Genomic DNA, 115,343 nt, shown 5'->3' on the forward strand with positions numbered 1-115,343 from the left:
GTTAAGGGGTTCACTTCATTCGGTGCGCCTGTTCTTTTGTACTACCCTTTCCTGCTTTTTCTTACCCGCTCGGCATAGGTTGCCAACGTGGATTTCAACACATCAAGCGTAACAGGCTTGGATAGGCAGTTATCCATCCCGGCATCCATACAGCGTTGCTTCTCTTCTGCCAACGCATTGGCCGTTACCCCAATCACCGGGAAGGCATGGCCCAGCTGACGCAGGCGCTGCGTCAGGCGATAACCATCCATATTCGGCATATTGACGTCACTCAGCACAATATCAATGTGATTACGGCTCAGCACGTTCAGCGCATCGACCCCATCCTGTGCGGTTTTGGTTTGATAGCCCAGTGTGCCGAGCTGCTCAGAGAGCAACATACGGTTAATCGGGTGATCATCAACAATCAGTACCATAATGTCATCGTAACGGTTGGCCTCTTGCGGTGCGGCCAACTGCAACGGCGTGCTGGTTTCGCTATCAATATTGATGCGATAGATGCGGCCAAGTAATGAAGGCAGATCGTGCAGCATCGCACTGCTCTGCACCCACTGACCCGGCGCGGTTTCCTGCGGCATGTCGATATGCTGACCACAGATGTGAATCTGCGCGCGCACGGCCTGTGGCACCGTATCCTGATGGTCGCTAATAATCACATCGTCGCTACCGGCATTGCCCTGATAATGCGCGATCGTAATACCCTGTTGCTGCAACAGACGTAGCAGGAAGACCGCGAGATAATCATTGCGCATATCCAGCCAGATGGCTTTTTCCTGCAAACCATCCAGCAGCGGCGGCGCAGGCTGTTGTCCCGCGTAAATGGGGATACGGATGATAAACTGGCTACCCATGCCCGGCTCAGAGTCGACCTCAATATCACCGTCCATCATGTTGATCAGCTTTTCACAGATTGCCAGACCCAGCCCGGTGCCCTGGAAATTGCGCTGTACGCCAGAGCCCACCTGGAAGAAGGGATCGAACAGACGCGTCACTTCTTTCGCAGGAATACCGACGCCGGTATCGCGCACGCGGAAGGCTAAATAACCATCTTTGACATAGGCATGCAGAATAATGCAGCCAGTATGGGTGAACTTGATGGCGTTATTCAGCAGGTTAGAAATGACCTGCTGCAGACGCATTGGATCGCCATCCATCGTCAGCGGCACATCGTTTTCAATCATGACATATAACGTCAGGCGTTTACGCACCACCAGCGACAGATAGTTGCTGGCGATGTGATTGACCACCTCACGTGGCGAGAACGGGCGCGGCTCAATTTTCAGCTGCTCCGACTCAATTTTCGAGAAATCGAGAATATCACTGATAATTTTCAGCAGCAGGCTCGAGGAGTTGTTCATCGCCGTTACCAGCGATTCGACGCCTTTCGGCAACGATTTGGTTTGCAGCAGGTCGAGGTTACCGATAATGCCGTACAGCGGGGTACGCAGCTCATGGCTGACGGTGGCAAGGAACATGGATTTGGACTGGCTGGCCTGCTCTGCCGCATGCGCCATCTCCTGCAACGACTGCTCCATACGCACACGCGCTGAGACGTCTACCAGCACGCAAATCGCTACGTTTTCATTACGATAGCGTGAATGCACAAAGCTGATTTGCAGGTTGGTATTGGTGCCAGTGAGCACATCGACAAAGTTGACCTGCTGCCCCCCGATAATCTCATTCAGACGCTGGCGATCTTCCTGCGTCAGCAGCGTCAGGTAGTTATGCGCCAGTTCGTTACTCAGAATATTGGTGCCATCGCTGGTGCGCAAAATACAGATGCCAACCGGTGCCGAAGCGACAATTTTGCGGTTGAACTGCTCGTGCTCTTCCAGCCGATGTGCGTTGTCTTCCGCCGGCAGGAACATGCGACGTTCGAAAACCCATGCCAGCGTAAACAGGATCAGCGCACTGAGGATGTTCAGCAACAGGGCGTTAATCAGCATGAGCTTGAGCTGATCCACCAGCACATCGGTTGAAAGCGACCACACGACGTTGAGATTGGAGGGCGGCAGCGGCTTTTTCAGCACCAGTTGGTGATAGCTATTGAGATAGCCAAACCAGGTGCTGTCATCCGGCAGATCATCCAACGCATAACCCGGCCCACCGCGTCGCGAACTCAACAGCGGGCGATAATTCTCGTCAGTGATGGTGGCAACCAGCGGCAATCCGCCTGGCTGAATAAACTCATCAAGACGGATATTTTGTTCCACGCCCAGCAACGCCTGTAGCTTGTTAGCCACATACACCGGCATCACCATATAGAAATTACCGACGCCAGGCTGGCTGCTCGGTGTGATCCAATACATCGGATTACGGCGTTCTTCTTCGTTGCCGCTGCGATAGTGCAGCACACGCTCACGCAGTGCTTTCAGGCTACGTTCACGATCGACCGAATTGTTATTACCAATGGCAAAATCGGCCAGACACTGGTTTTCACCACCAATAAAGAACACCCGGTTGAGTTCGTAGGCGGAGGCAAAGTTGCTTTTCCAGTAATTGATGAAGTAGCCCAGCGAATCGAGCGAGTTGCGCCAGGTATTGCTCATTGAGGTGCAGTCACCATCGGAAAACAGCGGCGTGAACTGCGGCAAGGTACTTTTGCCGGCAGGCAGGCCATTCAGCACATCAAGACCATTGCTGCTGTTGCTCAGACGGTTTTCCGTGATGTACTTCAGTTCACGCATCACGTCAGCAGAATGGCGTACATACCATTCGGCCTGGCCATAATTGGTCGCAAACTCCTGACGTACCGCATTCTCTTTCTCGTGTAGCACGTTGATGATGAAAAAAGTGGTCAGCAACGCACCCAGCGTCCAAAGCAGCAGCGCCAGCGCACGGAACAGATAGCGCGAGATGCGAAGCGTGGTGCGAAAGGAGACGAGATATTTCAAAAGAGGCTCACTGGCGGTAAGGGGTTGTCAGGAAGTTGAAAAACTCTCATACACTAGCTTTATCGGCCCGAAAAAGCCAGTTGGTGCGCGACTTTGGGAGTAAAACTCAGATAAAAAAACGGCAGGTCGGTTGCCCTGACCTGCCGCTGTTCTTCACCGCTGCGGATTACTCTTCTTCATCCACTTCAGGTGCATCGTCGTCGTTGTCGACTTCTGGCGCGATATCCTCTTCGCCTTCTGCGACGCTGCCGTCGATGGCGTCGAGTTCTTCCTCTTCCACCGGCTCAGCGACACGTTGCAGACCCACAACGTTTTCGTCTTCAGCGGTACGAATCAGAATCACGCCCTGGGTGTTACGTCCGACTACGCTGACTTCTGATACGCGGGTACGCACCAGCGTACCGGCATCGGTGATCATCATAATCTGATCGCCATCCACCACCTGCACCGCGCCAATCACTGGCCCGTTACGTTCGGTGACTTTAATCGAGATAACACCCTGTGTTGCACGCGACTTGGTTGGGTATTCGCTATTCGCCGTACGCTTACCGTAACCATTTTGCGTCACGGTGAGGATGGCGCCCTCTTCACGTGGCACGATCAGGGAAACCACTTTATCGCCTTCGGCCAGCTTGATACCACGCACGCCCGAGGCTGAACGGCCCATGGCACGTACTGCGGTCTCAGCGAAGCGCACCACTTTACCCGCTGCAGAGAACAGCATCGCTTCATCGCTACCGTTGGTCAGTGCAACACCGATCAATTCATCATCTTCACGCAGGTTGATGGCGATGATACCGGCGCTACGTGGGCGGCTAAATTCCTGCAGAGCGGTTTTCTTCACGGTACCGTCAGCGGTGGCCATGAAGATGTTAAAGCCTTCGGTGTACTCACGCACTGGCAGAATAGCGGTGATACGTTCGTTGGCTTCCAGTGGCAGCAGGTTAACAATTGGGCGACCACGTGCACCACGGCTCGCTTCTGGCAACTGGTAAACTTTCATCCAGTAGAGGCGGCCACGGCTGGAGAAGCACAGAATGGTGTCGTGGGTGTTGGCCACCAGCAGACGATCAATAAAGTCTTCTTCTTTAATACGTGCTGCGGATTTGCCTTTGCCACCACGACGCTGCGCTTCATAGTCAGTCAGCGGCTGGTATTTGACATAACCCTGATGCGACAGCGTGACCACAACATCTTCCTGATTAATCAGGTCTTCAATGTTGATGTCGGCGCTGTTGGCGGTAATTTCAGTACGACGCTCGTCACCAAACTGATCGCGCATTGCCACCAGCTCTTCGCGGATGACTTCCATCAGACGCTCGGCGCTCTGCAGGATGTGGATCAGTTCTGCGATCTGGTCCAGCAGTTCTTTGTATTCGTCGAGCAGCTTTTCGTGCTCAAGGCCGGTCAGTTTCTGCAGACGCAGATCCAGAATTGCCTGAGCTTGCTGTTCAGTCAGGTAGTACTGACCGTCACGAATACCGAACTGGGCTTCCAGCCATTCTGGACGTGCTGCGTCATCGCCCGCGCGTTCCAGCATGGTGGCTACGTTGCCCAGATCCCATGGCTGTGCCAACAGGCCCGCTTTCGCTTCAGCTGGGGTGGGTGCACGACGAATCAGTTCGATAATCGGATCGATGTTGGCCAGCGCAATGGCCAGACCTTCAAGGATGTGTGCACGGTCACGCGCTTTGCGCAGTTCGAAAATGGTACGGCGCGTCACCACTTCACGGCGGTGGCGCACGAAGGCTTCAATGATGCCTTTCAGCGTCATGATCTTCGGCTGGCCCTGATGCAGTGCCACCATGTTGATGCCGAAGGAGACTTGCAGTTGCGTCAGCGAATAGAGGTTGTTGAGCACCACTTCACCGACCGCATCGCGTTTGATCTCGATGACGATACGCATACCGTCTTTGTCAGATTCATCACGCAGGCCGCTGATGCCTTCAACACGCTTCTCTTTTACCAGCTCGGCAATTTTCTCGATCAGGCGCGCTTTGTTTACCTGATACGGGATTTCATTGACGATGATGGTTTCGCGGCCGGTTTTTGCGTCGGTTTCAATCTCACCGCGTGCGCGGATGTAAATTTTACCGCGACCGGTGCGATAGGCTTCTTCGATACCACGACGACCGTTGATGAACGCCGCAGTCGGGAAGTCAGGGCCGGTGATGTGTTCCATCAGGCCTTCAACAGTGATGTCTTCGTCTTCGATGAAGGCGAGGCAGCCGTTGATCACTTCCGTCAGGTTGTGCGGTGGAATGTTGGTCGCCATACCCACGGCGATACCGGACGAGCCGTTCACCAGCAGGTTAGGAATTTTGGTCGGCAGAACTTCAGGAATCTGCTCGGTGCCATCGTAGTTCGGCACAAAATCGACGGTCTCTTTTTCGAGGTCCGCCAGCAGTTCAGAAGAGATCTTCGCCATACGCACTTCGGTATAACGCATCGCTGCGGCGGAGTCGCCATCAACGGAACCGAAGTTACCCTGACCATCTACCAGCATGTAGCGCAGGGAGAACGGCTGGGCCATACGAACGATACTTTCGTATACCGCGGAATCACCGTGTGGGTGATATTTACCGATCACGTCACCGACCACACGGGCCGATTTCTTATAAGCTTTGTTCCAGTCGTTACCCAGTTCGCTCATGGCAAAAAGCACACGGCGGTGCACCGGCTTCAAGCCATCACGCACATCGGGTAAAGCTCGGCCAACGATGACCGACATGGCGTAATCGAGGTAGGAGTTTTTTAACTCTTCTTCGATATTGACCGGTGTAATTTCTCTCGCAAGGTCGCTCATGGAGCCGCTATCCCTCTACATAATGCCGGTTTTTAATGGTGCGAAAGTATATCACAGTGGTTGCTCTCGGTGAACGTAAAGCGGGGTTTAATGCCGCTTTTCCTTGCAGGTGAGAGATGCGCTAGCAAGAGTTAAGCGTTTATACTGAGGGAATATTTTGTCAGGAGTCGTGATTCAATGAGTGAACAACCGCAGGAAAGCCGCCAAAACGTCGACCACGCTGAGATTGCCAAGTTTGAAGCGGTCGCATCGCGCTGGTGGGATTTAGAGGGTGAATTTAAGCCGTTACACCGCATCAATCCCCTGCGTCTTGGCTGGATTGCCCAGCACAGCAATGGCCTGTTTGGTAAGAAGGTGCTGGATGTCGGCTGCGGCGGCGGTATTTTAGCGGAGAGCATGGCGCGTGAAGGGGCCAACGTAACCGGGCTGGACATGGGCGCCGAGCCGCTGGAAGTGGCACGGTTACATGCGCTAGAGAGCGGTGTGAGCGTGAACTATGTGCAGCAGACCGTGGAAGATCATGCGGTCAGCCATGCGGGCGCCTATGACGTGGTGACCTGTATGGAAATGCTGGAACACGTCCCAGACCCACGTTCTGTGGTGCTGGCTTGCGCGCAGTTGGTGAAGCCGGGTGGCGAAGTGTTCTTCTCCACCATTAACCGCAATCCAAAGGCATGGTTACTGGCAGTGTTCGGTGCCGAATACGTGATGCGCATGGTGCCGCGCGGCACGCATGACGTGAAAAAGTTTATCCGTCCCTCAGAGTTGCTGAATTGGGTTGATGAGACGCCATTACGCGAGAGAGGCATGATTGGCCTGCACTACAATCCGCTGACTAATCAGTTCCGTCTGGGGCGTGGTGTGGATGTGAACTATATGGTGCATACGCATCGTCAGGATTGAGTTTTTTGCGTGGATTGGCGAATCGCCGCTGTGGGATCGATGCATAAGCCAGTAAAGCCCCGCCCGATCGCAAAGGAAACACGCATCCATGCAGATCGGCCGCCGCATCCCTGCGGCGGACGCTTTGCTCTTCGGGCGGGGCTTTACTGGCCCTGAACGTTGATCATGGCTTTGGATCGTCTCTGTGGCAGTGGTGCATCTCTTAGTCATTGCTCATTCAAGAGTTCAACAAGTCATGCCTCTAAGTGTTAAGGCGAAATGATGAACGTCCTTACTCGGGAAAAATCCCCTTAAACGCGGTTTTCTTTCTCGGTTCGCTCATCAGCGCCTCTAGCGCCTCGACGCAGGCCAGATAGTGCGGCGTTTTCTTGTGTGCTAACACCGCGGCCTCATCCGCATAAGCTTCATAAATAAAGAAGCGTGTCGCCTCACTACTGTCCTGCAAAACGTCAAAACGCAGATTGCCAGGCTCCTGCAGTGCCCCTAAATGATTGAGCTTAAACACCCGCAAAAATTCGTCGATACAGTCGGGCCTCACGTTGATCTCTACCAGCGTTACTTCCATCGGCTTGTTCCTTTCATCACGATTTGCAGAGTGGCAAGCCTGGCCAGGCTCGCTGAATAAAACTCTCGCAGCGATCACAGTTCAAACTTTCAACGATGGGCTAAGCCCTTCATCTGGAGGTGAAAACGCTCGCGCACAACTATCTTTGCAGTAACACCCGTTGGGCCGTCGGTGTGGAGCACTCTTTCCTTTTCAACAGGAGTTTCGTGATGACACACGCCCCACATCTGATGGCGCTCGACGCCGGCACCGGTAGCATTCGCGCCGTGATTTTCAATCTTCAGGGTGAGCAAGTTGCAGTGGCGCAAGCTGAATGGCGGCACCTCGCCCTGCCCGATGTGCCAGGATCAATGGAGTTTGATCTCGAGCACAACTGGCAACTTGCCTGTCAGTGCATTCGACAGGTGCTGCAACAGTCACAATTGCCAGCCAGGGCGATACGGAGCGTGGCCTGCTGTTCAATGCGCGAAGGTATTGTGCTTTACAACAAAGCGGGCGAAGCGATTTGGGCGTGTGCCAACGTGGATGCCCGTGCCAGCCGCGAGGTGAGTGAACTTAAGGAAATTCACCACGGCCAGTTTGAGCGAGAAATCTATCAGTGTTCAGGACAAACGCTGGCACTGGGCGCGATGCCGCGTCTGCTGTGGCTGGCACATCATCGACCTGATGTTTATCGTCAGGCCGCCACCTTAACCATGATCAGCGATTGGCTGGCGAAATGTCTCAGCGGTGAACTCGCCGTGGACCCATCGAACGCCGGCACGACTGGCCTGCTGGATTTACACACGCGGCAATGGCGCCCTGATCTGTTAGAGATGGCGGGATTGCGCGGGGATATCTTGTCCCCGGTAGCCGAAACCGGCAGCAAGCTAGGAGAGATTACGGCCGAAGCCGCTCGCCAGTGTGGTCTTGAGCAAGGCACGGTGGTTGGCATGGGCGGCGGCGATGTGCAGCTTGGCACTCTGGGGTTAGGCGTCGTGAATGCGGGGGAAACGGCTGTGCTGGGGGGCACTTTCTGGCAACAAGTCGTGAACTTGCCGCAACCACAGGTTGATCCTCAAATGAACATTCGCGTGAATCCGCATGTGATCCCCGGTATGGCACAGGCGGAAGCGATCAGTTTCTTTACCGGCCTAACCATGCGCTGGTTCCGTGATGCCTTTTGCGGCGAAGAGAAACTGCTGGCGGAGCGCCTTGGTGTGGATTGCTACAGCCTGCTGGAAGAGATGGCGGCTCGCGTCCCCGCCGGTTCGTGGGGCGTGATGCCGGTGTTCTCAGATGCGATGCACTTCAACAAGTGGTATCACGCTGCGCCTTCCTTTATTAATCTTTCCATCGATCCCGAACGCTGCAATAAACAGACGCTCTTCCGTGCGCTGGAAGAGAATGCAGCGATTGTTTCGGCCTGCAATCTGGATCAGGTGGCCGCCTTTTCCGGTGTCCAAACCTCACAGATCGTGTTTGCCGGTGGCGGTGCGAAGGGCAAATTGTGGAGCCAGATTTTGAGCGATGTCACGGGGCTGACGGTCAAAGTGCCGCAGGTAAAAGAAGCCACCGCCCTGGGCTGCGCTATCGCTGCAGGTGTTGCCGCTGGGGTTTACCGCAGTTTGCAGGAAACCGGACAGCAGTTAGTCCGCTGGGAGCGCGAATTTCACCCCAACGCAGAACACCACCAACTCTATCAACAGCAAAAAGCCAACTGGCAGAAAATCTATGCCGACCAACTCACCCTGGTGGACAGTGGGTTAACCACCTCAATGTGGAAAGCACCAGGTTTGTAACTCACTGCTATCCAGATCAATTTCCTTTTAGACGCGTACCACGCTTTTTTGTAGGCTGCATTGGTCACAAAAAATTCATAAGCAATTTTAGATAAGTTCGCTACTGACGGCCTTGTCAGGGCTTTTTTGACTTCAGAAATTTCCGTGATGAGAAGCTTTGAGCAATAAACACGCGCTCGATCAAAAAGTGAAAAAAAAGTCGTTGGCAGTTGACACCATTGGCAGGCCTTACGGAATGGGGATCCAGGAATTTCGCCACCCCCCTGGACGGATTTTTTCGCGAAAATCAACTCTTGTGATGATCAGAATGCTGACTAGAATACTCACCATATTGTTGTTCAAACTTCCCGCACCCCCTATATATAGTGTTTATCCACAGGCTTACTCACAACGAGCGGCTTGTGCATAGACCTTGTGAATAGATGGGGGATAACTCACTCTTTCATGGACAGGTAAACACGCGACATGAACCAAAGTCTGCTCGTTACTAAACGCGATGGCCGCCAGGAGCGCATTGATCTCGACAAGATTCACCGAGTACTGGATTGGGCCGCTGAAGGGCTGAATAACGTCTCCGTGTCTCAGGTTGAGTTGCGCTCCCACATTCAGTTCTACGATGGAATTCGTACTTCTGATATCCACGAGACCATCATCAAGGCCGCTGCAGACCTGATCTCCCGTGATGCGCCGGATTACCAGTACCTGGCTGCTCGCCTCGCCATCTTCCACCTGCGTAAAAAAGCTTACGGCCAGTTTGAGCCGCCGAAGCTGTACGATCAGGTAGTGAAAATGGTTGAGATGGGCAAATACGATCGTCACCTGCTGGAAGATTACAGCGTAGAAGAGTTCGAGCAGATGGACGGTTTCATCGACCACTGGCGCGACATGAACTTCTCCTACGCTGCGGTGAAGCAGCTGGAAGGTAAATACCTGGCGCAGAACCGTGTGAGCGGTGAAATCTACGAGAGTGCCCAGTTCCTGTATATTCTGGTTGCTGCATGCCTGTTCTCCGGTTATCCACGTGATACGCGTATGGATTACGTGCGTCGCTTCTATGATGCCGTGTCTACCTTCAAGATCTCACTGCCGACGCCAATCATGTCGGGCGTACGTACCCCAACGCGTCAGTTCAGCTCTTGCGTACTGATCGAGTGTGGTGACAGCCTTGATTCCATCAATGCCACCTCTAGCGCCATCGTGAAATACGTGTCGCAGCGTGCCGGTATCGGTATCAACGCCGGTCGCATTCGTGCGCTGGGCAGCCCGATCCGTGGCGGTGAAGCCTTCCATACCGGCTGTATCCCGTTCTATAAGCATTTCCAGACGGCAGTGAAGTCGTGCTCACAAGGCGGCGTGCGTGGCGGTGCAGCCACCCTGTTCTACCCGATGTGGCATCTGGAAGTGGAAAGCCTGCTGGTGCTGAAAAACAACCGTGGCGTTGAAGGCAACCGCGTACGTCACATGGACTACGGCGTACAGATCAACAAGCTGATGTATACCCGTCTGTTGAAAGGTGAAGAGATCACCCTGTTCAGCCCGTCTGACGTGCCAGGCCTGTACGATGCGTTCTTCGCCGATCAGGACGAGTTTGAGCGTCTGTACACCAAATACGAGAAAGACGACAGCATCCGCAAACAGCGCGTGAAAGCGGTTGAGCTGTTCTCACTGATGATGCAGGAACGTGCTTCTACTGGCCGTATCTACATCCAGAACGTCGATCACTGCAACACCCACAGCCCATTTGATCCGGCTATCGCGCCCGTCCGCCAGTCTAACCTGTGCCTGGAAATCGCGCTGCCAACCAAACCGCTGAACGATGTGAATGACGAAAGCGGCGAAATCGCGTTGTGTACGCTGTCTGCCTTTAACCTCGGTGCGATTGACAGCCTCGACGATCTGGAAGAGCTGGCAACCCTCGCAGTTCGTGCACTGGATGCGCTGCTGGATTATCAGGATTACCCAATTCCTGCGGCAAAACGCGGCGCAATGGGCCGTCGTACTCTGGGTATTGGCGTGATTAACTACGCTTACTATCTGGCGAAAAACGGCGTGCGTTACTCTGATGGCAGCGCCAACAACCTGACGCATAAAACCTTTGAAGCCATTCAGTATTACCTGCTGAAAGCCTCGAACGAGCTGGCGAAAGAGCAAGGTGCCTGTACGTGGTTTAAAGAGACCACTTACTCGCAGGGCATTCTGCCGATCGATACCTATAAAAAGGATCTCGACGCCGTTTGTAGCGAGCCGCTGCACCTGGATTGGGAAGCGCTGCGTGAGTCGATCGTTACGCACGGCCTGCGCAACTCCACGCTCTCTGCCCTGATGCCGTCTGAAACCTCATCGCAGATTTCAAACGCCACCAACGGTATCGAGCCACCACGCGGTCACATCAGCATCAAAGCATCCAAAGACGGTATTCTGCGTCAGGTGGTGCCAGAGTATGAGCGTCTGAAAGATCAGTACGAACTGCTGTGGGAAATGCCATCTAACGACGGTTACTTGCAGTTGGTTGGTGTGATGCAGAAATTTATCGATCAGGCGATTTCGTCGAACACCAACTACGATCCAAGCCGTTTCGCCAATGGCAAAGTGCCAATGAAACAGCTGCTGAAAGATCTGCTGACCGCGTATAAATTTGGCGTGAAAACCCTGTACTACCAAAACACCCGTGATGGTGCGGAAGATGCGCAGGACGACCTGGCTCCTTCCATTCAGGATGACGGCTGCGAAAGCGGCGCTTGTAAGATTTAATTAGTCAGACGCCCTATCTTGTCAGGGCCGGCAATGGTCGGCCCTCATCACTTTTGGACTTAGCCATGGCTTACACCACATTTTCGCAGAACAAAAACGACCAGCTGTTAGAACCGATGTTCTTCGGCCAGTCAGTGAACGTTGCCCGTTTCGACCAGCAGAAATATGACATCTTTGAAAAGCTGATCGAAAAGCAGCTCTCCTTCTTCTGGCGTCCAGAAGAAGTGGACGTCTCACGCGATCGTATCGATTATCAGGCACTGCCAGATCACGAAAAACACATCTTTATCAGCAACCTGAAGTATCAGACGCTGCTGGATTCAATCCAGGGTCGCAGCCCTAACGTGGCCCTGCTGCCACTGATTTCTATTCCAGAACTTGAAACCTGGATCGAAACCTGGGCGTTCTCTGAGACCATCCACTCGCGCTCTTACACCCATATCATCCGTAATATCGTCAACGATCCTTCATTGGTGTTCGACGACATCGTGACTAACGAGCAGATTCTGGCGCGCGCGCAGGATATCTCGAAGTATTACGACGATCTGATCGAGATGACCAGCTACTGGCATCTGCTGGGAGAAGGCACACACGAAGTGGCGGGTAAAACCGTGACCGTGAATCTGCGTGCGCTGAAAAAGCAGCTGTATATCTGCCTGATGAGCGTTAACGCACTGGAAGCGATTCGCTTCTACGTGAGCTTCGCCTGTTCATTCGCCTTCGCCGAGCGCGAGCTGATGGAAGGTAACGCCAAAATCATCAAACTGATTGCGCGCGATGAGGCTCTGCACCTGACCGGCACTCAGCACATGCTGAACCTGCTGCGCACCGGTGAAGATGATCCTGAAATGAAAGAGATCGCTGCCGAGTGTCGTGATGAGTGTTTCGACCTGTTCAAGAAAGCCGCCGAGCAAGAGAAAGAGTGGGCAGATTATCTGTTCAGCGGTGGCTCAATGATCGGTTTGAACAAAGACATTCTGTGCCAGTACATTGAGTACATCACCAACATCCGCATGCAGGCTGTAGGTCTCGATCTGCCGTTCCAGACGCGCTCTAACCCGATTCCATGGATCAACTCCTGGTTGGTATCGGATAACGTGCAGGTGGCACCGCAGGAAGTGGAAGTCAGTTCTTACCTGGTGGGTCAGATTGATGCCGAAGTCGGCGAAGACGACTTCAACGACTTCCAGCTGTAAGCATGAGCCGTTCTGTTGTTATTCTGCGCAGTTCCGGCTCCCGGCTGGAGTGCGCAGAAGATCATCCCAATCTGCTTGCTGCATTGGAAGCGCACAACGTGTGCGTGGAGTTTCAGTGTCGTGAAGGCTACTGCGGATCGTGCCGGATGCGTTTGCTGAAAGGCGAAGTGGCTTACGCGGAAACCCCATTGGCGTTTATTCAACAGGGCGAGATTTTGCCCTGCTGCTGCCGCGCCAAAGGGGAGATTGAGATCGAGCTATAAGCACCGGGTCGCCATCAATGGCGACCCGGTGAAATTCATCGCAAAGCCTGCCCATACACTTACTGTTTCACGGCTTCCAGCACATCAATCCAGCCATGCCCGGTACTGACTTCACTGCCGTGCAGCCACCGACGCAACATGTTCATCGCCATCATCGCCACGACTTTCTGCCGGGTTTCCGCATTGTGACGCCCATGGGTGAACTTCACGCGCTGGCCCCAGCTGGCTTCCGGCGTATGCAGCGCAATCGCCACTTCGCCCTCTTCCAGATTACCCACCGACAGCGCCAACACCGTGCCGTGATGCGCGGCCAGATTGCGCGTACGCTCGACCTGAGCTTCCAGCGATTCATCATGAGGTGGCAGAATCTCTGCTGCGCTGAGCGGCACGTCCGCTGACGCCAGTTGCCAGTTCAGTAATCCGGCCGTGTATTGCTCGCTTAACGCCAGCCGGAAACCACGCTGTTGCAACTCATGCGCTAACAAAGCGGGTAAACCGACAGTGCCTTCGAAGATAGTGCATTCCGCCAACAGCAGCTTCACCTGCTGCCACGCCTGCTCCATCGCCACACGTTGGCTGGCCGGTCCGGTGAGTTTGATTTCAATGATTGGCATTGATGAGCGATAGCCCATTACCACACCTTCCGGCAACGGTAACGGCTCCAGTTCGGCGGCAATATCACTCTCGCCGCGACCAAAGGTGGTCAGACGCAAACACAGCGGCGGCTCTGGCAAATCAAAACGCGCTTTCAAACGCGGAATGATCTCCTGTTCGACCATCACTTTAAATTCGGACGGCACGCCCGGCGTGAAGAATATCCAGCAGCGATTGAGCTGAAGTGCAAAGCCACACGCGGTACCCACCGGATTATCAATCAGCTCGGCTTTCGCCGGAATTTCCGCCTGCTTGCGGTTACTCGGCGCCATGATGCGTCCACGGCTGGCAAACCAGGCTTCCATTTTCTCCAGCCATTCCTGATGGATCACCAATTCGGTGCCACACGCGGTGGCAGCGGCCAGCGCACTGAGATCGTCGCTGGTTGGGCCAAGGCCACCGTTCACAATCAGCACATCGGCAATCTGGCTGCGACTCTGCAGCGTCTCCACCAACGAGGACATCGCATCGCCAACGGTGCTGCGGCTGGTCATTGGCAAACCCTGCTGGAACAGCACATCCGCCAGCCATGCGGCATTCGTATCGACAATCTGCCCATGCAACACTTCATCGCCCGTTGAGAGCATTTCAACACGTATCACGTTACATTCTCCTTATCCCTGTCGCTTTACTGTAGAAAGCGCGCAGGCGAAACACAATCGCCGTTGATGCGAAACAAGGATTCGAGACAAATGAGAGGGATAAAGCGGTAAAAAAGAGGAATCGGGCGTAACCTGCGTTACGCCCCGACAATTTAACGGCGGGCCAACAGTAAACCGACAAACAGGCCAGCGGCGGCGCCAATGCCGATCCCCTGCCACGGTTTTTCATGCACATAATCGTCGGCACGGTAAGCCGCTTTTTTGGCACGGTAATAATAGCTGTCAGAGGCCTGGCTAACGCGATTCTTCACGTCTTCCAGTGCTTGTTCCGCTTTAAGTTTCAATTCGATGTACTTTTGATCGGCCGGATCGCCCGACGATTTCAGTACTTCTTCCAGGGTTTCTGTCAGTAGCGCCAGGTCGTCATCAAGGCGAGTTTCAAATTGATCTGAAGATGACACGTTATACTTCCTCCATGCTCGTCACTTATCGTCGTTTAACTATAGTCATAAATTCGGTATTTGCTGCACGCAAGGGATTAGGATTACGCTGGGTTTTGCTCAACTCAATGCAAAGTTGCGTAATCCGCGCTGTTGCAGCGTGAAATCTGCTTCGCTTATTTGATTAATCTGATAAATTTTTGTCAGACTGAATTTTTTAATTTCGCGACTGTCGTATCCCCTTGTAGCCAGACGTAATGCGTCTTACGACAGTCACAACACACCAGAGCAGCTAAGGATTAGATTTCCGGCATGAATCGTAGAAAATTTATGAAAGCGTCCATGGCCCTCTCTGCCGCAAGCGGCATGACCGGGCTCTCCTCGCTGTTTGCGCAGTCCGCCTGGGCCGATGATGGCATCGCCGACGGCACCGCAGTGCGCTTCGATTTCGACTCACTGAAAAAGAAAGCCTCCGCGCTGGCGAAACAACCCTGGGGCGGCGCACCCGGCCCGCTTCCTGACACCCTGGCCAATCTGACACCGCAGGCCTACAACGAAATTCAGTACGATGCCAACCATTCGCTGTGGAACAACATTCCCGATCGCGAATTAGATGTGCAGTTCTTCCACGTGGGGATGGGCTTTAAACGCCGTATCCGCATGTTCTCAGTGGATGCCGATAGCCGTGAAGCGCGCGAAATCCACTTCCGTCCCGAACTGTTTAACTACCACAACGCTAACGTCGATACCCAACAACTGGTCGGCAAAACCGATTTGGGCTTCGCCGGTTTCCGCGCGTTTAAAAAGCCAGAACTGGCGCGTCGCGATATCGTCTCGTTCCTCGGTGCGAGCTACTTCCGTGCTGTTGATGAAACCTTCCAGTACGGCTTGTCAGCGCGCGGTGTGGCAGTAAACACCTTTAGCAACGGCCACGAAGAGTTCCCGGACTTTACCGCCTTCTGGTTTGAAACACCGAAAGCCGACGACACCACCTTCGTGGTTTATGCGCTGCTGGACGGCGCCAGCGTGACCGGTGCGTACAAGTTCACTATCCACTGCGAAGAGAAACGCGTGGTGATGGAGGTGGAAAACCACCTGTTTGCCCGTAACGACATTCGTCAGCTCGGCATCTCGCCGATGACCAGTATGTTTAGCTGCGGCACCAACGAGCGTCGCATGTGTAATACCTATCATCCACAAATCCATGACTCCGATCGTCTGGCAATGTGGACCGGTAAAGGGGAATGGATTGCACGCCCGCTGAACAACCCACAACGCTTGCAATTCAATGCTTATGAAGATGAAAACCCACGTGGTTTTGGTCTGCTGCAGCTCAACCACGACTTCAAAGATTATCAGGATGTCATTGGCTGGTACGACAAGCGCCCAAGCCTGTGGGTTGAGCCGATTGGCAAGTGGGGCAAAGGCGCCATCAACCTGATGGAGATCCCGACGACCGGTGAAACCCTGGATAACGTGGTGTGCTTCTGGCAGCCAACGGAACCGGTTAAAGCGGGCAGCGAATTTAACTTCCAGTACAAACTTTACTGGAGCCAACTGCCGCCCGTGCGCAGCGGGCTGGCGCGCGTCGATGCCACACGTACCGGCATCGGCGGTTTCCCGGAAGGTTGGGCGCCAGGCGAGCACTTCCCCGATCAGTGGTGCCGTCGCTTTGCGATTGATTTCGTCGGTGGCGACCTGAAAGCCGCTGCGCCGAAAGGCATTGAGCCGGTTATTACAGTCAATGCTGGCACCATCAAGCAGGTTGAGATTCTTTATGTGGAGCCGCTTAACGGCTACCGCATTCTGTTTGACTGGTATCCGAACAGCGACTCTACTAAGCCGGTGGATATGCGCCTGTTCCTGCGCACCAAAGATGAGACCTTAAGTGAAACCTGGCTGTATCAGTATTTCCCACCGCCGCCGGATCAGCGTAAATACACCGATGACCGACAGATGACGCCGGGCTGATATCCCCCTAAAAAGTTCGAATTTCGGGAAGGCAGCAAACGAGAGAACCCGATGAGCTGACTCAAGTCAGTGATTCGGGTGAGCCAGAGCAGCCAACTCACCGGTAATTTGAAGTATGACGGGTATAAATGGCGAGGAGAATTCCTCGCCATTACGCTTTCTGCATACCAATGTGCGGAATGTTATCTTCCATGTAAACGTCCCCCACCGCTTTGAAGCCAAGACGACCGTAAAACCCTTCCAGATGGGCCTGCGCTGATAAATAAATAGTGCGTTGCGGCCAATGGGTATCGCAGCTCTCCAGTGCTTTCTCCATCAGTCGATAGCCCAACTTCAGGCCACGCGCTTCTTCGGACACGATCACGCGACCAATCAGCACCGGGGCGCTGTCCAGTGAGGGCGTAAGCACGCGAGCGTAGGCCAATAATTTTCCGTCAAGGAAGCCCATAATGTGGCGATTCTCTGCTCGCAAATCCTGACCATCTACGTCTTGATAGGGGCAGTTTTGCTCCACAATGAATACGTGATTGCGCAGTGCCAGCACGGTATACAACTGCTGTGCACTCAGTTCACTGTGGTGGCAATCAAGCCATTGCATTTCCATGATGCTTCCTTGTCTGAGCGAAAAAAGTGATCCCCTGAGAGTATCACAGCGCGCGGGTATTAAGCAGCCGTACAGGGTTGCCGCATTGCCTTGTCGTGATCGCATTCTCAGATTACAGGCAAAAAAAATCAGGCCCTTGGGCCTGATTCCTGAGGTCAAAGCGCATTTACATCAGCGGCTGTGCCATCTGTACCAGCGAGATCAGTGGCTGCGGATAGACACCCAACAGCAGTACCAGAATCGCCGAGATCAGCACCACCACACCACCGGCGGTGAAGGCCCAGTTTGCTGGCGTATCACGATCGCGCGTGTGCATCTCAGGCGGGCTGAGGTACAGGCTCACGGTAACGCGCAGGTAGTAGTAAAGACCAATCGCACTACCAGCAACAACCGCCGCGGTCAGCCACCACAGATGCGCGTTCACACCGGAAGCAATGACGTAGAACTTACCAATGAAGCCCAGCGTCATCGGGATACCGGCCAGAGACAGCATCATCACGGTCATGACCGCTGACAGAATCGGGCGGTGCCAGAACAGACCACGGTAAGAGTAGAGCGTATCAGCATCCGGGCCACGGTACGGGCTGGACATCAGGCTGACCACACCGAACGCGCCGAGGCTGCTGAACAGGTAACCCGCCAGGTACACACCCGCCGTTTCCAGCGACAGCTGATGGGTTTTCACCGCAATCAGCGACACCAGCAAATAGCCCAGGTGCGCGATCGATGAGTAACCGAGCAGACGTTTGATGTTGCTCTGCGAAATCGCCATCAGGTTACCGAACAGAATCGACACAAAGGCGATGACACCCAGCACGGTGCGCACGGCTTCGCTGTCCGTCACTGGCGCGTACAGGAACAAGCGCATCACCACACCAAAGATGGCGATTTTGCTGGCGGTGGCCAGGAAGGTTGAAACCGGCGCAGGCGCACCCTGATAAACGTCTGGCGTCCACAGGTGGAACGGAACCAGTGACAGCTTAAAGCCGAGGCCGATAATCATCATGCCCAAACCGACCAGCAGCAATGGTTGCTGGATCATGCTGTCATTCAGGCTCTTACCTAACTGTACGAAGCTCAGGCTGCCCGAATCGGCATAAATCAGCGCAATACCGAAAATCAGGAACGATGAGGCCGCCGCTGACAAGATCATGTATTTCAGCGCCGCTTCCAGCGAACGTTTCTGGCGGAAGGCGTAACCGATAAGACCAAACAGCGGCAGTGACAGCAGTTCAATACCGATGAACAGTGCCGCCAGATGGTTGGCACTCGCCAGCACGATGCCACCGAGCGCCGCGATCAGCACCAGCAGATAGAACTCATCTTTGTTGTCCGGGAAACCGGCCAGCCACGGATAAGCAAAGGTGCAGGTCGCGAGGCTGGCCAGCAGCACCAGCGCGGTGTAGAACATCGAGTAGCCGTCAACGCGCAGCAGCGGCGTGACATCCATGGCGCCGACATGACCGACAAACCACAGTGAAAACAGCGCCACGTTCAGGCCAATGACCGTCAGCGTGGCATTGACAAAGTGGTTGCGTCGCCACGCAATGGACAGCATCACCACCACCACCGTCAATCCGACGATCAACAGCGGCAGTAACGCAATCAGATGTTGAGGAGTTATTGTCATGGCGAATTACGGCCTTGTAGTTGAAATTGAAGCGGTAAACCACTGCTGAATATTGCTCATCGCAGCGTGAGAGGTATCAAGGATCGGCTGTGGATAAACACCCAGCAGAACCAGCAGCACCACCAGCACGCCGATCGTCATGAATTCACGCGGTGACATGCCCGGCAGCGGATCTTTCGATTTCGCTTCGCCGTAGTAAGCGCGCTGCATCATCACCAGCGAATACACCGAGGCAAACACCAGGCCAAAGGTGGCAATCACGATAATCACCGGCACCACCTGGAAACTGCCGGTCAGAATCATAAATTCGCCGACAAAGTTACCGGTGCCTGGCATACCGAGGTTGGCCACCGCGAAGAACAGCGACAGGCCTGGAATCCATTTAATGCGTGACCACAAACCGCCCATCTGACGCAGGTCACGGGTATGCAGACGCTCATACAGCTGACCACACAAGATGAACAGTGCTGCGGCGGACAGGCCGTGAGCAATCATCTGAATCACCGCGCCCTGGAACGCCAGCTGGCTGCCGGTATAGATAGCAATCAGCACGAAGCCCATGTGCGAAACGGAGGTGTAAGCAATCAGACGTTTGATATCCGTCTGCGAGAACGCCATCCAGGCACCGTAGAAGATACCCAGTACACCGAGCCACATAGCAATCGGCGCAAACTCTGCGGAAGCATTCGGGAACAGTGGCAGGCTGAAACGCAGCAGACCGTACGCCGCCGTTTTCAGCAAGATACCTGCGAGGTCAACCGAACCGGCGGTCGGTGCCTGACTGTGCGCATCCGGCAACCAGCCGTGCAGAGGCACCACCGGCATTTTTACGGCGAAGGCGATAAAGAAGCCGAGCATCAGCAGATATTCAACGGTGTGCGACATTGGCGTTTTCAGCAGTTCTTCGTAGCTGAAGGTCCAGACGCCGGTGGCGTTGTAGTGCACAAACACCAGCGCCAGAATCGCAATCAACATCACCAGACCGGAAGCCTGGGTATAGATGAAGAATTTGGTTGCGGCACTGATACGCGTTTTACCGTCAGAGGCTTTGTGACCCCAGAGCGCGATGAGGAAGTACATCGGCACCAGCATCATTTCCCAGAAGAAGAAGAACAGGAACATGTCGATGGAGAGGAACACGCCAATCACACCACCGAGGATCCACATCAGGTTGAGGTGGAAAAAGCCCTGATATTTCTCGATTTCATTCCAGGAACAGAGCACCGCCATCAAACCGAGCAGGCCGGTCAGCACCACCATCAGCAGTGACAAACCGTCAATAGCCAGATGGAAGTTAATACCGAAGCGTGGAATCCATGGCACCGAGAAAGTCGACTGCCACTGCGGCATTCCAGCAGCCTGGGTGAGTGAATAGCCTCCCTGCAGCCACAACTGCAGACCGAGTGCCAGCGTCAGCCCCATGGTGATCATGGCGATCCAACGCGGCACTTTTGCGCCGAGGCGCTCTGCTAACCAGCAAAGCAGACCCCCAACAAAAGGTATGATTATTAGCCAAGGTAATAGCACGGCATACTTCCCTTTTTTCAACCTGATTTCGAGTTATCTTGCTTGCCACTTCCATCACCGTCAGCGCTCGCCACCCTCACGTACAAAATACGCTTTGGTTGCTGCACACTAACGGCAACGAAACGGGCTATATCAATAACGCTTCGTCATTCAGGCAATTTTTCACATTCGCTTCTGGGGTGAAAGAACCCTTGATCCTCTCGCCCCCGCTCATCAATCTTTAAATCACCAGCATCAGCGCCAGTACCACCACGGCACCGACACTCATGGAAGCCACATACCAGCGCACGTAACCGTTCTCGCTCACCACCAGGCCTTTATTACCGACACGCGACAGCAGCGCAGGCAGGTTCATGAGTGAGTTCAGCGGATCGCGCTTCAGCAACCAGGCAATGCCGAGATAAGGTTTCACAAACACCTTGTCATACAGCCAGTCGAAGCCCCATGCCGCAAACCACCAGGTGCCGAAGAAACGGCCCGGCGCGCTGTTAGCAACGCGGGTGACCAGCTGGCGTTTGCCGAGCCACAGGGCAGCAGCAATCAGGATGCCGACAATCGCGACCACGCCTGAGGTGATTTCCAGCGCCACTTTTCCGCCCTCACCGAATTCATTCTGCGGCAGCACGCCCGCCAGCGGTGGCGTAATCATGGCGCCAACGAAGGTGGAGAGCACTAACAGAACAATCAGTGGCAGATGGTGAGTAATGCCTTTGCCCGCATGCGCATGAATTTTCTCTTCGCCGTGGAACACGATGAAGATCATGCGGAAGGTGTAGATTGAGGTCAGGAATGCACCGACCAGACCCGCCACCATCAGATTGATGTGACCATTCGCCAGCGCACCAAACAGAATTTCATCTTTACTGTAGAAACCTGCGGTAATCAGCGGCAGTGCCGCCAGCGCTGCGCCGCCGACCAGGAAGCAGGTGTACACCAATGGGATGCTCTTACGCAGGCCGCCCATTTTGAAGATGTTCTGCTCGTGGTGGCAGGCCAGAATGACCGAACCAGAAGAAAGGAACAGCAGTGCTTTGAAGAACGCGTGCGTCATCAAGTGGAAAATGGCCGCGTCCCATGCCTGTACGCCCAGCGCGAGGAACATGTAGCCGATTTGACTCATAGTAGAGTAAGCCAGCACGCGCTTGATGTCGGTTTGCACCAGCGCGGCAAAGCCTGCCAGCACTAAGGTGATCGCACCCACAATCCCCACCAGATGCAGCACTTCCGGCGTCAGCAGGAACAGGCCATGGGTACGCGCAATCAGGTAAACACCCGCGGTCACCATGGTGGCGGCGTGGATCAGCGCTGATACCGGCGTAGGACCCGCCATCGCATCGGCCAGCCACGTTTGCAACGGCAACTGTGCAGATTTACCGACCGCACCACCCAACAGCATCAGGGTTGCCCACTGCAGCATGTGGTTGTCAGCGGCGAAGTGCGCCGGCGCCAGCTCCACCAGCTCGCGGAAGTTCAGCGTACCCAGTTCGTTGTAAAGAATGAACAGCGCGAATGCCAGGAACACGTCACCGACACGGGTGATGATAAAGGCTTTCATCGCCGCTTTGCCGTTCTCTGGGTTGCTGTAGTAGAAGCCAATCAGCAGATAAGAACACAGGCCCACGCCTTCCCAACCGAGATACATCAGCATCAGGTTGTCGGCCAGCACCAACACCACCATGCTTGCGATGAACAGGTTGGTGTAAGCGAAGAAGCGTGAATAGCCCTCTTCACCGCGCATGTACCATGAAGCGAACATGTGGATGAAGAAACCGACACCCGTGACCACCGACAGCATGGTCAGTGACAAGCCGTCCAGTACCAGGTTCACTTTGATATCAAAGTGTCCGACCTGAATCCAGGTCCACAGCGCCTGAGTAAAAGGCTGTTGACCGTTGCTGAAGAAATCCATTCCAACGAAAACGGTGGTCAATGCCGCCAAACCGACCGATCCCATTCCCACCGCTGCCGACAGATTCTCCGACCAGCGACCACGGGAAAACGCCAATAGCAGGAAGCCAATCAGCGGAAATAATACGGTTAAATAGAGAAGATTCATCCGCGCATCTCGCTCACTGTGTCAATATTCAGCGTCTGACGACGACGATAGAGCTGGAGCAGCAGGGCCAGGCCAATGCTGGCTTCCGCCGCCGCGAGGCTGATCGCCAGAATGTACATCACCTGGCCGTCAGCTTGTCCCCAGTAGCTACCTGCTACCACCAGCGCCAGTGCCGCGGCGTTGATCATGATCTCCAGACCAATCAGCATGAACAGCAAATTGCGGCGCAGTACCAGCGAGGTCAGGCCGAGAACAAACAGCACAGCAGCCAACATCAGGCCGTGTTGTAACGGGATCATGCGTGATCCTCCTTATTCGCATGTGCATCAGCATGGCGATTGCTCAGCACTTCGCCCTGACGCTCTTCACGTCCGATATGGAAGGCCACCACCAGACCGGCCAGCAGCAGCATTGACGCCAGCTCAACCGCCAGTACGTAAGGACCAAACAGACTGATACCCACCGCTTTCGCATCGATCACGGTGCCATCAATGCCCTGATCGTGCGCGGTGCTAATGGCGTAAATCATCACTACCAGCAGCAACAGGGAGACGATGCCCGGCCCAATCCACAGCGAAGGCTTCAGCCACTCGCGCTCCTGGTCCTGCTGGGTTTTGCCCAGGTTCAGCATCATCACCACGAACACGAACAGCACCATAATGGCACCGGCGTAAACGATGATCTCCAGCGCACCGGCAAAGTAGGCGCCCATTGAGAAGAACACACCCGCAATCGAAAGCAGCGACACAATCAGGTACAGCAGCGCATGTACCGGATTGGTGTGCGTGATGACGCGCAATGTCGTCAGCACCGCCACCAGTCCGCAAAGATAAAACGCAAATTCCATACCTGGCTCCTTAAGGTAACAAGCTTTTGACGTCGATTGGCTTGGCTTCGTTTTCCGCTTCGCCCTTCTCTTTCCCGTCGATCGCCATACCCGCCATGCGATAGAAGTTGTACTCCGGATATTTACCCGGACCGGAAATCAGCAGGTCCTGCTTCTCATACACCAGATCCTGACGCTTGAACTCACCCAACTCGAAATCGGGGGTCAGCTGAATCGCCGTGGTCGGGCAGGCTTCTTCGCACAGACCGCAGAAGATGCAGCGCGAGAAGTTGATGCGGAAGAACTCCGGATACCAACGACCATCAACCGTTTCCGCTTTCTGCAGTGAGATACAACCCACTGGGCAGGCTACTGCACACAGGTTACAGGCAACGCAACGCTCTTCGCCGTCGGGATCGCGCGTCAGCACGATACGACCACGGTAGCGCGGCGGCAGATAGACCGGCTCTTCTGGATACATCTGGGTTTCGCGCTTGGCGAAGGCGTGCATGCCTATCATCCAGATACTGCGCACTGTCGTGCCGAAGCCAACGACAATATCTTTTAAAGTCATCTCAAAACCCCTTACTGCGCGCTGTACAGAATCACTGCGGCGGTCGCCAGCAGGTTCAATAACGTCAACGGCAGACACACTTTCCAGCCGAACGACAGCACCTGGTCATAACGTGGACGCGGCAGCGCAGCACGAATCAGGATAAACATCACCATAAAGAACGCCGTTTTCAGGGCGAACCAGATGAATGGCGGCAGGAATGGACCGTGCCAGCCACCGAAGAACAGCGTCACAATTAGCGCTGAAACGGTGGTGATCGCCACGTATTCACCGACGAAGAACAGACCGAACTTCATACCGGCGTATTCGATGTGGTAACCATCGGCCAGTTCCTGTTCCGCTTCTGGTTGGTCAAACGGATGACGGTGACAAACCGCCACGCCCGCGATACAGAAGGTTACGAAGCCGAAGAACTGCGGAATGATGTTCCACAAGTGCGTCTGGCTCTCGACGATGGCGTTCATGTTAAATGAACCGGCTTGCGCCACCACACCCATCAGCGACAGGCCAAGGAACACTTCGTAGCTCAGCGTCTGCGCCGACGCACGCATCGCACCCAGCAGCGAGTATTTGTTGTTACTCGACCAACCGGCGAACAGCACAGCGTAGACTGCCAGACCCGCCATCATCAGGAAGAACAGCAGACCGATATTCAGGTCGGTGACCATCCAGGTCGGCGAAACCGGCACGATAGCAAACGCCAGCAGCAGCGAGACAAAGGCAATAACCGGTGCCAGAGTAAAGATGAAGCGATCGGTAAACGGCGGAACCCAGTCCTCTTTGAAGAACATTTTGATCATGTCAGCCGCGAGCTGCAGCGAGCCGCCCCAGCCAACACGGTTCGGTCCATAACGGTTCTGCCATAAGCCGAGCAGACGACGCTCGGCGAAACTCATAAAGGCACCACAACCCACTACCACCAGCAGGATCACAATGGTTTTCAGGATCTGGACGAGGATGTCGATAGCGTCCGGTGTCAGCCAGCTCATTGTGCAGCCTCCTGCAGTTTGTCAACTTGCGCACCTGAGAGGAACGGCGGCACACCTGGCATACCCAGCGGCAGACCCACCTGCCCTGCTTGCAGGGAAGTGGAGAAGCGTACTGGCAGACGCAGCGTTTCACCGGCACAAACCAGTTCAACCGCAGAGCCGTTGTTGACGCCCAGTTTCTCCGCATCAGCCGGGTTAATCACCAGCGTGGCTGGCGACATACGCTTCTGGAAAGTCGGTGAACGCTGAGTCATCTCTTCACTACCAAACAGCTGATAGTAAGGTGCAACGCGATATTGGCTGCCTTCCACAAAGCTTTCTGGCACGGCGGTGAACCACGGCAGTGATCCTTCGCTCGCTTCAAACAGACGCACACCTGGATCGCCATGACGCAGTTTGCCACCGACTTCAGCCTGGAACTTGTTCCATGCTTGCGGGGAGTTCCAGCCTGGAGCCCAGGCGAATGGAATCTGCGAACGTGGTGCGCTTGGTTGGTTGTTACCCTCCATTGAGAAGGCAAACATGGTGTCTTTGTCTTGCGGCTGACGCGGTTCGTGCACGCTAATATTGGCACGCATCGCGGTACGGCCACTGTTACGGTGCGGTGAACGCGCCAGTTTCTGACCGCGGATGCGGAAGCTTGCGTCCGGCGCCGCGTCTTTAATACCTTTCAGCTGCGGCAATGCGGCAACGGTGGCATCGATCACGTGATCAAGCAGCGTCCAATCAATCTGACGGCTTTCAACAGTGCTGTGCAGCGAGTGCAGCCAGCGCCAGCTCTCCAGCATCACGATGTTGTTGTCGTAGTAAGACGGATCGTAAACCTGGAAGAAACGCTGTGCGCGGCCTTCCTGGTTGATCGAGGTGCCATCACTCTCTGCGAAGCTCGCAGTCGAGAGCACCAGACCGGCTTTTTCCAGCGTCGCCGTGCGCTGATGATCAACCACAATCACGTGTGCGGTGTTGTGCAAAGCCGCATCCACGGTGGCTTTCGGTGCGTGACGGTAAAGATCGTTTTCCAACACCACCAGCGCTTCCGCTTCGCCTTTATCCAGCTGTTCCAGCGCGCTATCCAGCGATTGTCCACCCATCAGGCCGAGACCAAAGCTGTTGGCGGCACCCGCAAGGAAGGTGATACCGACATCGGCACCGCGACCTTTCAGTGCTTTCGCCACGTTGGCGGCCGCTTCAATCATCGCGGTGCTGCCAGAGTGGGTACCAGAAATTATCAGTGGCTTTTTGGCACCGGCTAACGCCTGTACCACCACATCCAGCTTGCCGTTCAGCTTGCTGTCAAAGCCACTGACGGCTGGAGCTGCTTCATCGAGCGCATTGGCAATGGCGAAACCGAGACGAGCCTGATCTTCCACCGGTGCGCGATAGCTCCACGCCGCGATATCATCAAGGCGGGTTTCATCAACGTTGGTGACAAACAGCGGATGTTTGGCGTGCTGACCGATGTTCAGGATCGCCGCGATCTGCCAGTCAGCCACTTTCTGGGCTGCTGCCATTTCACGCGCTTTTCCTTTCACCGCCTGGCGCACAGAGAGTGCGACACGCGCACCAACCTGCGTCAGATCTTCACCCAGCACCAGCACCGCATCGTAGCTTTCGATTTCACGCAGTGATGGCGTATAGATACCGCCTTCCTGCAGTACTTTCAGCATCAACTCCACGCGTGCTTGCTCAGCGGCAGACATACCGGTGGAGAAGTTTTCCGCGCCGACGAGTTCACGCAGCGCAAAGTTGCTTTCAATGCTGGCACGCGGAGAACCAATGCCGATCACGCGCTTCGCCTGACGCAGTACGTCAGCCGCCGCATTCACCGCTTGTTCAGCGTTGAGGCTGACCCAATCGTTACCGCGTTTCTGCACTGGATGACGTGGACGATCTTTGCGGTTTACATAGCCGTAACCGAAGCGACCGCGGTCACACAGGAAATAGTGGTTTACGGTGCCGTTGTAGCGGTTTTCAATACGACGCAATTCACCATAACGTTCGCCTGGGCTGGTGTTACAACCCACGCTGCACTGCTGGCAGATGCTCGGTGCGAACTGCATATCCCATTTACGGTTGTAGCGTTCGGAGTGCGTTTTATCGGTGAATACGCCGGTCGGGCAGATTTCGACCAGGTTACCGGAGAACTCGCTCTCCAGCGTGCCATCTTCCGGGCGACCGAAGTAAACGTTGTCATGGGCACCGTAAACGCCAAGATCTTTGCCGTCTGCGTAATCTTTGTAGTAACGCACGCAGCGATAGCAGGCAATACAGCGGTTCATTTCATGGGAGATGAACGGGCCGAGGTCCTGATTCTGGTGCGTACGTTTGGTGAAGCGGTAACGACGGAAGCTGTGGCCCGTCATGACCGTCATATCTTGCAGATGGCAGTTACCGCCCTCTTCGCACACTGGACAGTCGTGCGGGTGGTTGGTCATCAGCCATTCCACCACGCTTTCACGAAACTCTTTCGCTTCGCCATCGTCGATGGAGATAAAGGTGCCGTCCGACGCCGGTGTCATGCATGACATAACAAGACGACCACGGGTATCTTCGGCATTCTGGAATTGCTTCACCGCGCACTGGCGGCAGGCACCCACGCTTCCCAGCGCCGGATGCCAGCAAAAATAAGGAATATCAAGGCCCAAAGAGAGACACGCCTGCAACAGGTTGTCGGCTCCGTTCACATCATATTCTTTACCGTCTACATGGATTGTAGCCATAGTGAACATGCTTCCGTAAGGCTCGCCCTAAGACAAGCGTTAAACATCTAATTCTGTCCCCCGCGCCGTGTCGGCGCAGGGTGAATTCCGTGTACGGCGGCTGATTACCAGCGCGCTTTCAGCAGGTTGGGCTGAATACCACCGATCGATCGGGTATTGCCAAACACCTGCGGCGCAATGCCGGCTTCAAACTCTTCACGGAAATATTTAATCGCGCTCTGCAATGGCTCAACGGCACCCGGTGCGTGGGCACAGAAGGTTTTACCTGGGCCGAGTTGGCGGCAAAGCTGCAGCAGGGTTTCGATGTCACCCGGCTGGCCTTTTTTCTGCTCCAACGCACGCAGGATCTTCACGCTCCATGGCAAGCCATCACGGCACGGCGTACACCAGCCACAGGATTCACGCGCAAAGAACTCTTCGAGGTTACGCACCAGCGACACCATACCAATCTCATGATCGACCGCCATCGCCAGCGCAGTACCTAAACGGCTACCGGCTTTACCGATGCTGGCAAATTCCATTGGCAGGTCGAGATGTTGATCGGTCAGGAAATCCGTACCCGCACCGCCTGGCTGCCAGGCTTTAAACTTCAGGCCATCACGCATGCCACCGGCATAATCTTCGAGAATCTCACGCGCGGTCGTGCCAAACGGCAGTTCCCACACGCCTGGATTTTTCACGCGGCCAGAGAAGCCCATCATTTTGGTGCCGGTGTCTTCGCTGGTAGAGATGTTCTTGTACCAGTCAACACCGTTGAGGAAGATGGCTGGGACGTTGGACAAGGTTTCCACGTTGTTGACGCAGGTTGGCTTGCCCCATACGCCCGCACTCGCTGGGAATGGTGGCTTAGAACGCGGGTTCGCGCGGCGACCTTCCAGTGAGTTGATCAGCGCGGTTTCTTCACCACAGATATAGCGCCCAGCACCGGTATGCACGATCAGTTCAAAATCGAAACCGGTACCGAGAATGTTTTTACCGAGGTAGCCCGCTTCGGTGGCTTCGGCAATCGCACGGCGCAGATGCACGGCCGCTTCGATATACTCGCCACGCAAGAATATGTAGCCCCGGTAGGCTTTCAAGGCGAACGCACTGATCAGCATACCTTCCACCAACTGGTGCGGCATTTGCTCCATCAGCAGGCGGTCTTTATAGGTGCCTGGCTCCATTTCATCGGCGTTACACAGCAGGTAACGGATGTTCATGGATTCGTCTTTCGGCATCAGGCTCCACTTCAGGCCGGTGTTAAAGCCTGCGCCACCGCGACCTTTCAGACCGGAGTCTTTCACTGCCGCAACGATTTCGTCCTGGCTCATACCTTTCAGTGCTTTATCAGCGCCGACATAACCGTTTTTACTGCGATATTCATCGATCCACACCGGCTGCTTGTCATCGCGCAGACGCCAGGTGAGTGGATGAGTTTCCGCAGTACGAATGATCTGTTTAATGGTCATTGATACTGCTCCAGCAGATTGGCGATGCCTTCCGGGGTCAGATGAACATGGGTATCTTCATCCACCATCATGGTTGGGCCTTTGTCACAGTTGCCCAGGCAGCAGGTTGGCAGCAAGGTAAAGCGACCATCGGCTGTGGTCTGGCCCGGCTTGATATTCAGGTTCTGCTCAAGCGCGGCCTGAATGCCCTGGAAACCTGTGATGTGGCACACCACGCTGTCGCAGTAACGAATAACGTGACGGCCTACCGGCGTACGGTAAATCTGGCTATAGAAAGTGGCCACACCTTCCACGTCACTGGCTGGAATACCCAGCACGTCAGCAATGGCATTGATGGCACCGTCCGGTACCCAACCACGCTGTTTCTGCACGATCTTCAACGCTTCAATCGAAGCGGCGCGCGCATCTTCGTAATGGTGTTTTTCGTGCTCGATAGCGTGGTGCTCGGTCTCGCTCAGCACAAAGACCTCATCAGGGTCGATAGTGTGAATGGCAATTTTTTGATCGTGCATAATTAGCGGTCCACGTCTGACATAACAAAATCGATACTACCGAGGTATACGATCAAGTCGGATACCAGGCTGCCACGGATCACCGATGGGATCTGCTGCAGATGCGGGAAGCTTGGCGTACGCACGCGGGTGCGGTAGCTCATGGTGCTGCCATCGCTGGTCAGGTAGTAGCTGTTGATCCCTTTCGTCGCTTCAATCATCTGGAAGGATTCGTTGGCCGGCATGACCGGGCCCCACGAAACTTGCAGGAAGTGCGTGATCAGGGTTTCGATGTGTTGCAGCGTGCGCTCTTTCGGTGGCGGCGTGGTCAGCGGGTGATCCGCTTTGAACGGGCCTTCCGGCATGTTTTTCAGGCACTGTTCCAGAATGCGCAGTGACTGCCACATCTCTTCCATTTTCAGTTGAACGCGGGTGTAGGCATCACTAATGCCTGCGCCAACCGGGATCTCAAAATCGAAGTTTTCATAGCCTGAATACGGACGCCATTTACGTACGTCAAAGTCGAGGCCGGTGGCACGCAAGCCAGCACCGGTGGTGCCCCACGCCAGCGCTTCGTCCATGTTATACGCCGCAACGCCTTGCGAACGACCCATCAACACGGTATTGCGCAGTGCGGCTTTGTCATACTCTTTCAGACGCTTCGGCATCCAGTCGAGGAACTCACGCAGCAGACGCTCCCACCCTTTCGGCAGATCGTGTGCCACACCGCCGATGCGGAACCAGGCTGGGTGCATACGGAAACCGGTGATCGCTTCAACCACGTCATAAATTTTCTGACGGTCGGTAAAGGCGAAGAACACCGGCGTCATCGCACCAACGTCCTGGATAAAGGTGGAGATGTACAGCAAGTGGCTGTTGATGCGGAACAGCTCAGACAGCATCACGCGGATCACATTGACGCGATCTGGCACGGTGATCCCGGCTAATTTTTCCACCGCCAGCACGTAAGGCATCTCGTTCACGCAGCCGCCGAGATATTCGATACGGTCAGTGTACGGAATGTAGCTGTGCCAGGATTGACGCTCACCCATCTTCTCGGCACCACGGTGGTGATAACCGACATCAGGTACGCAGTCGACGATCTCTTCGCCATCCAACTGCAGGATGATACGGAAGGCACCGTGCGCGGACGGGTGGTTAGGACCCAGGTTGAGGAACATGAAGTCCTCATTGGTGGTGCTACGCTTCATGCCCCAGTCTTCAGGCTTGAAGGTCAGCGCCTCCATCTCCAGATCTTCTTTCTGTTTGGTCAGCTCGAACGGGTCGAACTCAGTGGCACGCGCCGGGTAATCTTTACGCAGCGGATGGCCTTCCCAGGTCTGCGGCATCATGATGCGCGTCAGGTGCGGGTGACCATTAAAGGTGATACCAAACATCTCCCAGGTTTCGCGCTCATACCAGTTGGCATTGGCGAAGATTTTGGTGATGGTTGGCACATTCAGATCGTTTTCAGACAGCGCCACCTTGAGCATGATGTCGCGGTTGCGTTCAATTGAAAGCAGGTGATAGAAAACGGAAAAATCCGCGGCGGGTAAACCGGCGCGGTTGGTACGTAAACGCTCATCGAAGCCGTGCAAGTCATAGAGCATGACGTACGGCTTTGGCAGCTTACGCAAGAATTCGACAATTTCCAGTAACTGTTCACGCTTCACCCAGACGACCGGAATCCCGGTGCGGGTGGCCTGAACGGTAAAGGCATCCGGCCCAAAACGGTTACGCAGCTCGCCGACCACTGGATCATCCAGGTGGTCACGGGTTTGCCATGCAGGCTGAGCGAGATCTTGCGTGGTTAAATCTGTCATACGTTACTCACCATTCCGGCCTGTAATCAGGCGCTAAAAGAAGGCGTCAGGATGGCGGCGCACATTAAATTGTGATGTTCTGCTGCGGCCGTTGTGCCATCCGTGTACGGGAAGCTTAGACTTCGTCTGGCGTTCTCAGGTTAGTGACGGCAATACGCTCGCCGCGTTTTCTCTCACGCTCTGGCTGCATATTGGCGCGATAAACGCCCTGATCACCCACCACCCACGACAGTGGACGGCGCTCTTTGCCAATCGACTCACGCAGCAGCAGCAGCGCCTGCATGTAAGCTTCAGGACGCGGTGGGCAGCCCGGGATGTACACGTCAACCGGCAGGAATTTATCCACGCCTTGCACCACAGAGTAGATGTCGTACATGCCGCCCGAGTTTGCACAAGCGCCCATGGAGATCACCCATTTCGGCTCCAGCATCTGGTCATACAAACGCTGAATAACCGGCGCCATTTTGGTAAAGGGCGTACCGGCGATCACCATAAAGTCAGCCTGACGTGGAGAGGCACGCATAACTTCCGCACCAAAACGTGCCACGTCATGCACCGCAGTGAATGACGTGGTCATTTCCACGTAGCAACAGGAAAGGCCGAAGTTATACGGCCAGAGAGAGTTCTTACGACCCCAGTTCACCATGTCATGCAGGGCGTGCTCGAGCTTGCCCATGTAGACGCTGCGATGAACGTGCTGCTCCAGGGGATCGGTAACAATCTCCTGTTTCTGCAGAGGATAACGATCGTTATCACCGCCGCCATTCGGGTCTACGCGTGTCAGCGTGTAGTCCATCTTATTGCCTCGCTTTTACTGCTTATGAGGGTTGGTGTGGTTGTGGCTGACCGGGATTGATTTGACCACTACGCGACGACGCGCAGGAGCCCAATCCAGTGCACCGATGCGCACCAGATAAACCAGGCCTGCCAATAGCACCAAAATGAAAATTGCGGCTTCGACAAAGCCAACCCAACCGCTTTCACGGATTGAAGTCGACCATGCGTATAAATAGAGGGCTTCGACGTCGAAAATAACGAAGAACATCGCAACCAGATAGAATTTAGCGGAGAGGCGAATATGAGTATCACCGACAGATTCGATACCCGATTCAAATGGGGTGTCTTTATGGCGTGCCCGTGCACGACCACCTAATAACCAACCGCCGGTCAACATGAAGGCACACAGGCCAAATGCAATAACAATAAAAACAATAAACGCCCAGTGATGAGCGATCACTTCTGTGGTTGTCGACATACTCTTTGCTTACTCATCAAAAGTGGCGCTGGCATCCTGCACTGTTGCAGCAAACACACCACATGAATTCAAGGGAAGGATAAAAAACCTTGTAAACTATGCTGTCATTATCAAATAAGCAGCAATTTTATGGGGTTTTTTACTCCTTTCTATAACCTTTTGTCAACTTTGACAAAAGCATCCAAACATTAATTAACACCCGTAGCATATTATTAACAAACGAACCCCATCATACCAGCTAAATCGCTTCAGTTTGTGAGGTTAATTTCAGTGTAGCGGGTATTCACATGCATGGATCGTGCATTTAACAATCATATTTTGACAGGTCTTACAGGGATTTCCCCCCCCTTATAGGGGGTATTTTTTTGATCCAGAACACATAATGGTGTTTTTTGCTGTAAAAATCGGCGATCGGTACAGGCAAATGCCCTGGGAAAGATGGCACGGAATGATAAAGAAGTTCCACTTTGAGCAAAAATGGAACAACCTCCATTTTTCAGGAAGACAGGAAAATTATTGATGGTGAATCGCGTTAGAAAGCGTGAATTAAAATGCATAAAAAGAGCCTTAGCTGATGTTTATCAGTCTAAGGCTCATTTTAATAAGTTTTAACAATTAACCGGTATTCCAATGTGAAGGAATAACCCGCTATTGTTCTCCTTACTCTTCGTCATCCAACAGCAGGGTGCCATCTGGATTTGCCGTCAGATTGTAAGGATCGTTGGTCGACTGCATCGCATTGAAGATCGCCAGCGCCAACTCGTTATCACTGTCTGGATTACGACACAACAGGTACTGAGTATCCGGCAATACCGGCAGCCCTTCAGCTGCACCCATCACACGCAGCTCTGGGCTCATCATCTCAACCGGACGTGCTGTAACACCCAGACCCGCTTTCACTGCCGCACGCACCGCTGCCAGCGTTGATGCAACATACGAAATGCGCCATGGGATGCCCGCTTCATTCAGGTGATCGATCGCCATGTCACGATACGGACTTGGTTCATCCAGCAGCACCAGTGGAATGGCTTCGCCGCGCTGGAAGATGTAATCCGCAGCACAGTACCAAAGCGTAGGTGAGGTACGCAGGACCTGATGGGTGAAATTACCAGGACTGGACGTGGTGACAACCAGATCAACCTCACCCTGATTCAGCATTTCCATCATGAACGGGTTGCGTTTGACGCGCACATCAATGGCCAGCTTCGGATAGACCGACGTTACGCGGTTAAGCAGGAACGGCAGAATGGTATCGGAAGTGTCATCGGAGGCGCCAATGGTCAGTACGCCCTGGATGTTGCTGTACATTAATGAGGTGCACGCTTCGTCGTTGAAACGAAGGATCTTTCTGGCGTAGCCGAGCAACTGGATGCCATGCTCCGTCAACAATTTATTACGTCCATGTCTGGCAAACAGCTCTTTACCTACCAATTGTTCCAGACGTTGCATCTGCTGACTTACTGCGGATTGCGTTCTGCACACTGCTGCAGCCGCCGCCGCAAAAGTATTCAAGTCAGCAACAGCAACAAAAGTACGCAGCAGATCGAGGTCGAGATTCAGTATCGGACGATTTGCATTAGTCATGTTTTTTCTTCACTTATAAGATTTTTTAAAACTACTACCCTGGTGTATTACCCTACTTATCAAATAGATAAGAGGTAATGGTGCTTAATGACAGCCCTGTGTGGAGCTGTCATGGAAAAATCGTGTCAGGCGGATGCCGACGGATACGTCACTCTGTATTCAGAGGAGCGCCGTCTAATAAGACAGAACAACTTCGGGTCCGAAGACGTATGTCGCACAGGTGCTGGAAGCTGCGTAGTTGTCTAGTTTCCCGCGAAAACGGCCTGCGGGTCAAAAAGAGATAACATCATGTTATGCTGATGCGAAGCGATAAAGTGCATCAAATAATAAATTATACTTAATCATTTTTACGCTTTAAAGGGAAATGTTTTCGATCAAATCATCGCATTTTTTGACCAAATCCCTTTTCCGCTACATCCTGCCACAATGCCGCTCATTTTTTAACCGCCCAGGTTCTTAAACTGCTGCAGCAGCGTTAAAGTTACAGTGTAAATGCTATTTAAACGGCTGCTGTGATCAGAATAGGTCACTTCGCAGCGCTTCATGCTGCCACCTTAAACTGATTAAGAATGCGTGACCTTCAATGGCACCAGCGATGGATGCAACGACACTGTTTAGTTCTTCGACATCCAACAAGATTTCTTTAACTATTTCATCAGGTCGCTAATGGTTTTTTTTGCAGGATGTAAATAAAAAATTTCTTAATGACCTCCAATACATATGGATTAGCGGCTTTACAGCACCAGCACAAACCACCAGCATTTTGTATCACAAAAAAACACACCAATAGAGTTATTAACCAGATTAACCCTCATATACTGCGTTTTGCGCCACCCGAGGCGGGAATCATTGGCAAACGCGCCAAAACCTTAAGCCGCCCTTCTTTTGTGACAGTGAGAGGAGTAAATTGGGCAGGTTTGATTTTGGTGGCAGGTTAAAGGACTCTGCCCGTTAAGGCGGTAACGATGAATTTTCAAATTGATAAATCCGGCAAGCTGGAAAATGTCTGTTATGACATCCGTGGTCCGGTACTGAAAGAAGCTAAGCGTCTGGAAGAAGAAGGTAATAAAGTTCTCAAACTCAACATCGGCAACCCTGCCCCGTTTGGTTTTGAAGCCCCTGATGAAATTTTGGTTGATGTGATTCGCAACCTGCCGAGTTCGCAAGGCTATTGTGATTCAAAAGGGCTGTATTCGGCGCGTAAAGCGATTATGCAGCACTACCAGGCGCGTGATATGCGCGATGTTACCGTCGAAGATATCTACATTGGTAACGGTGTCTCTGAACTGATTGTGCAGGCGATGCAAGCATTGCTGAACAGTGGTGATGAGATGCTGGTACCTGCGCCAGATTATCCGTTATGGACGGCAGCCGTGTCGCTGTCGAGCGGTAAAGCTGTGCATTATCTGTGTGATGAGTCTGCGGGCTGGTTCCCGGATTTGGACGATATCCGCAGTAAGATAACCCCGCGCACGCGTGGCATCGTCATCATCAACCCGAACAACCCAACGGGTGCGGTGTACAGCAAAGAACTGCTGATGGAAGTGGTGGAGATTGCGCGTCAGCACAACCTGATCATTTTCGCTGACGAAATCTACGACAAGATTTTGTACGACGAGTCACAGCACCATTCGATTGCGGCACTGGCGCCGGATCTGCTGACCGTGACCTTTAATGGCCTGTCGAAAACCTACCGTGTTGCGGGATTCCGTCAGGGTTGGATGGTGTTAAACGGTCCGAAGAAACACGCTAAAGGCTATATCGAAGGGCTGGAAATGCTGGCGTCGATGCGTTTGTGCGCCAACGTTCCTGCTCAGCATGCGATTCAAACAGCGCTAGGTGGCTATCAAAGTATCAGCGAGTTTATTGCACCTGGTGGTCGTTTGTATGAGCAGCGCCAACGTGCCTGGGAATTGATTAACGATATTCCGGGCGTCAGCTGCGTGAAACCACAAGGTGCTTTGTACATGTTCCCGCGCATCGATCCAAAGAAATTCAACATCTTTGACGATCAAAAAATGGTGCTGGATTTCCTGTTACAAGAGAAAGTGCTGCTGGTTCAGGGTACCGCCTTTAACTGGCCATGGCCGGATCACGTGCGCATTGTCACCTTGCCACGTGTTGATGATCTGGAAATGGCGATCAATAAATTTGGTCGTTTCCTGCAAGGCTATCGTCAGTAGTCTGACACACTGACCCGCAATGCATGCAGGCAGCAAGTGAATGAATCCAGGTTGCTTACCTGCGTGAGCGACTTGGGTGAGTGAACTCAGCTCACGCACATGCAACCCGAAGTATGAAGGGTATATACTGTTTTCATCTCGGGGAAGGCACTCCTTCCCCGCCGTGAGAACAGGAACCGTCTATGACCCGTAGCCACTTTTTCGCCCATCTCTCCCGTCTTAAACTGATCAATCGCTGGCCATTGATGCGCAACGTGCGCACCGAAAATGTCTCTGAACACAGTCTTCAGGTGGCGATGGTGGCGCATGCGTTGGCCATCATCAAAAACAAAAAATTTAACGGCAATCTCAATGCAGAGCGTATTGCGATGCTGGCGCTGTATCACGATGCCAGTGAAGTGCTGACCGGTGATTTACCCACGCCGGTGAAGTATTACAACGCGCAAATTGCGCATGAGTACAAAAAGATCGAAAAGATCGCCCAGCAGAAGTTGATCGAGATGTTGCCGCCGGAATTGCAGGATGCCTACCGTCCGTTGATTGACGAGCATTTGCATAGCGAAAGTGAACAAGCGGTGGTGAAACAGGCTGACGCGCTGTGCGCCTACGTGAAATGTCTGGAAGAGCTGTCAGCAGGAAATAACGAGTTTTTGCTGGCCAAGGCACGCCTGGAGAAAACACTGTCACAGCGTCGTTCCCCAGAAATGGATTACTTTGTAGAGATATTCATCCCAAGCTTTAGCCTGTCGCTGGATGAAATTTCTCAGGATACCCCATTATAAAAAACGGGCCGCTACGGCCCGTACTGTCAGATGTTGGCAGAAAGCGTAAACGTGCCGTTTTCTGCACGTGAAACCACCAGCGGTTCCAGTGTTTTCACCTGCCAGGTCACTTCATTCAGGCGCGGGGCATCCGTGGGTGCATTGACGGCAACCACTGCACTGCGCGCTTCCAGCCCGGCAATAATGCCGGCGGGAGCATCTTCAACCACAACGCATTCCGCTGCAGGCAGCCCCAGGCGTTCAGCACCCAGAAGATACGGCTCCGGGTTCGGTTTACCCAATTTGATGTTTTCTGCGGTAATGAACACTTCCGGCATGGGTAAACCTGCCGCTTTGTGACGCGCGTGAGCCACCGGGATCGATCCTGAAGTCACAATCGCCCAGGGAATCTGCAGTTCGTTAAGCGTGGCGAGCAATGCCTTCGCCCCCGGAATCGCTTGCACGCCCTGCGTGTCTTCTGCTTCTAAACGTTCAAGCCACAGAAACTCCGCCTGAATCGCCTCTTCAGACTGTCCAGCCATAAAATGGCGCAATGAATTGATAGCTGGCTTACCGTGTATGAAGTTCAGGACTTCTTCCGCCGCAATACCCTGGCGCTCGCCCCACAATGACCATGCGCGGATCACCGCAGGCAATGAATCCACCAACGTACCGTCCAAATCAAACAGAAAACCCCTGTACTTCACGCGTCGCTCCTTATTCAGGCATTGAGAATCTGCGCGATTTCGTTCGCGCTAAGATGATACTGACGCGGACAAGTGTGCCACACCGCCAGCATGCGTTGGTATTTTTCCCACATCGGCGTCTGGGCATTGAAGCCATGCGTACCGGAATCAAACTGGGTATAGCGCCCTTCAACGTTCACTATGAAGCGCACATAGCCGAGATAGCGTGCTTCGGTGGCCGCGTCAAAACCGAGAAATGCCAGACGGCGCTCTTCGATAGTACTGGCTTCTTTCAGGTTCGACCAGGAGACATGCAGCGCATGGTGCATTTCCATAATATCGATGAGCTGGCGGCAGGTGGCTTCCGTGAGCTCGCCAAACTCTTTGTCGAGTTCGCGCAGTTGCAGGCCGTAGCCCCGTTCGATGATGGTTTGGTAGCGGCGATAGCGCTCCGCATTTTCCGGCTCAAGCATCGCCATCATTTTGTATTGATTGGAGAGGATCAGTCGTTGTGCATGGGTCATTTCCACGGTTCGCTCCCGGGCCATCACGGCCGCTTAAGATTTAAACAATGGATAAATGATTACACAAGGAAAGCGATGCGTGTTTGCCCGCATCACTTTTCTTTGATTTGAACCCGGTTACTGCACACATTCTCTGGCAGTAAAAAGGGGATGATCGATCAAAGATCGTCGAGGAAGGTACGATCGAGTTGTTTGAAGGCGCGCTTCAGCACATCGGCCAGCGCCTGGTAAGTCGGTTTACCATCAACGGGGGCAATCGCTTGTCCCGCTTCTTCCAGTTTTGCGCGCACTTCGTGGAACCAGTGCAGTAAAGTCGGCGGCAATGGCGTGATGGAGCGTTTACCCAGCCACCACAATCCCTGCATCGGCAGACTGCAGGCAAAGAGTGCGGTGGCAATCGCCGGTCCCAACTGCCCGCCCATGGCGATTTGCCACGTCAGGGTGAATATCGCCAGCGGGGGCATAAAGCGGATGGCAAAACGCGTTGCCGTCACCACGCGGCTTTCAGGGAACATCGGTGCCAGTCGTTTGTCGGCTGGCCAGGTCTTCATGTAACGCTGACCGTTCTGGAATAAACCAAACCAGCCGGGATTGCTTGTGTCATTCGCCATGATAGACCTCAACTAATTCTGCAACGATTAAAATAAAATGATAACTACACAACTTTACGTGACATCCTTCAAAAGATTTTGTCTTTGCGGGTCACAGTGGGTATTCTGACGCCGTTTTAGCAACATTACCGGAAGCTTCAGCTCAATAAAATAGCGGTTTAGAGCCATGTTTCGCTAAGCAGATTTCAAAAATCTGCGTAAAATTACCGAAATTTTTTTGCATGTCGGTCTCTTTTTGACTACCGCATGATGTTAATCATTAATCTACCAGCATTCATGGGCTACGCTGTTAGTCTGATTGCGTTATTTTTAGCCACTCTTTAATCAATAGGTACTTCCATGTCAACGAAGTTAGTACTGGTTCTGAACTGCGGCAGCTCTTCACTTAAGTTTGCCATCCTCAATCCAGCCACCGGTGACGAATATCTGTCAGGTCTGGCGGAGTGTTTCCATTTACCTGAAGCGCGTATCAAATGGAAACTGGAAGGCAGCAAACAAGAAGCGCCTCTCGGCGCAGGTGCAGCGCACAGTGAAGCGCTGAACTTCATTGTTAAAACTATTCTGGCACAAAAACCAGAGCTTTCGGCACAAATCGCTGCAATCGGCCATCGTATCGTTCACGGCGGCGAGCAGCTGACTAAATCGGTCATCATCGATGAATCAGTGATTCAGGGTATTAAAGATGCTTCCTCTTTTGCCCCGCTGCACAATCCGGCACATCTGATCGGCATCGACGAAGCGTTGAAGAATTTCCCGCACCTGTCAGATAAGAATGTGGCGGTTTTTGATACGGCATTCCATCAGACTATGCCGGAAGAGTCTTATCTTTATGCTCTGCCGTACAAACTGTACAAAGAGCACGGCGTTCGTCGCTATGGCGCACACGGCACCAGCCACTACTATGTGACGCAGGAAGCCGCCAAAATGCTGAACAAGCCAGTCACCGAACTGAACATCATCACCTGCCACCTCGGCAACGGCGGTTCCGTTTCGGCTATCCGCAACGGTCAGTGCGTCGATACTTCCATGGGTCTGACGCCGCTGGAAGGCCTGGTCATGGGCACCCGCAGTGGTGATATCGACCCGGCGATCGTGTTCTTCCTGCATGACACGCTGGGTATGAGCGTGGATGCGATCAACAAACTGCTGACCAAAGAGTCTGGTCTGCTGGGTCTGACCGAAGTCACCAGTGACTGCCGCTATGTTGAAGACAACTACGCGACTAAAGAAGATGCTAAGCGTGCGATGGACGTGTTCTGCCACCGTCTGGCGAAATACATCGGCAGCTATACCGCGTTGATGGAAGGTCGTCTGGATGCCGTGGTGTTCACCGGTGGTATCGGTGAGAACGCGGCGATGGTGCGTGAGCTGTCATTGGCAAAACTCGCATTGCTGGGCTTCGAAGTGGATCACGAGCGTAACCTTGCTGCCCGCTTTGGTAAGTCTGGTTTTATCAACAAAGAGGGCACCCGCCCGGCCGTGGTGATCCCAACCAACGAAGAGTTGGTCATCGCCCAGGACGCCGCGCGTCTGACCGCCTAAATACACTTCTCTCCGTCAGCTCAGGCTGACGGAGTTGTTTTGGCTAGTCTGCAACACCTGAGAGGTTTTTATAGTGTCACGTACAATCATGCTTATCCCTACCGGCACCAGCGTCGGCCTGACCAGCGTCAGCCTCGGCGTGATTCGTGCCATGGAGCGCAAAGGCGTTCGCCTGAGCGTGTTCAAGCCGATTGCCCAGCCACGTGCGGGCGGCGATGCGCCAGATCAGACCACCACCATCATTCGTAAGAACTCCGCGATCCCTGCCGCTGAACCGCTGCAGATGTCACGCGTTGAGTCACTGTTGGGTTCGAACCAGCAAGACGTGTTGATGGAAGAGATCATTGCTAACTACCACGCGAATGCGCAAGACGCGGAAGTGGTGTTGGTGGAAGGGCTGGTGCCAACCCGTAAGCATCAGTTTGCCTCTTCACTGAACTATGAAATCGCTAAAACCCTGAATGCAGAAATCGTGTTCGTGACGGCGCTGGGCAATGATTCGCCTGCGCAGTTGAAAGAGCGCATTGAATTAACGCAAAGCAGCTTTGGCGGCAGTAAGAACAAGAACATCACCGGCGTGATCATTAATAAGCTGAACGCGCCAGTGGATGAGCAGGGTCGTACGCGCCCTGACCTGTCTGAAATTTTCGATGATTCGACCAAAGCGAATATTGCCAATATCGATCCTAAGCAGCTGTTTGCTAACAGTCCATTGCCGATTCTCGGCTGTGTGCCCTGGAGTTTCGATCTGATCGCGACGCGTGCCATCGATATGTGCCGCCATCTGAATGCAGAGATCATTAACGAAGGTGAGATCCAGACCCGCCGCGTGAAATCGGTGACTTTCTGCGCACGTAGCATTCCGCATATGCTGGAGCACTTCCGTCCAGGTTCACTGTTGGTGACGTCAGCCGATCGTCCAGACGTGTTGGTTGCAGCGTGTCTCGCCGCCATGAACGGTATTGAGATTGGTGCCGTGTTGCTGACCGGTGGTTATCAGATTGAAGCACCGATTGCGCGTCTGTGTGAACGTGCCTTCCAGACCGGCCTGCCGGTGTTTATGGTAAAAACCAATACCTGGCAGACCTCACTGAGCCTGCAGAGCTTTAATCTGGAAGTCCCTGCAGATGATACCCAGCGCATTGAGAAGGTGCAGGAGTATGTGGCCAGCTTTATCGATGCCGATTGGGTGGAATCACTCACTGCCACGTCCGAGCGTAGCCGTCGTCTGTCTCCACCAGCCTTCCGTTATCAACTGACCGAGCTGGCACGTAAAGCCGGCAAACGTATTGTGCTGCCAGAAGGTGATGAGCCGCGTACGGTGAAAGCCGCTGCGATTTGCGCCGAGCGTGGCATTGCATCTTGTGTACTGTTGGGTAACCCTGACGAGATCCAGCGTGTGGCTGCCGCTCAGGGTGTGGTGCTGGGCCAGGGCATTGAGATTGTCGATCCAGAAGTGGTGCGCGAGAATTATGTGCCGCGTTTGGTTGAGTTGCGTAAGAGTAAAGGCATGACCGAAGTGGTCGCGCAGGAGCAGTTGGAAGATAACGTGATGCTCGGCACCATGATGCTGGAGCGTGGCGAAGTGGACGGTTTGGTGTCGGGTGCAGTGCATACCACCGCGAATACCATTCGTCCGCCGTTGCAGTTGATCAAGACCGCGCCAAACAGTTCGCTGGTGTCTTCAGTGTTCTTTATGCTGCTGCCTGAGCAGGTGCTGGTGTATGGCGACTGTGCGATTAACCCGGATCCGAATCCAGAACAGCTGGCAGAGATCGCGATTCAGTCTGCGGATTCCGCCAAAGCCTTTGGTATCGATCCACGCGTGGCGATGATTTCCTATTCAACCGGTAACTCCGGTGCGGGTAGCGACGTTGAGAAGGTACGCGAAGCTACGCGTATTGCTCAGGAGAAACGTCCTGATCTGGTGATCGATGGTCCGTTGCAGTATGACGCCGCGATTATGGAAGATGTCGCGAAGTCGAAAGCACCAAACTCTGCCGTTGCAGGTCGTGCAACCGTGTTTATCTTCCCGGATCTGAACACCGGTAACACCACTTACAAAGCGGTTCAGCGTTCGGCCGATCTGATTTCCATCGGGCCGATGCTGCAGGGTATGCGCAAGCCGGTGAACGATTTGTCACGTGGCGCATTGGTGGATGACATTGTTTATACCATCGCACTGACCGCGATTCAGTCACAGCAGGCAGAAGGCTAAGTCTTTTTTCTTCCTGCTGAGCGTAGAGAGCATGAGGGTTAAACCTTGTGCTCTTTTTTTTGCTGCCAGTTTGGTGGGATGCGATCGGTAGATTGCCTGGTGCTGTTTTGCTGTGAGCTGGGGCTATTGTCGTTGAAAGCTGGGGGCAATCGTTGCTGCGGGCTGGGGGCAATTGTCGCTGAAAGCTGGGTGCTATAGTTGCTGCAGGCTGGGTGCAATCGACAGGGAAGGCCAGTCCGATCACGAAGGATTAACGCATCCCTGCAGATCGGCCGCGCCGTCCATGGCGCGGACGCTTCGCTCTTCGCACTGGCCTTCCCTGTCTTTCAAACTTCATCATCGCTTTTGCAGTGCACAACTTCGCATTCTTACCGTTTGTGAGAAGGGTTCTCGTGCATTCCTGTTGGCACTCTCCTTCTCTGCCTTTCAAACTTCATCATCGCTTTTAGGGTACACACCTCCGCATTGAGACCTTATATAACGAGGCGATTTTCACGCAGTTGTTTACTGGCGAAAAAACATCCTGCCGCTCACACTGATGACAGTCCCCCGTGAATTGCGAGGTTAATGATGAGCAACAGTGATGTGCACAGTCGTCGATTGAAGGCCACGCCGCGCGGCGTGGGTGTGATGTGTGATTTCTATGCGGTCAAGGCGGAAAACGCCACGGTGTGGGATCAGAAAGGACGCGAATACACTGATTTCGCGGCGGGTATCGCGGTGCTGAATACCGGGCATCGTCATCCGAAAGTGATGGCGGCCGTGCAACAGCAGTTGGATTGTTTTACCCATACCGCGTTTCAGATCATCCCCTATGAAAGCTATATTCATCTCGCTGAAAGGCTTAACCAGTGCGTTCCGATAAGCGGCGCAGTGAAAACCACTTTTTTCTCCAGCGGCGCGGAGGCGGTGGAGAATGCGGTGAAGATTGCCCGCGCGGCGACCGGGCGTCCCGGCATTATTGCGTTCACAGGTGCATTCCATGGTCGCACCCATATGACGATGTCACTGACGGGTAAGGTCGTGCCTTACAAAACCGGCTTTGGGCCGTTCGCCGGTTCGGTATTTCACGCCCAGTATCCCAATGCGCTGCACAACGTGAGCGTGCATCAGTCATTGGAGAGTCTTGAGGCCATTTTCCGCAGTGATATCAGCCCACAGCAGGTGGCGGCGATCATTTTCGAACCCGTGCAGGGCGAAGGCGGTTTTTATATTGCGCCGCCAGCATTTGTATCTGTGTTACGCGCCTTATGCGATCGTCACGGCATTTTGTTAATCGCCGATGAGATTCAGAGCGGTTTTGCGCGCACCGGCAAGCTGTTCGCCAGTGAGTATTACGATGTGCAGCCAGATTTGATCACCATGGCAAAAAGTCTGGCGGGCGGGTTTCCGTTATCGGCCGTATCCGGGCGTGCCGAAGTGATGGATGCCCCTGAACCGGGTGGTTTAGGTGGCACTTATGCGGGCAGCCCGCCCGCGATAGCCGCCGCGCATGCCGTGCTGGATATTATTGATGAAGAGCAGTTGTGCGCACGCGCTAACCAATTGGGCGAACAACTCAGTGCCACTTTGCGGAGTGCAGGATGCGCATCCCTTGCTGAGGTGCGCGGGTACGGCTCAATGGTTGCGGCAGAGTTTCAGGATGACTCAGGACGACCATCAGCAGAAATCACCAAAGCGATTCAGTTACAGGCGCTGGCACAAGGGCTGATTTTACTGACCTGTGGCGTACACAGTAATGTGATCCGTTTTCTTTATCCGCTGACGATTCCGCAGCCACAGTTTGATAAGGCCCTGCAACTGCTCAAAGACATTTTGCGTGAGCATTAGAAACAACAAAGGCGCCGTTGGGCGCCTTGTTCGAACGTAGCGGGAATCAGGATTCGCTGCTCTGCTTGCGACGCGCGGCATCGCTGTTGCGGCTCAGCCACAGTGATACGGCTTTGAGCGAGTCGTCGGTGAATTCATCGCAGCGTGCAGTGATCTCTTCTGGCGTCATCCAGAACACTTCATCCACTTCTTCTTCCTGCATGGCGAATGGGCCATGTGACACACAGCTAAACAATCCGCCCCAGACGCGGCAGTGCTCATCTTCGAAGTAGAATTTACCATGTTCGGCAAACGGCACTGCGGCGATCCCTAATTCTTCTTCCGCTTCACGGCGTGCAGATTCCAGCAGGTCCTCACCACTCTGTACCACGCCACCGGCGGTCGCATCGAGCATACCCGGCATGAAGTCTTTGATTTCAGTACGACGCTGCACCAGAATTTTGCCCATACCATCATGCACCACGATGTAGGTCGCACGATGACGCAAATTCTGCGCACGCATCTGCGCACGGCTGGCCTGCGCAATGACTTCGTTCTCTTCACTAACGATATCAACCCACTCGATACCGCTATCTGCCGTTTGATCCACCATCCGTAACCCTTTTCTGTTTTCGGCGTGCCCAGCACGCGCCTGTTTGCGATGCCTTATTAGAATGAGCGGTAAGGTAAAGCGTTCTTTTCGCCTCCGCAAGGCTCTTCGTGCTTAGCGCGATTTGCCTGATTCGGCCAGCCACAATTGCACTGACGCGCGTTGCCACTGAAACTCGGCGTAATGCTGCAATTTCACCGGTAACGTGTCGCCATGCAGTGCCAGGCGGTTAATCATCACCGCCAAATCGGTGTCGGCAATCGACCATTCACCAAACAGGTTTTGATGTCCATCCGGTAGCAGGCGCTGAACTGCCGCGATCAACTTGCTGGCCGCCTGCTCGCCTGCCGGAGTTAATGGCGCAAAGCGCTCGCCGGCAAACAGCACTTCCGTCGGGCGTTCAGCACGCAGCGCCATTAAATCACTGCGCAACCACGCCTGCACTTCACGCGCATGCGCACGCTTTTCACGATCGCGCGGATAGAGACGCTCAAATTCAGGGGCCGGAAAACGCTCTTCAAGGTATTCAGCAATCGCTGAAGATTCATTGAGCACCAGATCATCAATTTGCAGCGTGGGCACGCGGCAGGTGAGCGACAGCGCGCGATAGTCATCATCAAGCTGTGCGTTTTGCGCTAAGTCCACGCGTTTCAGGGTGAAGGGAATGCCCTTCTCGGTGAGTGCAACGTAGACCGACATAGCGTAAGGGCTAAAAAAGGATGCATCGGACCACAAGGTGATGGATGGATAGTTCATCGGCTGCCTCAATAAGCATCAGGTGTGCTTTCTATTTACCGATTTTTATTTGTTAAGGCAATGGTGTGCTGGTCGGATCTTTGACCTTAAGGCCAACACAAACTTTCCCTTTTTCTTCATTAGCGTAAGCGCTGTCACGCTATCCGCGCGCTTCTCTTCTATGATCAGTCTGAGCAGAAAATAAATTACAAGGAGGCTCAGCATGCACCTGCTTATTACCGGTGGCACAGGTTTGATAGGCCGCCATTTGATACCGCGTCTGCTGTTGCTCGGACATCAGGTGAATGTCGTCACCCGAGATGTCGCGGCGGCACGGGACAAACTGGATCCTCGCGTTTCGCTGTGGTCCGGTATCAATCAGCAAACCGATCTCGACGGTATTGATGGCGTGATTAATCTGGCAGGCGAGCCGATCGCCGATAAACGCTGGACCGAACAACAGAAACAGCGGCTGTGTGAAAGTCGCTGGCAGATTACCGAACAAATCGTTTCGTTGATCCACGCCAGCAGCAATCCACCGCATTTTTTAATTTCCGGATCCGCGACCGGTTTTTATGGTGATACCGGCGATCTGGTATTAACAGAAGATGATCCTGGTCACGATGAGTTTACCCATGCTCTATGCGCACGCTGGGAGCAACTGGCGCTTAACGCACAGAGCGATCGCACCCGCGTGTGCCTGTTACGTACTGGCGTAGTGTTAGCCGAGGAAGGCGGCGCATTGGCGAAAATGAAGCTGCCGTTCAAGCTGGGTGTCGGCGGCCCCATTGGCAGCGGTAAGCAGTATCTGCCGTGGATTCACATTGACGATCTGGTTAACGCCATCATCTGGCTGATCGACAATAACCACCTGAACGGACCGTTCAATATGGTTGCGCCTTATGCGGTGCGCAATGAGCAGTTCGCCGCCACACTCGGCCACGTGATGCATCGACCGGCGTTTATGCGCACCCCAGCCAGCGCGATTAAGTTGATGATGGGAGAATCCGCCGTGCTGGTGCTGGGTGGGCAGCATGTTTTGCCGAAACGGCTGGAGGAGTCGGGTTTTGGCTTCCGTTGGTATGATTTGCAGGAAGCGCTGCAGGATGTGGTCTGATAAACAGACGGCGGCCCTGAGCCGCCGTTTTTTCGCTTAGCTGCGTTGTTCCGCTACTCGCGATTTCACCGCCCTCTCTTCACGCGTGTGTCCCGGCTGCGGCACGCGAATGATAAAGGTCAGCACCCCCGCAAATACGTACAGCGCGGTGTAAGCCCATACCACCCCGACAATATCAAAGAACGGCAACATCACTGAGGCGATAGCCGGAGCCACGAAATTGCTCAGGCCCGCCGACAGGTTATAGATCGAGACGGCGGCACCTTTGTGATGCGGCTCCAGCGTCGGAAATACTGCCGTCATCGGTACAAATGCCGCCACAAAGATCCCCAGCATCACTGCCGGAATCAGCGCCACCCAGAAGTTGTGACCGGCATACAGCGGCAGGTAGTAAAACATCAGGCTGGAGATCGCCATCCCCAAACAACCGAACCAGCGTACCTGACGGATCCAGCCTAGCTTCTCACCGGTAATGCCCCAGAAGATGTTGGTGAAAATGGTGACAAAGAAGAACACCGCCCAGATCTGCAGCCATTCAGAGATGGTGAAGCCGAGACGATCGACAAACAGCAGTGGCATGATGATGGCAAAACCAAACAGCGACAGCGTGTTGATGATGCGAATCAGGCAGGCATAAAACACATGCTGATTGGTGAACAGGATGGTCACGGCCCGCGACATCTCGGTCATTTTGTCACGCATCGGCAAATTCACACGTGAGCGATCCACCGGCACGTTGCGCAAGCTGAAGTACGCCAGAATACCGCCACAGGCCACCCAGATAATCGCCAGCCACAGTGTCCCGGTTTCTCCCAGCATCGGGATGGTCAGGCTTGGCAAATAGCTGCCGACCACGCCGATGCCGACGGAATACATTGCCCAGAACCAGCCGGTTGCTGCTGCCAGTTTTTCACGTGGCAAGACCTGCACCAGCATCATCATGAACGAGTAGATAAACAGCGGATAAGCCAGCCCGCGGATGCCGTAGAACAGCACCATCAGCGGGTAGTTGCGCAGGCCAAGCCCCAGCGACATAAACAGTGCATGCATCACGATCCACAGCACAAAGCCAATCATCATCGCGCGCTGCGGGGTGATCAGCTCAGCCACCACGCCAGACGCCCAGGCCGCCAGCGCCGCCGCTAAACCATAAAAGGTAAACACCACCGCAGATTGCGCAGGCGTAAAGCCCATGTCGGTGATATGGCGCGACAGAAACGCCATTTCGAAGCCATCACCCGCCATGAAAATCGCGATAGCGAGGAAGCCCCAGAACATCTTTTTCGGTAAGCCAAACCAGTATTCGTTCGATTGCATCACCATCACCTTCTGTTCGGTAAGCCGTTATGCAGGCAGCAAGCTGCGCACCTGTTGTTGTTGGATGTAGAGTTCGCGGAACAGACGCAGCCGCTGTTGCAGCACCGCACCGCGCGTCACGTCCGGTTGGTAGCGCGCCTGTACCGCCGGTTTCAGACACACCTCATGCTCAAGACCGCCATCCGCCAGCCACGCTAAACGCGCGGCGCCCAGCGCACCGGATGCGCTGGCCGGATGGGTGACGATAGGCAGTTGCAGCACATCGGCAATCAGCTGTGCCCACAGCGTGCTACGCGCACCGCCGCCGGTCAGGCTACATTGTTGAATGTGATGCTGGGCGTCCCCGAGCACGGCTAACCCATCCGCCAGCCCAAATGCCACACCTTCAATCACCGCATAGCCCAGCAAGGCACGCGGCGTTTCGTGGCGTAGATTGAAGAAAGAACCGGAGGCGTCAGGATCGTTATGCGGTGTGCGCTCACCTGACAGGTAAGGCAGGAAAACCGGTGCGCGGCGCAGTTGTTCATCATTGAGCTGTGCCATCTCCTCCATCAGTTGGCTTTCGCTTACCGACAGCAGATTGCAAAGCCAGCGCAGACAACTGGCGGCGCTGAGCATCACACTCATCTGATGCCAGCGGCCCGGTAGCGCATGGCAGAAGGCATGCACACCGGACTGAGGATCGGCCTGTAAGCGATCGTTCACCACGAAGATCACACCGGACGTGCCCAATGAGATAAAGGCATCGCCCGGATTCACTGCACCCACGCCAACCGCTGAAGCAGCATTGTCACCGCCACCACCGGCCACCGTCACCGAAGTGGATAAGCCCCATTCGCTCGCGAGTGCCGGTTGCAAGCGGCCACTCACCGCGCTGCCTTCTACCAGCTCAGGCATCTGCGCGCGCGTCAGTCCGGTAATAGACAACAGTTCATCAGACCAGTCACGCTGCGCCACATCCAGCCACAGCGTACCGGCAGCATCGGAAGGCTCACTGACAAAGCGCCCGGTAAGGCGCCAGCGCAGGTAATCTTTTGGCAGTAAGACCTTATCGATGCGGCTGAAGATCGCTGGCTCATGTTCAGCCACCCAGCGCAGTTTCGGCGCGGTAAAGCCGGGCATGATCATGTTGCCGCTGATCGCCATCATCTGCGGATAGCATTTACGCAGCACATCACACTGCGGCGCACTGCGTGTGTCGTTCCACAAAATGCATGGACGCAACACCTTGCCGTCCGCATCCAACAGCACAGCGCCATGCATCTGACCGGATAAGCCGATAGCGCGAATCTCGGCCCACGCATCAGGGGATTGATGACGCAATCCCGCCAGCACCTCGGTGCAGGCTTGCCACCAGCGTTCGGGATCCTGTTCTGCCCAGTGAGGATGTGGGCGCTGCACAGCCAGCGTGGCGTGCTGAGACGCCACAATCTCGCCGTCTGTATTAACGATCAGCGCTTTAAGTTCTGAGGTGCCGATATCGATGCCGAGATACATGATTACACCGCCGCCAGTTCTGGCTGTTTCAGCCACTGCTGCAAACCCTCAACACGACGCGTCACCAGCGCATGAAACGCCTTGTCGTTGGCCAGTTCCGCAAACAGTGCGCTGTCACTCAGGAAGGACGCCAGCGGGTCAGCACTGGCGAATTGTTTACGCAGCGCATCGGCCTGTAGCGCGCCATCCTGATAGGAATACGGCAGATCGTCATTGGCCCAGCGCTGCATAAACAGGAAGAACAGCGCAGGAATCACCGCCGTTGCGGTGGGCTGCGCGCCGCGCTGGTAGCACTCTTGCAGGGTTGGCGTCACCATGCCGGGAATTTTGGACAGGCCATCAGCGCCCACGCGCTGATTGGTGTCTTTGATGTATGGGTTGCTAAAGCGGGCCAGCACTACGTCGCGGTAATCGGCTAAATCAAGCGGGCTGGGCGACAGGGAGGGAATGACATCCTGAGTGACGTAGTCATGCGCCAGTTGATAAATCGCCGGATGACGTGTGCTGTCATCGATATAGTTCAAGCCAATCAGCGTGCCCGCCCAGGCAATCGCGGCATGCGTCGCATTGAGGATGCGGATTTTCGCCTCTTCCCACGGCAGCACCGATTCCACCAGCTCAACGCCGACCTTTTCCAGCGCCGGACGCCCGGCAATAAAGTCATCCTCAATCACCCACTGAATAAAGGACTCCGCCATCACCGCTGCGCGATCCTGTTTGCCGGTTGCGGCTTGCACGCGCTCCGCCACATCCGGCGTAGGGCGCGGTGTGATGCGATCGACCATGGTATTCGGTGAAGTGGTCTGTGTGCGCACCCAATCTGCCAGCGCGGTATCGCCTTTGGCCGCAAGGAAGGCGAGGAACCCCTCACGGAAACGCTCGCCGTTATGGCGCAGGTTGTCACAGTTCAGCAGTGTGACTGGCGCGCCGCCCTGCACAACACGCTGCGTCAGGATGCGGCTGAGTGCGCCATAAATAGTGCGGATATCGCCGCTCAGGTCGGCCTTCACGTCTGCCTGGTTAAGATCCAGGGTGAATTCAGGCGTCAGGTAGTAACCCGCTTCAGTCACGGTAAAGCCAATTACACGAGTTTCCGCATTGGCCCCCTGCTCAACCAGCGCGCTGATTTCACTGTCCCACGGCAAGATTTTGCGCAGCGAAGTGATAGTTTCATAGTCGCGCTCACCTTCAGGCGTCACGGTTTCCAGCACATATTCGCCGTTCTGCGCCGCTAACTGATTGAGCAGCGGTACAGCGTCATTGCGAATATTGCCGAGCGCAATGCTCCAGCTTTCGTCTCCCTGCTCGCGCAGTTTATGCAGATACCACGCCTGATGTGCCCGATGAAATGATCCCGCGCCGATGTGCATCCACACTGATTGATTGGTCATAATCGCCTCAATTAAACATTTGCCACAAATAAGGGCATTTGCCCGATAGCCAGTAGCATAGTGCGCGTGGAGAGGTTCTTTCTGCGAGCCTTATCACAAATAATACTTTTGCTCTTTTTTAGGGCTTTTGCTCAGTTAGTGCTTTTCGTAAAACACGCGCTAAGATGACGCATCGATTTTGACGGAACAGCGTGATGAGCAGAGAAGAGAAAAAGCAGGAGCTGGCCGCACGTGCCGCGTGGATGTATTACGTTGCAGGCGTAACACAGCAGGAGATTGCGCAGGCATTGGGATTATCACGTCAGGTCGCGCAGCGCCTGGTCTCCAGCGCACGTGAGATGGGCATGGTGAGCGTAAAAATCGATCATCCCGTCACACACTGTTTGCAGCTGGCGCGCGAGGTGCAGGAGAAATTTGGTCTGGATCTGTGCCGCGTGGTGCCATCGGCCAATCTGAATGATGACGCCATTCAACAAATGCTGGCGGTAGAAGGCGCGGCGGTGATGTCACAGTTTATCAATGAGGAAACGCCGCAGGTGTTCGGCATTGGTTCAGGCAAGACGCTACGCTCAATGATCGATGCATTGCCGTGGGTGGACCGCCCGCAGCATCAGTGCGTTTCGATGATTGGGGCGATTGCACGCGATGATTCCGGTACCCGCTACGATGTGCCATTGAAAATGGCCGAAAAGATGCAGGGCAAGTATTACTTCATTCCTGCGCCGCTCTACGCTGATACGCCACAGGATAAAGCGATGTGGGTGCAGCATCAGGTGTATCAGCGCGTCACCGATCGCGCATTGCAGGCGGACGTGGCCTTTGTTGGTATTGGGGAAGTGATGCCGGGCTGTCCGCTAAATGCCGAAGGATTTATTACCGATGCGCAGGTTGAGGCACTGAATGCACGCGGCGTGGTGGGCGAAATGCTCGGCCATTTTTTCAATCAGCAAGGTGAGCGCGTGTGGGGCGAAACCGATGAGCTACTGACCAGCGTATTGCTGGAGAGCCAGACACAGCGCAAGATTATTGGTTTTTCCGGCAGTGAGCGGAAGTACCCGGCGATTCGGGCTGCGTTGCAGGGTGGCTGGGTATCGGGACTGGTAACCGATGAAGATACGGCGTTGAAGTTAATGCGAGAGTAACCGTACGCGCACCATTGCCTCATCTCGTCCGTACGGTCATGGATCAGATGTGCATTGATGCCTCATCTCGTCCGTGCGGTTATCAGCCAGGTGCGCATCGATGCCTCATCTCGTCCATGCGGTTATCGGCCAGGTACGCACCGATGCTTCATCTCGCCCGTGCGATTATTGGCCAGGTACGCACCGATGCCTCATCTCGCCCGTGCGGCGATTGGCCAGGTGCGCATACTGCGCACCCTACATTAGTAGGGTCGCCATTGATGGCGACCTGGTCAATTACTTCAGCGATCCCGACAGGAATTGCTGCAAGCGCGGGCTTTTCGGGTTGCCGAAAAGTTCATCTGGCGAGCCCTGCTCTTCAATCTTGCCCTGATGCAGGAAAATCACGTGATTGGAAACATGACGAGCAAACTCCATCTCGTGCGTCACCACCACCATGGTTTTACCCTCTTCAGCCAGTTTCTGCATGATGCGCAGCACTTCGCCAACTAACTCGGGATCGAGCGCAGAAGTCGGTTCATCAAACAGCAGCACTTCCGGCTCCATCGCCAGGGCGCGGGCAATGGACACACGCTGCTGCTGACCGCCGGAAAGATGCACCGGATATTTAGCGCGCGCACGCTCATCAATGCCGACTTTATCCAGATATTTAATCGCACGCTCACGCGCTTCGGCTTTGCTCAGCCCCAGTACCTGGATTGGCGCTTCGGTGACGTTGTCCAGCACTGTCATGTGGCTCCACAGATTGAAGTGCTGGAACACCATGGTCAGACGAGTGCGCAGTGAACGCAGCTGCTCTTTGTTGGACACTTTCAGCTGTCCATCGGTATCACGCACCAGATTGATTTGCTCGTTGTTGACCGAAATGGTGCCTTCGCTCGGCTTTTCGAGGAAGTTAATGCAGCGTAAGAAGGTACTTTTCCCGGAACCGGACGAGCCAATAATGCTGATCACATCGCCGGCGTTCGCCTGCAGTGATACGCCTTTCAAAACTTCATGTTCACCGTAACGCTTGTGCAGTTCGGTAACGCTTAATTTGTTGTCAGCCATAGTGATACTCAATGCGATGAAGAAGGTTTCACGTGCGCCAGGAAGCGGCGTTCCGCCTTGCGGAACAGGCTAATCAGCACGTAAGAGATAATCAGATACAGCACCGCAGCGATGCCAAACGCGGTAAACGGCTGGTAGGTCGCCGAGTTAATATCACGCGCGATTTTCAACAGATCCGGCACCGTGGCAGTAAATGCCAGCGCGGTGGAGTGCAGCATTAGGATCACTTCATTACTGTAGGCTGGCAGCGCGGTACGCAGCGCCGACGGCAGAATGATGCAGCGATACATTTTAAACGGGGAGAAACCGTAGGCGCGTGCTGCTTCAATTTCGCCATGGGGAACGGCGCGAATGGCACCGGCAAAAATTTCGGTGGTGTAAGCGCAGGTGTTCAGCGTAAAGGCCAGCAGCGTACAGTTCAGGCCGCTGCGGAAGAAGGCATTCAGCAGCTCCGATCCTTTCACCACTTCCAGCGTATACATGCCGGAATAGAAAACCAGCAGCTGGACATACAGCGGCGTACCGCGGAACACATAGGTGAACAGCCAGACGGGCGTTGAGATATAACGATTCGGCGATACACGCGCAATCGCCAGCAACACCGCCATGCAACCGCCGATCACCACGGAAAGAATCAACAACCACAACGTAATGGCGACGCCGGTAAAACGGTAACCATCGGTCCAGAGCAGCTGTTTCCAATACTCCTGAATGATATCGATCATAGCTCTGCCCTTTTCACACCCACCGTGTAGCGGCGTTCAAGCCACCACAGCACGCCGTTCGACAGCGTGGTAAACACCAGATAAATCACCCCCGCGACGATCGCGAAGTAGAACGGCTGCCAGGTACTTTTACCCGCCAGCTGCGTGGCTTTCACCACGTCTTCCAGCCCCAGCAGCGAGACCAGCGCCGTGGCTTTGAGAATCACCTGCCAGTTATTACCAATGCCTGGTAACGCAAAACGCATCATCGCCGGGAACAAAATACGACGGAAAGTTTGCGAACCGGTGAAACCGAAAGCGGTAGCCGCTTCAATCTGCCCTTTTGGCACAGCGAGGAAAGCACCACGGAAAGTTTCGGTGAAATAGGCACCATAGATGAAGCCAAGTGTGATGATACCGGCCACCATCGGATCGATATCAAACTGCGCCATGCCCAGCGCATCAGTGACCGTATTGAGGGCGATTTGCAGACCGTAGAAGATCAGCAACATCAAAACCAGATCGGGCACACCGCGGATTAAGGTGGTGTAGCCTTCAGCAATCATCACCAACAGGCGACTGCGAGAGAGTTTGGCGCCAGCGCCCATTAAGCCAAGCACTAAGGCGAGCACCACCGAGCTGAGTGCCAGCTCAAGGGTCACCAGGGTGCCTTTTAGGATTACTTCAGAATAGCCATACAGCATGGGTTCGATCCTGTCGTGAGGGAAAATAACAAACGCTGCCCAACTAACGGACAGTCCTGACCAGGATTTGAATCACAGGGTAGATGGCGGCAAGCGTATGAACCCCGGGAGTTTACATAAGTAAGCGCCCGGAGTGAATAGTTATGACCAACCCTGCTGCAAATCAATCATCAAGGTCAGAAAACAGGACAATTAATCGCCGTATACGTTGAAATCAAAGTACTTCTTCGCAATCTTGTCGTAAGTGCCATCTTTACGCATGGCATCAAACGCTTTATCGATGGCCGCTTTCAGGTCGGCATCATCTTTGCGTAAGCCCATACCTGTGCCCACACCAAAGATTTTGTCATCTTTAACCGCAGGACCCGCAAACGCATAGTTTTTGCCAACCGGCTGTTTCAGGAAGCCTTCACTCGCCTGCACTTCATCCTGGAAAGCCGCATCGATACGACCTGCATCCAGATCCTGATACACCAGATCCTGGTTGGCGTATGGCGTCACGGTGACACCCTTAGGACGCCAGTTTTCGTTCGCGTAGGTTTCCTGAGTGGTGCCCTGCAGCAGACCGATATTTTTACCTTTCAGCGATTCAATGGTCGGTTGCAGGCTGGAACCTTTCTTCGCCACTAAACGCGCATTGGCAGCGTAAAGTTTTTCAGAGAAGGCGATCTCTTCCTGACGTTTCTCGGTGATGGAGAGAGAAGAGATGATAGCGTCGATCTTCTTCGCCTTCAGCGACGGGATCAGCGCATCAAAATCACTTTCCACATAAGTACATTTGGTCTCGATACGCTTACAGATTTCGTTCGCCAGATCGATGTCAAAGCCGACTAACTGGCCTTGTGCATTCTTGGATTCAAACGGCGGGTATGTCGGGTCTGTCCCGATGCGCAGCGTTTTTGGTACCGCAGCGAACACGCTCGCAGCGCTGGACATGGCCAGCATCAGGGAAAGAGCCAGAACTCGCTTTTTCATAGGTAACCCTCAAGTGAAGTGCTTATTGTTATATGGTCGTGATGTGTGTTTGCGCTGAATGATTTGCAGGTTTCATGCCAGTTATGCAAAACGGCGAAAGCGTGCTCCGGCGCACTAAATACCGCGCCCTTTAGGGGCGCAAGCACTTAGTTTGTGAGGGAAATATAACAGCGGCGTGAGGAAGAAAAAGCGACATTGTTAACTTTTGGTGCACAAGATGCACGAAGAGTGATCGGGCACGCGAAATTGCACACAGTTAGTGCAAAATTGCACCATTATGCGCCATGCCAACGGGTAAACAGGTCTTGCGGCAGCTCAATATCGAATTGATCGATGACGCGATTGACGGTTTGATCGACCAGATCTTCAATTTTTTGTGGGCGGTGATAAAAAGCGGGCACCGGTGGCATGATCAGTGCGCCCAATTCCGCGGCAGTGGTCATCATGCGTAAATGCCCAAGATGCAGCGGCGTTTCGCGCACGCACAGGACCAGTTTACGCTGCTCCTTCAGCACCACATCGGCGGCGCGCGTCAGCAAACTATCACTGTAGCTGTGCACGATGCCGGAAAGGGTTTTCATTGAACAGGGTAAAATCACCATACCGAGTGTCTTGAAGGAACCGGATGAGATGCTGGCCGCGATATCACGCACGTCATGCACCACATCAGCCAGTGCTTGCACATCACGCAGGCTGTAATCCGTTTCCAGCGATAACGTCTGACGCGCAGCCGGACTGATCACCAAATGGGTTTCCACATCGGCCAAAGGTTGCAGCACTTGCAACAATCGCACGCCGTATATCGCGCCACTGGCGCCGGAAATACCAATGATCAGTCGTTTCATTATTCAGCCCTACCCGTTCAGATTGCGGCAATGATAGCCGCTCACTGAACAAAAATACAAAAACAAACAGGGCGGAGTCTCCCCCGCCCTGTTAAAGATGAGCACCACGAGGCCGTTAGCCTTCGTTATGTAGCTCCAGACCTTCCACTTCGTTCTGACGCTGAATCGCTTTCGCATCGTCATTACGCAGTGACTGCAAATACTCGAGGTACTGCTGGTCGACATCTTTGGTGACGTAAACGCCGTTGAAAACCGAGCACTCAAACTGTGCGATATCCGGGTTCTCTTCACGTACTGCTTCGATCAGATCATCGAGGTCCTGGAAGATCAGCGCATCGGCTTTGATCAGCTGACGAATCTCTTCCACTTCACGACCATGCGCGATCAGTTCGGTAGCGCTTGGCATGTCGATACCGTAGACGTTCGGGAAACGAATTTCCGGCGCGGCAGACGCCAGGTAGACGCGTTTTGCACCGGCTTCGCGCGCCATTTCAATGATCTGCTCAGAAGTGGTGCCACGCACGATGGAGTCATCGACCAGCAGCACGTTCTTATCACGGAACTCGGCACGGTTGGCATTCAATTTACGGCGAATAGCGCTACGACGCATATGCTGGCCCGGCATGATAAAGGTGCGGCCCACATAGCGGTTTTTCACGAAGCCCTGACGGTATGGCTTGTCGAGAATACGGGCGATTTCCAGCGCGGCATCAGTGGAGGTTTCCGGGATCGGAATGACCACGTCGATATCCAGATCTTCCCATTCACGGGCAATTTTCTGACCGAGTTTGGTGCCCATACGCACACGTGCGCTGTAGACCGACACCTTATCAAGGAAGGAGTCCGGACGCGCAAAGTAGACGTATTCGAACAGGCAAGGGTTGGTTTTTGGATTCTCAGCACACTGGCGCGTGGAGAGCTGGCCCTGCTCGGTGATGTACACCGCTTCACCAGGTGCCACATCGCGGATGAACTCGAAGCCTAACGTATCCAGTGCCACGCTTTCAGACGCCACCATATATTCGGTGCGACCATCAGCAATCACGCGTTTACCCAGAACTAATGGGCGAATCCCGTTAGGATCGCGGAACGCGACTAAACCATGGCCAATAATCATCGAAACCACTGCGTAAGCGCCGCGCACCTGTTGGTGCACTGCCGCTACCGCAGCAAAAATGTTGTCAGCTTCCAGCGGGTCATGCTGGAAACGGTCGAGCTCCTGCGCAAAGATATTCAGCAGGATCTCAGAATCAGAGGTGGTGTTAACGTGACGGCGACCCACTTCGAACAGATGCTTACGCAGTTCGTGCGCGTTGGTCAGGTTGCCGTTGTGCGCCAGCGTAATGCCATACGGGGAGTTTACGTAGAAAGGCTGCGCTTCAGAAGCGCTGGAGCTGCCCGCGGTTGGATAGCGAACATGGCCAATCCCGATATTACCCTGCAAACGCTGCATGTGGCGAGCTTCGAAGACATCGCTCACCAGGCCATTCGCTTTACGCAGACGGAAGCAGTTAAGCGCATCGATGGTACAAATGCCGGCGGCATCTTGCCCGCGGTGCTGCAGCACCGTTAACGCGTCATAGATCGACTGGTTTACTGGCATAAAACCGGTGATACCAACAATACCGCACATGTTGTCATTTCCTCATTGGCCGCACTCCCGGTGGCGTTACCGGGGTATAAAACTGGACGTGCTTTTCAGGTAATCGAAAAACCACCTGATGATGTAACTGAACTGGGGAATGAGTTGCGACTGTTGCCAGTCCGGGCTTTTGGAAAAGCCGGTGAATGTATCGAGGAAGAAGAGCATAGCGGAAACAATCAGCACGCCACGCAACGCCCCGAAACAGACCCCCAACACCCTGTCGGTTCCCGACAAGCCGGTTTTTTCCACCAGCGAGCCGATCACATAGTTCACGATGGCACCCACTATCAGGGTGGCAACGAATAACACCGCTATCGCGATGCCGTTGCGAACCAGTTCGTCGTCAAAACCTGTAAACCAGACTGCAAGGTAGGTGTAGTAATGACTGGCGACAAAAAACGCGCATCCCCAGGTAACGAGAGATAAGGCTTCCCGGACAAACCCACGAATCAGGCTGACCAGAGCCGAAAAACCAACTACCGCAATAATGACGTAATCAATCCAGATCATGAACGCTTCCAACCCAGTGCTTATGCACCCCTGCATCCAGTTCGGGGCGCATTCTAACAGAAAAAGAAAACGTTTGCGTAGGGTTTTCCGGTTCTGTATCCATAAAAAGGGCGATGAAAAAAACTTTCCTCGCCCTGAGTAAAATCAGCAATTTAACTCACTGATATAAAACAGATTTACCACAACATTTTCGCTTAACCGCTTGTGCTATACCGCGCCTTTTACTGCTATCGGCGCGGCTTATCACAGCATTAACGCGTGCCGTACGGTTTCACCACGCCACCGAGCCCGGAGATGCTTTGTAACTCACTCAGCGAACTCTGCAGCTTCGCTTTTGAGGCATCCGGACCCACGTAAATGCGCGTGATTTGTCCCTGCACCGGCGTGGATGGCACGGTAAAGGCACGATATCCCGACAGACGCAGTTGCGCCACGATCTCACTGACCTTGGCCGCGTTCTTTAGCGCACCTAGCTGAACCACAAACGCCTGCCCAGCAGGAGCCGCTTCCGGTTCACTCTGTTTCGGTGTTTCGACCGCTTTTGGCTGCTCAACCGGTTTCGGCTGTTCTACCACTTTTGGTTTGGGTTGCTCGACCGGTTTTGGTTTCGGCTGTTCAACCGGTTTAGGTTTGGGCTGTTCGACCACTTTCGGCTTCGGCTGCTCAACCGTCTTCGTCTGCTGATGCACCGGCGGCGGTGTCACCAGCGTAGGCTCGCTGTTCTGCACCGGTTGCGCATTGCCATTGCTGGCCGAACTGCTGGCTTTACCGTTATCCGGGGTTTGCGCCGTGCTCGCCCCTTCCGGCGGCTGCGCCGGGAGCGGTTGCGTTACCGGCGGCACCATTTCGCTATCCTGCTGATCGTCCGGCTTTGGCACCAGCGGAATCGCCGCGAACTCTTCTTTATAATGCTTTTTCTTGCCGTCGAGCAGCCCCGGCAGCACGATGACGCCAATCGCCACCAAAATGACGGTACCGACTAAGCGATTTTGAAACTTACTTGCCACTGCCATTCTCCGCTGACATCGATTCCATAACCTGTGCAACGGTGTGGAAAGAACCACACACCAGAATCACATCCTCAGGCGCGGCTTGCTGACGCGCGGCCTGCCATGCTGCATCGACGTTATCATACGCATTGCCACCTTCAAGGTGGGCGATCAGCTCATCGGCGGTGGCGCCACGCGGACCGTCAAGCGGTGCACAGAACCAGCTATCCACCTGCGGTGCCAGCGCGGCCAGCGTCCCCGCGATGTCTTTGTCATGCAACATGCCGACCACTGCATGCACTTTACCGCTTTTCGGCAACTCCGCCAGACGCGAAGCCAGATAATGCGCGGCATGCGGATTGTGCGCCACATCGAGAACCACGCGCGGGCTTTCACTCACCGTCTGGAAACGCCCGGGCAGAATCGCTAAGGGCAGATGTTCGCGAATCACGGCTTCGCTGACGTTGAGTCCTGATGCGCGCAGCGCGGTCAGTGCAGTCGCCGCATTGGGCAACGGCACCTGCGGCAACGGCAGGTCGTGCAGCTCACCGTGTGCATCCTGTAACGTCCAGCTGTTTTCCTGTTTCTGCCACTGCCAGTCGCGATTGATTTGCAGTAACTGCGCGCCCTTCTCTGCCGCGACTTCGGCGATGGTGTGCGGCATATCCGCCTCACCCACGACCGCCGGTTTGCCGCCGCGGAACACGCCGGCTTTTTCCCGGCCAATGCTTTCGCGATCCGGTCCCAGCCAATCGGTGTGATCGAGCGCGATGCTGGTGATCACCGCAACATCCGCATCCACGATGTTGGTGGCGTCAAGACGTCCGCCCAGACCCACTTCGAGGATCACCACATCAAGATTGGCCTCACGGAACAGATTCAGTGCGGAGAGGGTGCCGAATTCAAAGTAGGTGAGTGAAATGTCACCGCGTCCGGCTTCAATACTGGCGAAGCTGGCGCTGTGCAGCGCTTCATCCAGCTCGGAGCCCTGCACGCGCACGCGTTCGGTGTAGCGCACCAGATGCGGCGAGCTGTACACGCCCACGCGATAGCCCGCAGCCATCAACAGCGTTTCCAGCGTGCGGCAGGTGGTCCCTTTGCCATTGGTGCCGGCAACAGTGAAGATAAACGGAGCGGGTTTTAGCAGGTCAAGGCGTGCGGCGACGCGTTGAATACGATCCAGACCCAATTCGATGGCCTGAGAATGCAGATGTTCAAGATAATGAAGCCACGTGGCCAAAGGCGACGTGGCTTGAGGAAGCTGCAGAGTGTCCATGTGTCCCGTTTACTCATCTTACACATCGTCATTCAAGCCGCAGCGGCGTGGGCTGCACTCAATCCCCCCCGGTCCCTTACTGAGTAAGCTGCCGGGGGATTCATTCGTTTGCCGCCTTGCTGCAACTCGAATGACAGGGTGTTTACGGTTCATTGGTGAAAAGCGTTAACCACCGCTTTTCGTTGCCTGTCAGGCCTCGTTGCTCTCCGGCACAGCCGTAGAAGGCTGATCACCATCCTGCAGCGGCGCTGGCAGGTTCATCATTTTCGCCAGCAGGCTGGCCAGCTTAAAGCGCATTTCCGGACGACGGATGATCATGTCGATCGCGCCTTTTTCGATCAGGAACTCACTGCGCTGGAAGCCCGGTGGCAGTTTTTCACGCACGGTCTGTTCGATAACGCGTGGACCGGCAAAGCCGATTAGCGCTTTTGGCTCTGCGACGTTCAAATCGCCCAGCATCGCGAAGCTGGCAGAGACACCGCCCATGGTTGGGTCGGTCAGCACGGAGATGTACGGCAAGCCGCGCTCCTGCATTTTCGCCAGCGCTGCGCTGGTTTTTGCCATCTGCATCAGCGACTGTAACGCTTCCTGCATACGGGCACCGCCACTCGCAGAGAAGCAGATCAGCGGGCAGTTATCTTCCAGTGCCTGCTCAACGCCACGCACGAAGCGCGCGCCAACCACAGAACCCATTGAGCCGCCCATAAAGGAGAACTCAAAGGCTACCGCCACCACGGGCATTCCGTGCAGCGTCCCTTTCATGGCGATCAGTGCATCTTTCTCACCGGTGTCTTTCTGCGCGGCAACCAGACGATCTTTGTACTTCTTGGAATCGCGGAACTTCAGCAGATCCTTCGGTTCCAGCTCGCTGCCTAATTCAACCAGAGAACCTTCATCCAGCATGGTGTGCAGACGCTCACGGGCGTGCATGCGCATGTGGTGGTCGCACTTTGGGCAGACCTCAAGGTTACGCTCCAGTTCGGCGCGGTACAGCACCTGACCACAGCTATCGCATTTGGTCCAGACCCCTTCCGGGATACTGGCTTTGCGCGTTGGCGTGGTGGTGCTTTTATTCAGTATGCGTTCAATCCAGCTCATTGATGACCTTTCTGTTTAATGCTGACCTGGTCCAGTCTTCTTGTGACTGCTGAAATCACCTTCAGCAGGTCGTAAATGTCGCTCATTAAACCACAACCCGTTCACGCTGTGGATAAAAATCTGGTGACGGGCTTACTGTGGCTTCTGCTGACGTGCCTGACGGCGATGGCGCCATACTTCAATCACGCCTGGCAAAATTGAGACCACAATAATGCCCACAATCAGCAGTTTCAGGTTCTCCTGCACCACCGGCAAATCACCGAACAGGTAACCGGCATAGGAGAACAGCAGCACCCACAGCAGCGCACCCGTTACGTTGAAGAGCGCAAAGTGGCGATAAGACATGTGTCCCATCCCCGCCACAAAGGGGGCAAAGGTTCGCACGATTGGTACAAAGCGCGCAAGTATAATGGTTTTGCCACCGTGGCGATCGTAGAACGCGTGGGTTTTATCCAGATAGCTGCGACGGAAAATTTTCGAGTTCGGATTGCTAAACAGCTTCTCTCCGAACAACCGACCAATAGTGTAGTTCACCGCATCACCGAGGATGGCAGCAATCACCAACAGTGTGACCATTAAATGCACGTTGAGATCGTTACCAGGCAGAGCTGCCAGCGCACCAGCAACAAACAGTAACGAATCCCCTGGCAGGAAAGGTGTGACCACGAGGCCGGTTTCACAGAACAGGATCAGGAACAGAATGGCGTAAATCCAGACGCCGTACTGCGCCACCAGTTCGGCTAAATGCACATCAATATGGAGAATAAAGTCGATCAAAAAGTGGATGAATTCCATAATGTTCCGGCTCCCAAACATCCTTACTCATTTAAATTAATCTGCGAGGAACAAAGGTCCCAACGCAGGCTGAGGTAACGCAAAATGGGATGGGTAATCCACCGCCACCAAATACAACCCCTCGGCTTTAGCGGTCGCTGCCGCCAGAGTACGATCTTTTGCCGCCAGCAACTCAGCCATCCAGCTTTCCGGCTGGTTGCCGCAGCCAATCTCCATCAGGCTGCCGACAATATTGCGCACCATGTGGTGCACGAACGCGTTGGCTTTGATATCGACAATCACATAAGGCCCGTAACGTGTGACGTTAAGGTGCATCACGTTGCGCCACGGCGTGCGCGACTGGCACTGCACCGCACGGAACGAGGTAAAGTCGTTCTCGCCAATTAAACACTGACCGGCACGCTGCATTTTCTCGACATCCAGCGGATGATAAAAATGGGTGATGCCGTTGCCAAGAATCGCCGGTCGCAGCCGCTGATTGAAAATCACATAGCGGTAACGACGCGCCGTGGCGCTAAAGCGGGCATGAAATTCTTCCGGCACCGCTTTCACCCAACGTACGGCGATGTCGTCAGGTAAATTGGCGTTCACACCCAGCGTCCAGGCGCTGTCGGCGCGCGGCGAGGTGGTTTCGAAATGCACCACTTGCCCGGTACCGTGCACACCGGCATCCGTGCGTCCGGCACAGAACACCACCACCGGGTGATTCGCCACTTTCGACAGCGCTTTTTCCAGCTTTTCCTGCACGCTGCGCACTTCGTTCTGTCGCTGCCAGCCGTAGTAACGGCTGCCGTCATACTCAATGCCTAACGCCAGCTTAAATGTCGTTTCTTCAGACAACATTAATAGAAGTACTCCTGCACCAATTTCTCAGCGGTTTTTACCGCCATCAGTGCGCCGCCGAAGCGAACGTTGTCAGCCACGGACCAGAATTGCAGCAGCTCAGGGAGACCGTAATCATTACGCACGTTGCCAATGCTCAGCGCATCATTACCTGATGCATCGCTGACGGGCGTCGGGTATTCACCGTCTGCGCTGAGGTTAATGTCCTCGGCACGATCCAGTTCATCTCGCGCTTCTTCGGCTGACAGCGGACGTAAATTTTCGACATGCACAATCTGCGTGTTGCCGTAAAACACCGGCGCCTGCACGCTGCTGACGGCAATCGGCAAGCCCTCGTCCTGCAGCACTTTGCGCACCTGATCCACCAGACGACGTTCACTCTCCACGCTGCCGTGGCTATCCGCTAACTGCGGCAACAGGTTGAACGCCAACTGACGACCAAAATAGTGCTCATCTGCCGGTACACCATTCAGCAAGCGCGCGCTTTCGCCCGCCAGGCCATCCACTGCCGCTTTACCGTGGCTGGAAACCGAAATCAAATTGGTCACCTGCAAACGGCTTAAACCCGCAGTATCCACCAACGGTTTGATAGCGCTTAACAGCTGGCTGACCAGCGCATCGGCCACCGTCACGATGTTGCGATTGCGATAATCGGCCAGTACCTGTGGATTCACATCCGGCACCACCAGCGGGACATCCGGCTCCAGCGCGAACAGATCGCTGCTGTCGATCACCAGGCAACCCTGGCTTGCGGCTTCATCCGCGTAACGCGCGGAAGCTTCACGTCCGGCAGCGAAAAACGCCAGCTGCGCCTGAGTCCAGTCAAATTCAGCCGCATCCTGCACGCGCAGGGTGCGACCATCAAAACGCACACTTTCACCGGCGCTGTTTTCGCTCGCCAGCAGATACAATTCACCAACCGGGAACTGGCGTTCTGCCAGCAATTCCAGTACAGCGTTCCCTACTGCGCCTGTTGCGCCCAATAGCGCAATATTCCAGCCGTCAGACATGTTGGTTTACTCCAGACAATGACATAAAAACAGAAGGCGGTGATGACACCGCCTGACATTTAAGACTTTTCCCGCGCGAAAACGCAGGGGATTGATTTAACTTTACAAACTGGCGCGGAAACCGAGCTTTTCCAGCATCGCGGCGCTGTCGGCATCATCACATTTTACCTGTAGCGATGACCATTCACGACGCTCTTCATACTGCTTGCGCAGGCGATCAAACTCGCCCGGTTTGGCAGCCACTTTTCGCAGTGGCGCATCGTCGCGGCGCACATCATACACCAGGTGCACCAGTCGTTTCAGCGTTGGCTGATCGAGCTTACCGTGCAGCGTAATGGTGCCAAATTCCGGTGCAGGCAGCAGACTCTCCAGCGCCACCTGTTGCGGCTGACCGATAAACGCACACCAGGCTTCAAATACTTGTGTCGTGCCGCGCGCTTTGCCTTCCAGCGTATAGCCCGCAATGTGTGCCGTGGCGATATCCACTTTATCCAGCAGATCGAGGTTCAGATCCGGCTCCGGCTCCCACACATCCAGCACCACGCTGAGGTCGCTGCGCATTTTCAACACTTCCAAAAGCGCGGCGTTATCGACCACCGGGCCTCGGCAGGCATTGATCAGGATGGTGTTGGGTTTGAGTGCCATCAGCAGTGCCATGTCGGCCAGATGCCAGCTTTTATAGGGGCCGTCTTTAAACAGCGGCGTATGGAAGGTCAGAATATCGGCCTGCGCCACCAGCTCATCCAGCGAGTGGAACGTTTCCTGATCGCCACGATCCGCACGCGGCGGATCGCACAGCAGGGTTTTCACTCCCCAGGCTTCAAGACGTTTTTGCAAACGACCACCCACATTGCCAACGCCGACAATCCCCACGGTACGATTGCGCAGTTCAAAACCATCGCGCTCGGCCAGCAGCAGCAATGAGGAGAAGACATACTCCACCACCGCAATCGCGTTACAGCCCGGTGCCGCCGAAAAGGCGATTCCAGCGGCCGCCAAAGAAGCATCGTCCACATGATCAGTGCCAGCCGTGGCGGTACCCACGAACTTCACCGGCGTACCGGCCAGCAGCTCAGCATTCACTTTGGTCACCGAGCGCACCATCAGTCCGCTGGCATCCTGCAACTCTGCTTCGGGTAACGGACGTCCAGGCACGGCCAATACTTCACCGGTGCGACTGAAGAGTTCACGAGCGTAAGGCATGTTTTCATCGACGAGAATTTTCACTGCGGCGGTCCTGTCTGCTGAGGCGTTTGAGGCGCGTATTCTTACATATACCCGTCATACTTCAAGCCACAGATACGTTGGCTGCGTAGATACCCCCTGTTACTGACCGAGGCCCCCACACCTTTGCCGCCTTTCTGCGACGCGAATGATTTCAGGTCTAACCCATTTCAACTTAACCGGCTGCGGTAGCGATCCGGCGTGGTGCCGGCCTGCTGCTGGAACATCACAATCAAGGCTGATGACGAGCTATAGCCGAGTTCGTGTGCAATGCCTTGCACGCTGCAGCCCTGCTCCAGAAGTGCAATGGCCCGCAAAAACCGTAAACGCTGGCGCCATTCGCTGAAAGACATTTTCAACTGCTGCTGACAACGTCGCGCCAGCGTACGCTCGGTGGTGAACACGCGCTTCGCCCATTGAGCCAGCGTGGTGTTGTCACCGGGATTTTCTTCCAGGGCACGCAAAATCGGCGCGAGGAATTTGTCGTCCGACAGGGGCAAATAACTGGTGTGCACCGGTGCCTGGCGCAGACGATCAATTAAGACCTCACACAATCGCCAGTCTGCTTCGGTCTGAGGTTGTTCCAACTCGCGCTGCGCAAAGTCATTCATGATGGCGTGCACAATCGCATCAACGTGCAGCAAACAGGCTTTGTCGGGCATCCCCGCACAGAGATCGACAGCGAGGTTGAAGGTGCGAAACTGGGCATGGCAATGGTTATAGCTACTGTGCCGTTGTCCTGGCGGGATCCAAATCGGCATATCGGCTGGGGTTAATAACCTTTCCCCCTCCACTTCCATTTCTAGCACGTGGCTGGTGACGAAAATCACCTGACCCCAACTGTGAAGATGCGGCAGATATTCGGTTTTCGCGTTAGCCTGCTCGTAGCGCATAAAATAGCGCAGCAGCGGCGCATCAACGGGGGGTTGATACTCGATCTGTAAATTCATTCTGTCCGGTCATTAACGAATATTGTCCGATTTTAACTATCTAAACAAAACCGGTCAAATGTAAACTTTTCGCGATTAAACTCTGGAGTCGTACGATGAATTTACTGTTTCCGCTGATCGCGGTGATGATCTGGTCGATCAATACCATTGTCAGCAAACTCTCTGCCGGGAGCATCGATCCTGCCGCCATCTCCTTTTATCGCTGGCTGTTGGCATTGATCGTGCTGGCCCCCTTCTGCCTGCCCGGTGTGTGGCGCCATCGCCATGCCGTGAAGGCCAATCTGTGGCGATTATTGATCCTCGGTCTGTTGGGCATGGTGCTTTATCAGAGTCTCGCCTACTATGCCGCCCACAGCGTGTCGGCGGTGATGATGGGTATATTAGGCGCCACGATTCCGCTGCTGACCATTCTGCTCAGCCTGTTCGTTTTACGCCTTGCGCCGACGCGCGGCATTTTAATTGGCGGCCTGTTGTCCTTTGCCGGTTTGGTCTGGCTGGTGAGTGAAGGGGATCCGGCACAGTTGCTGAATCAGCGTCTTGGCAACGGCGAGTTGATGATGCTGGCGGCTTCCACCTCGTATGCGCTTTACGGTGTGCTGACTAAACGCTGGGCGATCCCTCTGCCGACCTGGCAGAGCCTGTACGTACAGATTTTCTTTGGCGTGTTGCTGTTACTGCCTGGATTCTTGCGCGCACCGGACGTCACGCTGAATCTGCATAACATTCCGCTGGTGCTGTTTGCCGGGCTGTTCGCGTCCATTATTGCGCCATTCTTGTGGATCCTTGGCGTGCAACGTCTGGGCGCCAGTACGACAACCATTTTTATGAATTTTGTACCCGCGTTTACCGCCATTATCGCGGTGATGTTCCTGCATGAGCAGTTGCACGCTTATCACTGGATAGGTGGCGGGATGACCTTAGTCGGTGTGATTCTGGCGCAACGCCTGAAAACACCCCTGCGCAAGCCACGTGAGTCGACCGTTCCCGGTCCTGCCACCTGATTTTATTGTCCCGAAAGGCCGCAGCCCCCGTGGATTTCCCGGGGGCTTTTGTTATCATATGGCCTCTTTTTTCCGGCGCACCCGGATCTGACCTCGTTTTTCAAGGATTCCGCCATGCAACCTCTCAGCGGTCCCGGTGTGCCTGCGGGCGATCGTTCAACGCTCACTCATGCGACTGGCCCCACTCGTCCTGGCGGACCGGCGGGCGAACAGCCACTCTCCCCTGCCCAGCGCACCACGCTGGAACGTCTGATTGTGCGCATCATGTCACTCAGTACCTTGAAAGCCCCTGAATTGTGGGCTGGCGTACGCCATGAAGTGGGCGTAAAGAATGATGCTGAGCTGCAATCGCGTCATTTTCCTGCTGCCGAACAGCATTTGAATGGGCGCTTGACCCAGGTGCAGAACAGCCTTGCAACGCGCCAGCTGTTGCAGCAGCTCCTGGAGAAGCTGCCGCAGGGGAATAATCGTCAGGCGGTGAGTGACTTTATCCGTCAGCAATTCAATCAAACGGTGCTGAGTGCGCTCTCGCAGGATCAGCTACGTCAGGTGCTGACCATGCTGCAAAATGGGCAGATGGCGATCCCGCAACCACAGCAAACGCGCGCGTCCGACCGCACACTGCTGCCAGCTGAACAGCAATCGCTGAATCAACAGGTCACGCGCCTCGCGGCCACGACCGGCGAATCACCGGTCAAGCTGTTGTCTGAAGCGCTGAAACTGGTCAATCTGAAGAGTGGCGATCCGATTCCCTCTCGCCACTTTCCGCTGCTAACACAATATTTGCAGGTACGTCAGACGTTGGGTCAACACAGCGCACCGACCTTACAAATGCTGGAAACCTCGCTGAAGCAGCCGTTGACGCATGACGAACAGCGTTTGCTGGAGGATTACAGCCAGCAGCGTTTCCAGGCCACGCCGCAGACAGTGCTGACGCCCGCGCAAACCCAGGATCTCCTCAATTTACTCTTCAGTCGTCGCGTCGAGAAAACGCTGGAGCAGCCGCACACTGCCAGCGATCTGCGCCCGCAGCCGATCTGGTCGCCGTGGATCGAGATATTACCGCGCCCACTGGCTCAGCGCCCGGCACTGACGTTAATCCTTGGCCTGGCGCTGTTCTTCTTTTTACTCTGGCTATTTCTGTAACTTAACAGCCACAGTGCGCACCGGGTGCGGCCTGTGGCCATTCGCCGGGCGACGTTCCCCACGTTAACGGATGCCCATCACGTTTCCAGAAATCCAGCCCACCTATCAACTCTTTGACCTGAAAACCCAGCGAAGCCAGTTTCCATGCCGCTTTCGTTGAGCCGTTGCAGCCGATGCCATCGCAGTAAGTGATATACACCTTGCTGCGATCCAACTGTGCTGTGGATTCGGCATTCATAGTGCGATGCGGAAACGAAAGCGCCCCGGTAATATGCCCCGCCTGATAAACCTCAGTGGATCGTGCATCGATCACCACAATCGCGCTGACGCCTTGCGCCAGATCTTCTGCCAAATCCCAGGCGTCAGTGTAGTAACTCAGTTTGTGCTGCAGATAGGCCACGCTCTCTTGAGGATCGGCGGGTGGGAAGAGTAAGACTGATGACATCGCATTCTCCTTGTGTAATTTTCCCTGAGTTTACGGCAAAGTGGTCTGCAATCTGATACCACTTTTTCCACAGTGATAAGACCACCATGCGCCACTCTTTTTTAGCACTGTTTAATCATGCGTCATCCGGCGGCTTGCGTGAACGTTTGTGCCATACGTTACGCCAGGCCATTACCAGCGGTCATTTACACCATCAGCAACGCTTACCCTCCAGCCGTCAGTTAGCCGAGGATTTGTCACTGTCGCGGGTGACGGTGGAAGCCGCTTATGCGCAGTTAGAGAGTGAAGGCTATCTGGAGAGACGGGCGGGTCGGGGGACTTTTGTATCGATTGCGATGCCTGCACGGGCGGCGACCACACCCGCACAGAGTTCACCCCGGTTCTCCCGACGCGGCGAGCAGATCCTGGCGACGGGCGGCTGCCAGGATCCGCCGTTCCCCCATGCGTTTGCCGCCGGTTCGCCTGAATTACGCGCTTTCCCGCACACGCAATGGCGTCGGATCAGTAACAGCGTGCAGCGCTCGCTGGGTAGCCAGGTAATGGGCTATGGCGATCCACTGGGCTTTATGCCACTTCGTGAGGCGGTGGCGGATTATCTGGCGTTATCACGCGGCGTACGCTGCGCTGCCGGGCAAGTGGTGATCCTAACCAGTTCACAGCAGGCCTTGCAGTTACTGGCACTGATGTTGCTGGATGCCAATGATGAAGTCTGGCTTGAGGAGCCGGGCTATCCTGGCGCGCGTAACGCATTCCTCGCGGCGGGTGCACACTGCCGCGCGATGCCGCTGGATGGCGAAGGGGCAATACCGCTGGAAGGCGATGCCAGGCTGGTTTATTTGACGCCGGGACATCACTATCCCACCGGCACCGCGATGAGCCTGACCCGCCGTCTGCAATGGCTCGACTGGGCGCGCCAACATCAAAGCTGGTTGATAGAAGATGATTACGACAGTGAGTTTCACTATGACGATCGCCCGATTCCCGCCTTGCAGGGCCTGGAGAATCATAGCCGGGTTATCTGCCTCGGCACCTTTTCCAAAACGCTCTTCCCCTCCCTGCGACTGGCGTGGATGGTGGTCCCGCCAGCGCTGGTGGATGCCGTTGGTCGCGCACGCAGCATTCTTGATGGACACAGCGCGCTGTTGCCGCAAGCGATCACAGCAGAGTTTCTGCAGCAAGGTCATTTTGCCAGCCACCTGCGGCTAATGCGTCAGCTTTATCACAGTCGCCGCGATCGATTGCTGGAGCAGATCAACACGCGCCTGCAGCCGTGGCTGACGCCGCTGCAGGCATCTGGCGGGCTGCAGCTGACGGTATCATTGCATCAGGGTGAGGAAGCACAACTCACGCAGCAGGCCAGTGAAATTGGTCTGCTGTTGCCGCGTCTGTCGCCGTTATACACCAGCAGTCAGCCGCAATCGGGCTGGCTGCTGGGCTTTGCCGCGCTGACGCCGGGTGAGATTGTCAGCGCCTGCGATAAACTGGTTACGCTGCTGTCGCGCTACGCGCGAACGACCAGGTGACGAGAATGCCCAGGGCTGCGCAGCAGGCACCCGCAAGGTAGACCGAGCCATAACCCAATGCCGTGGCGAGGAGGCCGGTCAGTGGGCCGCTGGCACCGTAAGCGATATCCTGGAAAGCAGAGAAACCGCCCAGCGCCGTGCCACGAATTTGTGGCGAGACGCGTTTGATCACCTCGACGCCGAGCGCCGGGAAAATCAGTGAACAGCCGCAACCGGTGAGCGCGGCACCCACCAGCGCCATCCAGCCAGAGGTTGCACATGCCAGCATCAGCAAACCGGCGGTTTCCACCAGCAGCGAAATCATTGCGACGCGGACGCCACCGTGACGATCCGGCAGGCCGCCAAAGAAAACACGCACCAATACAAAAGCACAGCCAAATGCGGTCAGGGCAAAACCGGCATTGCCCCAGTTTTCTGCAGCAAAATAGAGCGAGGTAAAGGTGCCGATCACGGCGAAGCCGGTGCCCTGGAGCGCCAGCGCCATGCCGGGTTGAAAGATGGTTTTCACCACGCTGAGCAATGAAGGGCGTTCGCCACCCACCACCGGCACTTTAGTGACCCAGCTATTGATCGCCAGCGAGAGCAGTGGCAGTAACAGCACGACACCACCGAGTGCCGCGAATCCGCCATGCTGATTGATCAGCAAACCCAGCGGTGCGCCCGCTGCCAGCGATCCATAAATCGCCATACCGTTCCACGACATCACCAGGCCGGATCGTTTGCTGCCCACCAACCCCATGCCCCAGGTCAGATTGCCGGTGAGCAGCAAGCTTTCACCAAATCCGAGTAACAAACGCCCCACTGCCAGCAAACCAAATTTTGCCCATGGCGAAACGGGCAACAGCGCCGCGGCCAGATACGCCACACCCACCAGCGCGATGGCGATCATACCGTGTTGCGTGGTGAGCTTTGCACCGTGCTGATCGGCTCGGCGTCCGGCGAAGCTGCGCGTCAGCAGCGTGGCGAAGAACTGAATCCCTACCGCAACACCCACCATCAGGTTGCTCATGCCCAATTCCTGATGCACGTACAGCGGGATGACCGGGAGCGCCAGCCCTGCGGTTAAATAAGTGAGAAATACCGCAAAGGATATGCAACCCAAAGGCAGCACAGATTGCGTCTGCGTATCAGCAGCCGTGGACATGATGGTATGAACTCCTTGTTCAGAGCGTGTGCGACAAGCGAGACCCTCTTACACGTTCGTGTCTTGCATTCAGACGAAAACGGGTTATTTGGTTCATAATGTGCACAAACGATTATTTTATTTCAGGCAAGATGGGATGAGTGTAGGCAAGCAGCGAGGGAAATGTCAAAAACAACAGGGGCCGGATAGACCGGCCCCTGGAAAACTGTGATCACGCTATTAAGCTGGCAGCTTACGCATGGTCAAGGTGGCGTTGGTGCCGCCGAAACCGAAGCTGTTGGACATCACGGTGGTCAGCGCTTTTTCAGTCGGCTGCGTCACGATGTTCAGGCCTTTACCGGCTTCATCAATCTCTTCGATGTTGATGCTTGGCGCGATGAAGCTATGCTCCAGCATCAGCAAGGTGTAGATCGCTTCCTGCACGCCCGCTGCACCCAGTGAGTGGCCAGTCATGGCTTTGGTCGCAGAGATGTACGGTGAGTTGTCACCAAACACTTCGCGAATCGCACCCAGTTCTTTCACATCACCAACAGGTGTAGAGGTGCCGTGGGTGTTGAGGTAATCGATTGGGGTATCAACGCCCTGCATGGCCATCTTCATGCAACGCACTGCGCCTTCGCCAGAAGGAGCAACCATATCTGCGCCGTCTGAGGTTGCGCCGTAACCGACGATTTCAGCGTAGATGTGCGCGCCACGCGCCAGAGCATGCTCCAGCTCTTCAACCACTACCATGCCGCCGCCGCCTGCGATCACGAAACCATCACGGTTTGCATCATAGGTACGAGAAGCTTTTTCTGGCGTTTCGTTGTATTTGGTAGACAGTGCGCCCATCGCATCAAACTCACAGGCCATTTCCCAGCTCAGCTCTTCGCCGCCGCCAGCAAACACGATGTCCTGTTTACCCAACTGAATCTGCTCAACCGCGTTACCGATGCAGTGTGCGGAAGTGGCACAGGCAGAGCTGATTGAGTAGTTCACGCCGTGGATTTTGAATGGGGTAGCCAGACAAGCTGATACACCTGAACCCATGGCTTTGGTCACCACATAAGGACCAACGGCTTTCAGGCCACGCGGGCCACGCATCGCATCGGCACCGAAGACCTGGTAACGCGGAGAACCACCGCCTGAACCGGCAATCAGACCCACGCGTGGGTTGTTCTGATATTGCTCATCAGTCAGGCCGGAATCCTGAATCGCTTCCGCCATAGACAGGTAAGCGTAGATTGAAGCATCACTCATGAAACGCACGATTTTGCGATCGATGAGCCCGTTGGTATCCAGTTTGACGTTGCCCCATACGTGGCTGCGCATACCGATATCTCTCATCTCTTCAGAGAAGGTGATACCCGAACGGCCTTCACGCAGAGAAGCCAGCACTTCTTGCTGGTTATTACCAATGCTGGAAACGATACCCAGGCCAGTAATCACTGCACGTTTCATTCAATAGTCCTCATTCCACTTCTTTTGGATTGACGTGCACTCTAGCTTACAGTTGTAAGCCGAACAAGTCCGATCAGCCATTTCCTTTTGTAAATTTGCGTCATGTGACGGCAGTCGTTAAAATCGCGCCACTGCCTGAAATATGAGCCTTTCCCGTGAAGTTATCCCCGGTTGAACACGCGCAATTAAACTGGAATGATCAGGGTACACCTGTTTCCCGAGCATTCGACGACGTCTATTTCTCCAACGACAATGGGCTGGAGGAGACGCGCTATGTTTTTCTTGATGGCAACCATATTCCTGCCCGCTTTGCTCAACATTCGCGCGATCTTTTTATCGTCGCTGAGAGCGGTTTTGGGACTGGTCTTAACTTTCTCACCCTGTGGCAAGCCTTCGATCGCTTCTGTAGCGAACATCCCGACGCGACACTTAAGCGCCTGCACTTCATCAGCTGCGAAAAATTCCCACTGACGCAAACCGATCTGATTGCCGCACATGCGCACTGGCCCGAGCTGGCGCCATGGGCCGAACAGTTACAGCAACAGTGGCCACAGGCGCTGCCGGGCTGCCAGCGTTTACTGTTCAACAGCGGTAAAGTCACGCTCGATCTCTGGCTCGGTGATATTAACGCGCTAATTAATACCTTTGATGACAGTCTCAATGATCAGGTGGATGCGTGGTTTTTAGATGGTTTTGCCCCCGCTAAAAACCCGGAAATGTGGACGCCAGAACTCTTCGCCGCCATGGCGCGTCTGGCGCGTCCAGACGGGACGCTGGCAACGTTCACTGCCGCCGGATTTGTGCGCCGTGGTTTGCAGGAAGCCGGGTTCACGGTGACCAAACGCAAAGGCTTTGGTCACAAGCGTGAAATGTTAACCGGCATAATGGAACAGGTTGCTGCCTTGCCCCACAGCCAGCCATGGTACGCCCGCCCTGCGGCTCGCACTCAGGAAGTGGCGCTGGTTGGCGGTGGCGTGGCGAGTGCCGTACTGGCGATGGCGCTGCTGCGCCGCGGCTGGAAGGTAACACTTTATTGCGCCGATGCCGCGCCCGCGCTGGGTGCTTCCGGCAATCGTCAGGGCGCACTTTACCCGCTGCTTAATCAGCACGATCCCGCTCTCGCTACGTTCTTCCCTGCGGCGTTCACCTTTGCCCGCCGTTTGTACGACCAGCTACCGGTGATGTTCGAGCATGACTGGAGCGGCGTGTTGCAACTCGGCTGGGACAGCAAAAGTGCCGATAAAATTGCCCAGATGCTGGAGATGGGATTGCCGCATGATGTGGCGTACGGCGTAAGTAAAGAGGACGCGCAGCAGTTAGCGGGCGTCGATACCGGTTGTGGTGGCATTTTCTATCCTCAAGGCGGCTGGCTCTCTCCGTCGCAGTTGACCAGCAACCTGTTGGAGCATGCGCAAACGCTGGGTTTACGCCTGCACTGGCTGCATCGCGTCACCACGCTGGAAACGACAACTGAGGGGTGGACCCTGAACTTCAGCGAGCAGCCCTCGGTGAATTATCAGCAGGTGGTGATCGCCAATGGCCATGCCCTGCTGGAGATTGAGCAGAGCAAAGACTTGCCCGTATATGCGGTGGCGGGTCAGGTCAGTCATGTGCCGACCAATCCTGAGCTAGGCGCGTTAAATACCGTACTCTGCTATGACGGCTATCTCACGCCAGTCAGCCCGCATTTCAATACCCACTGCATCGGGGCCAGCTACCATCGCGGCGATACCACAACCGATTTCCGTGTTGACGATCAGCAGGAAAATCGCCAGCGCCTGGTGAACTGCCTGCCGGATGCGCAGTGGCCGCAGCAAGTGGATATCAGTGATAACGAGGCGCGTGTCGGCGTACGCTGCGCCACGCGCGATCACCTACCGATGAGTGGCAGCGCGCCTGATTACGCCGCAACGCTGGCGCAATACGCTGATTTGCCGGAGCAGCGTGCACGGGGTGAAACCCTTGCCGATGCACCGGTTCATGCTGGTTTATTTGTGCTGGGTGCGCTGGGTTCACGCGGCTTGTGCAGCGCGCCGTTGGCAGCGGAAGTGCTGGCGGCACAGATGAGTGGTGAGCCGCAACCGCTGGATATCACCACGCTGGCGGCATTGAATCCGAATCGTTACTGGGTAAGAAAACTGCTGAAAGGTAAGAAAGCGGGACGCTAGGATGACGGGGCGAGCGGTCGCCCCGACTTATCAGGCGGTCTGACGCGCCTGCTGGAACAAATTATCCCACATGCCAATCACCAACGCCTGATCGCGCGGTGACAGTTCCCCCGCCGCAATCGCATTTTGCAAGCTGTTGGTCACATGGATTTGCAGCGCTTCAGGTGTGTGCTCACCGCTGATTTCAATCTCAGCCACCGCCAGGGTCAGATGACCACGCAGATAGCCACCGGCAAACAGCTCGTCGTCACTGGCGTGATCAACCATATCGTCAATCAATGCCAGGATGCGGGATTCGAATTCTACGATCATCGTCTTGTTCCTTATTACCCTTGATACGCCGCGCCGCTACTGCGCTGGCATCACGCCCTCACCCCGTTACACGCTGGTTCGCGTTCCCGGGGTTTGTTCATTCGCCGTCATGCTGCAACGCGGGTGACTTTGGGTCATTAATAATATATTTGCGAATCACAAATCTTCCGGCCACGGGAAGTGTGCCGCCGTCAGTGCTGGCGTACCGTAATAGCTGGCTAACGCATCGATAAAGCGAGCCGGACGTGCCGGGATACCCTGCTCAAAATAGGTCATCACCTGAGCATGGACCTTGCGCTGGAACGCGATGCGGTCGGGTTCACAATCGCCTTCGAGGTTGTCACAACTGACATTGAAGGGGGAGCCTGCCGCGACACAGAACAACCATTCCAGCGCCTGTGGCTTGACTTCCACTGATTCGAACTGACTTTGCGTTTGCGCATCCCGCCCATCCGGGCAGTACCAATAACCAAAATCCACCAGCTTGCGACGCGCTTCACCGGCAATACACCAGTGAGAAATTTCGTGCAGCGCGCTGGCGTAGAAACCGTGAGCAAACACCACGCGGTTCCACGGCGATTCCTCATCCGCTGGAAGATAAATAGGTTCGTCATCGCCTTTAATTAGACGGGTCTGAAAGTCTTCAACAAAGCAGCCATCAAAAATATCCACCAGCTGCTGGTAATGATGTTCTGTACTCATAATATTTTAATCTTTAAAAAAATTAGCGCCATTGTCGCATTGGCAGCCGTTCTTGACGAGTACTGCTTTACAGCGTGGCTATCCACGCCAGCAACGCGCTGCCATGACTATCCCACAATAATTTGGCGCTCATCACGGCGGATACAGTCACCACCATCGGGCGGATCAGCTTCTGACCCCGGCTCAGCACCAGTCTGGCGCCGATACGCGCACCCACGAATGCGCCAATCAACATGATCACGCCTGTGCCCCACACCACCTTTCCGCCGAACATAAAGAACAGCAGACTGCCGAAATTGGAGGTGAAATTTAGGACTTTGGCGTGGGCGGTGGCCTTGGCAAGATTGAAGCCACTTAGCGTCACAAACGCCAATGCATAGAATGAACCGGCACCCGGACCAAAAAAGCCGTCGTAAAAACCGACGCAACCACCGCCGACCAGCGCAAAAGCGATCCCCTGCAGGCGATGTTCACGATCCGACTCGCCCAGCCGCGGCATCAGCAGGAACCATAAACCGATGCTGATCAGCAGGAGCGGCAGAATTTGTCGCAGCACCTCCGCCTGAATATGCTGAATCAGAACCGTGCCACAGACTGCGCCGATAAAGGTCATGGCAATGTTCAGTCGCTGTTCACGCAGTTTCACCGCGCCACGACGCACAAAATAGAGGCTGGCAGAGAAAGATCCGCCTACCGACTGCAACTTATTGGTGGCTAAAGCCTGAGCAGGAGAGAGCCCCGCAGCGAGTAATGAAGGAACGGTGAGTAAGCCACCACCGCCGGCGATGGAGTCGATAAACGCTGCCAGCACCGCAACCAGAAACAACACGCCCAGCAACAGTGGGCTAACAACAAAGAGGTCCATTTTTTTCTCGTAAAGTTAACCCGACCGTTCTTATTGCAGGCTGGGCATCCGTGCTCTCTCCTGGTCTCACAAACATCCGTGCGTGGGAGAGAGAACGTTGCCAATGCTCCTGCAACAGGATGCATCAAGGCTAGAGTAAATGACGATCTAATAGTGCCTGACAGGAGGGTGGCAACGGCGGCGGCGTTTTCTTCACAGGCGGCGTGCTACCCGGTTTTTTCGGCAGGAACCAACTGTCTAACTCTGCGCCACAACCATCACCCGGCGGCGGTGCAGCCTGATCTTCGCACTCCAGACTGCCTGCCGGACAGCGCAGACGTACGTGCATGTGGGCACGATGGGCAAACCACGGACGCACTTTATTCAGCCATGCACGATCGCTTCCAGCATCCGCACAAAGCTGCTTTTTAATCGCCGGATTGACGAAGATGCGTGTTACTTCGTCATCTTTCGCCGCCAGCTTGATCAGGCTGTCGATCTGCGGCTGCCAATGACGTGCAATCACTTGCTTATCATCCGGTGCCACCAAATCCAGCGGCTGTGGCTTCAGCAGCTGCTGCGCCGTCCAGCGATTTTGCGGCAGCTGCAACCAGATATCGACATCCAACCCGGTTTGATGGCTGGCATGCCCACTGCTGAAGCGCCCGCCGGCCGCCATGCCCATATCACCAATCAACACTTGCCCCAGCTGCAATTGATGCACCTGGGTACTAAGACGTTGAATAAAAGCAATCAGATCGGGATGGCCGTAATAACGCCGCTGATCCTGGCGCATGACCTGATAGTTAGGTGAATTGAGAGGCAATTGCTGTGCACCGACAATACAGCCGTTGGCAAACCCGCCAATCGACTGTGGGCTGCCAGCAATCGGCTGATGAATTTGCTGCCAGGGCGTGGCAGCAAAGGCAGCCGCACTGCACAACAGCGCGGCAACGATAGTGAGCAGGCGGCGCATCAGTGGCTTACCAGCGCGGAACGCTGCTGTTGACGTCACCGTTCTGCGCACGCTGACGCAGCAGGTGATCCATCAACACAATCGCCATCATCGCTTCGGCAATGGGCACCGCACGAATGCCCACGCAAGGATCGTGGCGACCTTTAGTAATCATCTCCACTTCTTCGCCCTCACGCGTGATGGTTTTACCCGGCACGGTAATGCTGGAAGTGGGTTTCATTGCCAGATTCGCACTGATGGTCTGGCCGCTGCTGATGCCACCCAAAATGCCACCCGCGTGGTTGCTCTGGAAACCGTCAGCACGAATCTCATCGCGATGCTGGCTACCGCGCTGGTTAATCACCGCGAAACCGTCACCGATTTCCACGCCTTTTACCGCGTTGATGCTCATCAACGCATGAGCCAAATCGGCATCCAGACGATCAAATACCGGCTCGCCCAGTCCCGGTGGCACGTTTTCCGCCATCACCGTGACTTTGGCACCGATCGAGTCACCCTCTTTCTTTAGGCCGCGCATCAGTTCGTCCAGCGCATCCAGCTTCGAGGCATCCGGGCAGAAGAACGGGTTCTCTTCAACGATGCTCCAGTCTTTCAGCTCGCAGGCCACATCACCAATCTGTGCCAGATAGCCACGCACCTGAATACCGTGCTTCATTTGCAGATATTTTTTGGCAATCGCACCCGCAGCCACGCGCATCGCGGTTTCGCGCGCTGAGGAGCGCCCACCACCGCGATAGTCGCGCAGGCCATATTTTTGTTCGTAGGTGTAATCCGCATGGCCGGGGCGGAACAGATCTTTGATTGCGCCGTAATCTTGCGAACGCTGGTCAGTATTTTCAATCAGCAGGCCGATAGAGGTGCCCGTGGTGACGCCCTCAAACACGCCGGACAAAATTTTCACCTGATCCGGTTCGCGGCGCTGTGTGGTGTAGCGCGACGTCCCCGGGCGGCGGCGATCGAGATCGTGCTGAATATCCGCTTCCGTGAGCGGAATGCCTGGCGGCACACCATCAACGATGCAGCCCAGCGCAATACCATGCGACTCGCCAAAGGTGGTCACGCGAAAAACTTGTCCAATGCTGTTACCGGCCATTGTGGTTCCTTGTTGCGATGTTGCGGGCGATGTTTCGCCCCATTTTTTTAGTCTTTGTAGAAGGAGAAGTGATGCTGAGCCGCGACGATCTGCTCGCGCGTCAGCATAAACACACCGTCACCGCCGTTATTGAACTCCAGCCAGGTAAACGGCACATCCGGGTACTGATCCATCATATGCACCATGCTGTTGCCCACTTCGCAAATCAGCACGCCCTGCTCACTCAGATAATCCGGCGCACAGGCGAGAATTCGGCGCACCAGCTTCAGACCATCACTGCCTGCTGCCAGGCCCAGTTCCGGTTCATGGCGATATTCATTCGGCAGATCGTCCATATCCTCCGCATCCACGTACGGTGGATTGGTGACGATCAGATCGTATTTCACCTGCGGCAGGCCGCGGAACAAATCGGCGCGAATGGGCGTAACGTGATGGATAAGGCCATGTTCTTCAATATTTTGCTCAGCCACCGCCAGTGCATCCGTGGAGATATCCACCGCGTCGACTTCCGCTTCCAGGAAGGCGTAAGCGCAGGCAATCGCGATGCAGCCGCTGCCAGTACACATGTCGAGAATGTGATGCGGTTGTTCACCGATCAGTCCGGCAAAGCGGTTTTCAATCAGCTCGCCAATCGGTGAACGTGGCACTAACACGCGTTCATCGACATAGAACTCGTGACCACAGAACCAGGCTTTATGGGTGAGATAGGCCACCGGAATGCGCTCGTTTACGCGACGAATCACACGTTCAACAATGCGGTGACGCTCGCTGGCCGTCAGGCGCGCATTGCGCATATCTTCGGGGATATCCAGCGGCAGCCAGAGCGTAGGCAGAACCAGTTGGACTGCTTCGTCCCAGGGATTATCCGTGCCGTGGCCGTACCAAATGCCTGCCGCCGAAAAACGGCTGACAGCCCAGCGCAGCATATCCTGAATGGTGTGCAGTTCACTCACTGCCTCATCGACGAAAATCTTGTCCACGTAGCCCTCCGCAGGCCTTAAAATCAATCGGCCGATAGTGTGCCACGAAGCCGGGCAGAATTCAGCGCAGCAAGGCGAAAAAGCTGACATTTGTTAACGCTAAGCGTTAAGGTATGCCACCGGCTGTTAACCAGCCCTTTAACCCTATTTTGAGCCATGAGTAAGAAGACGCCCCTAAACCAGGACGATCAGGCGCTGTTTCGTGAGTTGATGAGCGGAACGCGTAAGCTGAAACAAGACACTATCGTGCACAAACCGGTAGTGAAAACCCGCGAAGTCCCGCTGAAAAGACTGCTTTCCGAGCAAGCCGATAACAGTCACTACTTCTCAGATGAGTTTCAGCCTTTGCTCTCCAGCGAGGGGCCGATGCGTTATGTGCGCGCGGATGTCAGTCATTACGAGCTGAAGAAATTGCGACGCGGCGATTACACGCCGGAGATTTTTCTCGATCTTCATGGTTTAAGACAGCAGCAGGCCAAACAGGAGCTGGGGGCGCTCATTGCCGCCTGTCGCCGTGAACACCTGTTTTGTGCCAGCGTGATGACCGGGCACGGCAAGCATATCCTCAAGCAGCAAACACCGCTGTGGCTGGCGCAACATCCGCACGTCATGGCATTTCATCAGGCACCGAAGCTGTTTGGCGGTGATGCCGCTCTGCTGGTGTTGATTGAAGTTGAAGAGTGGCAACCGCCGGAACTGCCTTAGCCCTTAAAAAGGAAAGGGCCGCAGAAGGCGGCCCATAGAGATCTCACGCACGGCGAGTTTACATTGCTTTAGCCAGTTTTGACGGGCTGACCTGCCACTCCAGTTTGCCTTCACAGGCCTCTGCATCAAAATTCACGCAGGCAATTGCCGACGTAGCGAACATCGGAGGCGCTTCCTGCGGGCAGAGCTCTGAAACCAGATAGCCCACCAGCGGCAGATGCGAAATCACTAAAGCTGATTTAACACCCTGCTGCGCCAGCGCCTGCAGATAACAGGCCACCATACCCGGATCGCCACCCGGCGTCAGTTCTGGCAGCACATCCTGCCCTTCTGGCAGCTTCAGTGCCTCGCGTACCGTGGCGAGCGTCTGCTCTGCACGAAGATAAGGGCTGACTAATACCCTTTCAATATCCAGCGCCTGGCCGTTTAGCCAGCTCGCCATCTGGCGCGATTCGTCACAGCCACAGATTGTGAGTGGGCGTACTGAATCACTCGCTGCTTCCAGAGCTGCATCGCCATGACGCATGATAAAAACTTGCATAAAGCACCGCTGTTGTTTGTCGATATCGTCGGGTACCACAGCACCAGACGCTTCATTCTGCGAATGAACGCTGTGTTTTACCCCAATGGCTTCAGTATAGTCAACCGGTTGTTTATTAAATAAGCACATCTCAGAATGGTGCCGCACCACCTTCTTCATGGCACCATAACTAACCCGCTGAATCTGTGCGCCTATTCATATTTGTGCAGAAGTGTAAAAATTCGTTTGCGCTTCTGACATTGCCATTAAAGCGTCACAGGGCGCGAAACGATCGCCATGTTGCTGCATTAATGCACGTAATGTATTGACGATTTCGCTGGCGCCGCGTTGATCCATATAGCGGAACGGCCCGCCAAGAAAAGGCGGGAAGCCGATGCCAAATACCGCCGCGATATCACCATCCCGAGCATTGCGCACCACGGACTCGTCCAGACAGCGTGCAGCCTCATTCAGCATCATCATCACGCAGCGTTGTGCAATCTGTTCTTCGCTCTGCTTTGCCTGCGGCTTGACGTTAATCAGGCTATAAATTGAGTCATCGACTTTGCGTTTTCCCGGCCAGCGAGCCGCGTTGTAAAGGTAAAATCCTTTCTGGTTTTTACGCCCTTTGCGGCCATCGGCCAGGATGGCATTCACCGCATCGGGTGCGCTGAAACGCTCGCCATAAGCCTGCAGCAAAATCGGACTGATTTTGCTGCCGACATCAATGCCAACTTCATCCAGTAACTGTAACGGCCCGACCGGAAAACCGAACTTCACTAACGCACGATCGATATGGTCCACCGGCTCCCCTTCCAGCAAGCAGCGCATGGCTTCATTTATATAGGGCGCGAGGATGCGATTGACGTAAAAACCGGGTTTATCGGCCACTACCACCGCTGTTTTACCCTGCTGGCGCGCTAACTGCACCGTGGTCGCGAGCGTTTCTGCCGACGTACCCACATGCGGAATCACTTCCACCAGCGGCATTTTGTCCACCGGACTGAAATAGTGCAGGCCAATGACGTTCTCGGGACGCTGCGCGTTGACGGCAATATCACCAATCGGTAACGAGGAGGTGTTGGAAGCAAAGATGGTATGCGGTTGACAGTGACTTTCGATATCCGCCACCATCTGCTGCTTCAGGGTTAAATCCTCAAATACCGCCTCAATCACCAAATCGCGCTGGCTGAACCCCTGATAATCGATACCGCCGCTGATACGCGCCATCTGCTGCTGACGCTCAGCCGGTTTAAGCTGACGCCGTTTCACTTTTTGGCTCAGCAGGTCCCAGCTATATTGCAATGCGTGGTTCACACCATTGAGATTGACGTCTTTAATCCTTACTGGCAAACCGGCTTTCAGCGCCGTCACGCTGGCAATGCCACCGCCCATTAATCCGCCACCGAGCAAGCCGATGTGTTGCAATGTGCGTGGTTCAGCCTCGGCCACGGCGTCTTTCTTCATCGCGGTCGATGCAAAAAACAGACTGCGCAGCGCCGCAGATTCTGGTGTCATCGCCAGCTGGCCAAAGGCACGCGCTTCCGCTGCATGCCCGGCATCGATGCCCTGCTCCAGACCCGTGCGCACTACCTGCAGAATACGATCCGCCGCAGGGTAATTGCCCTGCGTTTTGCTGTCGGTTTGACGTTTTGCCATCGCGAATAACAGCGAGCGTGCCAGTGGTGCCTGCATCAGGCGGTCACGACGTGACAGCTCACGGCGAACGATCTTTCCTTTATGCACACGTGCAATCGCCGTTTCCAGCAAGATGGATTGTGGCACCGCATCGTCAACGACACCCAGTTTCAACGCCTGTTTAGCGCGCAGCTGTTTACCACTCAGGATCAGCGGTAGCGCTTGCGGCACACCAATCAGTTTTGGCAGGCGCTGCGTCCCACCTGAGCCAGGTAACAAGCCCAACTGCACTTCCGGCAGGCCCAACCGGGTTTTATCATCCAGCGTGCAGATACGCGCGCTACAAGCCAGCGCCAACTCCAGCCCGCCGCCAAGACAGGCACCGTGGATTGCCGCAACTACCGGGAAGGGCAATGCCGCGATCTGCGCCATCACCTCTTGCCCCTGTCGCGCCAGGGCTTCCGCTTCTTCTGCCGTCTGACAATCCGCGATCATGCTGATATCTGCACCGGCAACAAAGTTATCGCTTTTGCCAGAGATCAATACCAATCCCGCCAATCTGGGATTGCTGCGCGCTTCAGCCAGCACCGCTTTTATTTGTGGGACAAACTCCGCTTTTAACGTGTTCATCTTTTCGCCCGGCACGTCGATGGTGATGATGCCGACATGATCGAGGCGCATATGTAAATGGAATGCAGATGCACTCATTATTCGGCCTCCAGAACCATTGCACTGCCTAATCCGCCTGCTGCACAGGCGGTTACCAAACCCAATCCCCCGCCACGCCGCCGCAGTTCATGCAACGTTTGGGTGATCATGCGCGCGCCAGTGGCAGCAAACGGATGGCCGTAAGCAATGGAGCCGCCCAGCACATTGAAACGTTCTTCATTGACTTCACCCAAGGCATGCGGGCGATTCAGTACCTCGCGCGCAAAACGCTCATCGCGGAACATTTTCAGGTTCGCCAGCGTCTGCGCAGCAAAGGCTTCGTGCATATCGATTAACGTGAGGTCATTGAGCGTGATACCCGCGCGATCCAGCGCCAGCGGCGAGGCGTAAGCAGGACCCAGCAACATGTCCTGCCAGACATCAATCGCGGTAAACGCGTAGCTGCGCAGATAGCCGATCGGGGTAATACCCAGCTCACGTGCGCGGCCTTCACGCATCAAAATCACTGCGGCGGCGCCATCCGTTAGCGGTGTGCTGTTGGCTGCCGTGACAGAGCCGTGGTGGCGATCAAAAGCTGGCCGCAGCCTGGCGTAATCGCTGGCGCTGGCGTTAAAGCGAATATTGTTATCCTGCTCAATCGGTGCTTTCCATGGCGGTACAAAGGCAGTCATCACTTCCTGCGCCAGCACGCCTGATTGCCAGGCACGCGCTGCATGCTGATGTGAGCGCAACGCCAGGGTGTCTTGCTGCTCACGCGTGATGCCATGGGTTTTCGCAATCTGCTCGGCGGTATCCCCCATACGCAAACCCGTGGAATACTCCGCCACCGCAGGAGGCACCGGTAGCAAATCACGGGGGCCCAGGCGGCGTAGGATTTGCAGCTTTTTGCTAAAGGTTCGCGCTTTGTTGAGATCGACCAGCGCGCGCGCCAGCGTTTTACTGACGCCAATGGGAAGTACCGATGAGGAGTCTGCGCCACCGGCAATACCTGCATCAATGGTGCCCGCCATCAGGCTTTCCGCCACATTCGCCACCGCCTGAAAACTGGTGGCACAGGCACGACTGACACTGTAAGCATCGGTGTGAACGCTCAATCCGCTGCTCAGCACGATTTCGCGTGCAATATTAGGCGCTTCCGGCATCTGCACCACCTGGCCGAATACCAGCTGGTCAATAACGTCTACCGGTAACTCGCTGCGTGCCATCAGTTCTGACACCACCATGCGCCCCAACTCCAGCGCGGAAATGCCATGAAAATCACTCGCCTGACGGGCGAAAGGCGTGCGTAATCCATGGGTTATGGCGATACGTTCGCCCTGACGCGTCAGCAGCGGCTGCGCTTTGCTCATTGCACTCACCTGTAATTTACGACCGTAGCATCATTGCCAAACAGGTCTGACCTGATCATCAGTGTTAACCAAGTGTTGCTAAGTCGCCAATAACAGAAGAAAAAAAGTGCGAGGGAAGACACGAAAAAGAGAAAACGCTGCCGGAAGGGCTTCCGGCAGCGACAGGATTAGCGTAAGCCGAGTTGAAAAATGAGGGTCTCAGCCTGGCAGGCAAAAGTGAAATCAACATTCAGGCGTATGCCTGGCGCTTCTTCAACGAACTCGGCTTGAATCACGCAAGGCTCGGATTCAACCTGACGCGCTTTGTCCGTCAGGTGCTTCAGCATCGCTTCAGCCGCATGACGATCGGCAAAAGCGCCAGACCAGCTCGCCGTGCAATCGGTATTGTCCATTACGGTGCCAACATCTACGCAGCAGCAAGCCGCCGTTTCCGTGGCACTGCATTTTTTAATGGCATCAGTCATTGTTTTCTCCTGACGATAAATCGACACAATCGGATCATTTTCTGACACAAAGTGTACGCCCCGCGCGGCCTGGCTTCTATCTCTCAGCGGCTAAGTGACGAATATCACACTAAAAATTGATCCAGAACAAATTTGACCGCTATGCTAGATGGGCATCGACAAGATTTTGTTAATCAGATCTGATTTTATCGATCAAATCGGAAATATTTAAAAACATTATTGCAACAAATACACAGGTCAGACCTATACTCGTCGCACTGGTCTGATATGTGCCTTTGTCATCAGTCCCTACAATCCGCCGTCCTTTGTTACGCGACGTAACAACGTTTAATAATAAATCCAGATGAGGTTGTGGTCATGAACCATAAGAACCTGTTTGCAAAGTCAGCTGTGGCAGCTGCAGTGGCGCTTATTTCTTCCCAAGTTTACGCCGCAGGCTTTCAACTTAATGAATTCTCAGCAATTGGTTTAGGTCGTGCTTATTCGGGTGAAGGTGCGATGGGCGATACCGCCGCATCTGCCAGTCGTAACCCGGCGACCATGGCATTGATGGATCGCCCTTCTTTCTCCATCGGTACCGTTTATATTGATCCGGAAGTTGATATCAGCGGCCAGAGCCCAACCGGCAATAGCCTGAATGCGAAAAACATCGCACCGAATCAGTGGATCCCTAACCTTCATTATGTTCATCCGATTAACGATCAGTGGTGGGTAGGCGCATCCGTCACCTCTAACTATGGTCTGGCGACAGAGTTCAATGACGGTTACACCGCTGGCGGCTACGGTGGTAAAACCGACCTGATGACAGGTAACTTTAACCTTAGCACGGCTTATCGTTTGAATGAGCACTTCAGCTTTGGTGTTGGCTTTGATGCGGTTTACGCTAAAGCAAAAATCGAACGTTATGCGGGTGAAGCAGGTGCTCGCGTCGGCATGCCAGCTGATACTCAGGTTGCCCACCTGAAAGGTGATGAATGGGGCTACGGCTGGAACGCCGGTATCCTGTATGAAGTGGATAAAAACAACCGCTTCGGCTTCACCTATCGTTCAGAAGTAAAAATCGACTTTGACGGCGATTATAAGAGCAGCATTCCAACCGCTTACAACGGTACACCGCAGGCGATTGCCTTAGGACTGCCATACGGCACCAGCGGCCAAACCATTCCGGGTTCACTCACGCTGAACCTGCCAGAGATGTGGGAAGTGTCGGGCTGGCATAAAGTGGCACCACAGTGGGCCGTACACTACAGCCTGACCTACACCAGCTGGAGCCAGTTCCAGGAACTGAAGGCCACGGGCAGCAACGGCCAGACGCTGTTCTATAAGGATGAAGGCTTTAAAGATGCCTATCGCATCGCGCTGGGTACCACTTACTTCTACGACGATAACTGGACCTTCCGTACCGGTATCGCATTTGATGACAGCCCGGTTCCCGCTGACAAACGCTCGATCTCAATTCCGGATCAGGACCGTCTGTGGTTGAGCGCCGGTGCTTCTTACGCCTTCAACGAAAATGCGTCAGTCGACCTTGGTATCTCTTACATGCACGGCCAGAAAGTCACCGTGAAAGAAGGCCCTTATACCTTTAATTCCGAGGGTAAAGCCTGGCTGTACGGCGCGAACTTTAACTACAAGTTCTGATAGTTAGCTCGAAAAAAATGGCGACCAATGCGGTCGCCATTTTTGTTACTGTGAATCGATGTCCTTCAAGTCATCCTGAATCGCACTGGCGTTCGGATTCTCTTCCGGTTTTAACTTCCCGCCGTTGGCGAGGAAATCATTACGCTGGAAGTAGGCGTTGCGGATAAACGCATACGGATCCTGCTGCTGTTTCAGGATGGCATCGGAATCCAACAGCTGTGCACGTGTTTCCACACCTTCCAGTGTCCATTTACCAATCGACATCGGCCAGGTCAGCCAACTCAGCACCGGATAAAGCGTATCGACATAGTCGCCGCCATCCTGACGCACCGTGAAGCTGCCATAACCCGGCAGAACCACATAAGGACCATAGCCCACCCCGTAACGACCCAGAGTACTCCCGAAGTGGTGCGGAACTTCTCGCGCCAGTTCAGGATTCGCTTTGCCCGCCACATCGATAAATCCGCCCAAGCCCAATACGGTATTGAGGAAGAAACGCGTGAAGTGGATTCCTGCCTGGCGCGGTTCACCCACCAGAATCGAGTTCAGCATGCTGGCAGGTTCATCCAGGTTGCCGAGGAAGTTGCTCATGCCACTGCGCGCAGGCACCGGCACATAGTCACGCCAGGCAACCGCCACCGGGCGCACCACATAAGGATCCAGCACGTTCATGTTGAAATTAAACATCGTGCGGTTAAAGCCTTCGAGCGGATCGCTACGCTGCGCAGGCTGCGTTGGATCGGCCGGTTTGGAACTGGCACATCCCACCAGCAGCAAGCTGGCCAGCGCCAGACCGGTCAGGCGGTTATTCATTCTTATCTCCCTGTGCGGTTGAATAATGTATCGCTTCAGGGCTGCTGTTGATTAATCTCCACAGCCAGTTGCTGATGACCATCCCAGGGGGTGATCGCGCTTAAGCCAAACCAGTCTCCCGACTGAGGATTGGCGCTACCATCGCGCGAAATACGCACCCTGACCTGCACCTGATGCTGCGCCGAAAGCAGGCGATCGGGCATCATGGCGTTGCTGTCATCCAGCGTGAGCGATAACGGGAAATGGCTCAGCGGTAAACGCTTCACAGCCACAGGCACCGGTGAAACACCGTCAGACACAGAAATATACAACACTCCGCCTTGCGGTAACATTTTTTCTGCCTGCGAGGTTAAACTCACCGTCAATGCCAGGTGACTATTTTGCTGTCCCGCATCAGTTTTCGCTTGTTCAATGCTGCGCTCTATCATGGTAATGCGCTTGTCACCCGCGGGCAGAAGCTTCAGCATCACCTGCCAGGCGCCAATCGCTTGATCATATTGCTGCTGCTCAAAAGCATTAAATGCCAACAAGCTCAGGGTGCGCACGTTGCTATGGTCGCGTTTTAGCAGATCTTTCAGCATCACATTGGCCTGGCGGTTGTCCTGCGGATCGCTGGAGCGCGTCAGGACTTCGGCATAATCCTGCTGCAGTTCCAGATTATCAGGTGCCAGTTGCAATGCGCGCTGGAAGGCCTGGCTGGCATTGGTCGCGTTATTGAGCACCATGCCAAGGCGGCCCAGCATCGTCCAGTCATTGAGGTTTTGCGGATCGTCTTGCAATGAGGTGCGCAACCCTAATTGTAGGCGAGCCAACTCTTCCATGGTTAAGGGCGCCGCTTTGGGATCCATCACACGGGCACGCAACTGAGGGTATTCCTGCTGTACGCTAACCCAACCGGCCAGTTGCGCCAGTCCACCGGTCTTCAGGTAAAAGCCAACCGACACCAGCAACAATACAATCAAACCCGGCAATAGCACCCAACGGCTACTGTGATGGATGCGAGCCGCGTGCTCGTTTGGCACATCGGTGAGCAGCGTTTGTTGCAGTTCACGTACCATCTCGGGACGCTCGGCAACCACGCCTTCTTCTTCATCGCGTTCGAGTTCGCGCAGGCGCTGCTGGTAAAAATCGGTATTCAGGCGATCGCGATCGCCGCTGCTGGCTTCACGTTGACGCCAGCCCGCGCGAAGAAACAGCACCGAGGCTGCCACCAGCAAAATAATCAGGGTAATCCAGAATCCAGTCATTACGGCTTCCCGTCACGCTTAAGAATCGCCGCAAGGCGTTGTTGTTCATCGTCATCGAGATCGCTACGGGTTTTCCCCCGGCGATTGCGCAGAATAATAATCAAGCCGCCCAGCACCACAAACAGCGCCGGCCCCACCCACAAAATCAGCGTTGAAGGGGTAACCGGGGGTTCATAAGTGACGAAGTTGCCGTAGCGCGCCACCATGTAGTCGATGATCTGCTGGCGACTTTGGCCCTGCTTCATCAGCTCATACACTTTCAGACGCATGTCTGCGGCAATCATCGCATTGGAGTCGGCAATGCTGTTGTTCTGACACTTAGGGCAACGCAGTGAACCGGTGAGATCGCGGTACTGCTCTTCCTGCTGTACCGAATCGAACTGGTAAGTATCAATGGCAGCCCACAGGCTGGTGCTGAGCAGAATGCCCGCTATTAACAGAAGCAGCCGTTTCACGCACCGGCCCCCTTGCTGTATTTATCCCACAGCGGTTTCACTTCTTCGTTCCACACGCGATCATTCATATCCCCCGCATGGCGATAACGAATAATACCGTGGCCGTCGATCAGGAAGGTTTCCGGCGCACCGTAGACGCCGAGATCCAGACCTAACATGCCGTCACCGTCATACAGGCTCAGCGCGTACGGGTTGCCCAGCGTGTTCAGCCAGGTGACCGCTTTGGTGCGATCATCTTTGTAGTTCAGCCCAACGACGCGAATGCCCTTCTCGGCCAGCGTGTTGAGATACTGATGCTCAGCACGGCATGTCGGGCACCAGGTGGCCCAGACATTGAGCAGGATCGGTTTGCCGTCTGTCAGAACCTGCTGATCGTAGATTTTGCCCGGCTTATCGAGCGCTTCCAGTTTGAAAACCGGTACCGGCTTACCAATCAGCGCCGACTCCAGACGCGTGGGATCATCACCATTAGCGTTGCGAGACAGCTGCCACAACAGCGCGGCCGCCAGCAGCAGAAACAGCACTAACGGGATGAACAAGATTTTCTTACTCATGCCAGCTCCTCCTGCTGCGCTTTTTTGCGCGAACGATAACGCGGGTCCAGCAGGCACAATAGGCCGCCGACCGCCATAAACACGCCGCCGAACCAAATCCAGCGCACGAACGGTTTGTAATAGATGCGTACCGCCCATGAACCGTCATCCAGCTCTTCGCCCAATGCCGCGTAAAGATCGCGAGTGAAACCACCGCTGATTGCCGCTTCGGTCATCATGGTGCGAGCTGCGGTATAGAACCGTTTTTCAGCATGCAGTACCGCTTCAAATTTTCCGTCACGCGTCACATCGATAATGGCGACACCGCCGCTGTAGTTCGGCCCCTGCAAGTTGTGTACGTCGCGGAAAATGAAGTGATAGTTGTGGATATCCACAGTATCGCCCGATTTCATGCGCACATCACGCTCAACGCTGTACTGCGTGCTAAAAGCGATACCCACCACCGTTACGGCAACGCCTAAATGACCCAGCACCATGCCCCAATGGCTGCGGGTTAAATGACGCAGACCTTTGAAGAAACTGTGGCGATGGGTCGCGCGCTCGTGCAGTTCCATCAGCGTCAGCAGAATCACCCAGATCGCCATCAACAGGCCAATCACCGTCATCGCTTCTATGCGGTCCTGCAGCAGCCATGGCAGCGCGATCGATAAGATCAGTGTGACCAGCAAGCCGACGCCCAGGCGTTTCCACAGTTTCTGCGGCTCATCGCGACGCCAGCGCACCAGTGGCCCAATGCCGAGCATCAGGGCAAACGGTGCCATCAGCCAGGTAAACATGGTATTGAAGAACGGTTCGCCGACAGAAATACTGCCCAGTCCCAACTGCTTATGGACTAACGGCAACAGCGTGCCCAGCAGCACCACCAGCATGGCCGCAATTAACAGAACGTTATTACCCAACAGGAAGGATTCGCGTGACCAGGCTTCGCTCTGCACACGGCTGCGCACCTTGCCACCTTTGATGGCATAAAGCAGCAGCGAGCTACCAATCACGATCACCAGGAAGGCGAGAATGAACATGCCGCGCGCCGGGTCGGAAGCAAACGAGTGCACTGACACCAGCACGCCTGAGCGCACGAGGAAAGTGCCCAGCAGGCTTAATGAGAATGCCGTGATCGCCAGCAGCACCGTCCAGGATTTGAAGCTACCCCGTTTTTCTGTCACCGCCAGTGAATGCATCAACGCCGTACCGGCCAGCCAAGGCATGAACGAAGCATTCTCGACCGGATCCCAGAACCACCAGCCGCCCCAGCCCAGTTCGTAATAGGCCCACGCCGAACCGAGCACGATGCCAATGGTCAGGAAAACCCAGGCTGCGGTCGTCCACGGGCGTGACCAGCGCGCCCATGCGGTATCGAGACGCCCTGCCATCAATGACGCAATAGCAAACGCAAATGCCACTGAGAAACCGACATAACCCATGTAGAGCAGGGGCGGATGGAAAATCAGCCCGATATCCTGCAGCATCGGATTGAGGTCGCTGCCATCAACCGGGAAGTTCGGCAGGGTACGAGTAAACGGATTCGAGGTGAGCGTAATAAACAGCAGGAAGCCGAGATTGATCATCCCCATGACTGACAACACACGCGCCAGTGCATCCTGCGGCATGCCGCGACTGAAAATTGCGACGGCTACCGTCCAGGTGCTGAGCAACAACACCCATAGCAGCAGTGAACCTTCATGCGCGCCCCAGGTGGCCGCGATGCGATAGTAAACCGGCAGCAGGGTGTTGGAGTTGGTGGCGACATAGGCCACGCTGAAATCGTTAACGATAAACGCATGTACCAGCACCACGAAGGCGGCAACGATACAGGCGAACATGCCCCACGCCAGCGGGCGTGCCATCGCCATCAAACGTGCATCCTGACGGGTTGCGCCCCACAACGGATAAATACTTAATAGCAGCGCGAGTCCCAGCGCCAGGCAAAGCAGAAAGCTGCCAATTTCCGGCATCATGATTGAGCACCTGCCTGCTGATAAGTCGCTGCAGGTCCTGTGTGGTTTTTCTTCATCGCATCTTCAATTTCTGGCGGGGTGTATTTTTCGTCATGTTTTGCCAGCACTTCTTTGGCATTGACCAGGTTGCCGCTTTCCAGCACACCTTGCGCTACCACGCCCTGCCCTTCACGGAACAGGTCCGGCAAGATGCCTTCGTAACTTACGCTGATCACGCCGTTGGCGTCATACAACTTGAAAGAGACAGCCAGCGTTTTGGGGTCGCGTTTTACGCTGCCAGGCATCACCATGCCGCCGACGCGCAGACGTTGCCCGGTTTCCGGCATCTGATGCGCTTCGCCTTTGCCGTACAGAATTTCACTCGGGGTGTAAAACAGGTCAATGTTGGAACGCAGCGCGTACATCACCAGCGATGTGGCCAGGCCTAAGCCGACCAAAATCGCCACCACCACATACAGGCGGTTACGACGACGGATATTCACACGGTTTCTCCTGCTGCTTCACTGGCAGCTTTTTTCGACTTGGCCGCGCGAATGCGGCGCTCCCTGGATTGACGCTGGCGAATTTCTGCCAGCAAACGGCGGCGGAACAACAGGGTATGCAGCACCAGACCAAATAAAGGGATTAACGTGAGGATGACGGCGAGCCAGACATAGAAGGCATAGCCGCCCATGGTGAAGAAGTCGCTCCATGATGAGAAAGCCGGTGTCATGCTTTGCGCCCTCCCTGAGCCACATCGATCGCCCATGGACGATGGCGCTCGCTGAACAAAATCAGGTTACGCAGGCGCATCAGCGTCAGCGCGCCAAACACCAGCAGATAACCGAGAATGGCCCAGCGCAGCGGCGTCCGCATGCTCGGCGCAATCGCCTGCTGCAAAATGCCAGACGATCCCTGATGGAGGGTGTTCCACCACTGCACCGAGAAGTGGATGATGGGCAAGTTAACCACGCCCACCAGAATCAGGATGCCTGCAGCGCGACCGGCGGTGCGACGATCCTCAAACGAGTGATAGAGCGCAATCACCCCCATATAGATGAACAGCAGCACCAGCTCCGAGGTTAGGCGGGCATCCCAAATCCACCAGGTGCCCCACATCGGTTTGCCCCAGGCAGAACCGGTGACCAGCGCGATAAAAGTAAATACTGCGCCAATCGGCGCCATCGCTGCGGAGACCAGATCCGCCATTTTCATCTGCCACACCAGGCCGATGAACGCGGCAATCGCCATGGAGGCGTAAACCCCCATGGACCACATCGCCGCAGGCACGTGAATGTACATAATTCGGAAGCTGTTGCCCTGCTGATAATCGGCCGGTGCAAAGCCAAAGCCCCATACCCAACCAAGTAGCAGCGTGGCGATGCCCAGCACTGCGAACCAGGGAATTAAGCGACCGCATAGCTGGTAAAGCCGCTCAGGCTTCGCCCACTGGTGTAACCATTTCCACATTTGCATAGCTCACAATAAAAAGAATTCGAATACCGGCAGCTCTGGGGCAGCACGGATTAATGCAGACTAATGCGCAAAGCCGCAGCAGTAGCAAACGGCGAAAGTGTTGCGCTCACTGCCAGCATCGCGCCAAGAATTGCCAGATAACCTCCGATCGGCAATCCCTGACCGGCGGCATCGATGGCCGCGCTGGCAAAGATCAGAACAGGTATCGACAACGGCAATACCAGTAAACTCAGAAGTACGCCGCCACGCCGCAGCCCAACGGTCAAACCGGTGCCAATCGCACCAAGAAAACTCAAGGTTGGCGTGCCGAGTAATAGCGTCAGTGCCATCGCGCGCCAGCCAGCAAAATCCAGTGACAGGAGTAGTGCCGCCAGCGGCGACAGTAAAATCAGTGGCAAGCCCGTAATCAGCCAGTGAGCAATCACTTTTCCCAGCACCGTGACAGGCAGCGGTGTGGGTAGCAAAAGTAGTTGCTCCAGCGAACCATCCAGAAAATCATCACGAAACAGTCGTTCAAGCGCCAGCAGTGAGGCTAACAATGCCGCAACCCACGCCACGCCTGGCGCAATGCGCGCCAGCTGCTGAGGATCCGGCCCGATACCTAACGGAAACAGCGTGATAACAATCAGGAAAAACCACAGCGGGTTAATCACCTCGGCACCGCTGCGAAATGCAATTTTCAACTCACGCTGAATCACGCGACCTAACATCAAGCCCACTCCGAGATAAGGCGGATTTTGCGCACGCGTTCACTCTCATCAGGCAGATCCTGATGGGTAGTCAAAATCACTGCGCCTCCGTTATCGGCATGTTTAGCGAAACGCGCCATTAATTTTTCCACGCCGCCTTTATCAATGGCCGTGAGCGGTTCATCCAGAATCCAGATTTTAGCCGGGCTGAGCCACAAGCGAGCCAGGGCTACACGCCGTTGCTGCCCTGCGGACAACTGTGCAACCGGCACCTCTTCATATCCCAGCAAGTTCACCTGCTCCAGCGCGTCGAAAATCACTTCTTCATCACGATTGCCGTGCCAGAAATGCAGGTTTTCCAGAGGTGAGAGTATCGACTTCACCCCAGGATGATGACCAAGATAGAGCAAGTTTTGATGCCATATTTCGCGCTGCTGACGAATCGGCTGCGATTGCCACATCACCTCGCCCTCTTCTGCCCGGCTTAAACCAGCCAGCAGACGCAGCAGTGAGGTTTTTCCTGCCCCGTTAGGGCCTTCAATTTGCACAATGTCACCCGGTTGCACATGGAAGCTCAGTCCATGAAACAGGGTTCGCTCATCACGAACACATGAGAGATTAATGACTTCGAGCATGAAAGAGGGAATCGCAGCTGTGAAATAAGGCAGGGATAATACCACAATGAATCTGTGGGCCGAAGTCTGTGAGGTTGCTCTCACTTCCCTCAAAGGGGGTATTCGTGCGCATCAGATCAAGGAACCGTGCAAAAAAGCACCTCAGTTAAAATCTTGTTACTCTTAATTTGGATCTTAGTAACATTTCGTCCTTGATAAAACCGTCTACGCTTATTACGCGTTGGCATTATCACCAGGGGAAAACATGAAGCAATCACCATCCATTTCAGAACATGACAACGATGTCGAGAGCGACGAAAAGGACCAGGGTAAAGAGATAGAAGTGGATGAAGATGCCCTGCCCTCGCGGGCTGCGGCAATCCATGAAGAGATCCGCCAGGACGGCGAGAAGGAGTTAGAGCGCGATGGTATGGCGTTGCTGTGGTCTGCCGTGGCTGCGGGGCTATCCATGAGCGCTTCGCTGATGGCCAAAGGGATTTTCCATGTGCATTTGGCCGATGTGCCAGGCGGTTTTCTGCTGGAAAATCTGGGCTATACCTTCGGCTTTGTTATCGTCATTATGGCGCGTCAGCAGCTGTTTACTGAAAACACCGTGACGGCCGTATTACCTGTAATGCACAAACCCACCAGCGGTAATTTTCTGCTGTTGTTCCGACTCTGGGGTGTAGTCCTGGCGGGAAACCTGATGGGCACGGCGTTGGGCGCACTGGCGTTTAATTACATGCCGATCTTTGATGATGCGACCCGGCAGGCATTTACCGCCATCAGTGAAAAAGTGATGGATAATTCACCGAGTGAGATGTTTGCAAATGCCGTCATTTCTGGCTGGATCATTGCCACCATGGTGTGGATGTTCCCCTATGCCGGAGCCGCAAAAATTGTGGTCATTGTACTGATGACATGGCTGGTCGCGCTGGGGGATCTGGCCCATATTGTGGTGGGTTCCGTTGAAGTGCTGTATCTGGTGTTTGCCGGCACGCTGCCCTGGCAGGAATTCATCTGGCCGTTTGCGCTGCCTACCCTGCTGGGAAATATCACCGGCGGTACGTTGATTTTTGCACTGATCAGCCATGCGCAAATTCGCAATGATATGAGTGAGGCGGCGAAGGCCAAAGCGAAGGCGGAACAGAAGCGCAAAGAGAAAGCGCAGAAGAAACAACAGTGATCTGTGGCACGACATTGTTGATAGATTGAGCAAACAGGATTAACACGGTTAAATTCTGCTGGTCGGTACGCTATACTGCGCGCCGCGTCTCCTTAGTTAAATGGATATAACGAGCCCCTCCTAAGGGCTAGTTGCAGGTTCGATTCCTGCAGGGGACACCAGTTCAGCCATACTTATCTCCTCTTCCGTTAGCCGAATCCCCTTGAATCAGGCCCTCGCCGAATCATCCGTTCACACAGGTTCGCCATCGTTCGTGGAAAGCGAGTTGATCGCCTTGCTCCATTCTGGGTAAATCCATTCCCCCTACCCGTATATTTCTCCATGTTCACCTTCAGGCAACTTGAAGAGCCAGATTCGTTCAGGAGGACTTTCGATGATTGCGAAAGGATTAGCTAAATGAAGACGGTTCCAGATATTCATGAGAAATAGAAGTGCGCTACCAGCTTGTAGACTGTAGTGCCAATCGCGATTAAGACTGGGACACCGAGTAAAACGGCCAACTTCGCTTCAGAGATCTTTTTATCAACGGTGTCTGTCGAAGGCTTTTTAGCGAGTGACTGCTTAATGCCGTCCAGTTTCTCAAGTACCGCAGCCATATTTCTATCGATCGATTTTACATCGTCTTTTAGCTCATCGACATCACGTCTAATGTATTTGACGTCAGATTCAAGTTTTACAACACGCATCTCCATCATTACCACTCCGCATAAGCTAAACATGTAATTATCACATCAAAAACAATATGTTAATGGATGGCATTGTATCTAAGGCGAAGAAAAAATCACCACAATTAACGTGTGAGTGAATGAATTTGAGACGTTTCTCGAAGGTAGAAACTGGCTGTTTCAGGCAATTACAGTGAAATCAAAGCTGATGCGGGTTTTGGCGCCATGCGGAGGGCGTTACGCCATGCAGTTGGCGGAAACGGTTACTGAAGTGACTGGAGGAGTGGAAACCGCAGCGCAGCGCGATCTCGGTTAACGGCAACGCGCTAAACTTCAGCAAGTTTAATGCGGTGTCCATGCGGCGGCGCATCACAAACTGATGTGGCGCTTCGCCCACGCTGCTGCGGAACATGCGTGCAAAGTGGTATTCACTCAAGGCCGCTTCTGCCGCCAGCTGTGCCAGCGTCAAAGGCTGATCCAGCTGCGCATCGATAAACGCCAATACACGTCGCAATACCGCGGGCGCTAATCCGCCACGCACCTGTGGCACCTGCCACTGCACTTCACTGTAGCGCTGCAAAAGATGCGTCATCAACAACGTCGAGGCACTGCTCAACATCAATTGATTAGCGGGTTGCTGCCAGTCCACGCTTAGCAGGAAATGGCGATAAAGCTGCGTGATGCGATCGTCATCGGCAAAAATTTTTTCATGCAGGTTGAGTTGCGCGGGGCTGCGATCCCAGATCTGCTCACCGAGATGCCGCAAGTGCTCATCCGTACAGTAAAGGTGCACGAACGACAAATCGGCACGCAGATCCCAGGTCGACTCAACCCCGCTCGGCATCAGGCAGAAGCGATCCGGACCACCGCCATTGCGCCAACCATGCTGGGTTTTGTGCCAGGTATCATAGCCATCAGCGGTATACAGGCTCAGCGTGTGGTGGTCGCTCAGGTTGGTGACGCGATCGCCGCTATTAAACCAGGCCGCCAACTTGATGCCACCCGACAGCTGCACGCTATCGCGCAGTTGCGCTTTATGGCGCTGCAGCATGTCAAAGGTCTGATAATCGGGCATCGGGAGGTCCACTCACAGGTTAATAACGCACAGTTTACGGATCTCCCCGGCCAGAAAACAGGCCAACGCGGGACATCCGTGTAAAAAGCGCAAGATTTTGCAATTCACGCGCAACGGCGTGCAAGCGATTGGTGATAATTTTCGTCACACTTCGGGCAATGATTTTGCTGGAGAGTTTACGATGAACATCATGTTGTACCTTGCGGTTGTATTGATTTGGGGCACCACCTGGATCGCCATTTTTCTACAACAAGAGGCTGCCAACACGCCAGTCCTGGTGGCGGTATTCTGGCGCTTCTTACTGGCATCGGTATTGATGTTAGTGATCCTAAAGCTGATTAAACGCCTGCGCCCACTGGATAAGCAGGATCACCTTTTCTGCTTACTGCAAGGCTGTTGCGTATTTGGCTTCAACTTCGTTTGTTTCTATCATGCGGCAGCGTGGATCAGCAGTGGCCTCGAATCGGTCATCTTCTCCATGGCAGTGTTATATAACGCGCTTAATAGCTGGATCTTTTTCCGTCAGCGCCCACCGTTTCGCCTGTTACCCGCGGCCGTGCTCGGCTTGGGGGGAATTATTGCCTTGTTCTGGAATGACATTCAGGCAGCGCACCCGGCTCCGCAACTGCTATGGGGCGTTGGGCTAAGTGCTTTGGGCACGCTTGGATTCTCTTTGGGTAACATGATTTCAACTCGCCATCAGCGCCGTCAACGTGATGTGCTGACCACCAACAGCTATGCCATGTTATATGGTGCAATCGTTATGGCAATCATCGCACTACTGAATGGCGATTCATTAGCACCTGCGCTGAATCTGCAGTGGCTCGGTTCGATGAGTTATCTGGCCATTTTTGGTTCGGTGCTGGGATTTGGCGCTTATTTCACGCTCGTCGGTCGTATCGGAGCCAGCCAGGCCGCCTACTGCACACTGCTTTTCCCATTGGTGGCACTGACGTTGTCGACCATTTATGAGGGATATCAGTGGCACAGCAATGCCATCGTGGGTCTGGCGATGATTCTGATGGGGAATATGGTGATGTTTGTGCGCTGGCCCACGGCACGCAAATTACGCCTGGCCTAAATAGCGAGAGCGGGCATTGCGCCCGCTCTTTGGTCCTCTAGCGCCAGCCCTGAACGCCGATATTGAGCTGGTGAGGTTTATTGATGGCTTTTCTGGCAATCCAGTAAAGCAGAACGCGTTCATCATCTCTGTCGCGATCGGCCATAGCCAGTAATTTCAGCGACAGCGTGGATTTATTCACAGGCTGATGCTCATCGCTTAACTCGATCACCGCCTGACCGATGATGCAGCAAACTTCATCCTCGCTTGACGCGGATTCATATGCTCGGTCTGTCATATTTCCTCCTGTTAGTGAATTTTAATCCTGGCAAAAATCGGTCATCTTGCAGCAAAACTGGCGCGCTTATCACACCTGGTTACACATGTTTACCCATAGCAACCGCCACGCTTAAATTGACATCCCAATGGCCTAATGCCATTCATACCCGTTTTACTGCATTTCATTCCCTCGTCCTGTCTCTTGATGCCCTGCTTCGCCACGCGCGCGCGTAAGCTGCCTATTATCGCTGCAGATTCCGCATTCCCTGAGGGGAGAGATAAAAATGAAAACAGAAATATCCGCGCAGTTGCAGCGCACCCGCATGCTTACCCTTATCGGCACTATTATCACGCAGTTTGCTCTGGGCTCGGTCTATACGTGGAGCCTGTTTAACGGCCAGTTGGCACATAAACTCGATGCTCCCATTAGTCAGGTCGCTTTTTCATTCGGTTTATTAAGCCTGGGGCTCGCGATTGCATCGTCACTGGCGGGGAAATTACAGGAGCGCTTTGGTGTGCGTAACGTCACCATCGGCGCCGGTATATTGATGGCGATTGGCTTCTGGCTTACCGCTCATGCCGATAACCTGATGATGCTGTATCTCAGCGCCGGCATCCTGGTCGGTTTAGCGGATGGCGCAGGATACCTGATGACGCTGTCAAACTGCGTGAAGTGGTTCCCGGAGCGTAAAGGGTTAATTTCCGCCTGCTCAATTGGCGCTTATGGCTTAGGTAGCCTGGGTTTCAAATTTATCTGTGGCGCGTTGCTCAGCACTTACGGCCTGGAGAACACCTTTATGATTTGGGGCGTGCTGGCGATGAGTATGATCATTGTGGGTGCGCTGATGATGCGTGATGCCCCGATCCAGCAAAGCAGCGGTAACGAGAAATTGCAGGAAAAAGATTACACGCTGGCGCAATCCGTGCGCTTGCCACAGTACTGGATGCTGGCACTGATGTTCCTCACTGCCTGCATGAGCGGACTGTATGTCATTGGCGTAGCGAAAGACATCGGCGAAGGCATGGTCCATCTGACCACGCAAACCGCCGCCAATGCCGTGACTGTCATCGCGATTGCTAACCTGAGTGGCCGCCTTATTCTCGGCGTACTCTCCGATAAAATGGCACGTATTCGCGTCATTTCACTGGCACAGATCGTTTCTCTGGTGGGCATGAGTATTTTGTTGTTTACCCGGATGAATGAAACCACCTTCTTCCTGTCACTGGCCTGCGTTGCCTTTAGCTTTGGTGGCACCATCACCGTGTTCCCTTCTCTGGTCAGCGATTTCTTCGGTCTTAATAATCTGACGAAAAATTACGGGCTGATTTACTTGGGATTCGGTATCGGCAGCGTGATGGGTTCACTGGTGGCTTCCGTGTTTGGTGGTTTTACCGTGACCTTCAGCTTGATCATGACACTGCTGGTGATTTCACTGGTGTTGTCGCTCAGCATCCGTCTGCCAAATCGTCAAAACGTCAGTGAACCTTTGCTGCATAATTAATTCCCACAGATGCCGCATCACTTTGCGGCATCTATTTTCTCCTTCTTTCCTGCATAATGTTTTTGAAGTTGAGAACGGCTGTTATTTAGGATTGCATTTCAGACTATTCGCGTTATTATCATCAGGCATTCGGTTTTATCTGATTGGTTTATTTCCCGCCTTGACGTTTTTAGCTTTAAATTGACATATCTGGTAATAGATCCAGAAATAACTCTACATTTACTGCATCTTCACTCCACTTTTCCCCGGTAATCTGGCTTCATTGGAAAAGAGGAGGACTCTCCATGAAAACACTTATTAAAGCTGCTTCGGTTGTTGCCATTATGACGATGTTGAGTGGTTGTATCGTTCATGACGGATATGGTCGCGGACCGGGCTGGGGGCACGGTGGCGGCTGGCATCATGACCATGGTTATCATGGTCGCCATTGGTAATTGGGCAAAGCACACACAGCACATAATAAAAAAACAAAAAGGGCGGGAATTTATCCCGCCCTTTCTTTTAGCTTTTTACCGCGTAATTACATTGATACCAGGCTTTCTTTAATCCGGGCAAATGGCTGTCCTGTGCCGGCAGCGATTCCACTTTATCAAATCCACGTTGGTTACAATAATTCGCCAGATCGACTTCCATCGCATCTTTATTCAACGTTTGCGGGTCATAACGATATTGCACGGTATTTGAGCTTTTATCTTCATCGACACGTTCAAATCCACCGGGTTTGCTGACACTACAACCGGCCAGCATAAAAAGCGCGAGTGCGCTAATCAGCATTTTTTTCATTAGGGTGTCCTCTTCCAGGCGAAGCAGTCTAAATGCCTATGCCGCACGCATCTATAGGAAACTGGCGCGAAATAGTCATTTTGAAAAAGTTTTTACCAATCAAATCAATAAAACCAAACGGTTTTTCATATCACTTAACCGATGCCATGATGCTTTCAGACAGCACGAAGTCTGCACCACACCAGGTGACACGAGAAAAACAAACGGAAAGTGACCATTATGCCCGCGCTGAGCGGGCTTTTTTTACGCGTAAACCTAACCGGTAAGGCTGACCATTTTACGCAAAAGGTTGGCGGACTGTTTGGCAGGCAATGCGAGAATACCACTGTAAAGATCAATCGACATGGCACACATGGCGCTGCGATCGACGGCAGTATCAGCAGGCATGTTGAGTTGCTGAAGTTTATCACCCCACTTGCCGTAAAGTTTCTCCACGACGCTTTGCAAATCACGTTGTGCGCCCTGCTGATCAATCGGACGCTCTTCGCCGGTGCTGTTTTGCAGGAGCAAATCTAACGCCTGTGCATCACGCTGGTATAACGTCGGTGACAGCGCTTGTTGCAGATTGATGCCGCCATTTACCTGCGGGTAAAGGAAGCGAAAGCAGCGTTGTGGCTCCGGTTGCTGCAGTGCCTGCATCTCCTGCACTGACACGCGCAAATAATTGAGCAGCGTTTCGTCGTCTGCACGCGCCATACGCTGATTTACCAGATCCATTAACCATCCACGCAACTCGCCCAGTGCCTGATCCGCAGGCACCCCTTCCATACGCTTGTGCAGCAACTCACGATTAAGCATTTGCCACAGCGCTGGCTCCTGTGTTTTTAACTGACGATAGCCTGGCGCGAGGCTTAATTGGTTTGCCACCTCGGTTTCCAGCGCCTGTCGCTCCTGCCGTGGATGCAACCAGCTGAACCACAGCATATTCGCCAATACGAGTGGCAGTAAAAACAGCACGAGCCCCTGCCATAAGCGCAGTGCGGTGGTGCGAATCAGAACGATGATAATCACCGCCAGCAGCGCAAACGCCGCCAGCGTGATAGGTAAGAGGGAAAACATGGAGCGTGATTAATCCTTGCGAACGTCAATCAGAACCGGGCAGTTGGCGCGCTCAATCACAGCCGCACTCACCGAACCTTTAAGTAAGCGATTGAAAGGAGAGAGATGACGGCGACCGATGATGATCATGCTGGCCTTCAATGCATTGGATTGTGCCACAATGGTTTCCGCTGCTTCACCGGCCAGAATCAAACCTTTGGCAGCCACACCGGCACGCAGTAGCGGTGCCAGGGCGTGACGCACCACCATTTCAGCGGTGTTTTGTTCATCTTTTGCCGCGACGAAATCATCCGGATCTTCGCCCGCATCGATTTCGATCGGTTGATTGCAGGAGGAATAAGTGGGATCGACACAGCACAACACCGTGACCTGAGCCTGTTGTGCCAGCGCCTGTTCAATAGTTAACGCGATGACTTTTTCTGCCACCGGTGAGTTATCGATGGCCATCAGCAAGGTTTTCATCAGTTGGTTATCCTTCCACAGCGGTCATTTTGCCAATTTCGCGAATCAGCGCCTCTTTGCATTTCATGATTTCATCACGATAGCGTGCTTCCTGTTTATGAAAACGCGCCGTCGGCACCAGCAGCGAAATGGAGAAGCGACCAAACAGCGTGTCGATCGCCACCGCCATGGTGGAAATGCCTTCCAGCGTTTCGCCACGATCGATGGCCAGACCGCTGTTACGCACTTCAGCAATCAGCTCCAGCAACTGCGGCAGGGTTTTCACCGTCATTTCGGTCAACTCTTTATAGGCTTCGCCGACCATCACTCGCACATCTTCATCACTTTCCAGTGCCAGCAGTGCGCGACCGCCTGAAGTGCTATAGAGCGGAAGGTTCAATCCGATGCGTGGCACCACGCGCAATTCCCGGGATGCCACCACATAGTGAACAATCGCCAACTGCGTGCCACTGGCGCGCGCCAGCGAGACGGTCTCGTTAATATCGGCTGAGAGTTGTTCCAGAAACGGCCGGACAATTTCGACCACATCACTGTGCACGCTGGAAATCAGTTTGAGCAGAGCCGGTCCCAGACGCAGCCCGCCTGCCCCGCTGCTGCGCACCAGTTGCGCACTGTCGAGTGCGGCGATAATACGCTGCACCGTTGAACGTGGCAGATCGACCACCTGCGCAATTTCGCCCAGACTCATGCCACCCGGATGTTCACCCAGCGCATTCAGAATTTTTGCCGCACGCGCGATGACCTGAATGCCACCCGCTTTTTCATCCTCACGGCTTGAGGGAAGTTCAACCATTGTGCGTTCCTTTTTGGCCTGCCCTACTTTAGCGCGAATGACCGCACTTTTACACCCTGTATCACATTGCAATACATCATACCGAGATGTAAGATGCGACATGTATCACATCGCAATACACTGCATCAATAATAAAACGAGACACCTGCTATGAACGCCCAGCCTGTTGCGGCTCCGGCTCCCCATCCGTTTACCCTGCGCCTGGCGCTGGGGTTGGTTGGCGTGCTGATTGCTGCGCTCACCTCCGGATTAAATGACCGCGTGACGGATATTGCGCTGGCGGATATCCGTGCCGCTATCGGCATTAGCTACGATCAAGGCAGTTGGATCATCTCCGCTTATCAGGCCGCAGAAGTGACCGCGATGATGATCGCACCGTGGTTCGCCGTGACCTTTTCCCTGCGTCGTTTTGCTTTGGCTGTTTCCGCTGGCTTTATGCTGTGCGGTTTACTGCTGCCTTTAACGCCGAACGCCACACTCTTTATTGCGCTGCGCGTGATGCAGGGGTTGTTTGGCGGTGCATTGCCACCGTTACTCATGACCGTGGCACTGCGATTTCTGCCGCCACCGATCAAGCTTTATGGCCTTGGTGCCTACGCGCTGACCGCCACCTTTGGTCCCAATCTCGCCGCCACGCTCGCCGCTTTCTGGACCGATGAGGTGAGCTGGATGTTTGTGTTTTGGCAGGTCATCCCCAGCATGCTGATCGCCATGCTGCTGATTGGTTGGGGCTTACCGCAAGACCCGCTGCGCTTCGAGCGTTTCAAACAGATCGATCTTTTCGGCATGCTCACCGGCTGCTCAGGCATGGCACTGCTGATTCTGGCGCTGACGCAGGGCGAACGTCTCGACTGGCTCAGTTCACCGCTGTTTGCGGCGCTATTATTGAGCGCGCTGGCATTGCTAACTGTGTTCTTTATTAATGAATGGTTTCACCCGCTGCCACTGTTCAAACTCCAGATGCTGCGTCGTCACAATCTCACGCACGGATTGCTGGCGCTGGCAGGTGTCTTGATTTTGTCACTTTCCGGATCGGCGCTGCCTTCAGCTTATCTTGGCCAGGTGGAGGGATTCCGCACGCTGCAGTTCGCGCCGCTGGCATTAACCATCGGCTTGCCGCAATTACTGATCGCCCCACTGGTGGCGGCACTGCTGAATATCCGCTGGATTGATTGCCGCTGGATGCTGACCGCTGGCGTGGCGCTGCTGGTGATCTCCTGCCTGATGGGCATGCATATCACCAGCGACTGGGCGCGGCAAAATTTCTGGCTAATCCAGATTTTGCAGGCCTTCGGTCAACCGATGGTGATTTTGCCGGTATTGATGAGTGCGACCAGCGTGGTTGCGCCACCGGAAGGCCCTTTTGCCTCCGCGATGTTTAATACGGTGCGCGGCTTCTCGAGTATTGCCGCCAGCACCCTGGTGGGGTGGTTTATCAGTCACCGGGAACAGTTTCACTCCAGCGTGCTGGTGGGCAATGCCGCCAGTCGCCCCTGGCTGATGACCGCGCCCAGCAGCGCCCAATCCAGCAGCAGTTTCCCTTTATTACCTGATGGCAGCGCCAGTAGCGCAGAGAACCTTAGCGGTTTCGCAACGTTACTGAAACATCAGGCGATGGTGCTTAGCCTGAGTGACTGTTATCAGATGCTGATTGGCTTCGCTGCCCTGCTGCTATTGCTGACTGCCTGGCTGCCAAAACGTGTCTGGCCGCCACAAACCCTGATTCAACCTGTTACGACGACGTCGAGATAACTGATATGCAAGCTTTTGCTTTGAAAAGAACGGTACTGTTGAGTGCCCTATTAATCGTGTTGCTGGCCATGGCTTTTTTTGTCTGGTCATCAATGACCGGGAATGATCACCGAACGGATGATGCTTACGTCAATGCGGATTACACTCTGGTGGCACCCAAAGTGTCCGGTTATATCGCCAGTGTGAATGTGCAGGATAACCAGCGAGTAAAAGCGGGCGAACTGCTGGCCACACTGGACGATCGCGATTACCGCGTGGCGCTGGAAACGGCGCAGGCGAATTTGCAGGTCAGCGATGCCAAGCGCCTGAGCAGCCAGGCTCAACTGGAGCAGCAGCAATCAACGATTGATGAAGCCAAAGCGACCTTAGCGGCGAGCCAGGCGTCAGCGCAATATGCCGGACAGAGTGCGGCGCGTTATAACCAGCTGTATAAAAGCGGCACTATTGCTGCTGATGAGCAGCAGAAAGCCAGTTCAACTCAGCGTTCAGCATCCGCTGCGGTGCGCCAGAGTGAAGCGGCGCTGGCAGCCGCAATGAAACAGGTTGGCGTGTTGCAAGCGGCCGTGCGTCAGGCAGAAGCCGATGTGACGGCGGCGCAGGCCAGCGTGGATCAGGCGAAATTAAATCTTTCTTACACGCGGATTGTGGCGCCGGTAGAGGGTATGGTGGGTCAGCGTTCGGTGCGATTGGGCGCTTACGTCAGCGCCGGAACCCGTTTGCTGGCGGTAGTGCCCTTACAGCAAACCTATATCACCGCCAACTATCTTGAAACTCAACTGGCAGATGTCCAGCCTGGGCAGAAAGCGGTAGTGAGAGTCGATGCATTGCCTGGCAAGACCTTTACCGGTCATGTCGACAGCATTGCACCGGCGACAGGCGCGACCTTCTCCGCCATTTCACCGGACAATGCCACCGGTAATTACACCAAGGTCGTGCAACGTTTACCGGTGAAAATTGTGCTGGATGCCAACCAACCCGATCTGGCACAACTGCGTGTGGGCATGTCCGCGATACCGGAAATTGAAGCGCGATGAAAATGTGAGCAATCTCTCAGAAATGGCCTATTTATTTTCGGATCGATTGCGCGTAAATTAGCGCTCGATCCTGTTCTGAGTTCGCTTGGAACCACCTGAGAAGAAAGCGTGCAGCGGTTATGAACTTCACCTTTCTCTTATTCTGTTCGGGTTACGCTGGAGTGGGATCACCAGCATGGTAACCGCTCAGAGGAGTCATTTTGTGAGATACGCTTTGATGGGAGTTTCTTTCTTCCTGTTAATCTGGGTAGGCACCTTCGTGCTGATGCTCAAATAAATCCTGCCAGGCGGGGCGACCAAAGTCGCCCTTCTTAGTTTTACTCTTCTTCTTCTTCCAGCGCTTTTACCGTTCCCGGCAATATACCATCCGCGCGGAACATCGCTTTGATGCCACGTACCGCCTGACGAATACGATCGCTGTTTTCAATCAGGGCAAATCGCACATGGGTGTCACCGTAGTCACCAAAGCCGATGCCCGGTGAGACGCACACTTTGGCTTCCTGCAACAGCAGTTTAGCGAACTCCAGCGAACCAAGATGCGCGTAGTGATCGGGAATTTTCGCCCAGACGTACATCGAGGCTTTTGGCAGATCGACCATCCAGCCCGCCTCATGCAGGCCTTTCACCAGCACGTCACGACGGCGTTTGTACTGTTCAGCGATATCACGCACGCATTGCTGATCGCCTTCCAGTGCGGCAATCGCCGCAACCTGCAGTGGGGTGAAGGTGCCATAATCGTGGTAACTTTTGATGCGCGCCAGTGCAGACACGAGCTCTTTGTTACCCACCATAAAGCCGATACGCCAGCCTGCCATGTTGTAGCTTTTTGACAGGGTAAAGAATTCCACCGCCACGTCGCGCGCGCCCGGCACCTGCATAATCGACGGCGCTTTCCAGCCATCATAGGTGATGTCGGCGTAAGCGAGGTCGTGGATCACCAGCACGTTGTACTGTTTCGCCAGCGCTATCACCCGTTCGAAAAAGTCGAGTTCAACACACTGTGAAGTGGGATTGGATGGGAAGCCGAGGATCATCATCTTCGGTTTCGGGTAACTTTCACGGATGGCGCGTTCAAGCTCGTTGAAGAAGTCAACGCCTGCCACCAGCGGTACGGAACGCACTTGCGCACCGGCGATCACCGCGCCGTAGATATGAATCGGATAGCTCGGATTTGGCACCAGTACGGTGTCGCCATGATCGAGCGTCGCCAGCATCAGGTGTGCCAGCCCTTCTTTGGAACCGATGGTGACAATCGCTTCTGATTCGGGATCGATCTCCACCTGATAGCGATCTGCGTACCAACGCGAGATGGCGCGACGCAGGCGAGGAATGCCTTTCGAGGTGGAGTAACCGTGCGTGTCTTCGCGTTGCGCTACCTGACAGAGTTTTTCCACGATGTGTGGCGGCGTAGGGCCATCCGGGTTCCCCATCGAGAAATCGATGATGTCTTCGCCACGCCGACGCGCAGCCATCTTCAATTCAGCGGTGATGTTAAATACATACGGGGGAAGGCGTTCAATACGCGAGAAACGACGGGGTGTGCTGTTATCAGCCATGATGTCCTCTGGTTTACGTAGGCGCCCGGACCGTCCGAGCGACGCTGGTCACTGCGGTGACCGAAGAAAGAACATAACGCGCTGATAACAGAATTGTCGAGAGCAACAGAATATTTTTTTAATTTTGTGGATTCAGGCGACCCAGCACCCAATCGTTTACCCATTGGTCGTTTAGCAGATAATTATCCCGCAGCGTGCCCTCTAACGCGAAACCATTCTTTTCCAGAATGCGTCGGGACGGCCAATTCCCCTCTATGACCAGAGCTTTGAGTTTATGAAATTCTGCCTGTAGCAAGAAGTCGCACAGTGCCTTGAGCGCTTCACTGCCGTAGCCGTTTCCAGTGAAACGATGGCAGAGCATGTAGCCGACCTCGGCCTGCCGATAAGGCTGCCATTCGGCACTGCATCCGAACAGGCCAATGGGTTCATTGGTTTCGCGCAAGCGCGCCACCAGGCACAGCATGTGGAAGCTGGTGACTTGCCAGGGTGCGAGGCGTTCAGTAAAGCGCTGACGAATGTCGTTTTCGTCAGGGATTTCACTGACCCAGGTCATGGTGCCGGGATCTTCATGTACCGCTTTGAAGATTTGCCAGTCTTCGGGTTGTAAGCGTGTCAGGGACAAGCGAGGGGTAAGAAGTTGCATTGCTGCGCTCCGCGAAATAACTCATGGCAACATAGCAAACCGAGTCATTGACAACCAGCGTTCCGCGCAGGGATAACTAATCCTCTTTTTGTTACTCAAGTTTTCCTCTTTTTGGGAATTTAAGGAGATTGAGGGAGTTGGGAGCTGGGAGTTGGGAGTTGGGAGCTGGGATTTGCTGTTGGTTGGGAGCCAGGGCCAGAACGGACCAGCCCGATCGCAAAGACAAAACGCATCCGTGCAGATCGGCTGGGCCATCCATGGCCCAGACGCTTTGCTCTTCGGGCTGGTCCGCTCTGGCCTTGAGCTGAATGCGTTGCTGTTTCAAAAACGCGCGGAGGATGCTGGAGAAATTGGCAGGCTATTGGAAGCGCTTTGCTCTTCGGGCTGGCCCGCTCTGGCCTTAATCTGAATACGTTGCTGTTTTAAAACCGCGCGGAGGATGCTGGAGAAATTGGCAGAAAATTGATCTAAACCATGAGAAGCGTTTTGCGGGTGTCGCGGCGCTGGCAGATCTTGATCACATTTTTTATCATAACCTCACCCAGGTTCACTCCGAGAGATGCCCTTGCCTTCCCACTTTGACATGCTGCTGGCGGTATTTGACCGCGCTGCGCTGATGCTGATTTGTCTGTTCTTCCTTACCCGCACGCGGGTATTCCGTCAGCTGCTGCAAAAAGATGAGCATTCGATCAAAGAAAAGGTGGTGGTGACGGCGATTTTCTCGTTGTTTGCGCTGTTTAGCACCTGGTCCGGCATTAACGTAGATGGTTCGCTGCTGAACGTGCGTGTGATAGCGGTGATGTCCGGCGGCATTCTGTTTGGCCCCTGGGTTGGCATCGCGACAGGGGTGATCGCAGGCATACATCGTTATCTGATCGATATGGATGGTGTCACGGCCGTGCCTTGCCTGATTACCAGTATCATTGCCGGTGTCGCTTCTGGTGTCATTAATCGCCGCGTGAGCAAAGAGCAGCACTGGCGCGCCGGTATTCTTGGCGGCATGCTGTGCGAAACCCTCACCATGGTTCTGATTGTGTTATGGGCTCGACCGATGGCACTGGGCTTTTCCATTGTTTCTGAGATCGCTTTACCGATGATTCTCGGCGCATCGAGCATTGGCTTGATTGTGCTGTTAGTGCAGAGCGTGGAAGGGGAAAAAGAGGCGATTGCCGCGCGCCAGGCCAAGCTGGCACTGGAGATAGCCAATAAAACTCTGCCGCTGTTTCGTCAGGTGAATAGCCAGTCACTGCGCCAGGTATGCTCGATTATTCGTAGCGATATTCACGCCGATGCCGTGGCCATCACCAATACCCAACAGATTCTCGCCTATGTCGGTTACGGTGAGCATAACTATCAAAATGGGGATGATGGCATCAGCCCCACTACCGCGCAGTCAATCGCGAGCGGCAAAATCATCATTAAGAATAATGATGAAGCCCATCGCACCAAAGATATTCACTCGATGCTGGTTATTCCCCTTTGGGAAAAAGGGGAAGTAACGGGCACACTAAAAATCTATTATCGTCGTGCGCATCGTATTACCGGATCGCTGAAAGAGATGGCTATAGGTTTGTCGCAAATTATCTCTACCCAGCTGGAGGTATCACGTGCAGAGCAGTTACGTGAGATGGCGAATAAAGCCGAGTTGCGCGCGTTGCAGAGCAAAATTAACCCGCACTTCCTGTTTAACGCGCTGAATGCCATCTCCTCTTCCATTCGTCTCAATCCGGATACGGCACGCCAGTTGGTGATTAATCTGTCGCGCTATTTGCGCTACAACCTTGAGCTTAACGATGACGAGCTGATCGACATTAAAAAAGAGCTGTGGCAGGTGAAGGATTACATTGCCATTGAACAGGCGCGCTTTGGCGATAAGCTCTCGATGATTTATGACATTGATGAAGATCTGCACTTCACGCTGCCAAGTTTGCTGATTCAGCCTTTGGTGGAAAATGCCATTGTGCACGGGATTCAGCCCTGCCGTGGCAAAGGTGTGGTGACGTTGAGTGTGAAAGATCTCGGGGAGAGTGTTCGTGTTGCGGTGCGTGATACGGGCGCAGGTATCAGTGAAGAGGTGATTGGCCGGGTGGCACGCGATGAGATGCCGGGTAACAAAATCGGCCTGCTTAATGTGCATCATCGGGTGAAGCTGCTTTCCGGCCAAGGTCTGAGCATCACTCGTCATCATCCGGGCACGGAAATCGCCTTCACTCTGAGCAAAAACGGTCAGCGCATGGCTGCACCGTTGAGCCATATCACGGAACCCAGCGCGTGAAAGCCATTATCGTCGAAGACGAGTTTCTTGCTCAGCAAGAACTGAGCTGGATGATCCAGCAGCACAGTCAGATCACTATCGAAGCCTGTTTTGATGATGGGCTGGAGGTGCTGAAGTATCTGCAAAACCATCGCGTCGATGTCATCTTCCTCGACATCAATATCCCTTCGCTGGATGGCATGCTACTGGCACAAAACATAAACCAATTTGCGCATAAGCCGTTGATAGTGTTTATCACCGCATGGAAAGAGCATGCGGTGGATGCTTTTGAACTGGATGCGTTTGACTACATCCTCAAGCCCTATCATGAGTCGCGTATTATCACCATGCTGAACAAGCTGGAGGCCAGCGCACAGCAGCAACTCGCACAGCCGTCCACTCAGCAAAGTGCGCCGCAAACCGTTAACCTGGTGAAAGATGAGCGCATTATCGTGACAGATATCAACGATATCTATTATGTTGAAGCGCACGAAAAACTGACGTTTGTTTATACCCGCCGCGAAGCGTATGTGATGTCGATGGCGATCAGTGAATTCTGCAATCGCCTGCCAGAACCGCTCTTTTTCCGCTGTCATCGATCGTACTGCGTCAACCTCAGCAAAATTCGTGAGATCGAGCCGTGGTTTAACAATACCTATCTGGTGAAGTTACGCGATTTGGATGCGCAAGTGCCGGTGAGCCGCAGCAAGGTGAAGGCGTTTCGCCAGTTGATGAGGTTGTAAAGCGAGCAGCAGGACGCTGCTCGCCTGAACAGATTACAGCACGCGACCCAGTGTCTGGCGCAGATGTGCGCCCGCGCCCAGCAGGCCTGGCTGATCGTGCGTGATCATATACACCGGGATATCGACCAGATAATCACGGAAGCGGCCTTTATCTTCAAACGCGGCGCGGAAGCCGGAAGCTTTGAAGAAGTCGAGGAAGCGCGGCACAATTCCCCCTGCGATATACACGCCACCAAAGGTACCAAGATTGAGCGCCAGGTTGCCGCCGAAACGCCCCATGATCACGCAAAACAGTGACAGCGCGCGACGACAATCGATGCAGCTATCTTTCAATGCACGCTCGGTGACATCTTTCGGCTTGAGGTTTTCAGGCTCACGGCTGTCAGATTTGACGATGGCACGATAGAGATTCACCAGACCGGAGCCTGACAGCACGCGCTCTGCCGACACATGACCCAGCTCCGCGCGCAGCACTTCAAGAATCTCGCCCTCTTCTTCGCTGTTCGGGGCGAAGTCAACGTGCCCACCCTCTCCCGGCAAGCTGATCCAGCGTTTATCAACGTGCACCAAATGGCTGACGCCCAATCCGGTGCCGGCGCCATAAATGGCAATCGGTTTGCCTTCGACCGGCGCTTTGCCACCAAATTGAATCACTTCATTGTCGGTCAGCATCGGGATTGCCATCGACACGGCGGTGAAATCATTAATGATTTCCAGGCTGTCGAATGCCAAATGTTCTTTCATCTCACGTGTTGAGAATGCCCAATCGTGATTGGTCATCTCCACCCAATCACCGGTGATAGGACAGGCAATCGCGATACAGGCATGCTTAATGTCCAGCTTTTGCTCGTCGAGATAAGCACGAATCACCGCTTCAAGATTGTCGTAGTCTGATGTTGAGAATGTTTTGGCCTGGGAGATGGCACCGGTTTCCACCTCACACAGGGCGAGACGGGCGTTGGTACCGCCCACATCGCCGACCAGGGCGTATTTTGTCATTCTTCTGCTGCTCCGCTTGGGTCATAAACAATTGCAGGACACTATATAAGAGCCTGCCAATAAAACAATAACGCCCACCAGCACGATGGGCGTAAACACTTCGGGTGCGTGCCACAGCCTGACAATCAGCGGCTTCACTGTATAGAGGCAACTTTCCGAAACTGCGGGCTTGTCGCGCCAGGCGTTATCGTCGTAGCCTCACGGGAAACGGACGGTGCGGAGAAACCGGAGCGTACCGGGAGTACGTAAGGATTTCAGGCGCCGCCTGGTCTAAAGTCACAAAGCCTGAGCCGGATAGCGGCTAGCCGCCGTTGCGCTGGTGCAGAGCCGCCGTGACTTTACGCAACAGCGGCGGCAGATCTTGTTTCTCCATCACCACTTCCACCAGCGTCAGGCGACGATGACGCATCAATTGCTCCATCACCGCCGTTAACTGCACCGTTTCGCTCACTCGCCAACTTTGTGCGGCACACTGGACGCTCATCGCATGTGGCAACGCAGTCCAGTTCCACTGCGCGATGTCGTTATAGCGCTGTTCAGCGCCATGGATCGCCCGCTCAACCGTGTAACCCTCATTATTGATCAGGAAAATAATGGGCTGTTGCCCATCACGCTGCATGGAACCCAGTTCCTGGATTGTCAGCTGCGCTGAACCGTCACCGATAATCAAAATGACGCGCCGGCCAGGTTGTGCCGTTTGTGCACCAAAGGTCGCCGGTAGAGTATAGCCAATCGATCCCCATAGCGGTTGCACCAGCAATTGCGCGCCCGGCGGCAAACGCAGCGCGGCCGCACCGAAGGCGGCCGTGCCCTGATCGGCCAGGATAATATCATCCGGCTGCAGGAAGCGCTGCATCGCCTGCCAGAATGCGCGCTGACTGATTACCGCATCATCGTTTTGCTCAATTTCTTCGCAAGATGCGGTGTCAGCCAGCGCCCAATGTGCGCAGTGGCGTTGATAAACGGGCAATAATGCGGCGAGGGCTTGTGCCATGCTAAGCGGCGCAAAGCGTTCGCCCCCCACCATGGCGTGAAAAGGTTGCAGGTCGATAACGCGCTCTGCAGGTAATTGCTGGGTGAAACCGGCGGTCAAGGTATCGGTGAAACGCACGCCCACGCACAACGTCACGTCCGTCTCCTCGATAGCACGGCGCACCTGATCGCTGCTGCCCTCAGCCGCATAAGTGCCAACATAACCTGACTGTTGCTCATCAAGCACGCCTTTGCCCATCAGTAATGTGGCGGCGGGAATGGCGCGCAGTTGGCGGAGTGAAAATAGCTGCGATTGCAATTGCCAACGTAAAGCGAGGAAATCGGCCAGTAACGCCACGCGCTGTGCAGGAGCCAGTAAGCGTTCAGCGGCAGCAGCAAAAGCTGTCGCAACTACGGTGTCCTGATGGACAGGCGCAACGGGCTGGGCATCAGGCACCGTAATCTCCGTCGCCGCGACATCCACCGCCAGCAGCAGATAGCCGGGCCGGTGCTGGTCAAGCGCTTCCGCTATCACGCGGTCAATTTCTTCAGCTGCATTCTCCGCAGTTAGCACCGCGCTGGCGGTACTGACCTCTTGTGCCATGCGCAGGAAATGATGGAAGTCGCCATCACCCAGTGAATGATGTACACAGTCACCTTGCTGTTGCGCACGACAGGCTGGCGCGCCAACAATATGAATAACCGGGACATATTCGGCATAGCTGCCCGCAATCCCATTGATCGCACTCAGTTCACCCACACCAAAAGTGGTGAGCAATGCAGCAGCGCCGTTGCAACGACCGTAGCCATCCGCCGCGTATGCGGCATTGAGTTCATTGGCGCAACCGACCCAGGCAATCTCGGGGT

105 protein-coding genes and 1 tRNA gene (1 of these 106 running past the window's edge) are annotated in these 115,343 nt (G+C 54.5%); 29 read left to right on the forward strand and 77 right to left on the reverse strand.

Annotation, left to right across the window (positions count from 1 at the left end; all coding sequences use genetic code 11):
- Window positions 1-41: 41 nt before the first annotated feature.
- Both rcsC and gyrA read right to left on the reverse strand, forming a co-directional pair.
- Window positions 42-2,894 (reverse strand): two-component system sensor histidine kinase RcsC, encoded by a 2,853-nt coding sequence (gene rcsC / locus VH86_RS00005; protein ID WP_038645780.1) that lies wholly within the window; start codon window positions 2,892-2,894, stop codon window positions 42-44.
- Window positions 2,895-3,060: 166 nt separating this feature from the next.
- On the reverse strand, window positions 3,061-5,700 hold the full coding sequence (gene gyrA / locus VH86_RS00010) for a DNA topoisomerase (ATP-hydrolyzing) subunit A (protein ID WP_038645778.1): 2,640 nt from the start codon (window positions 5,698-5,700) through the stop codon (window positions 3,061-3,063).
- Window positions 5,701-5,877: 177 nt separating this feature from the next.
- On the opposite strand from gyrA, the gene ubiG reads away from it, so the two are divergent.
- Window positions 5,878-6,603, forward strand: a complete 726-nt coding sequence (ubiG, locus tag VH86_RS00015) for a bifunctional 2-polyprenyl-6-hydroxyphenol methylase/3-demethylubiquinol 3-O-methyltransferase UbiG (protein WP_038645776.1) — start codon at window positions 5,878-5,880, stop codon at window positions 6,601-6,603.
- A gap of 271 nt (window positions 6,604-6,874) precedes the next feature.
- On the opposite strand, the gene lsrG is transcribed toward ubiG, so the two are convergent.
- Window positions 6,875-7,168 carry a (4S)-4-hydroxy-5-phosphonooxypentane-2,3-dione isomerase gene (gene lsrG / locus VH86_RS00020; RefSeq protein ID WP_045831527.1) on the reverse strand — a complete coding sequence of 98 codons (294 nt, stop codon included), beginning with the start codon at window positions 7,166-7,168 and terminating at the stop codon, window positions 6,875-6,877.
- Window positions 7,169-7,377: 209 nt separating this feature from the next.
- Between lsrG and lsrK the strand changes: the two genes are divergently transcribed.
- The 4 genes from lsrK (at window position 7,378) to yfaE (ending at window position 13,159) form a co-directional block, all read left to right on the forward strand.
- Window positions 7,378-8,949 carry an autoinducer-2 kinase gene (lsrK, locus tag VH86_RS00025; RefSeq protein WP_045831528.1) on the forward strand — a complete coding sequence of 524 codons (1,572 nt, stop codon included), beginning with the start codon at window positions 7,378-7,380 and terminating at the stop codon, window positions 8,947-8,949.
- Window positions 8,950-9,414: 465 nt separating this feature from the next.
- Complete coding sequence (gene nrdA, locus VH86_RS00030) at window positions 9,415-11,700, forward strand: class 1a ribonucleoside-diphosphate reductase subunit alpha (protein WP_045831529.1); 2,286 nt, start codon at window positions 9,415-9,417, stop codon at window positions 11,698-11,700.
- Between the two features lie 65 nt (window positions 11,701-11,765).
- Window positions 11,766-12,896 carry a class Ia ribonucleoside-diphosphate reductase subunit beta gene (gene nrdB / locus VH86_RS00035; protein WP_034825039.1) on the forward strand — a complete coding sequence of 377 codons (1,131 nt, stop codon included), beginning with the start codon at window positions 11,766-11,768 and terminating at the stop codon, window positions 12,894-12,896.
- A gap of 2 nt (window positions 12,897-12,898) precedes the next feature.
- On the forward strand, window positions 12,899-13,159 hold the full coding sequence (gene yfaE, locus VH86_RS00040) for a class I ribonucleotide reductase maintenance protein YfaE (protein ID WP_045813639.1): 261 nt from the start codon (window positions 12,899-12,901) through the stop codon (window positions 13,157-13,159).
- A 59-nt stretch (window positions 13,160-13,218) separates the two neighbouring features.
- Here yfaE and VH86_RS00045 read toward each other — a convergent pair whose 3' ends face one another.
- On the reverse strand, window positions 13,219-14,415 hold the full coding sequence (locus VH86_RS00045; protein ID WP_045831530.1) for a nicotinamide mononucleotide deamidase-related protein YfaY: 1,197 nt from the start codon (window positions 14,413-14,415) through the stop codon (window positions 13,219-13,221).
- A gap of 152 nt (window positions 14,416-14,567) precedes the next feature.
- A complete protein-coding gene (gene elaB, locus VH86_RS00050) occupies window positions 14,568-14,876 on the reverse strand; it encodes a stress response protein ElaB (protein WP_034825045.1) in 309 nt (102 codons plus the stop codon).
- Between the two features lie 291 nt (window positions 14,877-15,167).
- Here elaB and VH86_RS00055 point away from each other — a divergent pair, with 291 nt between their 5' ends.
- Window positions 15,168-16,826: a glucan biosynthesis protein D gene (locus VH86_RS00055; protein ID WP_045813641.1), complete on the forward strand. Its 1,659-nt coding sequence runs from the start codon at window positions 15,168-15,170 to the stop codon at window positions 16,824-16,826.
- Between the two features lie 151 nt (window positions 16,827-16,977).
- On the opposite strand, the gene VH86_RS00060 is transcribed toward VH86_RS00055, so the two are convergent.
- The 15 genes from VH86_RS00060 to lrhA form a co-directional block, all read right to left on the reverse strand.
- The gene (locus VH86_RS00060; RefSeq protein ID WP_038645762.1) at window positions 16,978-17,430 is read right to left on the reverse strand and encodes a GNAT family N-acetyltransferase; all 453 of its coding nucleotides are present in this window, start codon (window positions 17,428-17,430) and stop codon (window positions 16,978-16,980) included.
- Between the two features lie 166 nt (window positions 17,431-17,596).
- Window positions 17,597-19,060, reverse strand: coding sequence for an NADH-quinone oxidoreductase subunit NuoN (gene nuoN / locus VH86_RS00065; protein WP_034825051.1), 1,464 nt, complete (start codon window positions 19,058-19,060; stop codon window positions 17,597-17,599).
- Window positions 19,061-19,066: 6 nt separating this feature from the next.
- Window positions 19,067-20,587, reverse strand: a complete 1,521-nt coding sequence (gene nuoM, locus VH86_RS00070) for an NADH-quinone oxidoreductase subunit M (RefSeq protein ID WP_045813694.1) — start codon at window positions 20,585-20,587, stop codon at window positions 19,067-19,069.
- Between the two features lie 220 nt (window positions 20,588-20,807).
- The gene (nuoL, locus tag VH86_RS00075; protein ID WP_045831531.1) at window positions 20,808-22,643 is read right to left on the reverse strand and encodes an NADH-quinone oxidoreductase subunit L; all 1,836 of its coding nucleotides are present in this window, start codon (window positions 22,641-22,643) and stop codon (window positions 20,808-20,810) included.
- Entirely contained in the window at window positions 22,640-22,942 is a 303-nt protein-coding gene (nuoK, locus tag VH86_RS00080) for an NADH-quinone oxidoreductase subunit NuoK (protein ID WP_034825057.1), read from the reverse strand. Before nuoK ends, nuoL begins: the two co-directional genes overlap by 4 nt.
- A complete protein-coding gene (gene nuoJ / locus VH86_RS00085; protein WP_034825059.1) occupies window positions 22,939-23,490 on the reverse strand; it encodes an NADH-quinone oxidoreductase subunit J in 552 nt (183 codons plus the stop codon). The genes nuoK and nuoJ overlap by 4 nt, the downstream gene beginning before the upstream one ends.
- Before the next feature lie 10 nt (window positions 23,491-23,500).
- On the reverse strand, window positions 23,501-24,043 hold the full coding sequence (gene nuoI / locus VH86_RS00090) for an NADH-quinone oxidoreductase subunit NuoI (protein ID WP_034825061.1): 543 nt from the start codon (window positions 24,041-24,043) through the stop codon (window positions 23,501-23,503).
- An 11-nt stretch (window positions 24,044-24,054) separates the two neighbouring features.
- Window positions 24,055-25,032 (reverse strand): NADH-quinone oxidoreductase subunit NuoH, encoded by a 978-nt coding sequence (gene nuoH, locus VH86_RS00095; RefSeq protein WP_045831532.1) that lies wholly within the window; start codon window positions 25,030-25,032, stop codon window positions 24,055-24,057.
- Complete coding sequence (gene nuoG / locus VH86_RS00100; RefSeq protein ID WP_045831533.1) at window positions 25,029-27,752, reverse strand: NADH-quinone oxidoreductase subunit NuoG; 2,724 nt, start codon at window positions 27,750-27,752, stop codon at window positions 25,029-25,031. The genes nuoH and nuoG overlap by 4 nt, the downstream gene beginning before the upstream one ends.
- Before the next feature lie 104 nt (window positions 27,753-27,856).
- Complete coding sequence (nuoF, locus tag VH86_RS00105) at window positions 27,857-29,197, reverse strand: NADH-quinone oxidoreductase subunit NuoF (RefSeq protein WP_176505727.1); 1,341 nt, start codon at window positions 29,195-29,197, stop codon at window positions 27,857-27,859.
- A gap of 2 nt (window positions 29,198-29,199) precedes the next feature.
- The gene (nuoE, locus tag VH86_RS00110) at window positions 29,200-29,715 is read right to left on the reverse strand and encodes an NADH-quinone oxidoreductase subunit NuoE (protein WP_038645741.1); all 516 of its coding nucleotides are present in this window, start codon (window positions 29,713-29,715) and stop codon (window positions 29,200-29,202) included.
- A 2-nt stretch (window positions 29,716-29,717) separates the two neighbouring features.
- On the reverse strand, window positions 29,718-31,517 hold the full coding sequence (gene nuoC / locus VH86_RS00115; RefSeq protein WP_045813647.1) for an NADH-quinone oxidoreductase subunit C/D: 1,800 nt from the start codon (window positions 31,515-31,517) through the stop codon (window positions 29,718-29,720).
- Between the two features lie 115 nt (window positions 31,518-31,632).
- The gene (locus tag VH86_RS00120) at window positions 31,633-32,313 is read right to left on the reverse strand and encodes an NADH-quinone oxidoreductase subunit B family protein (protein WP_007889318.1); all 681 of its coding nucleotides are present in this window, start codon (window positions 32,311-32,313) and stop codon (window positions 31,633-31,635) included.
- 15 nt (window positions 32,314-32,328) lie between these two features.
- Window positions 32,329-32,772, reverse strand: a complete 444-nt coding sequence (locus VH86_RS00125; protein WP_034825074.1) for an NADH-quinone oxidoreductase subunit A — start codon at window positions 32,770-32,772, stop codon at window positions 32,329-32,331.
- A 660-nt stretch (window positions 32,773-33,432) separates the two neighbouring features.
- A complete protein-coding gene (gene lrhA, locus VH86_RS00130; RefSeq protein ID WP_034825076.1) occupies window positions 33,433-34,356 on the reverse strand; it encodes a transcriptional regulator LrhA in 924 nt (307 codons plus the stop codon).
- Between the two features lie 965 nt (window positions 34,357-35,321).
- Here lrhA and VH86_RS00135 point away from each other — a divergent pair.
- Together VH86_RS00135 and yfbR are read left to right on the forward strand one after the other, a co-directional pair.
- Window positions 35,322-36,539, forward strand: coding sequence for a pyridoxal phosphate-dependent aminotransferase (locus tag VH86_RS00135; protein WP_034825078.1), 1,218 nt, complete (start codon window positions 35,322-35,324; stop codon window positions 36,537-36,539).
- 182 nt (window positions 36,540-36,721) lie between these two features.
- Complete coding sequence (gene yfbR / locus VH86_RS00140) at window positions 36,722-37,321, forward strand: 5'-deoxynucleotidase (protein WP_034825080.1); 600 nt, start codon at window positions 36,722-36,724, stop codon at window positions 37,319-37,321.
- Window positions 37,322-37,347: 26 nt separating this feature from the next.
- Here yfbR and VH86_RS00145 read toward each other — a convergent pair whose 3' ends face one another.
- The 3 genes from VH86_RS00145 to yfbV form a co-directional block, all read right to left on the reverse strand.
- Complete coding sequence (locus tag VH86_RS00145; RefSeq protein WP_045813652.1) at window positions 37,348-38,007, reverse strand: sugar phosphatase; 660 nt, start codon at window positions 38,005-38,007, stop codon at window positions 37,348-37,350.
- A gap of 14 nt (window positions 38,008-38,021) precedes the next feature.
- Window positions 38,022-38,516: a YfbU family protein gene (locus VH86_RS00150; protein WP_045831534.1), complete on the reverse strand. Its 495-nt coding sequence runs from the start codon at window positions 38,514-38,516 to the stop codon at window positions 38,022-38,024.
- A 152-nt stretch (window positions 38,517-38,668) separates the two neighbouring features.
- Window positions 38,669-39,121: a terminus macrodomain insulation protein YfbV gene (yfbV, locus tag VH86_RS00155; RefSeq protein WP_045831535.1), complete on the reverse strand. Its 453-nt coding sequence runs from the start codon at window positions 39,119-39,121 to the stop codon at window positions 38,669-38,671.
- Between the two features lie 339 nt (window positions 39,122-39,460).
- Here yfbV and ackA point away from each other — a divergent pair, with 339 nt between their 5' ends.
- The 3 genes from ackA (at window position 39,461) to VH86_RS00170 (ending at window position 44,711) form a co-directional block, all read left to right on the forward strand.
- Complete coding sequence (gene ackA, locus VH86_RS00160) at window positions 39,461-40,663, forward strand: acetate kinase (RefSeq protein ID WP_045831536.1); 1,203 nt, start codon at window positions 39,461-39,463, stop codon at window positions 40,661-40,663.
- Window positions 40,664-40,736: 73 nt separating this feature from the next.
- On the forward strand, window positions 40,737-42,881 hold the full coding sequence (gene pta, locus VH86_RS00165) for a phosphate acetyltransferase (RefSeq protein WP_182058733.1): 2,145 nt from the start codon (window positions 40,737-40,739) through the stop codon (window positions 42,879-42,881).
- 570 nt (window positions 42,882-43,451) lie between these two features.
- Complete coding sequence (locus VH86_RS00170) at window positions 43,452-44,711, forward strand: 4-aminobutyrate--2-oxoglutarate transaminase (RefSeq protein WP_045831537.1); 1,260 nt, start codon at window positions 43,452-43,454, stop codon at window positions 44,709-44,711.
- Between the two features lie 46 nt (window positions 44,712-44,757).
- On the opposite strand, the gene yfcD is transcribed toward VH86_RS00170, so the two are convergent.
- Together yfcD and yfcF are read right to left on the reverse strand one after the other, a co-directional pair.
- A complete protein-coding gene (gene yfcD, locus VH86_RS00175) occupies window positions 44,758-45,303 on the reverse strand; it encodes an NUDIX hydrolase YfcD (protein ID WP_038645719.1) in 546 nt (181 codons plus the stop codon).
- 111 nt (window positions 45,304-45,414) lie between these two features.
- A complete protein-coding gene (gene yfcF / locus VH86_RS00180; protein ID WP_045831538.1) occupies window positions 45,415-46,056 on the reverse strand; it encodes a glutathione transferase in 642 nt (213 codons plus the stop codon).
- A 202-nt stretch (window positions 46,057-46,258) separates the two neighbouring features.
- Here yfcF and VH86_RS00185 point away from each other — a divergent pair, with 202 nt between their 5' ends.
- Window positions 46,259-47,152: a TIGR01777 family oxidoreductase gene (locus VH86_RS00185; protein ID WP_038645715.1), complete on the forward strand. Its 894-nt coding sequence runs from the start codon at window positions 46,259-46,261 to the stop codon at window positions 47,150-47,152.
- A gap of 36 nt (window positions 47,153-47,188) precedes the next feature.
- Here VH86_RS00185 and VH86_RS00190 read toward each other — a convergent pair whose 3' ends face one another.
- From VH86_RS00190 to dalD, 3 genes are read right to left on the reverse strand one after another with little or no spacing between them, the layout of a single operon-like run.
- The gene (locus tag VH86_RS00190) at window positions 47,189-48,469 is read right to left on the reverse strand and encodes an MFS transporter (protein ID WP_038645712.1); all 1,281 of its coding nucleotides are present in this window, start codon (window positions 48,467-48,469) and stop codon (window positions 47,189-47,191) included.
- Window positions 48,470-48,496: 27 nt separating this feature from the next.
- The gene (gene xylB, locus VH86_RS00195; protein ID WP_038645710.1) at window positions 48,497-49,966 is read right to left on the reverse strand and encodes a xylulokinase; all 1,470 of its coding nucleotides are present in this window, start codon (window positions 49,964-49,966) and stop codon (window positions 48,497-48,499) included.
- A gap of 2 nt (window positions 49,967-49,968) precedes the next feature.
- Complete coding sequence (dalD, locus tag VH86_RS00200; RefSeq protein WP_045831539.1) at window positions 49,969-51,357, reverse strand: D-arabinitol 4-dehydrogenase; 1,389 nt, start codon at window positions 51,355-51,357, stop codon at window positions 49,969-49,971.
- A gap of 194 nt (window positions 51,358-51,551) precedes the next feature.
- On the opposite strand from dalD, the gene VH86_RS00205 reads away from it, so the two are divergent.
- Entirely contained in the window at window positions 51,552-52,499 is a 948-nt protein-coding gene (locus VH86_RS00205; RefSeq protein WP_045831540.1) for a sugar-binding transcriptional regulator, read from the forward strand.
- 276 nt (window positions 52,500-52,775) lie between these two features.
- Here the strand turns inward: VH86_RS00205 and hisP are convergent, their stop codons facing one another.
- The 15 genes from hisP to VH86_RS00280 all read right to left on the reverse strand — a co-directional run bounded on the left by hisP (window position 52,776) and on the right by VH86_RS00280 (window position 67,117).
- Window positions 52,776-53,549: a histidine ABC transporter ATP-binding protein HisP gene (gene hisP / locus VH86_RS00210; protein WP_038645703.1), complete on the reverse strand. Its 774-nt coding sequence runs from the start codon at window positions 53,547-53,549 to the stop codon at window positions 52,776-52,778.
- A gap of 8 nt (window positions 53,550-53,557) precedes the next feature.
- A complete protein-coding gene (locus VH86_RS00215; RefSeq protein ID WP_034825106.1) occupies window positions 53,558-54,274 on the reverse strand; it encodes an ABC transporter permease in 717 nt (238 codons plus the stop codon).
- Complete coding sequence (locus VH86_RS00220; RefSeq protein WP_038645701.1) at window positions 54,271-54,957, reverse strand: histidine ABC transporter permease HisQ; 687 nt, start codon at window positions 54,955-54,957, stop codon at window positions 54,271-54,273. Before VH86_RS00220 ends, VH86_RS00215 begins: the two co-directional genes overlap by 4 nt.
- 192 nt (window positions 54,958-55,149) lie before the next feature.
- Window positions 55,150-55,932: a lysine/arginine/ornithine ABC transporter substrate-binding protein ArgT gene (gene argT, locus VH86_RS00225; RefSeq protein WP_034825110.1), complete on the reverse strand. Its 783-nt coding sequence runs from the start codon at window positions 55,930-55,932 to the stop codon at window positions 55,150-55,152.
- A 275-nt stretch (window positions 55,933-56,207) separates the two neighbouring features.
- The gene (locus VH86_RS00230) at window positions 56,208-56,777 is read right to left on the reverse strand and encodes a UbiX family flavin prenyltransferase (protein ID WP_038645698.1); all 570 of its coding nucleotides are present in this window, start codon (window positions 56,775-56,777) and stop codon (window positions 56,208-56,210) included.
- A 115-nt stretch (window positions 56,778-56,892) separates the two neighbouring features.
- Window positions 56,893-58,410, reverse strand: coding sequence for an amidophosphoribosyltransferase (gene purF, locus VH86_RS00235; RefSeq protein WP_034825114.1), 1,518 nt, complete (start codon window positions 58,408-58,410; stop codon window positions 56,893-56,895).
- A gap of 36 nt (window positions 58,411-58,446) precedes the next feature.
- A complete protein-coding gene (gene cvpA / locus VH86_RS00240) occupies window positions 58,447-58,932 on the reverse strand; it encodes a colicin V production protein (RefSeq protein ID WP_034825265.1) in 486 nt (161 codons plus the stop codon).
- Between the two features lie 251 nt (window positions 58,933-59,183).
- A complete protein-coding gene (gene dedD / locus VH86_RS00245) occupies window positions 59,184-59,939 on the reverse strand; it encodes a cell division protein DedD (protein WP_045831629.1) in 756 nt (251 codons plus the stop codon).
- Window positions 59,929-61,197, reverse strand: coding sequence for a bifunctional tetrahydrofolate synthase/dihydrofolate synthase (folC, locus tag VH86_RS00250; protein WP_045831541.1), 1,269 nt, complete (start codon window positions 61,195-61,197; stop codon window positions 59,929-59,931). The genes dedD and folC overlap by 11 nt, the downstream gene beginning before the upstream one ends.
- Before the next feature lie 189 nt (window positions 61,198-61,386).
- Window positions 61,387-62,295: an acetyl-CoA carboxylase, carboxyltransferase subunit beta gene (gene accD, locus VH86_RS00255; protein ID WP_034825118.1), complete on the reverse strand. Its 909-nt coding sequence runs from the start codon at window positions 62,293-62,295 to the stop codon at window positions 61,387-61,389.
- 132 nt (window positions 62,296-62,427) lie between these two features.
- Entirely contained in the window at window positions 62,428-63,090 is a 663-nt protein-coding gene (locus VH86_RS00260; RefSeq protein WP_034825120.1) for a DedA family protein, read from the reverse strand.
- A gap of 36 nt (window positions 63,091-63,126) precedes the next feature.
- Window positions 63,127-63,933, reverse strand: coding sequence for a tRNA pseudouridine(38-40) synthase TruA (gene truA, locus VH86_RS00265; protein WP_369800278.1), 807 nt, complete (start codon window positions 63,931-63,933; stop codon window positions 63,127-63,129).
- A complete protein-coding gene (locus VH86_RS00270; protein WP_045813661.1) occupies window positions 63,933-64,943 on the reverse strand; it encodes an aspartate-semialdehyde dehydrogenase in 1,011 nt (336 codons plus the stop codon). Before VH86_RS00270 ends, truA begins: the two co-directional genes overlap by 1 nt.
- Before the next feature lie 102 nt (window positions 64,944-65,045).
- Window positions 65,046-66,170, reverse strand: coding sequence for a 4-phosphoerythronate dehydrogenase PdxB (gene pdxB / locus VH86_RS00275; protein WP_045831542.1), 1,125 nt, complete (start codon window positions 66,168-66,170; stop codon window positions 65,046-65,048).
- 167 nt (window positions 66,171-66,337) lie between these two features.
- The gene (locus VH86_RS00280; RefSeq protein WP_045831543.1) at window positions 66,338-67,117 is read right to left on the reverse strand and encodes a helix-turn-helix domain-containing protein; all 780 of its coding nucleotides are present in this window, start codon (window positions 67,115-67,117) and stop codon (window positions 66,338-66,340) included.
- A gap of 95 nt (window positions 67,118-67,212) precedes the next feature.
- Between VH86_RS00280 and VH86_RS00285 the strand changes: the two genes are divergently transcribed.
- Together VH86_RS00285 and flk are read left to right on the forward strand one after the other, a co-directional pair.
- A complete protein-coding gene (locus tag VH86_RS00285; protein WP_045831544.1) occupies window positions 67,213-68,118 on the forward strand; it encodes a DMT family transporter in 906 nt (301 codons plus the stop codon).
- 114 nt (window positions 68,119-68,232) lie between these two features.
- Entirely contained in the window at window positions 68,233-69,264 is a 1,032-nt protein-coding gene (gene flk, locus VH86_RS00290; RefSeq protein ID WP_038645684.1) for a flagella biosynthesis regulator Flk, read from the forward strand.
- A gap of 1 nt (window position 69,265) precedes the next feature.
- Here the strand turns inward: flk and VH86_RS00295 are convergent, their stop codons facing one another.
- Entirely contained in the window at window positions 69,266-69,709 is a 444-nt protein-coding gene (locus tag VH86_RS00295) for a rhodanese-like domain-containing protein (protein WP_038645682.1), read from the reverse strand.
- 86 nt (window positions 69,710-69,795) lie between these two features.
- Here VH86_RS00295 and VH86_RS00300 point away from each other — a divergent pair, with 86 nt between their 5' ends.
- Complete coding sequence (locus VH86_RS00300) at window positions 69,796-71,232, forward strand: PLP-dependent aminotransferase family protein (protein ID WP_045831545.1); 1,437 nt, start codon at window positions 69,796-69,798, stop codon at window positions 71,230-71,232.
- Here VH86_RS00300 and VH86_RS00305 read toward each other — a convergent pair.
- Together VH86_RS00305 and fabB are read right to left on the reverse strand one after the other, a co-directional pair.
- A complete protein-coding gene (locus VH86_RS00305; RefSeq protein WP_045831546.1) occupies window positions 71,195-72,376 on the reverse strand; it encodes an MFS transporter in 1,182 nt (393 codons plus the stop codon). The genes VH86_RS00300 and VH86_RS00305 overlap by 38 nt on opposite strands.
- A 219-nt stretch (window positions 72,377-72,595) precedes the next feature.
- Window positions 72,596-73,816: a beta-ketoacyl-ACP synthase I gene (fabB, locus tag VH86_RS00310; protein ID WP_034825147.1), complete on the reverse strand. Its 1,221-nt coding sequence runs from the start codon at window positions 73,814-73,816 to the stop codon at window positions 72,596-72,598.
- A gap of 155 nt (window positions 73,817-73,971) precedes the next feature.
- Here fabB and mnmC point away from each other — a divergent pair, with 155 nt between their 5' ends.
- A complete protein-coding gene (gene mnmC / locus VH86_RS00315; RefSeq protein ID WP_045831547.1) occupies window positions 73,972-75,984 on the forward strand; it encodes a bifunctional tRNA (5-methylaminomethyl-2-thiouridine)(34)-methyltransferase MnmD/FAD-dependent 5-carboxymethylaminomethyl-2-thiouridine(34) oxidoreductase MnmC in 2,013 nt (670 codons plus the stop codon).
- Between the two features lie 30 nt (window positions 75,985-76,014).
- Here mnmC and VH86_RS00320 read toward each other — a convergent pair whose 3' ends face one another.
- From VH86_RS00320 to prmB, 6 genes are all read right to left on the reverse strand, one after another.
- Window positions 76,015-76,296, reverse strand: a complete 282-nt coding sequence (locus tag VH86_RS00320) for a YfcL family protein (protein ID WP_034825151.1) — start codon at window positions 76,294-76,296, stop codon at window positions 76,015-76,017.
- A gap of 156 nt (window positions 76,297-76,452) precedes the next feature.
- Window positions 76,453-76,998, reverse strand: coding sequence for an elongation factor P hydroxylase (locus VH86_RS00325; protein WP_045831548.1), 546 nt, complete (start codon window positions 76,996-76,998; stop codon window positions 76,453-76,455).
- A 67-nt stretch (window positions 76,999-77,065) separates the two neighbouring features.
- Window positions 77,066-77,863 carry a sulfite exporter TauE/SafE family protein gene (locus VH86_RS00330; protein WP_045813670.1) on the reverse strand — a complete coding sequence of 266 codons (798 nt, stop codon included), beginning with the start codon at window positions 77,861-77,863 and terminating at the stop codon, window positions 77,066-77,068.
- A gap of 130 nt (window positions 77,864-77,993) precedes the next feature.
- A complete protein-coding gene (gene mepA / locus VH86_RS00335) occupies window positions 77,994-78,818 on the reverse strand; it encodes a penicillin-insensitive murein endopeptidase (RefSeq protein ID WP_045831549.1) in 825 nt (274 codons plus the stop codon).
- 7 nt (window positions 78,819-78,825) lie between these two features.
- A complete protein-coding gene (gene aroC, locus VH86_RS00340) occupies window positions 78,826-79,911 on the reverse strand; it encodes a chorismate synthase (protein WP_038645661.1) in 1,086 nt (361 codons plus the stop codon).
- A 47-nt stretch (window positions 79,912-79,958) separates the two neighbouring features.
- Window positions 79,959-80,891, reverse strand: coding sequence for a 50S ribosomal protein L3 N(5)-glutamine methyltransferase (gene prmB / locus VH86_RS00345; protein ID WP_045831550.1), 933 nt, complete (start codon window positions 80,889-80,891; stop codon window positions 79,959-79,961).
- Between the two features lie 156 nt (window positions 80,892-81,047).
- On the opposite strand from prmB, the gene smrB reads away from it, so the two are divergent.
- Window positions 81,048-81,596 carry an endonuclease SmrB gene (smrB, locus tag VH86_RS00350; protein ID WP_034825165.1) on the forward strand — a complete coding sequence of 183 codons (549 nt, stop codon included), beginning with the start codon at window positions 81,048-81,050 and terminating at the stop codon, window positions 81,594-81,596.
- Between the two features lie 58 nt (window positions 81,597-81,654).
- Here smrB and sixA read toward each other — a convergent pair whose 3' ends face one another.
- From sixA to VH86_RS00370, 4 genes are all read right to left on the reverse strand, one after another.
- Window positions 81,655-82,137: a phosphohistidine phosphatase SixA gene (sixA, locus tag VH86_RS00355; protein ID WP_038649978.1), complete on the reverse strand. Its 483-nt coding sequence runs from the start codon at window positions 82,135-82,137 to the stop codon at window positions 81,655-81,657.
- A 195-nt stretch (window positions 82,138-82,332) separates the two neighbouring features.
- Window positions 82,333-84,462 carry a fatty acid oxidation complex subunit alpha FadJ gene (fadJ, locus tag VH86_RS00360; protein WP_045831551.1) on the reverse strand — a complete coding sequence of 710 codons (2,130 nt, stop codon included), beginning with the start codon at window positions 84,460-84,462 and terminating at the stop codon, window positions 82,333-82,335.
- Window positions 84,462-85,772 carry an acetyl-CoA C-acyltransferase FadI gene (gene fadI, locus VH86_RS00365; protein ID WP_045831552.1) on the reverse strand — a complete coding sequence of 437 codons (1,311 nt, stop codon included), beginning with the start codon at window positions 85,770-85,772 and terminating at the stop codon, window positions 84,462-84,464. Before fadI ends, fadJ begins: the two co-directional genes overlap by 1 nt.
- Window positions 85,773-85,939: 167 nt before the next feature.
- The gene (locus VH86_RS00370) at window positions 85,940-86,236 is read right to left on the reverse strand and encodes a YfcZ/YiiS family protein (protein WP_075564061.1); all 297 of its coding nucleotides are present in this window, start codon (window positions 86,234-86,236) and stop codon (window positions 85,940-85,942) included.
- Between the two features lie 357 nt (window positions 86,237-86,593).
- Between VH86_RS00370 and fadL the strand changes: the two genes are divergently transcribed.
- Window positions 86,594-87,877: a long-chain fatty acid transporter FadL gene (fadL, locus tag VH86_RS00375; protein ID WP_034825171.1), complete on the forward strand. Its 1,284-nt coding sequence runs from the start codon at window positions 86,594-86,596 to the stop codon at window positions 87,875-87,877.
- A 45-nt stretch (window positions 87,878-87,922) separates the two neighbouring features.
- On the opposite strand, the gene mlaA is transcribed toward fadL, so the two are convergent.
- From mlaA to ccmA, 10 genes are read right to left on the reverse strand one after another with little or no spacing between them, the layout of a single operon-like run.
- A complete protein-coding gene (gene mlaA / locus VH86_RS00380) occupies window positions 87,923-88,690 on the reverse strand; it encodes a phospholipid-binding lipoprotein MlaA (protein ID WP_045813678.1) in 768 nt (255 codons plus the stop codon).
- A gap of 35 nt (window positions 88,691-88,725) precedes the next feature.
- Complete coding sequence (ccmI, locus tag VH86_RS00385) at window positions 88,726-89,937, reverse strand: c-type cytochrome biogenesis protein CcmI (RefSeq protein ID WP_045831553.1); 1,212 nt, start codon at window positions 89,935-89,937, stop codon at window positions 88,726-88,728.
- Window positions 89,937-90,392, reverse strand: coding sequence for a cytochrome c-type biogenesis protein (locus tag VH86_RS00390; protein WP_034825179.1), 456 nt, complete (start codon window positions 90,390-90,392; stop codon window positions 89,937-89,939). Before VH86_RS00390 ends, ccmI begins: the two co-directional genes overlap by 1 nt.
- On the reverse strand, window positions 90,389-90,946 hold the full coding sequence (locus tag VH86_RS00395) for a DsbE family thiol:disulfide interchange protein (protein WP_038645648.1): 558 nt from the start codon (window positions 90,944-90,946) through the stop codon (window positions 90,389-90,391). Before VH86_RS00395 ends, VH86_RS00390 begins: the two co-directional genes overlap by 4 nt.
- Window positions 90,943-92,901, reverse strand: coding sequence for a heme lyase CcmF/NrfE family subunit (locus VH86_RS00400; protein ID WP_045831554.1), 1,959 nt, complete (start codon window positions 92,899-92,901; stop codon window positions 90,943-90,945). Before VH86_RS00400 ends, VH86_RS00395 begins: the two co-directional genes overlap by 4 nt.
- On the reverse strand, window positions 92,898-93,383 hold the full coding sequence (gene ccmE, locus VH86_RS00405) for a cytochrome c maturation protein CcmE (protein ID WP_034825185.1): 486 nt from the start codon (window positions 93,381-93,383) through the stop codon (window positions 92,898-92,900). Before ccmE ends, VH86_RS00400 begins: the two co-directional genes overlap by 4 nt.
- Window positions 93,380-93,613, reverse strand: coding sequence for a heme exporter protein CcmD (gene ccmD, locus VH86_RS00410; protein ID WP_045813682.1), 234 nt, complete (start codon window positions 93,611-93,613; stop codon window positions 93,380-93,382). The genes ccmE and ccmD overlap by 4 nt, the downstream gene beginning before the upstream one ends.
- Window positions 93,610-94,350 carry a heme ABC transporter permease gene (locus VH86_RS00415; protein WP_045831555.1) on the reverse strand — a complete coding sequence of 247 codons (741 nt, stop codon included), beginning with the start codon at window positions 94,348-94,350 and terminating at the stop codon, window positions 93,610-93,612. The genes ccmD and VH86_RS00415 overlap by 4 nt, the downstream gene beginning before the upstream one ends.
- A 56-nt stretch (window positions 94,351-94,406) precedes the next feature.
- The gene (ccmB, locus tag VH86_RS00420; protein ID WP_038649973.1) at window positions 94,407-95,066 is read right to left on the reverse strand and encodes a heme exporter protein CcmB; all 660 of its coding nucleotides are present in this window, start codon (window positions 95,064-95,066) and stop codon (window positions 94,407-94,409) included.
- Window positions 95,066-95,680, reverse strand: coding sequence for a cytochrome c biogenesis heme-transporting ATPase CcmA (gene ccmA / locus VH86_RS00425; RefSeq protein WP_045831556.1), 615 nt, complete (start codon window positions 95,678-95,680; stop codon window positions 95,066-95,068). Before ccmA ends, ccmB begins: the two co-directional genes overlap by 1 nt.
- 244 nt (window positions 95,681-95,924) lie before the next feature.
- On the opposite strand from ccmA, the gene VH86_RS00430 reads away from it, so the two are divergent.
- Both VH86_RS00430 and VH86_RS00435 read left to right on the forward strand, forming a co-directional pair.
- Window positions 95,925-96,845 (forward strand): formate/nitrite transporter family protein, encoded by a 921-nt coding sequence (locus VH86_RS00430; RefSeq protein ID WP_045831557.1) that lies wholly within the window; start codon window positions 95,925-95,927, stop codon window positions 96,843-96,845.
- An 86-nt stretch (window positions 96,846-96,931) separates the two neighbouring features.
- Window positions 96,932-97,006 (forward strand) — tRNA-Arg (locus VH86_RS00435).
- A gap of 255 nt (window positions 97,007-97,261) precedes the next feature.
- Here the strand turns inward: VH86_RS00435 and VH86_RS00440 are convergent.
- Both VH86_RS00440 and VH86_RS00445 read right to left on the reverse strand, forming a co-directional pair.
- Complete coding sequence (locus VH86_RS00440; protein WP_231638436.1) at window positions 97,262-97,540, reverse strand: hypothetical protein; 279 nt, start codon at window positions 97,538-97,540, stop codon at window positions 97,262-97,264.
- Window positions 97,541-97,709: 169 nt separating this feature from the next.
- Window positions 97,710-98,585, reverse strand: coding sequence for an AraC family transcriptional regulator (locus VH86_RS00445; RefSeq protein ID WP_045831558.1), 876 nt, complete (start codon window positions 98,583-98,585; stop codon window positions 97,710-97,712).
- A 181-nt stretch (window positions 98,586-98,766) separates the two neighbouring features.
- Between VH86_RS00445 and VH86_RS00450 the strand changes: the two genes are divergently transcribed.
- Window positions 98,767-99,666, forward strand: coding sequence for a DMT family transporter (locus VH86_RS00450; RefSeq protein ID WP_045831631.1), 900 nt, complete (start codon window positions 98,767-98,769; stop codon window positions 99,664-99,666).
- A 37-nt stretch (window positions 99,667-99,703) separates the two neighbouring features.
- Here the strand turns inward: VH86_RS00450 and VH86_RS00455 are convergent, their stop codons facing one another.
- Window positions 99,704-99,943: a hypothetical protein gene (locus VH86_RS00455; RefSeq protein WP_034825199.1), complete on the reverse strand. Its 240-nt coding sequence runs from the start codon at window positions 99,941-99,943 to the stop codon at window positions 99,704-99,706.
- Window positions 99,944-100,208: 265 nt separating this feature from the next.
- Here VH86_RS00455 and VH86_RS00460 point away from each other — a divergent pair, with 265 nt between their 5' ends.
- Together VH86_RS00460 and VH86_RS25840 are read left to right on the forward strand one after the other, a co-directional pair.
- Window positions 100,209-101,426, forward strand: a complete 1,218-nt coding sequence (locus VH86_RS00460; RefSeq protein ID WP_038645634.1) for an MFS transporter — start codon at window positions 100,209-100,211, stop codon at window positions 101,424-101,426.
- A 284-nt stretch (window positions 101,427-101,710) separates the two neighbouring features.
- Window positions 101,711-101,860 carry a hypothetical protein gene (locus VH86_RS25840; RefSeq protein ID WP_166934934.1) on the forward strand — a complete coding sequence of 50 codons (150 nt, stop codon included), beginning with the start codon at window positions 101,711-101,713 and terminating at the stop codon, window positions 101,858-101,860.
- Window positions 101,861-101,927: 67 nt separating this feature from the next.
- Here the strand turns inward: VH86_RS25840 and VH86_RS00465 are convergent, their stop codons facing one another.
- From VH86_RS00465 to VH86_RS00480, 4 genes are all read right to left on the reverse strand, one after another.
- The gene (locus VH86_RS00465) at window positions 101,928-102,209 is read right to left on the reverse strand and encodes a lipoprotein (protein WP_038645632.1); all 282 of its coding nucleotides are present in this window, start codon (window positions 102,207-102,209) and stop codon (window positions 101,928-101,930) included.
- Between the two features lie 255 nt (window positions 102,210-102,464).
- Window positions 102,465-103,268: a hypothetical protein gene (locus VH86_RS00470; protein ID WP_038645628.1), complete on the reverse strand. Its 804-nt coding sequence runs from the start codon at window positions 103,266-103,268 to the stop codon at window positions 102,465-102,467.
- Window positions 103,269-103,277: 9 nt separating this feature from the next.
- A complete protein-coding gene (locus tag VH86_RS00475; RefSeq protein WP_038645626.1) occupies window positions 103,278-103,730 on the reverse strand; it encodes a universal stress protein in 453 nt (150 codons plus the stop codon).
- 7 nt (window positions 103,731-103,737) lie between these two features.
- On the reverse strand, window positions 103,738-104,523 hold the full coding sequence (locus VH86_RS00480; RefSeq protein ID WP_034825209.1) for an IclR family transcriptional regulator: 786 nt from the start codon (window positions 104,521-104,523) through the stop codon (window positions 103,738-103,740).
- A 150-nt stretch (window positions 104,524-104,673) separates the two neighbouring features.
- Between VH86_RS00480 and VH86_RS00485 the strand changes: the two genes are divergently transcribed.
- From VH86_RS00485 to ypdK, 3 genes are all read left to right on the forward strand, one after another.
- Window positions 104,674-106,275, forward strand: coding sequence for an MFS transporter (locus tag VH86_RS00485; protein WP_045831559.1), 1,602 nt, complete (start codon window positions 104,674-104,676; stop codon window positions 106,273-106,275).
- A gap of 5 nt (window positions 106,276-106,280) precedes the next feature.
- Window positions 106,281-107,309 carry an HlyD family secretion protein gene (locus VH86_RS00490; protein WP_045816621.1) on the forward strand — a complete coding sequence of 343 codons (1,029 nt, stop codon included), beginning with the start codon at window positions 106,281-106,283 and terminating at the stop codon, window positions 107,307-107,309.
- Window positions 107,310-107,511: 202 nt separating this feature from the next.
- Window positions 107,512-107,586 (forward strand): membrane protein YpdK, encoded by a 75-nt coding sequence (gene ypdK, locus VH86_RS25590; protein ID WP_100701370.1) that lies wholly within the window; start codon window positions 107,512-107,514, stop codon window positions 107,584-107,586.
- A gap of 40 nt (window positions 107,587-107,626) precedes the next feature.
- Here ypdK and alaC read toward each other — a convergent pair whose 3' ends face one another.
- Window positions 107,627-108,865 (reverse strand): alanine transaminase, encoded by a 1,239-nt coding sequence (alaC, locus tag VH86_RS00495; protein ID WP_045831560.1) that lies wholly within the window; start codon window positions 108,863-108,865, stop codon window positions 107,627-107,629.
- Between the two features lie 118 nt (window positions 108,866-108,983).
- Entirely contained in the window at window positions 108,984-109,508 is a 525-nt protein-coding gene (locus tag VH86_RS00500; protein ID WP_045816619.1) for a GNAT family N-acetyltransferase, read from the reverse strand.
- Between the two features lie 583 nt (window positions 109,509-110,091).
- On the opposite strand from VH86_RS00500, the gene VH86_RS00510 reads away from it, so the two are divergent.
- Entirely contained in the window at window positions 110,092-111,783 is a 1,692-nt protein-coding gene (locus tag VH86_RS00510) for a sensor histidine kinase (RefSeq protein WP_045831632.1), read from the forward strand.
- Window positions 111,780-112,505, forward strand: a complete 726-nt coding sequence (locus VH86_RS00515) for a LytTR family DNA-binding domain-containing protein (protein WP_045831562.1) — start codon at window positions 111,780-111,782, stop codon at window positions 112,503-112,505. Before VH86_RS00510 ends, VH86_RS00515 begins: the two co-directional genes overlap by 4 nt.
- Window positions 112,506-112,538: 33 nt before the next feature.
- Here VH86_RS00515 and glk read toward each other — a convergent pair whose 3' ends face one another.
- Together glk and VH86_RS00525 are read right to left on the reverse strand one after the other, a co-directional pair.
- Window positions 112,539-113,504 (reverse strand): glucokinase, encoded by a 966-nt coding sequence (glk, locus tag VH86_RS00520; RefSeq protein ID WP_045816616.1) that lies wholly within the window; start codon window positions 113,502-113,504, stop codon window positions 112,539-112,541.
- 301 nt (window positions 113,505-113,805) lie between these two features.
- Window positions 113,806-115,343 carry the 3' portion of a thiamine pyrophosphate-binding protein gene (locus tag VH86_RS00525; protein WP_045831563.1) on the reverse strand. Its footprint extends 118 nt past the window's final position, so only the last 1,538 of its 1,656 coding nucleotides appear in the window; its start codon lies beyond the right edge, outside the window — the gene reads right to left on this strand; its stop codon occupies window positions 113,806-113,808.

This window comes from Pantoea sp. BL1, from assembly GCF_000963985.1.
Lineage (GTDB): Bacteria > Pseudomonadota > Gammaproteobacteria > Enterobacterales > Enterobacteriaceae > Pantoea > Pantoea rwandensis_B.

Bases quoted from the DNA above. Each gene is read 5' to 3' on its own strand.
- VH86_RS00510 (WP_045831632.1), top strand. From the start codon at position 110,092: ATGCTGCTGGCGGTATTTGACCGCGCTGCGCTGATGCTGATTTGTCTG.
- VH86_RS00490 (WP_045816621.1), top strand. From the start codon at position 106,281: ATGCAAGCTTTTGCTTTGAAAAGAACGGTACTGTTGAGTGCCCTATTA.
- VH86_RS25840 (WP_166934934.1), top strand. From the start codon at position 101,711: ATGAAAACACTTATTAAAGCTGCTTCGGTTGTTGCCATTATGACGATG.
- VH86_RS00325 (WP_045831548.1), bottom strand. From the start codon at position 76,998: ATGAGTACAGAACATCATTACCAGCAGCTGGTGGATATTTTTGATGGC.
- yfcD (WP_038645719.1), bottom strand. From the start codon at position 45,303: ATGGTGGATCAAACGGCAGATAGCGGTATCGAGTGGGTTGATATCGTT.
- VH86_RS00400 (WP_045831554.1), bottom strand. From the start codon at position 92,901: ATGATGCCGGAAATTGGCAGCTTTCTGCTTTGCCTGGCGCTGGGACTC.
- VH86_RS00285 (WP_045831544.1), top strand. From the start codon at position 67,213: ATGAATTTACTGTTTCCGCTGATCGCGGTGATGATCTGGTCGATCAAT.
- VH86_RS00445 (WP_045831558.1), bottom strand. From the start codon at position 98,585: ATGCCCGATTATCAGACCTTTGACATGCTGCAGCGCCATAAAGCGCAA.
- VH86_RS00475 (WP_038645626.1), bottom strand. From the start codon at position 103,730: ATGAAAACCTTGCTGATGGCCATCGATAACTCACCGGTGGCAGAAAAA.
- gyrA (WP_038645778.1), bottom strand. From the start codon at position 5,700: ATGAGCGACCTTGCGAGAGAAATTACACCGGTCAATATCGAAGAAGAG.
- cvpA (WP_034825265.1), bottom strand. From the start codon at position 58,932: ATGATCTGGATTGATTACGTCATTATTGCGGTAGTTGGTTTTTCGGCT.
- nuoE (WP_038645741.1), bottom strand. From the start codon at position 29,715: ATGCACGATCAAAAAATTGCCATTCACACTATCGACCCTGATGAGGTC.
- ccmB (WP_038649973.1), bottom strand. From the start codon at position 95,066: ATGTTAGGTCGCGTGATTCAGCGTGAGTTGAAAATTGCATTTCGCAGC.
- nrdA (WP_045831529.1), top strand. From the start codon at position 9,415: ATGAACCAAAGTCTGCTCGTTACTAAACGCGATGGCCGCCAGGAGCGC.
- VH86_RS00485 (WP_045831559.1), top strand. From the start codon at position 104,674: ATGAACGCCCAGCCTGTTGCGGCTCCGGCTCCCCATCCGTTTACCCTG.
- mepA (WP_045831549.1), bottom strand. From the start codon at position 78,818: ATGCGCCGCCTGCTCACTATCGTTGCCGCGCTGTTGTGCAGTGCGGCT.
- VH86_RS00055 (WP_045813641.1), top strand. From the start codon at position 15,168: ATGAATCGTAGAAAATTTATGAAAGCGTCCATGGCCCTCTCTGCCGCA.
- VH86_RS00260 (WP_034825120.1), bottom strand. From the start codon at position 63,090: ATGGAATTCATCCACTTTTTGATCGACTTTATTCTCCATATTGATGTG.
- VH86_RS00220 (WP_038645701.1), bottom strand. From the start codon at position 54,957: ATGCTGTATGGCTATTCTGAAGTAATCCTAAAAGGCACCCTGGTGACC.
- ubiG (WP_038645776.1), top strand. From the start codon at position 5,878: ATGAGTGAACAACCGCAGGAAAGCCGCCAAAACGTCGACCACGCTGAG.
- aroC (WP_038645661.1), bottom strand. From the start codon at position 79,911: ATGGCCGGTAACAGCATTGGACAAGTTTTTCGCGTGACCACCTTTGGC.
- nuoL (WP_045831531.1), bottom strand. From the start codon at position 22,643: ATGAATCTTCTCTATTTAACCGTATTATTTCCGCTGATTGGCTTCCTG.
- VH86_RS00500 (WP_045816619.1), bottom strand. From the start codon at position 109,508: ATGCAACTTCTTACCCCTCGCTTGTCCCTGACACGCTTACAACCCGAA.
- VH86_RS00465 (WP_038645632.1), bottom strand. From the start codon at position 102,209: ATGAAAAAAATGCTGATTAGCGCACTCGCGCTTTTTATGCTGGCCGGT.
- purF (WP_034825114.1), bottom strand. From the start codon at position 58,410: ATGTGCGGTATTGTTGGTATCACCGGTTTTATGCCAGTAAACCAGTCG.
- xylB (WP_038645710.1), bottom strand. From the start codon at position 49,966: ATGTATCTCGGCATCGATATCGGCACCTCAGAACTTAAAGCGCTGATC.
- fadI (WP_045831552.1), bottom strand. From the start codon at position 85,772: ATGAGCAAAGCGCAGCCGCTGCTGACGCGTCAGGGCGAACGTATCGCC.
- mlaA (WP_045813678.1), bottom strand. From the start codon at position 88,690: ATGAATAACCGCCTGACCGGTCTGGCGCTGGCCAGCTTGCTGCTGGTG.
- yfcF (WP_045831538.1), bottom strand. From the start codon at position 46,056: ATGAACTATCCATCCATCACCTTGTGGTCCGATGCATCCTTTTTTAGC.
- fadL (WP_034825171.1), top strand. From the start codon at position 86,594: ATGAACCATAAGAACCTGTTTGCAAAGTCAGCTGTGGCAGCTGCAGTG.
- nrdB (WP_034825039.1), top strand. From the start codon at position 11,766: ATGGCTTACACCACATTTTCGCAGAACAAAAACGACCAGCTGTTAGAA.
- VH86_RS00135 (WP_034825078.1), top strand. From the start codon at position 35,322: ATGAATTTTCAAATTGATAAATCCGGCAAGCTGGAAAATGTCTGTTAT.
- VH86_RS00370 (WP_075564061.1), bottom strand. From the start codon at position 86,236: ATGACTGATGCCATTAAAAAATGCAGTGCCACGGAAACGGCGGCTTGC.
- nuoI (WP_034825061.1), bottom strand. From the start codon at position 24,043: ATGACTTTAAAAGATATTGTCGTTGGCTTCGGCACGACAGTGCGCAGT.
- fadJ (WP_045831551.1), bottom strand. From the start codon at position 84,462: ATGAGTGCATCTGCATTCCATTTACATATGCGCCTCGATCATGTCGGC.
- dalD (WP_045831539.1), bottom strand. From the start codon at position 51,357: ATGACCAATCAATCAGTGTGGATGCACATCGGCGCGGGATCATTTCAT.
- VH86_RS00215 (WP_034825106.1), bottom strand. From the start codon at position 54,274: ATGATCGATATCATTCAGGAGTATTGGAAACAGCTGCTCTGGACCGAT.
- VH86_RS00190 (WP_038645712.1), bottom strand. From the start codon at position 48,469: ATGCAATCGAACGAATACTGGTTTGGCTTACCGAAAAAGATGTTCTGG.
- nuoG (WP_045831533.1), bottom strand. From the start codon at position 27,752: ATGGCTACAATCCATGTAGACGGTAAAGAATATGATGTGAACGGAGCC.
- VH86_RS00300 (WP_045831545.1), top strand. From the start codon at position 69,796: ATGCGCCACTCTTTTTTAGCACTGTTTAATCATGCGTCATCCGGCGGC.
- yfbR (WP_034825080.1), top strand. From the start codon at position 36,722: ATGACCCGTAGCCACTTTTTCGCCCATCTCTCCCGTCTTAAACTGATC.
- lsrK (WP_045831528.1), top strand. From the start codon at position 7,378: ATGACACACGCCCCACATCTGATGGCGCTCGACGCCGGCACCGGTAGC.
- VH86_RS00305 (WP_045831546.1), bottom strand. From the start codon at position 72,376: ATGTCCACGGCTGCTGATACGCAGACGCAATCTGTGCTGCCTTTGGGT.
- smrB (WP_034825165.1), top strand. From the start codon at position 81,048: ATGAGTAAGAAGACGCCCCTAAACCAGGACGATCAGGCGCTGTTTCGT.
- VH86_RS00395 (WP_038645648.1), bottom strand. From the start codon at position 90,946: ATGAGTAAGAAAATCTTGTTCATCCCGTTAGTGCTGTTTCTGCTGCTG.
- VH86_RS00415 (WP_045831555.1), bottom strand. From the start codon at position 94,350: ATGTGGAAATGGTTACACCAGTGGGCGAAGCCTGAGCGGCTTTACCAG.
- VH86_RS00185 (WP_038645715.1), top strand. From the start codon at position 46,259: ATGCACCTGCTTATTACCGGTGGCACAGGTTTGATAGGCCGCCATTTG.
- VH86_RS00470 (WP_038645628.1), bottom strand. From the start codon at position 103,268: ATGTTTTCCCTCTTACCTATCACGCTGGCGGCGTTTGCGCTGCTGGCG.
- ccmA (WP_045831556.1), bottom strand. From the start codon at position 95,680: ATGCTCGAAGTCATTAATCTCTCATGTGTTCGTGATGAGCGAACCCTG.
- yfbV (WP_045831535.1), bottom strand. From the start codon at position 39,121: ATGGCGAATGACACAAGCAATCCCGGCTGGTTTGGTTTATTCCAGAAC.
- ackA (WP_045831536.1), top strand. From the start codon at position 39,461: ATGTCAACGAAGTTAGTACTGGTTCTGAACTGCGGCAGCTCTTCACTT.
- VH86_RS00295 (WP_038645682.1), bottom strand. From the start codon at position 69,709: ATGTCATCAGTCTTACTCTTCCCACCCGCCGATCCTCAAGAGAGCGTG.
- VH86_RS00430 (WP_045831557.1), top strand. From the start codon at position 95,925: ATGAAGCAATCACCATCCATTTCAGAACATGACAACGATGTCGAGAGC.
- nuoJ (WP_034825059.1), bottom strand. From the start codon at position 23,490: ATGGAATTTGCGTTTTATCTTTGCGGACTGGTGGCGGTGCTGACGACA.
- nuoN (WP_034825051.1), bottom strand. From the start codon at position 19,060: ATGACAATAACTCCTCAACATCTGATTGCGTTACTGCCGCTGTTGATC.
- VH86_RS00205 (WP_045831540.1), top strand. From the start codon at position 51,552: ATGAGCAGAGAAGAGAAAAAGCAGGAGCTGGCCGCACGTGCCGCGTGG.
- yfaE (WP_045813639.1), top strand. From the start codon at position 12,899: ATGAGCCGTTCTGTTGTTATTCTGCGCAGTTCCGGCTCCCGGCTGGAG.
- flk (WP_038645684.1), top strand. From the start codon at position 68,233: ATGCAACCTCTCAGCGGTCCCGGTGTGCCTGCGGGCGATCGTTCAACG.
- accD (WP_034825118.1), bottom strand. From the start codon at position 62,295: ATGAGCTGGATTGAACGCATACTGAATAAAAGCACCACCACGCCAACG.
- lrhA (WP_034825076.1), bottom strand. From the start codon at position 34,356: ATGACTAATGCAAATCGTCCGATACTGAATCTCGACCTCGATCTGCTG.
- VH86_RS00330 (WP_045813670.1), bottom strand. From the start codon at position 77,863: ATGGACCTCTTTGTTGTTAGCCCACTGTTGCTGGGCGTGTTGTTTCTG.
- hisP (WP_038645703.1), bottom strand. From the start codon at position 53,549: ATGGCTGACAACAAATTAAGCGTTACCGAACTGCACAAGCGTTACGGT.
- nuoK (WP_034825057.1), bottom strand. From the start codon at position 22,942: ATGATCCCGTTACAACACGGCCTGATGTTGGCTGCTGTGCTGTTTGTT.
- glk (WP_045816616.1), bottom strand. From the start codon at position 113,504: ATGACAAAATACGCCCTGGTCGGCGATGTGGGCGGTACCAACGCCCGT.
- nuoH (WP_045831532.1), bottom strand. From the start codon at position 25,032: ATGAGCTGGCTGACACCGGACGCTATCGACATCCTCGTCCAGATCCTG.
- VH86_RS00170 (WP_045831537.1), top strand. From the start codon at position 43,452: ATGAGCAACAGTGATGTGCACAGTCGTCGATTGAAGGCCACGCCGCGC.
- alaC (WP_045831560.1), bottom strand. From the start codon at position 108,865: ATGGCTGATAACAGCACACCCCGTCGTTTCTCGCGTATTGAACGCCTT.
- lsrG (WP_045831527.1), bottom strand. From the start codon at position 7,168: ATGGAAGTAACGCTGGTAGAGATCAACGTGAGGCCCGACTGTATCGAC.
- VH86_RS00125 (WP_034825074.1), bottom strand. From the start codon at position 32,772: ATGTCGACAACCACAGAAGTGATCGCTCATCACTGGGCGTTTATTGTT.
- VH86_RS00455 (WP_034825199.1), bottom strand. From the start codon at position 99,943: ATGACAGACCGAGCATATGAATCCGCGTCAAGCGAGGATGAAGTTTGC.
- VH86_RS00230 (WP_038645698.1), bottom strand. From the start codon at position 56,777: ATGAAACGACTGATCATTGGTATTTCCGGCGCCAGTGGCGCGATATAC.
- truA (WP_369800278.1), bottom strand. From the start codon at position 63,933: ATGTTGTCTGAAGAAACGACATTTAAGCTGGCGTTAGGCATTGAGTAT.
- fabB (WP_034825147.1), bottom strand. From the start codon at position 73,816: ATGAAACGTGCAGTGATTACTGGCCTGGGTATCGTTTCCAGCATTGGT.
- sixA (WP_038649978.1), bottom strand. From the start codon at position 82,137: ATGCAAGTTTTTATCATGCGTCATGGCGATGCAGCTCTGGAAGCAGCG.
- nuoC (WP_045813647.1), bottom strand. From the start codon at position 31,517: ATGACAGATTTAACCACGCAAGATCTCGCTCAGCCTGCATGGCAAACC.
- VH86_RS00440 (WP_231638436.1), bottom strand. From the start codon at position 97,540: ATGATGGAGATGCGTGTTGTAAAACTTGAATCTGACGTCAAATACATT.
- VH86_RS00450 (WP_045831631.1), top strand. From the start codon at position 98,767: ATGAACATCATGTTGTACCTTGCGGTTGTATTGATTTGGGGCACCACC.
- VH86_RS00270 (WP_045813661.1), bottom strand. From the start codon at position 64,943: ATGTCTGACGGCTGGAATATTGCGCTATTGGGCGCAACAGGCGCAGTA.
- VH86_RS00320 (WP_034825151.1), bottom strand. From the start codon at position 76,296: ATGATCGTAGAATTCGAATCCCGCATCCTGGCATTGATTGACGATATG.
- argT (WP_034825110.1), bottom strand. From the start codon at position 55,932: ATGAAAAAGCGAGTTCTGGCTCTTTCCCTGATGCTGGCCATGTCCAGC.
- VH86_RS00460 (WP_038645634.1), top strand. From the start codon at position 100,209: ATGAAAACAGAAATATCCGCGCAGTTGCAGCGCACCCGCATGCTTACC.
- ccmD (WP_045813682.1), bottom strand. From the start codon at position 93,613: ATGACACCGGCTTTCTCATCATGGAGCGACTTCTTCACCATGGGCGGC.
- VH86_RS00120 (WP_007889318.1), bottom strand. From the start codon at position 32,313: ATGGACTACACGCTGACACGCGTAGACCCGAATGGCGGCGGTGATAAC.
- VH86_RS00280 (WP_045831543.1), bottom strand. From the start codon at position 67,117: ATGAATTTACAGATCGAGTATCAACCCCCCGTTGATGCGCCGCTGCTG.
- folC (WP_045831541.1), bottom strand. From the start codon at position 61,197: ATGGACACTCTGCAGCTTCCTCAAGCCACGTCGCCTTTGGCCACGTGG.
- ccmI (WP_045831553.1), bottom strand. From the start codon at position 89,937: ATGACTGGATTCTGGATTACCCTGATTATTTTGCTGGTGGCAGCCTCG.
- VH86_RS00060 (WP_038645762.1), bottom strand. From the start codon at position 17,430: ATGGAAATGCAATGGCTTGATTGCCACCACAGTGAACTGAGTGCACAG.
- VH86_RS00480 (WP_034825209.1), bottom strand. From the start codon at position 104,523: ATGGTTGAACTTCCCTCAAGCCGTGAGGATGAAAAAGCGGGTGGCATT.